At 52.9% G+C, this 114,505-nt stretch carries 108 protein-coding genes and 1 pseudogene (1 of these 109 cut by a window edge); 74 read left to right on the top strand and 35 right to left on the bottom strand.

The genetic code is table 11. From position 1 onward, the window contains the following. The 10 genes from AADB16_RS15980 to pdxJ all read left to right on the top strand — a co-directional run. A protein-coding gene (locus AADB16_RS15980) for a SoxR reducing system RseC family protein (protein WP_410804731.1) crosses the window boundary here: on the top strand, nt 1–63 show its end. 405 nt of this gene lie to the left of the window's left edge; 63 of the gene's 468 nt are visible here — the last part of the coding sequence; its start codon lies beyond the left edge, outside the window; the stop codon is at nt 61–63. A gap of 93 nt (nt 64–156) precedes the next feature. Next, a complete protein-coding gene (locus AADB16_RS15975; protein ID WP_410804981.1) occupies nt 157–1,557 on the top strand; it encodes a DegQ family serine endoprotease in 1,401 nt (466 codons plus the stop codon). Between the two features lie 131 nt (nt 1,558–1,688). Continuing rightward, complete coding sequence (locus AADB16_RS15970; RefSeq protein ID WP_309044792.1) at nt 1,689–4,415, top strand: EAL domain-containing protein; 2,727 nt, start codon at nt 1,689–1,691, stop codon at nt 4,413–4,415. Nucleotides 4,416–4,520: 105 nt separating this feature from the next. Continuing rightward, nucleotides 4,521–6,323: a translation elongation factor 4 gene (gene lepA, locus AADB16_RS15965; RefSeq protein WP_309044791.1), complete on the top strand. Its 1,803-nt coding sequence runs from the start codon at nt 4,521–4,523 to the stop codon at nt 6,321–6,323. An 11-nt stretch (nt 6,324–6,334) separates the two neighbouring features. Continuing rightward, a complete protein-coding gene (gene lepB, locus AADB16_RS15960) occupies nt 6,335–7,114 on the top strand; it encodes a signal peptidase I (protein ID WP_410804728.1) in 780 nt (259 codons plus the stop codon). 27 nt (nt 7,115–7,141) lie between these two features. Next, nucleotides 7,142–7,531, top strand: coding sequence for a DUF4845 domain-containing protein (locus AADB16_RS15955; protein ID WP_298449934.1), 390 nt, complete (start codon nt 7,142–7,144; stop codon nt 7,529–7,531). Continuing rightward, on the top strand, nt 7,528–8,217 hold the full coding sequence (rnc, locus tag AADB16_RS15950; RefSeq protein WP_298449935.1) for a ribonuclease III: 690 nt from the start codon (nt 7,528–7,530) through the stop codon (nt 8,215–8,217). Before AADB16_RS15955 ends, rnc begins: the two co-directional genes overlap by 4 nt. After that, nucleotides 8,217–9,134, top strand: coding sequence for a GTPase Era (gene era / locus AADB16_RS15945; RefSeq protein WP_309044789.1), 918 nt, complete (start codon nt 8,217–8,219; stop codon nt 9,132–9,134). Before rnc ends, era begins: the two co-directional genes overlap by 1 nt. 26 nt (nt 9,135–9,160) lie before the next feature. Further along, nucleotides 9,161–9,886 (top strand): DNA repair protein RecO, encoded by a 726-nt coding sequence (gene recO, locus AADB16_RS15940; RefSeq protein WP_410804725.1) that lies wholly within the window; start codon nt 9,161–9,163, stop codon nt 9,884–9,886. An 11-nt stretch (nt 9,887–9,897) separates the two neighbouring features. Then, complete coding sequence (pdxJ, locus tag AADB16_RS15935; RefSeq protein ID WP_309044787.1) at nt 9,898–10,638, top strand: pyridoxine 5'-phosphate synthase; 741 nt, start codon at nt 9,898–9,900, stop codon at nt 10,636–10,638. A 29-nt stretch (nt 10,639–10,667) separates the two neighbouring features. On the opposite strand, the gene AADB16_RS15930 is transcribed toward pdxJ, so the two are convergent. Both AADB16_RS15930 and AADB16_RS15925 read right to left on the bottom strand, forming a co-directional pair. Next, complete coding sequence (locus tag AADB16_RS15930) at nt 10,668–13,544, bottom strand: ATP-binding protein (protein WP_410804723.1); 2,877 nt, start codon at nt 13,542–13,544, stop codon at nt 10,668–10,670. A gap of 21 nt (nt 13,545–13,565) precedes the next feature. Beyond that, a complete protein-coding gene (locus AADB16_RS15925; RefSeq protein WP_309044785.1) occupies nt 13,566–13,766 on the bottom strand; it encodes a hypothetical protein in 201 nt (66 codons plus the stop codon). Here AADB16_RS15925 and cysM point away from each other — a divergent pair, their 5' ends adjacent. The 5 genes from cysM to AADB16_RS15900 all read left to right on the top strand — a co-directional run bounded on the left by cysM (nt 13,767) and on the right by AADB16_RS15900 (nt 19,618). Then, entirely contained in the window at nt 13,767–14,660 is an 894-nt protein-coding gene (gene cysM, locus AADB16_RS15920) for a cysteine synthase CysM (RefSeq protein ID WP_410804721.1), read from the top strand. Between the two features lie 30 nt (nt 14,661–14,690). After that, a complete protein-coding gene (gene rlmD / locus AADB16_RS15915) occupies nt 14,691–16,034 on the top strand; it encodes a 23S rRNA (uracil(1939)-C(5))-methyltransferase RlmD (RefSeq protein WP_410804719.1) in 1,344 nt (447 codons plus the stop codon). 64 nt (nt 16,035–16,098) lie between these two features. Further along, nucleotides 16,099–18,339: a GTP diphosphokinase gene (gene relA, locus AADB16_RS15910; protein WP_309044782.1), complete on the top strand. Its 2,241-nt coding sequence runs from the start codon at nt 16,099–16,101 to the stop codon at nt 18,337–18,339. Then, the gene (mazG, locus tag AADB16_RS15905; protein WP_410804717.1) at nt 18,336–19,190 is read left to right on the top strand and encodes a nucleoside triphosphate pyrophosphohydrolase; all 855 of its coding nucleotides are present in this window, start codon (nt 18,336–18,338) and stop codon (nt 19,188–19,190) included. The genes relA and mazG overlap by 4 nt, the downstream gene beginning before the upstream one ends. Nucleotides 19,191–19,273: 83 nt before the next feature. Beyond that, on the top strand, nt 19,274–19,618 hold the full coding sequence (locus AADB16_RS15900) for a pilin assembly protein (protein ID WP_309044780.1): 345 nt from the start codon (nt 19,274–19,276) through the stop codon (nt 19,616–19,618). 36 nt (nt 19,619–19,654) lie between these two features. Here AADB16_RS15900 and AADB16_RS15895 read toward each other — a convergent pair whose 3' ends face one another. Beyond that, nucleotides 19,655–19,888 (bottom strand): hypothetical protein, encoded by a 234-nt coding sequence (locus tag AADB16_RS15895; RefSeq protein WP_309044779.1) that lies wholly within the window; start codon nt 19,886–19,888, stop codon nt 19,655–19,657. A 97-nt stretch (nt 19,889–19,985) separates the two neighbouring features. Here AADB16_RS15895 and ppc point away from each other — a divergent pair, with 97 nt between their 5' ends. The 15 genes from ppc to AADB16_RS15820 all read left to right on the top strand — a co-directional run bounded on the left by ppc (nt 19,986) and on the right by AADB16_RS15820 (nt 35,209). After that, a complete protein-coding gene (gene ppc, locus AADB16_RS15890; RefSeq protein WP_410804714.1) occupies nt 19,986–22,631 on the top strand; it encodes a phosphoenolpyruvate carboxylase in 2,646 nt (881 codons plus the stop codon). A 61-nt stretch (nt 22,632–22,692) separates the two neighbouring features. Further along, the gene (locus tag AADB16_RS15885) at nt 22,693–24,066 is read left to right on the top strand and encodes an HDOD domain-containing protein (protein ID WP_410804712.1); all 1,374 of its coding nucleotides are present in this window, start codon (nt 22,693–22,695) and stop codon (nt 24,064–24,066) included. 201 nt (nt 24,067–24,267) lie between these two features. Next, complete coding sequence (gene adk / locus AADB16_RS15880; protein ID WP_309044776.1) at nt 24,268–24,921, top strand: adenylate kinase; 654 nt, start codon at nt 24,268–24,270, stop codon at nt 24,919–24,921. 33 nt (nt 24,922–24,954) lie between these two features. After that, complete coding sequence (gene tsaB, locus AADB16_RS15875) at nt 24,955–25,653, top strand: tRNA (adenosine(37)-N6)-threonylcarbamoyltransferase complex dimerization subunit type 1 TsaB (RefSeq protein ID WP_410804709.1); 699 nt, start codon at nt 24,955–24,957, stop codon at nt 25,651–25,653. 12 nt (nt 25,654–25,665) lie between these two features. After that, the gene (locus AADB16_RS15870; RefSeq protein WP_410804707.1) at nt 25,666–26,514 is read left to right on the top strand and encodes a class I SAM-dependent methyltransferase; all 849 of its coding nucleotides are present in this window, start codon (nt 25,666–25,668) and stop codon (nt 26,512–26,514) included. A gap of 470 nt (nt 26,515–26,984) precedes the next feature. Further along, the gene (locus tag AADB16_RS15865) at nt 26,985–27,365 is read left to right on the top strand and encodes a hypothetical protein (protein ID WP_200371896.1); all 381 of its coding nucleotides are present in this window, start codon (nt 26,985–26,987) and stop codon (nt 27,363–27,365) included. Between the two features lie 162 nt (nt 27,366–27,527). Beyond that, nucleotides 27,528–29,099, top strand: a complete 1,572-nt coding sequence (locus AADB16_RS15860) for an IS1182 family transposase (RefSeq protein WP_410804705.1) — start codon at nt 27,528–27,530, stop codon at nt 29,097–29,099. Nucleotides 29,100–29,307: 208 nt separating this feature from the next. Next, nucleotides 29,308–30,183, top strand: coding sequence for a nucleotidyltransferase (locus AADB16_RS15855; RefSeq protein WP_410804704.1), 876 nt, complete (start codon nt 29,308–29,310; stop codon nt 30,181–30,183). 8 nt (nt 30,184–30,191) lie between these two features. Next, nucleotides 30,192–30,845 (top strand): hypothetical protein, encoded by a 654-nt coding sequence (locus tag AADB16_RS15850; protein WP_410804702.1) that lies wholly within the window; start codon nt 30,192–30,194, stop codon nt 30,843–30,845. Between the two features lie 103 nt (nt 30,846–30,948). Then, nucleotides 30,949–31,707 (top strand): ABC-three component system protein, encoded by a 759-nt coding sequence (locus AADB16_RS15845; RefSeq protein ID WP_410804700.1) that lies wholly within the window; start codon nt 30,949–30,951, stop codon nt 31,705–31,707. Further along, nucleotides 31,707–31,931: an ABC-three component system middle component 7 gene (locus AADB16_RS15840; protein WP_410804698.1), complete on the top strand. Its 225-nt coding sequence runs from the start codon at nt 31,707–31,709 to the stop codon at nt 31,929–31,931. Before AADB16_RS15845 ends, AADB16_RS15840 begins: the two co-directional genes overlap by 1 nt. After that, the gene (locus AADB16_RS15835) at nt 31,921–33,528 is read left to right on the top strand and encodes a DUF2326 domain-containing protein (RefSeq protein WP_410804696.1); all 1,608 of its coding nucleotides are present in this window, start codon (nt 31,921–31,923) and stop codon (nt 33,526–33,528) included. Before AADB16_RS15840 ends, AADB16_RS15835 begins: the two co-directional genes overlap by 11 nt. Nucleotides 33,529–33,603: 75 nt before the next feature. Then, a complete protein-coding gene (locus AADB16_RS15830) occupies nt 33,604–34,071 on the top strand; it encodes a hypothetical protein (RefSeq protein WP_410804694.1) in 468 nt (155 codons plus the stop codon). An 81-nt stretch (nt 34,072–34,152) separates the two neighbouring features. Further along, nucleotides 34,153–34,803 carry a glutathione S-transferase family protein gene (locus AADB16_RS15825; protein ID WP_410804692.1) on the top strand — a complete coding sequence of 217 codons (651 nt, stop codon included), beginning with the start codon at nt 34,153–34,155 and terminating at the stop codon, nt 34,801–34,803. A gap of 37 nt (nt 34,804–34,840) precedes the next feature. After that, nucleotides 34,841–35,209, top strand: a complete 369-nt coding sequence (locus AADB16_RS15820; RefSeq protein ID WP_410804690.1) for a VOC family protein — start codon at nt 34,841–34,843, stop codon at nt 35,207–35,209. Between the two features lie 66 nt (nt 35,210–35,275). On the opposite strand, the gene AADB16_RS15815 is transcribed toward AADB16_RS15820, so the two are convergent. After that, a complete protein-coding gene (locus AADB16_RS15815; protein WP_309045960.1) occupies nt 35,276–35,593 on the bottom strand; it encodes a CcdB family protein in 318 nt (105 codons plus the stop codon). Then, nucleotides 35,593–35,838, bottom strand: a complete 246-nt coding sequence (locus AADB16_RS15810) for a type II toxin-antitoxin system CcdA family antitoxin (RefSeq protein ID WP_309045961.1) — start codon at nt 35,836–35,838, stop codon at nt 35,593–35,595. Before AADB16_RS15810 ends, AADB16_RS15815 begins: the two co-directional genes overlap by 1 nt. Nucleotides 35,839–36,254: 416 nt before the next feature. On the opposite strand from AADB16_RS15810, the gene AADB16_RS15805 reads away from it, so the two are divergent. Next, nucleotides 36,255–37,130, top strand: a complete 876-nt coding sequence (locus tag AADB16_RS15805) for a DMT family transporter (protein ID WP_410804687.1) — start codon at nt 36,255–36,257, stop codon at nt 37,128–37,130. Nucleotides 37,131–37,139: 9 nt separating this feature from the next. Here AADB16_RS15805 and plsB read toward each other — a convergent pair whose 3' ends face one another. Continuing rightward, nucleotides 37,140–39,608 carry a glycerol-3-phosphate 1-O-acyltransferase PlsB gene (gene plsB / locus AADB16_RS15800; RefSeq protein WP_309045963.1) on the bottom strand — a complete coding sequence of 823 codons (2,469 nt, stop codon included), beginning with the start codon at nt 39,606–39,608 and terminating at the stop codon, nt 37,140–37,142. A 142-nt stretch (nt 39,609–39,750) separates the two neighbouring features. Between plsB and nudC the strand changes: the two genes are divergently transcribed. Next, the gene (gene nudC / locus AADB16_RS15795; RefSeq protein WP_410804685.1) at nt 39,751–40,581 is read left to right on the top strand and encodes an NAD(+) diphosphatase; all 831 of its coding nucleotides are present in this window, start codon (nt 39,751–39,753) and stop codon (nt 40,579–40,581) included. Next, the gene (gene murI, locus AADB16_RS15790) at nt 40,574–41,407 is read left to right on the top strand and encodes a glutamate racemase (RefSeq protein ID WP_410804683.1); all 834 of its coding nucleotides are present in this window, start codon (nt 40,574–40,576) and stop codon (nt 41,405–41,407) included. The genes nudC and murI overlap by 8 nt, the downstream gene beginning before the upstream one ends. On the opposite strand, the gene AADB16_RS15785 is transcribed toward murI, so the two are convergent. The 4 genes from AADB16_RS15785 to AADB16_RS15770 all read right to left on the bottom strand — a co-directional run bounded on the left by AADB16_RS15785 (nt 41,402) and on the right by AADB16_RS15770 (nt 47,530). Next, nucleotides 41,402–42,409, bottom strand: coding sequence for a DUF2156 domain-containing protein (locus tag AADB16_RS15785; RefSeq protein ID WP_410804681.1), 1,008 nt, complete (start codon nt 42,407–42,409; stop codon nt 41,402–41,404). The genes murI and AADB16_RS15785 overlap by 6 nt on opposite strands. 39 nt (nt 42,410–42,448) lie before the next feature. Next, nucleotides 42,449–43,102, bottom strand: a complete 654-nt coding sequence (locus AADB16_RS15780; RefSeq protein ID WP_410804679.1) for a class I SAM-dependent methyltransferase — start codon at nt 43,100–43,102, stop codon at nt 42,449–42,451. Between the two features lie 241 nt (nt 43,103–43,343). Next, entirely contained in the window at nt 43,344–45,524 is a 2,181-nt protein-coding gene (locus tag AADB16_RS15775; protein WP_410804677.1) for an EAL domain-containing protein, read from the bottom strand. Nucleotides 45,525–45,547: 23 nt separating this feature from the next. Beyond that, nucleotides 45,548–47,530, bottom strand: coding sequence for an HDOD domain-containing protein (locus AADB16_RS15770; protein WP_410804675.1), 1,983 nt, complete (start codon nt 47,528–47,530; stop codon nt 45,548–45,550). Nucleotides 47,531–47,738: 208 nt separating this feature from the next. Between AADB16_RS15770 and AADB16_RS15765 the strand changes: the two genes are divergently transcribed. The 4 genes from AADB16_RS15765 (at nt 47,739) to AADB16_RS15750 (ending at nt 53,716) form a co-directional block, all read left to right on the top strand. Beyond that, nucleotides 47,739–49,055: an AAA family ATPase gene (locus tag AADB16_RS15765; protein WP_410804673.1), complete on the top strand. Its 1,317-nt coding sequence runs from the start codon at nt 47,739–47,741 to the stop codon at nt 49,053–49,055. A 216-nt stretch (nt 49,056–49,271) separates the two neighbouring features. Then, entirely contained in the window at nt 49,272–50,783 is a 1,512-nt protein-coding gene (locus tag AADB16_RS15760) for a fatty acyl-CoA reductase (RefSeq protein ID WP_410804671.1), read from the top strand. Between the two features lie 277 nt (nt 50,784–51,060). Then, nucleotides 51,061–53,010: an acetate--CoA ligase gene (acs, locus tag AADB16_RS15755; protein WP_410804669.1), complete on the top strand. Its 1,950-nt coding sequence runs from the start codon at nt 51,061–51,063 to the stop codon at nt 53,008–53,010. 40 nt (nt 53,011–53,050) lie between these two features. Continuing rightward, nucleotides 53,051–53,716 carry a response regulator transcription factor gene (locus tag AADB16_RS15750; RefSeq protein ID WP_100639981.1) on the top strand — a complete coding sequence of 222 codons (666 nt, stop codon included), beginning with the start codon at nt 53,051–53,053 and terminating at the stop codon, nt 53,714–53,716. A gap of 64 nt (nt 53,717–53,780) precedes the next feature. Here the strand turns inward: AADB16_RS15750 and AADB16_RS15745 are convergent, their stop codons facing one another. Further along, on the bottom strand, nt 53,781–54,764 hold the full coding sequence (locus AADB16_RS15745; protein ID WP_298450003.1) for a D-2-hydroxyacid dehydrogenase: 984 nt from the start codon (nt 54,762–54,764) through the stop codon (nt 53,781–53,783). 266 nt (nt 54,765–55,030) lie between these two features. On the opposite strand from AADB16_RS15745, the gene AADB16_RS15740 reads away from it, so the two are divergent. The 3 genes from AADB16_RS15740 (at nt 55,031) to AADB16_RS15730 (ending at nt 57,122) form a co-directional block, all read left to right on the top strand. Then, nucleotides 55,031–56,257, top strand: a complete 1,227-nt coding sequence (locus AADB16_RS15740; RefSeq protein WP_410804667.1) for a pyridoxal phosphate-dependent aminotransferase — start codon at nt 55,031–55,033, stop codon at nt 56,255–56,257. 9 nt (nt 56,258–56,266) lie between these two features. Further along, nucleotides 56,267–56,458 carry a CPXCG motif-containing cysteine-rich protein gene (locus tag AADB16_RS15735; protein ID WP_410804665.1) on the top strand — a complete coding sequence of 64 codons (192 nt, stop codon included), beginning with the start codon at nt 56,267–56,269 and terminating at the stop codon, nt 56,456–56,458. Between the two features lie 94 nt (nt 56,459–56,552). Next, nucleotides 56,553–57,122 carry a DUF1439 domain-containing protein gene (locus tag AADB16_RS15730; protein WP_410804663.1) on the top strand — a complete coding sequence of 190 codons (570 nt, stop codon included), beginning with the start codon at nt 56,553–56,555 and terminating at the stop codon, nt 57,120–57,122. A gap of 60 nt (nt 57,123–57,182) precedes the next feature. On the opposite strand, the gene AADB16_RS15725 is transcribed toward AADB16_RS15730, so the two are convergent. Then, the gene (locus AADB16_RS15725; RefSeq protein ID WP_410804661.1) at nt 57,183–58,337 is read right to left on the bottom strand and encodes an isocitrate/isopropylmalate dehydrogenase family protein; all 1,155 of its coding nucleotides are present in this window, start codon (nt 58,335–58,337) and stop codon (nt 57,183–57,185) included. Between the two features lie 183 nt (nt 58,338–58,520). Between AADB16_RS15725 and AADB16_RS15720 the strand changes: the two genes are divergently transcribed. Continuing rightward, a complete protein-coding gene (locus AADB16_RS15720; protein WP_298450013.1) occupies nt 58,521–58,877 on the top strand; it encodes a hypothetical protein in 357 nt (118 codons plus the stop codon). Here the strand turns inward: AADB16_RS15720 and AADB16_RS15715 are convergent. Then, entirely contained in the window at nt 58,871–59,764 is an 894-nt protein-coding gene (locus tag AADB16_RS15715) for a LysR family transcriptional regulator (RefSeq protein WP_410804659.1), read from the bottom strand. The two genes, AADB16_RS15720 and AADB16_RS15715, sit on opposite strands and share 7 nt — an antisense overlap. A gap of 167 nt (nt 59,765–59,931) precedes the next feature. Here AADB16_RS15715 and AADB16_RS15710 point away from each other — a divergent pair, with 167 nt between their 5' ends. From AADB16_RS15710 to AADB16_RS15690, 5 genes are all read left to right on the top strand, one after another. Further along, nucleotides 59,932–61,143: an acyl-CoA dehydrogenase family protein gene (locus AADB16_RS15710; protein ID WP_410804657.1), complete on the top strand. Its 1,212-nt coding sequence runs from the start codon at nt 59,932–59,934 to the stop codon at nt 61,141–61,143. A 184-nt stretch (nt 61,144–61,327) separates the two neighbouring features. After that, a complete protein-coding gene (locus AADB16_RS15705) occupies nt 61,328–62,149 on the top strand; it encodes an SDR family oxidoreductase (RefSeq protein WP_410804655.1) in 822 nt (273 codons plus the stop codon). A gap of 30 nt (nt 62,150–62,179) precedes the next feature. Continuing rightward, nucleotides 62,180–63,244 carry a phosphotransferase family protein gene (locus AADB16_RS15700; protein ID WP_410804653.1) on the top strand — a complete coding sequence of 355 codons (1,065 nt, stop codon included), beginning with the start codon at nt 62,180–62,182 and terminating at the stop codon, nt 63,242–63,244. After that, entirely contained in the window at nt 63,244–63,933 is a 690-nt protein-coding gene (locus AADB16_RS15695; protein ID WP_410804651.1) for a histidine phosphatase family protein, read from the top strand. Before AADB16_RS15700 ends, AADB16_RS15695 begins: the two co-directional genes overlap by 1 nt. Before the next feature lie 17 nt (nt 63,934–63,950). Next, nucleotides 63,951–64,721 (top strand): SDR family oxidoreductase, encoded by a 771-nt coding sequence (locus AADB16_RS15690; RefSeq protein ID WP_309045884.1) that lies wholly within the window; start codon nt 63,951–63,953, stop codon nt 64,719–64,721. On the opposite strand, the gene AADB16_RS15685 is transcribed toward AADB16_RS15690, so the two are convergent. Continuing rightward, entirely contained in the window at nt 64,722–65,630 is a 909-nt protein-coding gene (locus tag AADB16_RS15685) for a DUF6279 family lipoprotein (RefSeq protein ID WP_410804649.1), read from the bottom strand. A gap of 143 nt (nt 65,631–65,773) precedes the next feature. Between AADB16_RS15685 and AADB16_RS15680 the strand changes: the two genes are divergently transcribed. Further along, nucleotides 65,774–66,031 (top strand): DUF2798 domain-containing protein, encoded by a 258-nt coding sequence (locus tag AADB16_RS15680; RefSeq protein WP_410804647.1) that lies wholly within the window; start codon nt 65,774–65,776, stop codon nt 66,029–66,031. A 33-nt stretch (nt 66,032–66,064) separates the two neighbouring features. Here the strand turns inward: AADB16_RS15680 and dacB are convergent, their stop codons facing one another. After that, a complete protein-coding gene (gene dacB / locus AADB16_RS15675) occupies nt 66,065–67,633 on the bottom strand; it encodes a D-alanyl-D-alanine carboxypeptidase/D-alanyl-D-alanine-endopeptidase (RefSeq protein ID WP_410804645.1) in 1,569 nt (522 codons plus the stop codon). A 293-nt stretch (nt 67,634–67,926) separates the two neighbouring features. Here dacB and AADB16_RS15670 point away from each other — a divergent pair, with 293 nt between their 5' ends. Together AADB16_RS15670 and AADB16_RS15665 are read left to right on the top strand one after the other, a co-directional pair. Beyond that, nucleotides 67,927–68,700, top strand: a complete 774-nt coding sequence (locus tag AADB16_RS15670; RefSeq protein ID WP_309045889.1) for a glutathione S-transferase N-terminal domain-containing protein — start codon at nt 67,927–67,929, stop codon at nt 68,698–68,700. A 115-nt stretch (nt 68,701–68,815) separates the two neighbouring features. Next, complete coding sequence (locus AADB16_RS15665; RefSeq protein ID WP_309045925.1) at nt 68,816–69,229, top strand: GFA family protein; 414 nt, start codon at nt 68,816–68,818, stop codon at nt 69,227–69,229. Here AADB16_RS15665 and AADB16_RS15660 read toward each other — a convergent pair. Both AADB16_RS15660 and AADB16_RS15655 read right to left on the bottom strand, forming a co-directional pair. Further along, nucleotides 69,223–70,347, bottom strand: a complete 1,125-nt coding sequence (locus AADB16_RS15660) for a PQQ-dependent sugar dehydrogenase (protein WP_309045890.1) — start codon at nt 70,345–70,347, stop codon at nt 69,223–69,225. The two genes, AADB16_RS15665 and AADB16_RS15660, sit on opposite strands and share 7 nt — an antisense overlap. 188 nt (nt 70,348–70,535) lie before the next feature. Continuing rightward, nucleotides 70,536–70,997: a YaiI/YqxD family protein gene (locus tag AADB16_RS15655; RefSeq protein ID WP_309045891.1), complete on the bottom strand. Its 462-nt coding sequence runs from the start codon at nt 70,995–70,997 to the stop codon at nt 70,536–70,538. A 159-nt stretch (nt 70,998–71,156) separates the two neighbouring features. On the opposite strand from AADB16_RS15655, the gene AADB16_RS15650 reads away from it, so the two are divergent. Beyond that, on the top strand, nt 71,157–71,495 hold the full coding sequence (locus AADB16_RS15650; RefSeq protein WP_309045892.1) for a zinc ribbon domain-containing protein YjdM: 339 nt from the start codon (nt 71,157–71,159) through the stop codon (nt 71,493–71,495). A gap of 17 nt (nt 71,496–71,512) precedes the next feature. Here the strand turns inward: AADB16_RS15650 and AADB16_RS15645 are convergent, their stop codons facing one another. Further along, on the bottom strand, nt 71,513–71,719 hold the full coding sequence (locus tag AADB16_RS15645; RefSeq protein WP_410804642.1) for a hypothetical protein: 207 nt from the start codon (nt 71,717–71,719) through the stop codon (nt 71,513–71,515). A gap of 16 nt (nt 71,720–71,735) precedes the next feature. Here AADB16_RS15645 and AADB16_RS15640 point away from each other — a divergent pair, with 16 nt between their 5' ends. After that, nucleotides 71,736–72,158 carry a copper chaperone PCu(A)C gene (locus tag AADB16_RS15640; RefSeq protein WP_410804640.1) on the top strand — a complete coding sequence of 141 codons (423 nt, stop codon included), beginning with the start codon at nt 71,736–71,738 and terminating at the stop codon, nt 72,156–72,158. 89 nt (nt 72,159–72,247) lie between these two features. Here the strand turns inward: AADB16_RS15640 and AADB16_RS15635 are convergent, their stop codons facing one another. After that, complete coding sequence (locus AADB16_RS15635) at nt 72,248–72,424, bottom strand: CCGSCS motif protein (RefSeq protein WP_410804638.1); 177 nt, start codon at nt 72,422–72,424, stop codon at nt 72,248–72,250. A gap of 273 nt (nt 72,425–72,697) precedes the next feature. Between AADB16_RS15635 and AADB16_RS15630 the strand changes: the two genes are divergently transcribed. After that, nucleotides 72,698–73,768, top strand: coding sequence for a GGDEF domain-containing protein (locus AADB16_RS15630; protein ID WP_309045895.1), 1,071 nt, complete (start codon nt 72,698–72,700; stop codon nt 73,766–73,768). 87 nt (nt 73,769–73,855) lie between these two features. Here AADB16_RS15630 and AADB16_RS15625 read toward each other — a convergent pair whose 3' ends face one another. Next, nucleotides 73,856–74,062, bottom strand: coding sequence for a cold-shock protein (locus tag AADB16_RS15625; protein WP_071266268.1), 207 nt, complete (start codon nt 74,060–74,062; stop codon nt 73,856–73,858). A gap of 294 nt (nt 74,063–74,356) precedes the next feature. Here AADB16_RS15625 and AADB16_RS15620 point away from each other — a divergent pair, with 294 nt between their 5' ends. Both AADB16_RS15620 and AADB16_RS15615 read left to right on the top strand, forming a co-directional pair. Continuing rightward, nucleotides 74,357–75,211 (top strand): crotonase/enoyl-CoA hydratase family protein, encoded by an 855-nt coding sequence (locus AADB16_RS15620; RefSeq protein WP_309045896.1) that lies wholly within the window; start codon nt 74,357–74,359, stop codon nt 75,209–75,211. Between the two features lie 6 nt (nt 75,212–75,217). Next, complete coding sequence (locus AADB16_RS15615; RefSeq protein ID WP_410804635.1) at nt 75,218–75,814, top strand: CPBP family intramembrane glutamic endopeptidase; 597 nt, start codon at nt 75,218–75,220, stop codon at nt 75,812–75,814. Here the strand turns inward: AADB16_RS15615 and AADB16_RS15610 are convergent. Beyond that, complete coding sequence (locus AADB16_RS15610) at nt 75,811–76,677, bottom strand: LysR family transcriptional regulator ArgP (protein ID WP_410804633.1); 867 nt, start codon at nt 76,675–76,677, stop codon at nt 75,811–75,813. The two genes, AADB16_RS15615 and AADB16_RS15610, sit on opposite strands and share 4 nt — an antisense overlap. A gap of 92 nt (nt 76,678–76,769) precedes the next feature. On the opposite strand from AADB16_RS15610, the gene AADB16_RS15605 reads away from it, so the two are divergent. Continuing rightward, on the top strand, nt 76,770–77,384 hold the full coding sequence (locus tag AADB16_RS15605; RefSeq protein WP_410804631.1) for a LysE/ArgO family amino acid transporter: 615 nt from the start codon (nt 76,770–76,772) through the stop codon (nt 77,382–77,384). Nucleotides 77,385–77,393: 9 nt separating this feature from the next. On the opposite strand, the gene AADB16_RS15600 is transcribed toward AADB16_RS15605, so the two are convergent. After that, nucleotides 77,394–77,894 (bottom strand): C40 family peptidase, encoded by a 501-nt coding sequence (locus AADB16_RS15600; protein ID WP_309045900.1) that lies wholly within the window; start codon nt 77,892–77,894, stop codon nt 77,394–77,396. 93 nt (nt 77,895–77,987) lie between these two features. Between AADB16_RS15600 and arfB the strand changes: the two genes are divergently transcribed. Then, nucleotides 77,988–78,401 carry an alternative ribosome rescue aminoacyl-tRNA hydrolase ArfB gene (gene arfB / locus AADB16_RS15595; protein WP_309045901.1) on the top strand — a complete coding sequence of 138 codons (414 nt, stop codon included), beginning with the start codon at nt 77,988–77,990 and terminating at the stop codon, nt 78,399–78,401. Here arfB and AADB16_RS15590 read toward each other — a convergent pair. After that, on the bottom strand, nt 78,392–79,468 hold the full coding sequence (locus AADB16_RS15590) for an alpha/beta hydrolase (protein ID WP_309045902.1): 1,077 nt from the start codon (nt 79,466–79,468) through the stop codon (nt 78,392–78,394). The genes arfB and AADB16_RS15590 overlap by 10 nt on opposite strands. Nucleotides 79,469–79,583: 115 nt before the next feature. On the opposite strand from AADB16_RS15590, the gene AADB16_RS15585 reads away from it, so the two are divergent. Next, a complete protein-coding gene (locus tag AADB16_RS15585) occupies nt 79,584–79,901 on the top strand; it encodes a DUF2007 domain-containing protein (RefSeq protein ID WP_309045903.1) in 318 nt (105 codons plus the stop codon). Nucleotides 79,902–79,927: 26 nt separating this feature from the next. On the opposite strand, the gene rluF is transcribed toward AADB16_RS15585, so the two are convergent. Next, nucleotides 79,928–80,875: a 23S rRNA pseudouridine(2604) synthase RluF gene (rluF, locus tag AADB16_RS15580; RefSeq protein WP_410804628.1), complete on the bottom strand. Its 948-nt coding sequence runs from the start codon at nt 80,873–80,875 to the stop codon at nt 79,928–79,930. 137 nt (nt 80,876–81,012) lie between these two features. Between rluF and AADB16_RS15575 the strand changes: the two genes are divergently transcribed. Next, nucleotides 81,013–81,765, top strand: coding sequence for a substrate-binding periplasmic protein (locus AADB16_RS15575; RefSeq protein ID WP_309045905.1), 753 nt, complete (start codon nt 81,013–81,015; stop codon nt 81,763–81,765). A 16-nt stretch (nt 81,766–81,781) separates the two neighbouring features. Here AADB16_RS15575 and AADB16_RS15570 read toward each other — a convergent pair whose 3' ends face one another. The 3 genes from AADB16_RS15570 to AADB16_RS15560 form a co-directional block, all read right to left on the bottom strand. Continuing rightward, on the bottom strand, nt 81,782–82,606 hold the full coding sequence (locus AADB16_RS15570; protein WP_298450064.1) for a DUF6160 family protein: 825 nt from the start codon (nt 82,604–82,606) through the stop codon (nt 81,782–81,784). A 91-nt stretch (nt 82,607–82,697) separates the two neighbouring features. After that, nucleotides 82,698–84,509: a choice-of-anchor D domain-containing protein gene (locus tag AADB16_RS15565; RefSeq protein ID WP_410804626.1), complete on the bottom strand. Its 1,812-nt coding sequence runs from the start codon at nt 84,507–84,509 to the stop codon at nt 82,698–82,700. 259 nt (nt 84,510–84,768) lie between these two features. Continuing rightward, a complete protein-coding gene (locus AADB16_RS15560; protein ID WP_410804624.1) occupies nt 84,769–85,791 on the bottom strand; it encodes a helix-turn-helix domain-containing protein in 1,023 nt (340 codons plus the stop codon). A gap of 206 nt (nt 85,792–85,997) precedes the next feature. Between AADB16_RS15560 and AADB16_RS15555 the strand changes: the two genes are divergently transcribed. Continuing rightward, nucleotides 85,998–86,690: a class I SAM-dependent methyltransferase gene (locus AADB16_RS15555; RefSeq protein WP_410804622.1), complete on the top strand. Its 693-nt coding sequence runs from the start codon at nt 85,998–86,000 to the stop codon at nt 86,688–86,690. Nucleotides 86,691–86,728: 38 nt separating this feature from the next. Here AADB16_RS15555 and AADB16_RS15550 read toward each other — a convergent pair whose 3' ends face one another. The 7 genes from AADB16_RS15550 to AADB16_RS15520 all read right to left on the bottom strand — a co-directional run bounded on the left by AADB16_RS15550 (nt 86,729) and on the right by AADB16_RS15520 (nt 93,612). Continuing rightward, a complete protein-coding gene (locus AADB16_RS15550; protein ID WP_410804620.1) occupies nt 86,729–88,036 on the bottom strand; it encodes a short-chain fatty acid transporter in 1,308 nt (435 codons plus the stop codon). A 164-nt stretch (nt 88,037–88,200) separates the two neighbouring features. Continuing rightward, complete coding sequence (locus AADB16_RS15545) at nt 88,201–89,646, bottom strand: phospholipase D-like domain-containing protein (RefSeq protein WP_410804618.1); 1,446 nt, start codon at nt 89,644–89,646, stop codon at nt 88,201–88,203. Between the two features lie 18 nt (nt 89,647–89,664). Further along, the gene (locus tag AADB16_RS15540; RefSeq protein WP_410804616.1) at nt 89,665–90,399 is read right to left on the bottom strand and encodes a glutamine amidotransferase; all 735 of its coding nucleotides are present in this window, start codon (nt 90,397–90,399) and stop codon (nt 89,665–89,667) included. Nucleotides 90,400–90,407: 8 nt separating this feature from the next. Next, nucleotides 90,408–91,133 (bottom strand): YebC/PmpR family DNA-binding transcriptional regulator, encoded by a 726-nt coding sequence (locus AADB16_RS15535; RefSeq protein WP_298450071.1) that lies wholly within the window; start codon nt 91,131–91,133, stop codon nt 90,408–90,410. A gap of 98 nt (nt 91,134–91,231) precedes the next feature. After that, nucleotides 91,232–92,032, bottom strand: coding sequence for an MBL fold metallo-hydrolase (locus tag AADB16_RS15530; RefSeq protein ID WP_309045912.1), 801 nt, complete (start codon nt 92,030–92,032; stop codon nt 91,232–91,234). Between the two features lie 149 nt (nt 92,033–92,181). Continuing rightward, nucleotides 92,182–92,610, bottom strand: a complete 429-nt coding sequence (locus tag AADB16_RS15525; protein ID WP_309045913.1) for an SRPBCC family protein — start codon at nt 92,608–92,610, stop codon at nt 92,182–92,184. Between the two features lie 126 nt (nt 92,611–92,736). Then, nucleotides 92,737–93,612 (bottom strand): AraC family transcriptional regulator, encoded by an 876-nt coding sequence (locus AADB16_RS15520; protein WP_309045914.1) that lies wholly within the window; start codon nt 93,610–93,612, stop codon nt 92,737–92,739. 166 nt (nt 93,613–93,778) lie between these two features. On the opposite strand from AADB16_RS15520, the gene AADB16_RS15515 reads away from it, so the two are divergent. From AADB16_RS15515 to AADB16_RS15475, 9 genes are all read left to right on the top strand, one after another. Then, nucleotides 93,779–95,272, top strand: coding sequence for a CoA-acylating methylmalonate-semialdehyde dehydrogenase (locus AADB16_RS15515; protein ID WP_309045915.1), 1,494 nt, complete (start codon nt 93,779–93,781; stop codon nt 95,270–95,272). 110 nt (nt 95,273–95,382) lie between these two features. Beyond that, the gene (locus AADB16_RS15510) at nt 95,383–96,549 is read left to right on the top strand and encodes an acyl-CoA dehydrogenase family protein (RefSeq protein ID WP_410804613.1); all 1,167 of its coding nucleotides are present in this window, start codon (nt 95,383–95,385) and stop codon (nt 96,547–96,549) included. Nucleotides 96,550–96,575: 26 nt separating this feature from the next. Then, a complete protein-coding gene (locus AADB16_RS15505) occupies nt 96,576–97,355 on the top strand; it encodes an enoyl-CoA hydratase (protein ID WP_410804611.1) in 780 nt (259 codons plus the stop codon). Between the two features lie 43 nt (nt 97,356–97,398). Beyond that, on the top strand, nt 97,399–98,499 hold the full coding sequence (locus tag AADB16_RS15500; RefSeq protein WP_410804609.1) for an enoyl-CoA hydratase/isomerase family protein: 1,101 nt from the start codon (nt 97,399–97,401) through the stop codon (nt 98,497–98,499). 62 nt (nt 98,500–98,561) lie between these two features. Continuing rightward, nucleotides 98,562–99,449 (top strand): 3-hydroxyisobutyrate dehydrogenase, encoded by an 888-nt coding sequence (gene mmsB, locus AADB16_RS15495; RefSeq protein WP_410804607.1) that lies wholly within the window; start codon nt 98,562–98,564, stop codon nt 99,447–99,449. A 194-nt stretch (nt 99,450–99,643) separates the two neighbouring features. Then, complete coding sequence (locus tag AADB16_RS15490; protein ID WP_410804605.1) at nt 99,644–100,576, top strand: DMT family transporter; 933 nt, start codon at nt 99,644–99,646, stop codon at nt 100,574–100,576. Between the two features lie 128 nt (nt 100,577–100,704). Next, on the top strand, nt 100,705–102,924 hold the full coding sequence (locus AADB16_RS15485; protein WP_410804603.1) for an OsmC domain/YcaO domain-containing protein: 2,220 nt from the start codon (nt 100,705–100,707) through the stop codon (nt 102,922–102,924). Between the two features lie 5 nt (nt 102,925–102,929). Further along, complete coding sequence (locus tag AADB16_RS15480; RefSeq protein WP_410804601.1) at nt 102,930–103,916, top strand: diaminopimelate dehydrogenase; 987 nt, start codon at nt 102,930–102,932, stop codon at nt 103,914–103,916. 35 nt (nt 103,917–103,951) lie between these two features. Beyond that, entirely contained in the window at nt 103,952–104,230 is a 279-nt protein-coding gene (locus AADB16_RS15475) for a YkgJ family cysteine cluster protein (protein WP_410804599.1), read from the top strand. A gap of 3 nt (nt 104,231–104,233) precedes the next feature. On the opposite strand, the gene AADB16_RS15470 is transcribed toward AADB16_RS15475, so the two are convergent. Continuing rightward, complete coding sequence (locus AADB16_RS15470) at nt 104,234–104,500, bottom strand: RNA recognition motif domain-containing protein (RefSeq protein ID WP_298450084.1); 267 nt, start codon at nt 104,498–104,500, stop codon at nt 104,234–104,236. A 183-nt stretch (nt 104,501–104,683) separates the two neighbouring features. Between AADB16_RS15470 and AADB16_RS15465 the strand changes: the two genes are divergently transcribed. From AADB16_RS15465 to AADB16_RS15440, 6 genes and pseudogenes are all read left to right on the top strand, one after another. After that, nucleotides 104,684–105,580: a DMT family transporter gene (locus tag AADB16_RS15465; protein ID WP_410804597.1), complete on the top strand. Its 897-nt coding sequence runs from the start codon at nt 104,684–104,686 to the stop codon at nt 105,578–105,580. A gap of 119 nt (nt 105,581–105,699) precedes the next feature. Continuing rightward, the gene (locus AADB16_RS15460; protein ID WP_410804595.1) at nt 105,700–107,823 is read left to right on the top strand and encodes a type VI secretion system Vgr family protein; all 2,124 of its coding nucleotides are present in this window, start codon (nt 105,700–105,702) and stop codon (nt 107,821–107,823) included. After that, complete coding sequence (locus AADB16_RS15455) at nt 107,820–108,380, top strand: DUF4123 domain-containing protein (RefSeq protein ID WP_410804593.1); 561 nt, start codon at nt 107,820–107,822, stop codon at nt 108,378–108,380. Before AADB16_RS15460 ends, AADB16_RS15455 begins: the two co-directional genes overlap by 4 nt. A gap of 39 nt (nt 108,381–108,419) precedes the next feature. Further along, a complete protein-coding gene (locus AADB16_RS15450; protein ID WP_410804591.1) occupies nt 108,420–112,550 on the top strand; it encodes a hypothetical protein in 4,131 nt (1,376 codons plus the stop codon). Further along, complete coding sequence (locus AADB16_RS15445; RefSeq protein WP_309045226.1) at nt 112,543–113,679, top strand: hypothetical protein; 1,137 nt, start codon at nt 112,543–112,545, stop codon at nt 113,677–113,679. The genes AADB16_RS15450 and AADB16_RS15445 overlap by 8 nt, the downstream gene beginning before the upstream one ends. Nucleotides 113,680–113,799: 120 nt before the next feature. Then, nucleotides 113,800–114,505, top strand: a pseudogene (locus tag AADB16_RS15440) (hypothetical protein); the annotation flags it as partial.

The raw sequence follows: 114,505 nt of genomic DNA, 5'->3' as shown, positions 1-114,505 counted from the left end.
AGGCTGCTCCGGATCAACCGTATCCCGGCCGGAGTAGTTTCACATACAGACTCGCTAACATGACTTACAGGGGATCCTGATATGCTGAGAAATGCACCAGCAGTTACCCGGTTTTCCCCGGCATCACTCACTCAGAGGGTGCCGGCTTCTGTGCTGATGATACTACTGGCCTTTGTGTTGGTGGTCTGGAGTGTGCCTGGCGCAGCACGAAGCTTGCCAGATTTTACTGAGCTGGTTGAAGAAAATGCAGACGCAGTAGTCAATATAAGTACTACCAGTGCTCCAGCAGCGGGCAATGCACGTTTTCACGGTATGCCTTTTGATGAGCGCCAGCTCGATCAGCTGCCCGAGTTTTTCCAGGAGTTCTTCCGTAGCCCGCAATCTCCGTTTGGTGGTGCACCGGGCAGCTCGCAACCACGTCGCTCTATGGGATCCGGGTTTATTGTGTCTGCTGATGGATACGTGCTGACCAATAATCACGTGGTTGAAGGGGCTGATGAGATCATTGTGCGACTCAATGATCGTCGTGAGCTGCCAGCAACACTGGTTGGCACCGACCCCCGCTCGGATATGGCCGTGTTGAAGATCGAGAATGGGGATGACTTGCCCGTCGTAAAAACAGGGCGATCCAAAGATCTCAAAGTGGGTGAGTGGGTGTTTGCAATAGGCTCACCGTTTGGCTTTGACTACACCGTCACGGCTGGAATTGTCAGTGCTCTGGGCCGTTCACTGCCGTCAGAAAACTATGTGCCATTTATCCAGACGGACGTGGCCATTAACCCGGGTAACTCTGGTGGCCCGCTGTTCAACATGGACGGTGAGGTTATCGGTATCAACTCACAAATCTACACTCGCTCGGGTGGCTTTATGGGGGTTTCGTTTGCTATCCCTATTGATGATGCCATGAGTGTGTTTCGCCAGATTCGCGATAAAGGCGTGGTTTCCCGGGGCTGGCTGGGTGTGTTGATTCAGGAAGTGAATCGCGATTTGGCCGAGTCGTTTGGTCTCAAGCGCCCAAGGGGTGCGCTGATTGCTGAGGTGATGGCTGGTTCGCCGGCCGAGGCTGGCGGTTTGCAGTCTGGTGATATTGTTCTTGAATACGATGGTGAGGACATTCATTTGTCGTCTGACCTCCCGCCTATGGTAGGCCGTACCCCGGTAGGAGAGTCGGCACGCCTGACGGTTCTTCGCGGTGGGAAGGAAATTACTCTGGATGTGGAAATCGGTCAGTTGCCCGATGAGCGTGGCGCTCAGCAGGCGGCGCCTTCCGACAGCAATCCGACGACTGCGCCACTGGGGTTGACGGTTGAGCCGTTGCCAACGGATCTGGCGGACTCTATAGGTGTGTCAGGCGGCGTTATTGTAACGGACGTTGGCAGAGGCCCGGCTTACAATGCAGGTATTCGCGCCCGGGACGTGATCACTGAAATCAACAGGAAAGCGGTGTCGTCGGTTGAGGATTTCCGCAAGGTGGTCAGAGCATTGCCGGAAGGACGTGCGGTTTCTGTTCGTGTGGTACGCCAAGGGCGGGCAATTTATCTGGTTATGAAACCCTGACTGATCTGACCGGTCGCATACTGTGACTGAAAGCCTCCAGACCTGATGTAAAAAACGACAGGCCTGGGGGCTTTTGTTATACTGCCGAGCATTAATAATAAGTGCGGCCACGGAATGGACCAGGTCAGATTATGATGAACAGAAAGGCTCTCCCTCTCCTGCAGCTTCTGAAACTCCGTAACGCTTGGCTTGCCTGGTTGCTTCTAGTCGTGGCGATTGCTGTCACCCTTGTATCCTGGCAGTTTTCTATCCGCTTGGTTGAAGATCGCACAGAGGCCAGGTTCCGAACTCAATCACTGCAATTAAAAACGGCTATTGAAGAGCGTCTGATCAATTACGAGCAGGTTCTGGCTGGCAGTGCTGGGCTCTTTGCTGTTGCGGGTGATGTGTCCCGCGATCAGTGGCAAGAGTACGTGCACAATGTAGATATAAATCGTTATTACCCCGGCATCCAGGGCATAGGCTTTGTTGAACGCATTGAAGTGCGTGACATGGCGGACCACATTGCGTCGGTGCGTGCAGAAGGTGTGCACAACTATTTGGTGAAGCCGCTAGGGGTGGGGCCTTTTTACTATCCCATGGTGTATCTGGAGCCAGGAACGGTAAGCAACCGGCGAGCCCTTGGCTACGATGCCTTCAGCGACCCGGTTCACCGCAAGGCCATGGAGCAGTCCCGCGACAATGCCATTCCGACGGTAACAGGCAAGGTGGTATTGATACAGGAAGAATTGGAAGAGGGCCAGGCCAGCTTCCTTATGTATTACCCGGTATATCAGGGTGGGGAAGTGCCTGAAATACGGGCTGAGCGGCGCATGATGCTCGCGGGCTTTGTGTTCAGCGCCTTCCGAATGAATAACCTTCTTGATGGCATTGTTGGTCTTATCTCGCCATTTCTTGATGTTCGTATTTACGATAATGCTGTGGCGGTCCGCGAAAACCTCATGTACGGCTCGAACCTCGGCTCTCTGGATGATCAATTCAGTTTCGAAATGAGCCAGACCGTAAGCCATGGTGGGCGGGAGTGGCTTCTGCAAACGCGCTCAACTCCTGCATTCGATTACCTGGCGTCTGATCCGCGTCCAGGCATCGTGCTAGGCAGTGGCATTGCGATAAGCCTGCTGCTGTTCATCGTGGGTTTGGTATTGATCCGTTCCCGCCTTATGGCACAAATCAGCGAAGGGCGTTATCGCGCCATTACCGAGGGAGCAGCCAACGTAACCCTGGTTATGGACGAAACGGGCAAGCCTCTTTATGCCAGCCCCTCGAGCTTCGATATTCTCGGGTTTAACCCCGGTGAAATAGAGGCGCTGGCACTGGAGAATCTTGTTCATGCAGACGACTGGCCGCTGTTGAAACAGGGGTTTGAGGACGCAGTTCAGGCGCCGGGCAAGCAGATGCCGGTTGTCCGGGCACGTATCTACGATGCAGAACACAACTGGCGCGATATGGAAGGCACTTACACTGCCATGCTGACCGTGCCTGGCGTGGATGGTGTGGTTCTCAGCCTCCGTGACCTCACTCAGTTGAAAGCCGCCCAGACCGAGCTGCACCGGTTGGCGTTCTACGACCCGCTAACCGGATTGGCCAACCGGCAGTTATTTCGTGACCGCTTGAATAGCGTGGTGAATCGGAGCCGCCGTAGTGGCGAGCCTGCTGCCCTGATGTTCCTTGATCTCGATGGTTTCAAACGCATCAATGACACTCTTGGACATGATGCGGGTGATGAGTTATTGAGCCAGGTGGCAACCTGGCTTGAGGGCTGTGTGCGAGAAGAGGACTCTGTAGCAAGGCTCGGTGGTGATGAATTTGTGGTGTTGTTGTCGCAGATCAGTGGCGCCGAGGCAGCCGGCAAGGTTGCTGAAACCATTCTACGCAGGCTGTGCCAGCGGATTCGCCTGAACGACCATGAGGTGGGGATTACTGTCAGCATTGGTGTCACCATGATCCCCCACGACAGCGAAGACCCCGGAACTTTGATGAAATTTGCCGATCTGGCAATGTATCGCGCCAAAGAAATGGGCCGGAACACTTACCAGTTCTTCACTCCTGCAATGAATATCAAAGCTGCCCGTCGCTTGCTGCAGCAGGAAGAGCTGGCGAGTGCGTTGGAAGAAGAGCGGTTTGTTCTGCACTACCAGCCCAAGATAGACCTGGCTACGGAGCGGGTAATCGGTGTTGAGGCCTTCCTGCGCTGGCATCATCCGGAAAAAGGTCTGGTATCGGCGCAGCAGTTTATAGGGCTGGCTGAGGAAACCGGCCTGATTGTGAGGTTGGGTGAGATGGCCCTGCGTCAGGCCTGTATTCAGGTTCAGGCCCTGGAGCGTGCGGGCTTCGAAGACCTGAAAATGGCGGTTAACCTTTCTGTGAGGCAAGTAACGGATTCGCGCTTCCTCGATATGGTTCGTCAGGTGATTACAGAAACAGGCGTCTCCCCCGAGAAGCTTGAGCTCGAAATGCCGGTGGAGCTGTTGAATGAGGACTCGCGGACGGTGCGTGAGCTTCTTGTATCGCTCAATGATCTTGGCGTGTGCCTGATTCTGGACGATTTTGGGGCGGGTTCCTGCTCTCTGGTTGCGCTGCAGCAGTTGCCGCTTGACGTTATCAAAATAGATCACCGTTTTATTCGCGATATTCCGTACAATGTGAGCGCAACCGACGTGGCCTCTGCGGTCATTGCGCTTGCGCACAAGCTTCACCTGACTGTGGTTGCCGAAGGAGTGGAAACGCCGCAGCAGCTGAGTTTCCTGAAATCTGCCGGGTGTACTCAGTGTCAGGGTAATCTGTTCAGTTATCCGCTGGACGAGGATGCGTTGATTGGCTTCCTTGTTCGGCAGTATGAACGGCCGGTTATTTCCTGATCATGGCAATGCCGGCCGGTTACCGGTAAAATCACGCCGGTCCCGGATCCTGTTACTGGCCTCTCCGGGCTCAATCCTTCGTCTTTTTATGAGTATTCATTGTCTGTGACTGAACTGAGCCGAATCCGTAACTTCTCCATTATTGCCCACATTGACCATGGCAAATCTACCCTTGCTGACCGTTTTATCCAGATATGCGGCGGTTTGACCCAAAGGGAAATGGCCGAACAAGTACTGGACTCCATGGATCTGGAACGGGAGCGGGGCATCACCATCAAGGCCCAGAGCGTTACGCTGCACTACACGGCCCGGGATGGCGAAACCTACAAGCTGAACCTTATTGACACGCCGGGGCACGTGGATTTTTCCTACGAAGTGTCGCGCTCACTATATGCCTGTGAAGGCGCGCTGCTGGTTGTAGATGCTGGACAGGGCGTTGAAGCCCAGTCGGTCGCTAACTGCTATACGGCCATCGAGCAGGGCCTGGAAGTCGTCCCGGTTCTGAACAAGATGGACTTGCCTCAGGCTGAGCCGGAGCGGGTTGCGGCGGAAATAGAAGACATTATCGGTATTGATGCAACCGATGCCGTGCGCTGCTCAGCCAAGAGTGGAATGGGTGTTGAAGATGTTCTTGAAGACCTTATCAAGAAAATACCACCACCCCAGGGTGATCGTTCCGCGCCCTTGCAGGCGCTGATTATTGATTCCTGGTTCGATAACTATCTGGGCGTTGTTTCTCTTGTTCGGGTTACTCAGGGCGTGCTGAAAAAAGGCGACAAGATTGTTCTCAAGTCGACGGGCAAAGCCTGGAATGCCGACAAAGTAGGGATTTTCAAACCCAAACCCCACGACACCAACATACTGGAAGCAGGTGAAGTTGGCTTTGTAGTTGCCGGTATCAAGGATATTCACGGCGCGCCGGTCGGCGACACCATCGTGCACCATAAATTCGCTGAAGAAACGCCAATGCTGCCGGGGTTCAAGAAGGTTCAGCCTCAGGTATATGCTGGCCTGTTCCCGGTGAGTGCGGATGACTACAACGATTTCCGTGATGCTCTGGAAAAGCTCACCCTGAATGACGCTTCACTATTCTATGAGCCTGAAAGCTCTGATGCTTTGGGCTTCGGCTTCCGCTGTGGTTTCCTTGGCATGCTGCACATGGAAATCATTCAGGAACGGCTGGAACGTGAATACGACATTAACCTGATCACCACCGCGCCGACAGTTATATACGAAGTGCTGACCAAGCAGGGTGAGACCCTGACTGTGGATAGCCCTTCAAAGTTGCCGGATACAGGCTCGATCGAGGAAATGCGCGAGCCTATTGTTGAAGCCAACATTCTGGTGCCGCAAGAGCATTTGGGTAACGTTATTGCCCTGTGTGAAGAGAAGCGGGGCGTTCAGAAGAATATGCACTTTACGACCAATCAGGTGCAGCTGACCTATGAGCTGCCGATGGCAGAAGTGGTGCTCGATTTCTTTGATCGAATCAAATCTGCGAGCCGGGGCTTCGCCTCCCTGGATTATCACTTTGTTCGCTTCCAGCAGGCGAACCTTGTACGTCTTGATGTGCTGATAAACGGAGAGCGCGTAGATGCTCTGGCGTTGATCGTCCATAAAGATCAGTCACATTATAAAGGGCGGCAACTCATTGAAAAAATGAAAGAGCTGATTCCCCGGCAGATGTTCGATATAGCCATTCAGGCAGCCATCGGCAATCAGGTGGTGTCCAGGGTCAGCGTGAAAGCACTGCGCAAAAACGTAACGGCAAAATGCTACGGCGGTGATGTCAGTCGAAAGAAAAAGCTGCTCCAGAAGCAGAAAGAAGGCAAGAAGCGCATGAAGCAGGTAGGTAATGTTGAAGTGCCTCAAGAAGCGTTTCTTGCCGTGTTGAAAGTCGATAATTAGAAGGCATCTTGATGGATATTGATTTTCCTCTGGTTCTGGTTGTTTTGACCCTGGTGTCAGGGTTGATCTGGCTGGCAGACATACTGTTTTTGCGTAAGCGTCGTCTTGCGGAATCCCCGGTGGGCCATGGTGACGGTGAAGACCTTCCTAAAGAGCCATACCTGGTTGATCTCAGTCGCTCGTTTTTCCCGGTGCTGGCGGTCGTGCTCATCCTCAGGTCATTTTTGGTAGAGCCCTTTCAAATACCCTCGGGTTCCATGTTGCCAACCCTGGAGGTGGGCGACTTTATTCTGGTTAACAAGTACGCCTATGGCCTGCGCTTGCCCGTAGCCGGAACCAAGATACTGAGCATAGGAGAGCCCGAAAGAGGCGATGTGATGGTGTTCCGCTATCCGGAAGACGGGAAAACCAACTACATCAAGCGGGTGATTGGCTTGCCTGGCGATACGGTGCGTTATAGCAACAAGCAGTTGTTTATCAACGGCGAAAAAGTAGAAAGTGAGTTTGTTGTGCGCCTACCGCCGGTAGAAGTGCGCCGTGAGGACCTGGGTACTGTAGAGCATGACATTTTCTTGACCATGGGGCGCACGGGTGCTGCCGGAGAGGGTGAGTGGAAAATCCCCGAGGGTGAGTACTTCATGATGGGTGACAATCGCGACAACAGTAACGATAGCCGATACTGGGGCACGGTTCCCGATGAGTTGATTGTAGGCAAAGCTTTCGCGATCTGGATGCACTGGAAATCCCTCACCAGTCTGCCATCCTTCAAGCGTGTGGGTGGAATTGAGTAATTTTGACTATTCTGGAGTCCAGTTTTAATGAAACAAAATAATTTGTCCGCCATGGGTCGCCAAGGCGGCGCGTCAGCGCTTGTCATTCTAATTATGGTCCTGTTTTTTGGTAGTTTGCTCACGTTGGTGATTAAGGTTGGGCCAGCATACATGGACGATTACACCATCCAGGAAGCGCTTCAAGGCCTGGATGGCACAGAAGGGTTGTCGCAGATGGGGCCCGCTCAGATACTTACGCTGATCAATAAGCGCCTGAGCGTGAATAGTATCCGGGGTTTTGATACCAAAAATATTTCGGTTGAGAAAGACGGCGAGCTTGTTGTGATCGCTGTGGATTACGAAGTCCGTAATAACATTTTCCGCAACATTGATACCGTTGTTCATTTTCAGCACAGTTACGAGATGAAGGGTAAGTGAGTTCGCAACCAGACCTCGATCAGCTACAGCGACGGATTGGTTACCAGTTCAAGTCGCCAGAGCGTCTTATGCTGGCGCTTACGCACCGGAGTTACGGGAATCAGAACAATGAGCGACTTGAGTTTCTTGGCGACTCCATTGTGAATATGGTGATTGCCGAGTACCTGTTTCAGAGTTTTGATAAAGCCCGGGAAGGCCACTTGAGCCGGCTTCGGGCTCGCATGGTTAAAGGCGTAACCCTGGCGGAGATTGGGCGAGAGTTTGATCTTGGAAGCTACATGCGGCTAGGTTCCGGTGAGCTGAAAAGCGGGGGCTTTCGTCGAGAATCCATTCTTGCAGATGCAGTAGAATCGGTAATCGGTGCCATTTACCTCGATAGCGATTTTTACACCTGTCGCGAGCAGGTGCTGCGCTGGTTTGAGGCGCGCCTGCAAAAGCTGGATCTTCAGGACACTCAGAAAGATCCGAAAACCCGTTTGCAGGAATATTTGCAGTCCCGACAGTTCCCCTTGCCGAGATACGATGTTATTTCGGTTGATGGAGAAGCTCATAACCAGACATTTCATGTGTCCTGTGTGCTGCCATCGCTGGATCGAAAAACCAGCGGAGTTGGCAGTAGTCGCCGTGTGGCGGAGCAGGAAGCGGCCCGTAGCGCGCTGAAACAACTTGGCGTGGAGACACCCTGATGAATGATATTACTCGTCCTGAAAACCCCGACAGCCGTTGTGGTTTTGTTGCTATTGTCGGCCGCCCGAACGTGGGCAAATCAACGCTGCTAAACCATATTCTGGGGCAGAAACTAAGCATTACCTCCCGTAAGCCGCAAACCACGCGCCATAAGGTGCTGGGGATTAAAACCGAGGGGCCGGTGCAGGCGATTTATGTGGATACGCCCGGGATGCATGTGGAAGAGCCCCGTGCACTCAACCGTTATATGAACAAGGCCGCTACCTCTGCACTTTCAGGCGTAGATGTGGTGGTGTTTGTGGTGGATCAACTCGCCTGGACCACTGCGGATGAAATGGTGCTCGAAAAACTGAGTAAGCTCGATTGCCCTGTTATTCTGGCGGTAAATAAGGTTGACCGGATAGAAAAGCGGGAAAGCCTTTTGCCGCACCTGGATATGCTTTCCAGAAAGCGGGACTTTGCCGAGATTATTCCCATGTCGGCATTGAAGGAAACCAACCTGGCGCCATTGGAAGAAGCGGTGAGCCGCTTCCTGCCTGAGAGCGTTCACTTCTATCCCGATGATCAGATTACCGATCGCAGCGAACGTTTTATGGCGTCGGAAATGGTGCGCGAGAAAATCACTCGCCAACTGGGCGCCGAACTGCCGTACTCCGTTGCCGTGGAAATTGAAGAGTTCAAGCATGATGGCAAGACCCTCCATATATCCGCGTTGATCCTTGTGGAGCGTGAAGGTCAGAAAAAAATCATGATTGGTGATAAAGGCGACCGGCTGCGTAGCATTGGTCAGGATGCCCGAGCGGATATGGAACGCATGTTCGACTGCAAGGTTATGCTCAAGTTGTGGGTTAAGGTAAAGCGCGGCTGGGCCGACAGTGACCGTGCGCTAAAAAGCCTGGGCATGAACGACCTCTGAGGCTGTCACGCCCCCCCTGAGGCACTATGAGAAAAGACGCGCAACAACAGGAGCCCGCTTATGTAATCCATAGGCGGCCCTGGCGGGAAACCAGCCTCATGGTTGACCTTTTCACTCTGAATCACGGCCGTTTGAGTGTGGTCGCTCGGGGTGCTAGCGGTAATAAAAGCCCACTGAAAGCTCAGCTTCAGCCTTTTCAGCCACTGATGTTGAGCTGGGTAGGGCGCGGCGACCTGAAAACCCTGACTGATGTGGATGTACGTGATGGCCAAGCCTTACACCGCACAGTTTCCCTCTATAGTGGTCTCTATCTGAACGAGCTGATACAACGGGTACTGCCCGAGGCCGATCCTCACCCCACACTCTTTGCGGCTTACATTGAAGCGTTGGATCAGCTTGCACAGACATCGGATGTAGAGCCGGTATTGCGGAAGTTTGAGCAGGCGTTTGCCGCTGCCTTGGGGTACGATTTTCGCTGGGATGAGGTGATGGACACGGGCCAGCCTGTCCATGCCGCACAGGTTTATTGCTACGATCCGGAACAGGGTATTGTTGCTGCAGTGTCTGCCGGTGTGCGTTTGCAAAATCTGCCCGGGGAAACCCTGTTGGCGCTTGCCAGTGGGGATTACGAATCTACCGCGAGCCGCCGAGTGTCAAAGCGGGTTATGCGCGTTTTGACGGATTATCTGCTTCAGGGTCGCCCGCTGAACAGCCGCAGTCTTTTTAACCACCTTTCTATTCGCTCATCATAAGGGAGAACGACATGAATCCTAGAGTATTGCTTGGTGTGAATATCGATCACATTGCCACCTTGCGTGAGGCCCGGGGAACACGTTATCCCGATCCTGTCCAAGCGGCACTGATAGCAGAAGAAGCCGGTGCAGATGGCATTACCATCCACCCCAGAGAAGATCGGCGTCACATTCAGGATCGCGATGTGTTGCTGCTTAAAGAAGTGCTGCAAACCAAAATGAACCTCGAGATGGCAGTGACCGATGCCATGCTGGAATTCGCCGAGAAAGTCCGCCCTGAGTGTGTTTGCCTGGTTCCCGAGAAGCGGGAAGAGCTGACAACCGAGGGTGGGCTGGATGTGGTTGGCCAAGAGAAGCGCGTGGCGAATGCTTGTGCGCGCCTTGCCAGACTCGGTGCGGAAGTCTCTCTCTTTATTGATCCAGACCCTGCACAGATTGATGCAGCGGTGCGTTGCGGTGCACCGGTTATTGAGTTGCACACCGGGGAGTATGCGGAAGCGGTTGGTGCTGAAGCTCAAGATGCGACGTTCAGAGCGTTGTCAGACGCCGTCAGTTACGCCCGCAAAAAAGGGCTGATTGTGAATGCGGGGCATGGCTTGCATTATCATAACACTGAACGGATTGCGGCTATCCCCGGTATCAATGAGCTGAACATTGGCCACGCGATTATAGCCAGAGCCTTATTCACTGGCCTCAAAGAGGCTGTTAAGGATATGAAAGCCATTCTTGATCGGGTGAGCAGGCAAGCCTGAGCCGTTCTTACTGGTGTGCTGACACATCATCAGTTGGTTTCGGCCTGCTGATGATGTGCCCGGAACATTTGCTGCCAGTCTGTTTGCTCGCTCCAGATCTGCAGGCGCTCAATTGCTGACATAAGCTGGCTTTTCTGTAATTCCATGTCGGGTGCTGAGCATTTGAGAGCGGTTTCAAAGTGGTTTGCGGCAGAGCGCAGCTCCGGAACGCCGCAGTATCGTGTGGCTCCGTGCAACTTGTGCACGCACTCCAGAAGGCCTTCCAGATCGCCAGTGTTCCAGAGCTGGTCGATGTTCGTGAAATCGGCTGGCAACTGTTCCAGCAACATGCTGAACAACTCTTCCGCCAAATCTGTTTTCCCGGCAGCCAGCTGGATCCCCTCATCCACGCTTACGCACTCCCGTTGCATTTTCCGGGTAGAAGGTCTCAGAGCGCGTCTGGTGTCTCGCACTTCGGGTACAGGAATCCGGCCTGCTTCGCCGAGGCTTTGATACCGGTAACCGGTACACTCGAAGATGGTATCTGCAAGCTGTCCGCTGCTAATAGGCTTGGGCATATAGCCATCAAACCCCTGCCGGGTAAGGCGTTCCTGCTCGTCTGCCAAGGCGTGTGCGGTGAGGGCAATAATGGCTGTTCTGTGATTGCTGTTGTCCATATCACGGATTCGGGCGGTTGTTTCTACGCCGTCCATACCGGGCATCTGAAGATCCATGAATACCAGGTCAAACGACTTTTGTCGGGCTTTGCTTAAGGCCTCAAAGCCACTTGAAGCGCCTTCCGCATCAATCTGATAGTCCTGCAGCAGGGTCATGACAAGCTTCAGATTGGCATCGTTGTCGTCCACTGCCAGCACTCGCGGCACGTTCACCGGAGCCGGCAGTCGAGCGGTGTAGTCCTGGCGTGAAATGCCTTGCCCGGATGTATTAATGCCGTGTACCAGGAGCAATAACTCATCGTACAGGGCGTCTCTGCAGATGGGCTTTGTCAGGTGGCCGCTGGCCAGACCTGCCAGCGGGGTGTCGTGGACGTCCAGAGTGGGTGTAAGGAGCAGTGTGCGGCAATCCCGCTCGATCTCCACGGTCCGCACCAGCCCGCAGTACTGGCTGGAGTTGAGTAGGTGCCGGGTAATGCCGATGATGGCCACCGCATACCCCGACTGGCTCTTCTGGGCCTCTTCAATCTTCTCCTGCATGGCGCTTGGGCAGGTAACCCGATCAACTGTCATGCCCCACTCACGTAATAGATGTTCAACCGCAAGGCCACAGGTTTTCTGGTGCTCCAGATAAATAGCCCTCTCTCCCCGCAGTGCATCTCGGGGGGCGACGGCCTCACCGCTTGAGGACAGTTCAGGCGTCAGGGTAAACCAGAAGGTGGAGCCTTTGCCCAGTTCACTTTGCAAGCCAATCTGGCCGCCCATTTCTTCCACCAGGCGCTTGGAAATAGCCAGCCCAAGGCCCGTGCCGCCATATTGCCTTGCGGTAGATGCATCGGCCTGGCTGAATGCATTGAACAGCGACTGTTGCTGGGCCCGCGATAGGCCTACTCCGGAATCGGTAATGCTCAGACGCAGGGTGACCCGGTTACCTTCTTTGTCTTCCTCTTCCAGGCTCGCCCGCAGGACGACTTCACCGGTCTGGGTGAACTTGATGGCGTTGTTGACCAGATTGGTAATTACCTGTTTTACCCGCAAAGGGTCGCCCATGATGTTATCGGGCACATCGTTGTATACCAGCGGGACTAAATCGAGATTTTTGTTATGGGCCGCGGGGGCCAGCATTACCATCACTTCTTCCACAATGTCCCTGAGCTGGAAGGGGACGCGGTCAAGGATCAGCTTGCCGGCTTCAATCTTGGAGAAGTCCAGAATGTCGTTAATTATGGTGAGCAAAATTTCCGACGATTTTCGAATGGTGCTCAAATGGTCCCGTTGCTGGCGGGGCAGTGGGCTTTTGAGTAGCAGCTCCGTAAAGCCGATAATCCCGTTGAGTGGTGTGCGGATTTCGTGGGACATATTTGCCAGGAATTCAGATTTTATGCGGCTGGCCTCCAAGGCTTCTTTGCGCGCGAAATCCAGCTCAATATTTTGAATTTCAATGGTTTCCAGAGTCTCGCGCAGGTCCTCGGTGGCCTGATCAATATTTTGCTGCATTTCAGCCTGGGCTTTGCTCAGCTCCTCCGCCATGGCATTGAGGCCAGATTCCAGTTGCTCAAATTCCGGGCCAGCTTTGGTATGAATGCGGGTGTCCAGCTTGCCTTCCTTCAGCTTTGCTACAGCCTCGTTAAGTTCGAACACTGGCCCGGTGAAGGCGCGGCTCAGGCGCAGCGCGATCAGCAAACTGAAAATAACCCCGCCAAGAACCAGCAGAAGGGAAATCAGTAGGGCTTTGTAGGTCTCTTTTTCGGTGCGGATATGAGACATCTCCACAGCCACCCAGCCGAGAGGTTGCCTTTGCTCGGAAGAGGGTTGCTGTGAGCCCTGATCGTGGATGGACTGAATGATCAGATCCTGGAGAAAAACAGGGTTTACAAAACGGGTACTGGTCTTGCGGGTAATCCGGCTTGCCTCTTCGCTGACCAGTTCTTTGCTGTCGAGGTTGTCTGAACTGCCGGGCCCGGAGTGAAGCAAACGACGCCGGTTGCTGTCGAAAAAGGTGATTGAGCGAACATCCTGCTCTTCCAGCAGGGCGTTGGAAAGGTTGCTTAACAGGCTTCGGTTAGCCGTAAACAGCCCGTATTCCGAGCCGGCCGCGAGCTGGCGTGAAAGTGACTCGCCACGATCCCTCAGAAGGCTTTCAATATTGTTAACCCAGCTATAGGTAAAAAACATCCCAAGCATAAGGGTGGTGATAAGGGTGGGAACCAGAGTAACCACCAGCACCTTTTTGCGAATGCCCCAACGTCGCATACGATATTCCTGAAAAATAACTTAACGCCGCCTGTCTGGGCGGGTTACGTCCTTGTAATAGTAGGCCATCCGGGCGCGGATGATTTGATTGTCCAAGCCGGCGGAGCCGAAAAATACGTTGCTTATATAGCCTTCAGTCATGGTTTTAGCGAGAAGCTGTATTGGGCGACTGGGGCCATAAGGCGTATCATGCCACGCAAAAGTGTACCACAGGGTTCTCATATGCATTTTCCAACAGTAGAAGATTATGTCGGGCATACGCCTCTGGTTCGATTACAGCGTCTTCCTGGCGAGACCAGTAATGTAATTCTGGCAAAGCTCGAAGGCAATAACCCGGCGGGTTCTGTAAAAGATCGGCCAGCCCTGGGGATGATTCAGGAAGCGGAGCGCCGTGGCGAGATTCAGCCCGGGGATACGCTGATTGAGGCGACCAGCGGTAATACCGGTATTGCTCTGGCAATGGCAGCCGCCATAAAGGGTTACCGATTGGTGCTTATTATGCCTGCCAATATGAGCGAAGAGCGCCGTGCATCCATGAGAGCCTACGGTGCCCAGATCATTACCGTGAGCCAGAAAGAAGGCATGGAAGTGGCCCGAGACATGGCGTTGAAAATGCAGGTGGAAGGCAAGGGTAAGGTGCTGGATCAGTTCAGCAACCAGGACAACCCGCTGTCGCATTATCGCACCACAGGCCCTGAAATCTGGGAACAGACAGCGGGGCGGGTAACGCACTTTGTCAGTTCCATGGGTACCACCGGCACTATTATGGGCGTGTCCCGTTATCTGAAAGAGCGCAATCCCGATATCAACATTATTGGCTTGCAGCCTAAAGAGGGCGCCTCCATACCAGGCATCCGCCGTTGGCCGGAAGCCTACCTGCCCAGCATATACGATGCGGCCCGGGTGGATCAGGTGCTCGATATTGGCCAGCAAGAAGCCGAGGACACCATGCGCGCCATGGCTGAACGAGAAGGGATTTTCTGTGGCGTATCATCTGGCGGATCCATCGCCGCTGCACTTCGACTGTCTGCCCAGGTTGAAAACGCCATTATCGTAGCCATTATCTGTGACCGCGGCGACCGCTACTTATCCACGGGTGTGTTCCCAAACACCTGAACCTGACTGACGACACCAAGAGAACAGATTATGAGCAGACGACGCAGGAAGGTACTTCCTACGGAACCCGTGCGCTGTGAAGTGGAAAAGCTTAGCCATGATGGCCGTGGCATAGCGCGTCAGGATGGCAAAATCCTGTTTGTCGATGGCGCCTTGCCAGGCGAAACAGTGATGGCCAAAGTGGTATCTAGCCGAAGCAAATTTGATGAGCTGCGCACCCTAGAAGTGTTGGAGTCAGCTCCTGACCGTCAAACACCTCCATGCGAGTTCGCAGACCTGTGCGGTGGTTGCAGTCTTCAGCATATGAGCAGCGACGCCCAGATCCGCTTCAAGGAAGACACGCTGCGCGAGCAGTTCGCGCACTTTGGCGGTATAGAGCCTGAGGAGTGGATCGAGCCATTACGCCCGGACAGCACGTTGGCCTATCGGCGCAAGGCGCGCATGGGTGTGCGCTACGTGAAAGCCCGAGAATCGGTATTGGTTGGTTTCCGGGAGAAGCGCAACAGCTTTCTTACGGATATTGATCGGTGCGTGGTGCTGGATCCGCGCATTGGTGAGCGCGTTGTTCCGCTGCGCGAGTTACTGCACAGCATGGATGCCTATGCCCGCATTCCTCAGGTAGAGATTGCCTGTGGCGACGACACAGCGGCCATGGTTTTCCGCAATATGGATGAGCTGAGCACCGGCGACCGGGAAAAGCTGATTGCGTTCGGGCAGGCCCACGAGCTGCATATTTATCTGCAGCCGAAAGGGCCGGATACCGTTCACCGCATCTGGCCGGAATCGACTGGCCGGCAGGATGAACGGCTCAGCTACCGGCTTGACGCGTTCGACCTGACCATGAAGTTCCATCCCATGGACTTTACGCAAGTCAATGCGGATATCAATAAAGCCATGGTACACAGGGCCGTGGATTGGTTGGATGTACAGCCCGGCGAACGGATTCTGGATCTGTTCTGTGGGCTGGGGAACTTTACGCTTCCCCTTGCGCGCAAGGGTGGCCAAGTGATTGGCGTTGAAGGCGACGATGCGATGGTTGTGCGGGGCCGGGAGAATGCGGAACTGAACGGGCTTACGAACGTTGCGTTCCACGGCGCGGATCTGCACGGTGACTTCACAGGCCAGAGTTGGGCGCAGGAGGGGTTTGATAAAATCCTGATCGACCCGCCAAGGTCGGGGGCAGAAGAGATCTGCAAGTACCTGACTGCGTTTGGTGCCAAGACTATTGTGTATGTGTCCTGCAACCCCGCCACCTTGGCTCGTGATGCGGGCGTAATGGCCCGAAATGGATACAGGTTGGTACGTGCGGGAGTGATGGATATGTTTCCTCATACCACGCATGTGGAGTCGATTGCGCTGTTTGAGCGCGGCTGACAATGAATGTCGTTGTGCGCAGCAAAGGATGGCTGTGTGAACCACCAGGAATAACAAAACAGATATGGTAAAAGTTCGCGAAGACTATGCAGTGGATGGCGATGGCCAGATTGATATCGATGGCTGGGTACAGCAGATATCCTCGCAGACCCATCTGGATGATGTGGCGCAATTCCGCAGGGCTTGTGAAAAAGCTGCTGAAATAGATCTACAGGCCTACCGTGAAGATCGTCTGTGGGCGGCTGGTTCCAGCAGTTTTCGCATCGGCATAGAAATGGCTCAGGTGCTCGCAGAGCTGCGTTTGGATCAAACCAGCCTGGTTGCCGCCATTCTCTACCGGGCGGTGCGGGAGGAGCGGGTCGCGCTGGAGGTTATCCGCAAGGAATTCGGCGACGAAGTGGCCATGCTGATCAACGGTGTTCAGCAGATGGCGGCCATTTCCTCCATACACCACCCTCTCAAAGGCAATGTGCTTGGGCAAAGTGAGGGCCAGCTGGACAACGTTCGCAAAATGCTGGTCACCATGATTGATGATGTCCGGGTGGCGTTGATCAAGCTTGCGGAACGCACCTGTGCTATTCGCGGCGTCAAGAATGCGCCTGAAGAAAAACGCATGCGGGTGGCCCGTGAAGTATTTGATATATACGCGCCCCTGGCCCATCGCCTGGGTATCGGGCATATCAAGTGGGAACTGGAAGATCTTTCCTTTCGCTACCTCCATGAGACTGCGTACAAGAAAATCGCAAAGCTTCTGGATGAAAAGCGCCTTGATCGCGAGGGGTATATTCGCCGTGTTATCAGCACGCTTCAGGGGGAATTGAAAGCGTCTGGTATCGACGCCGAGCTTTCCGGTCGTGCCAAGCATATCTACAGCATCTGGCGGAAAATGCGCATTAAGGGCATCGACTTCTCTCAGGTGTATGACATCAGAGCTGTGCGCATTTTGGTGCCGGAGGTCAAAGACTGCTACGCGGCGCTTGGGATTGTGCATGCACTTTGGCGTCACATTCCTAATGAATTTGATGACTACGTGGCCAACCCCAAGGAAAATGGTTACCAGTCTCTGCACACGGCGGTTATCGGGCCTGATGGCAAGGTAATGGAAGTTCAGATTCGCACCCACGACATGCACGAAGATGCCGAGCTGGGTGTGTGTGCGCACTGGTTGTACAAGGGCACGGATAAAAACCAGAAAGCCTCCGGCTATGAAGCCAAGATCAACTGGCTTCGTCAGGTGCTGGAGTGGCAGGAAGAATTGGGCGATCTCTCCGGCCTGGCTGATCACCTTAAAACGGACGTTGTATCAGACCGGATATACGTCTTCACGCCCGATGGGCACGTGGTTGATTTGCCACAGGGCGCTACCCCTGTGGACTTTGCTTACCGGGTGCATACCGAGATCGGCCATGCTTGTCGGGGCGCAAGGGTAGACAGCCGGATAGTGCCGCTGACCTATCCCCTGAAAACCGGGGAGCAGGTATTCGTGCTCACGTCCAAGAACAATCCCTCTCCCAGCCGGGACTGGTTGAACCCCAGCCTGGGCTATCTTCAGACCTCCCGCGCAAGGGCCAAGGTAACGCATTGGTTCAAACAGCAGAACCGCGAACGCAACGTTACTGATGGGCGCGCCATTATTGAAGACGAGCTCAGGCGCTTGTCGTTGCACGACGTGGATTTCAGCCAGGTGGCGGTAAAAGTAAATTATCACAACGCCGAAGATATGTTTGCGGCGGTGGGAGCGGGTGACCTGCGCCCTGCGCATGTGGCTAATGTTGCCCAGCAAATGCTGGAGCCGAAATCCGAACAGCTTGATCTGAAGCTGACGGCCCAGCGCCGCAAGCCATACGATACTGAGTCGGATATTCACATACTGGGTGTGGGCAAGCTGAAGACCCAGGTGGCGAAATGCTGCAAACCACTGCCGGGAGATGCCATAGGTGGCTATATCACCGTCGGGCGGGGTGTGACGGTGCATCGGCAGGATTGCCTTACATTCCTGAACTTGCGGGAATTCGAGCCAAACCGGATTATTGAGGTGAGTTGGGGTGGTCAGCAGGCGTCTGTTTACCCGGTGGATATCGAAATTGAAGCCTACGACCGGTCGGGTCTGCTGCGCGATATTACCCAGGTGTTGTCGCTTTCAAAGAGTGATGTTCTATCGCTCCACACCATGACCAACCGGGATGACAACACTGCAACCATGATAGTGACGGTGGAAATCTCCAGTCTGGACCAGTTGGCGCGGTTGCTGGCCCAGATCCGCAACCTGCCCAACATTATCGACGTAAGGCGTAAGCGCTCATGACTTACTCCATTGACGATCTGAAAGTGTTGATGGCCCGGCTGCGCGATCCTGAAACCGGCTGCCCCTGGGATGCGAAGCAAACCTTCAGAAGCATTGTTCCGCATACGCTGGAAGAGGCCCACGAAGTGGCAGATGCCATAGAGCGGGAGGATTTTCGAAACCTTGAGGATGAGTTGGGCGATCTGCTGTTTCAGGTAATTTTCTACTCGCAGATCGGGGCCGAAGAAAGCCGTTTCAGTTTTGATTCCGTGGTCGATAATCTGGTGCGCAAGCTTATTCGGCGCCACCCTCACGTGTTCCCCGAAGGTACGCTGGAAAGCCGTATTGACCCGGATAACCGGCCTGGCGAAGCCTGGATCAAAGAGAGCTGGGAACGCATCAAAGCGGAAGAGCGGGCGCAGGAGCAAGAAACAGCTTCAACGGATGCGCCATCGCCAAGCCGGCTTGATGGAATTGCACGGGCACTGCCTGCAATGGTCCGTGCGGAGAAATTGCAAAAGCGGGCGGCAAGGCACGGGTTTGATTGGCCGAATATAGACCCGGTTTTTGACAAACTCCATGAAGAGATTGATGAGCTGAAAGAAGCCTGGCAGGCCGCCGGGTTGGGTGAAGGCGATCGCGAAGCGGTTGAGGATGAGCTGGGCGACGTGCTCTTTGTGTGTGTGAACCTTGCGCGTTTTATGAAGGTTAATCCTGAGCAGGCGATTGGGCGCACCAACCACAAGTTCGAGGCACGGTTCAGGGCGATTGAGCAGGCGTTGGTTCGGGAAGGCCGCGACTTCGACGAGCAAACACTTGAAGCGCTCGATGACATCTGGCAGTCAGTCAAGGGTGTGGAAAAGAAGAGTTGATCCATAGCTTCGTCTACACTGAGTGAAGCAGGAGCTCAGTTGGGGCTCTGGATGTCACCAACAGGATGCGGGAGTCAGGTTCGATGAAAATCAAAGATCTGGTCAGTTACTGGGATAAGCACGCAAGCCGAAAGCTTACCCGTGATGCCCATGCTGTGGCTTTGTCTGATTTGCACCATCAGCAACTAGAAGCTTTGTCTGCACTTTATCCTTTGAAATCGCCTCAGGATCTGTTGCGCGACCTGATAACGGTGACGCTGGATGAGGTTGAAGCCGAATTCCCCTATGTGCAGGGAGATCAGGTAGTCGCCTTTGATGAAGAGGGCTTTGAAATGTATGAGGATAAGGGGCTTACACCGGAGTTTGTGCGCCTTAGCCAAAAGCATATCAAGCGACTTAAGGCTCGCCAGCTCGAATCAGTTGCCTGATTACGAGTCTTCCGGCAATTGTCTGGAATCGATGAGTTATTCTTTACGTTTGCCCAGCTTTTCGTCCAGCGGGCTACGGCTGGTCAGCTCGTCCAGTGCGGCGGCCACCATATCATTGAGAATGTCGCTTTCGCTGCGGTCCGGGTAAAGCTCAGCCAGAGCTGAAACCCTTGCAGCGTCTCCAAGAGGAAGCCTCAGGTTGTACTCGTGAGTGCGCTCTGCAAGCTCTTTCTTTTGCTCCCATTGCTTGGGCAGATCTGTGACTTTCATGGTCGCTCCTTAGGCACCTAAACGCCAATAGACTTTTCCAGTCGTTCCTTAGTATCGTTAGTTTACTTTGTCTCCGTCAATCCATAAGGACGCCAATGTGACCGAGCTACACCCTGATCTCCGAGAAAATGTCCGTATGCTGGGCGAACTGTTGGGCCAGAGCATACAGCGCCACCCTGGCCAGGAATGCTATGAGCTTATTGAGGAAATCCGGGCTGCCGCCAAAGCTGATCGCCGGCAGGAAAGCGGCTCTGGCCAGCGTCTGGTCAGCCTTCTTGGCAAATTGAGCGATGATGAGCTGCTGCCGGTCACGAGAGCCTTTAACCAGTTCCTCAACCTTGCGAACCTGGCGGAGCAGTACCACGGAATTCGCCGCAAGCGTGGGCATCAGTCGGATCTCATGGTTGAACCATTGGCGGGTGTGTTTGATCGACTGAAAGCTAGCGGAGTGAGTGCTGATGCACTGCATAAATGCGTGTCGGATATGCGCGTGGAGTTTGTGCTAACGGCGCACCCCACAGAAGTCGCCCGCCGCACATTGATCATGAAATACGATGAAATGTCGGATTGCTTGGCTAGTCTGGATCACGATGACTTGTTGCCGGCGGAGCGAGATGCCATCACCGAGCGCTTGTCCCGGCTTGTGGCAGAAGCCTGGCATACCGATGAGATACGCCATGAGCGACCCACGGCAGTTGATGAAGCCAAGTGGGGGTTTGCGGTTATCGAAAATAGCCTTTGGCAAGCGTTGCCCCGGTTTCTTGCCGATCTTGATGCGTCACTTCAGGATGCAACGGGCAAAGGGCTACCATTGCAGGCAACGCCCGTGCGCATTGCGTCCTGGATGGGTGGCGACCGCGATGGCAACCCAAACGTTACGCACCAGGTAACCCAAAAGGTATTCCTGCTCGGGCGCTGGATGGCCGCAGATCTGTTTCTCCGCGACATCAAATCGCTGCGGGCTGAGCTTTCCATGTGGCAGGCGAATGATGAGCTGCGTGGCTTTGCCGGCGATTCCCGGGAACCCTACCGACATGTGCTGGCGGAACTACGTGACCGGCTGATTAAAACCCGTGATTGGGCAGAGGCCTGCATTAATGGCGAACCTGCTAACGGCAATGGCATTCTGTTTGAAAATGAAGATCTCACGGCCCCGCTAGAGCTTTGTTATCGATCAATGGCGGAGTGCGGGCTTGAACACATAGCCAAAGGTGCCTTGCTGGATACCATTCGCCGCGCCCATACGTTTGGCCTGCCTTTGATTCGTCTCGATATCCGTCAGGAAGCCACCCGACACGCGGAAGCGGTTGCCGAAATGGTGGAGTATCTTGGTTTGGGTGATTATCTTTCCTGGCCCGAAGAAGACCGGCAAGCCTTTCTGGTTCGGGAGCTGCAAGGGCGCCGCCCGCTGGTTCCCCGGAACTGGGAACCTTCCGAACCAGTGCGCGAAGTTTTGGACACCTGTGAGGTGGTGGCGCAGCAAACGCCGGAAGCGTTAGGCTCTTACGTAATCTCTATGGCAAGCAAGCCATCTGACGTATTGAGCGTTATTTTACTGCTGCGTGAATCCGGCATGAAATTCCCCATGCGTGTTGTGCCGTTGTTTGAAACACTGGACGACCTGCGCGGCGCGCCTGAAAGCATGGCCGCCTTATACGAAGTGGAGTGGTACCGGGACTATTGTCAGGGGCGCCAGGAGGTCATGATTGGCTACTCGGATTCGTCCAAGGATGCCGGCCAGCTAATGGCTGCTTGGGCGCAGTATCAGGCCCAGGAGAAGCTTACTCAGGTGGCCGGCCGTTATGGTGTGCACCTGACCCTGTTCCATGGCCGTGGCGGTACCGTTGGCCGTGGCGGCGGCCCAGCCAACCGGGCGATTCTTTCCCAGCCTCCTGGGTCAGTAAATGGCAGCTTCCGCATAACGGAACAGGGCGAAATGATCCGGTTCAAGTTTGGCTTGCCCCAGCTTGCGGTGCAAAGTTTGACGCTATACACCACGGCGGTGATCGAGGCGACTCTGGCACCACCGCCTGAGCCTGAAGATGCATGGCGAGACACCATGGATTGGCTGACGGAGCGCTCGCTCAGGGCTTACCGGGAAGTAGTTCGGGAAAATCCGGATTTTGTGCCTTACTTTCGCCAGGTAACCCCGGAACAGGCGCTGGGTAAATTGGCGCTGGGCAGCCGCCCTGCGCGGCGTAAAGCCAGTGGCGGAGTGGAAAGCTTGCGGGCCATTCCCTGGATTTTTGCCTGGACTCAAATGCGGTTGATGTTGCCCAGTTGGCTGGGTAGTGATGTGGCGCTGGAAGATGCAGCTAAAGAGGGGCGCTTGCCTGCCTTGCGTGAGATGATGCAGGGCTGGCCGTTCTTCCGTACCTATGTCGACATGCTTGAAATGGTGCTGGCCAAGGCGGACCTACGCATTGCCAGTTACTATGAGAAAACCCTGCTGGACGACGATAAGCTCCGAACACTCGGCGTAAGCTTGGGTGCACGGCTTGAGGGTTGCGTTCAGCGCCTGCTGGAGCTCAAGGAACAGGATGAGCTGTTGGAAGACGAGCCTGTATTTGCCCACTCGATGCGGGTGCGCAACCCCTACACAGATCCGTTGCATTATCTTCAGGCAGAGTTACTGAGGCGTGACCGGGAGAGTGAAGGTAAGGGTGAGGTTCCTGAGCTGGTAGAACGCGCGCTTAAGGTTACAATGGCGGGGATTTCCGCCGGAATGCGCAACACCGGCTAAATCGACCGGGAACGGATATGGGGCCTGAGTGGCCCTGCCATAGATAACAGGAGTAGTGTTTTTGGCTCTCGCAGCGCGACTGGAGCGTTTTTTTAATCAGCAAGGTATAGCTTATCAGGAGCTGCCCATCGACCGGGCTACCAGCCTGGATGAGGCGGTATCTGCGTTGGGCGAATCCCGGGTGAACGTCATTAAAGCAACACTGCTGATTGATATCAGTGGCATTGTTATGGCTGTGCATAAATACGACAGTGCGCTTGATACAGAAGCTCTGCGCCAATTAACGGGGCGCTATTTGCAACCCCTGACGGCGCAGCAGACCATACGACTGTTTGGTGATTGTGATCCCGGGTTTACCCCACCAATTGGCAGTGCCTACGAGTTACCGGTGTTGCTGGATGAGAGTATTGCTCGGGCTGAGCGGGTGGTGTTTTCCAGTGGTACAGATCACTCCTTGGTAGAGTTGGATGGACCCTCGTTGCGTTTGGCTATGGCTGGTAGCCGGGAAGGGAATTTGGCTATTCGCGGGCCAGGCAATAACGGTGGCCGGGATGCGCTGACGCTGGCAGAAGTGGCCAGTAAGCTGAAAAAGCTGTACCGCCTGCCGCCAATGCCGGCACTGGCATTGCGTATTCTGCGCCTGACCTCCAACACCGAGGCCACGGCCCGGGAGCTGGCGGAGCTGATTGAGTTTGACCCTAGCTTGACCGCACAAGTAATGCGCTATGCCCGGTCGGCCCTGTTTCATTACCCCGGCCAGATTAACTCTGTTCAGGATGCTGTAACACGCGTGCTGGGTTTTGACCGGGTTGCCCACATAGCACTGGGCATTGCTTCAGTGCGGGCGTTCGATGTGCCCAAGGCGGGCATTCTGGGCATGGACAATTTCTGGCGCCACTCGCTGTATTGCGCATTTGTGGCCCAGCGCATGGCGCCCCACTGTGGTGCAGACAAAGGTTTGGCCTATTTGTGTGGTTTGTTGCATAACTTTGGCTTGCTACTGGTGGGGCACCTGTTTCCAGCGGAATTCAAAGAACTTAACAAGCTGCGAGAGGCCAATCCAGAAACCAGCATGCAGTCTTTGGAGCAACAGGTTTTCGGGCAGGGCAGTGAACAGGAAATTATATCGGTAGGCCATGGTGCCATTGGTGGCATTCTGCACCGGCTTTGGGAGCTGCCTGATCCGGTCATCAAAGCCGCAGGTGTGCACCAGCAGCCAGGCTACCAAGGCGAGCACCAAAACTACGTGATGATGGTTCAGCTGGCCAACGCGTTGCTGAAAGAGCGGGGTATTGGCGACGAGTTTAATTCAGATGATCTTCCCTCCTTGTTGCATGGCTTGGGACTGGAGCCTGGATTCGTGGATGAGTTGAATGCCGAAATCGATCAGGTTGCCCCTGAACTGGATGCTCTGGCATCGTCACTCAACACCTGATAATGGTCTTCTGCGCCTCCGTTATACGTCAGTTTTCTGAAGATGATACGGAGGTCGACTTTCTCTGAAGTGCCTGACTTCGTATAATGCGCGATCATCGAACTTGATCAACATCGGTTTCGACGGGAGAGGTTGTCGCAAAGGCTCAGGTTTTTGCCACAGTTTTTCAAACTTTAATAACGAAAATGGGAGCACAGCTGTATGCGAATCATCATGTTAGGCGCACCAGGCGCTGGGAAGGGGACGCAAGCCCAATTCATTACTGAGCGTTTTAGTATTCCCCAGATTTCCACTGGCGATATGCTGCGGGCAGCTGTAAAAGCGGAATCCGAACTTGGGCTACAGGTCAAAGAAGTAATGGCGACCGGTGGTTTGGTATCTGACGACATCATTATTGCGCTGATTGAAGAGCGGATTAAGCAGCCAGATTGCAAAAACGGTTATCTGCTGGATGGTTTTCCCCGCACAATTCCCCAGGCCGAGGCCTTGAAAGACCAGGGTATTGTGATCGACTACGTTGTCGAAATCGCTGTGGACGATGAAGAGATTGTTAGCCGTTTGTCTGGCCGCCGCGTGCATGAGGGCAGTGGCCGCATTTATCACGTCAAGTACGATCCACCCAAAGTGGAAGGTAAAGACGATGAGACAGGTGAGCCGCTGATGCAGCGTGCAGACGACAAGGAAGAAACCGTTCGCAAGCGCTTGAAGATCTACCACGATCAGACCGCGCCGTTGATCGGCTACTACCAGGATCTGGCCAAGACACAGCCGGAAGCGGCGCCAGAGTATGTGAGTGTTAAAGGCGTAGGCAGCCTGGACAGTATTCGCGAACAGATTAGTGCTCGCCTCAAATAATCCACTGATGTTCTACCGAGGCCATTCACGCCTGTGAAACTTTTGGCACTGGACACCTCCTCAGAGGGCTGCTCTGCAGCCCTTTTTGTTGATGGTGAGGTTATCGAGAAGTTTGAGATTGCACCCAGAGGCCATACACGCCTTCTGATGCCAATGCTGCGAGAGTTATTGGCGGAACAAGGGCTCAAACCAGCCAATCTCGATGCCTTGGCATTTGCCCGTGGCCCAGGATCCTTTACCGGCGTTCGTATCGCCACGGGTGTGATTCAAGGATTGGCATGGGGACTAGACCTCCCTGTTGTGCCTGTATCTTCGCTCGAAACGGTTGCTCTTGGTGCCATTGAAACCCTGCAGTTAACTGAAGGCAATGGCGTAGCTGTGGCCTTTGATGCCCGCATGAGCGAAGTCTATTGGGGCTGCTTCCTGAATCGTTCGGGCCTACCAGAGTTGGTGGGCGAGGAGCGAGTTTGTTCACCTTCGAAGATTGCTCTGGAGCCCGGCGTTGTGGAGTGGGCTGGCGCAGGTCAGGGTTGGGCTTTTCGCGACAAGATGCCCCCCGTGGTTTCAAACCTGATCACTGCGGTGGATGAATCTCTCATTCCCCGAGCCGCCTGGGTAGCACGCCTGGCCGCTTTGAAGTTTGGTCAGGGCTTGGCTGTGCCGGCAGAACAGGCGCAACCGGTGTACATCCGCGATGAAATCACCTGGAAGAAATTACCGGGTCGTGATTAAGGTTTTTATCTGATGTCACGCCCTAAGGCTTCAAGCGCCCCCTCTGAAAACGCGATTATTCCTCTGGCAGTTGCCCGAAGCCCGCTAGGTGATGAGCACAAAGCCAAGCTGCTCAGTTCTGAATTGTCCCTGCCATACCTCGGCGCCGTGCGGCCCAAAGACGTGCGGCATGCCAGCGCCTTGCTGTTTCTGGATGAGAACGGCTTGTGTCTCCAAGTGGCCGGGAAGGGTGCGCCAGGCCCTGTGAGGGCAGAGTTTGTAACCGGTAAGATGGGCTATCGTCGCGAGCATGGTGGTGGTTCAGGCCAGCTTGTTGCTCGCGCTGTCGGCTTGCAGAAAGCCAAAGCAGGCCTGCATGTTCTGGATGCGACAGCAGGTTTGGGTCAGGACGCGTTTGTGCTGGCCAGCCTCGGTTGTCGGGTCAGCCTGTTTGAGCGTAACCCCGTGATTCATGCGTTGCTGGCGGATGGTTTGGCCCGGGCAGCTCTTAATATGGATTGCGCACCTATCATCGCCCGAATGACGCTCAGGGCTGGTAGCAGCATTGACTGGCTGACGAGCGCCGAAGAGGCCTCAGACACGCCTGATGTGGCCGACGTTATCTACCTCGACCCCATGTTTCCCCACAGGGACAAATCTGCGCTGGTGAAGAAAGAAATGCAGGTGTTCCGAACGGTAGTGGGCGATGACGACGACTCAGAAGCTTTGTTGAACACTGCACTGGCCACCGCAACCTATCGTGTGGTGGTTAAACGCCCGCGGAAGGCACCGGCGATCCCCGGGCCTGAGCCCAGCACCCGGGTAGAGGGTAAGAGTAGCCGTTACGATATCTACCCAATCCGCGCGTTACCCTCACGCTAGCCCGCTAGGCGATCCTTTGCCCACTGACGCTCCGCGTTACGAGGCCATTACAAGCCCTGCCTGACCTCCTTAGACACATTTGGGCCTAACCTGGCCGCCAGGTTTGGAGCTGGTGGGGTTGTAGTTCCCGCGATATTCGAAGATCCGAATCTAACCAGCGCAGGCGCGCATGCTGCAGGAGTTATACGAACGCGTTCGCAAAACGCCAAAACTCTCCAGAGAAAAGAAGGTAACTATCTGATAGGGTTGGAAAGTTGAAGCAGGAAGGGTGGAGTTACACGCCCGTGGTGGGAGCAGGAGTGGCTCGAAATAGGGCGTATAACTCCGGCGGTAGCCGTGGTAGTTGGTGCTCAAGAATTTGTTTTTATTTGGAAAATCGTGTTTTCTTGAGTGTGTTTGAATGGAGTTTTACGAATGAGTGATATACGAGCTCGTTCGTATAATTAGCTGTTATAGGGCCTTTGGGAACCATGATTGATAAGCACGAAATGTTTGAATTGGCTCTCAAAGCTTGCCCTAGCTTTGAGCCTGCGTGGAAAGAATTTATCGCTGAATGGGATGGTGAAAAGGATCTGCCGTTGTATCTGGCTCTAGGCGACCTTTCTAGACATATTTCTAAACTGGTAGAAGAGAAGCAAGACTCTGAGCTTGACGCGTTATTTGCTGTAATAGAGCGCTGGCACACCGAGGGCAGTCCCTATGTTAGAGAAGCTGCAACCATCGGTTTGCTTGAGGGACTTCAAGGCGAGAGCAATGCCAGGTCAATTGAACTCTATCTACTGCCAGAATCAAAAATATGGTGGGATAGAGTAAACGAATTCTGGGAAAATGGTAAATTAATCAGTGAGTAACCGGCCCTATAACCAGTCGGTCAACCGGACGCCAAAAGCGTGGCGCTTTTGGTTCCCTCCGCTGACGCTCCGGCGCCGGTTACCTCAGCGTTGAGGCTGTAGAAAAACCCCAAAACAGGTCGTTTTTGGTAGCATTGAGCAAACAGACAAGGAGTCGTCGGAATGCCCCGCTTCAAGCATTACAACTACGACCAGGATGCGATGGTCGTCATCAATTATCAGGAACAGCTTCAGCCTGGCACCTTTGAACACGCCGTTCATTACCTGATTGAACACAAGCTGGATCTGTCGGTGTTTCACCCCAAGTATCGCAACGACGACACAGGCCGCACGGCTTATGATCCCGCGATTCTCCTGAAGATCATTCTGTTTGCTTACTCCAAGGGCATCACCTCCAGCCGCGAGATCCAATGGTGCTGCGAGACCAACATCATCTTTAAAGCGCTGTCCTGCGACACGGTTCCCCACTTCACCACCTTGGCCAAGTTCGTCAGCCTTCACGCCGATGAAATTGAAGAACTGTTCGAGCAGGTATTGTTGGTGTGCCATGAACAAGGGTTGCTGGGTAATGAGCTGTTTGCCATCGACGGCTGCAAAATGTCCTCCGATGCGGCTAAAGAATGGTCGGGCACCTTTAAAGAGTTGGGCGAAAAGCGGGACAAGCTGAAACGGCTGATTCGCCACCACCTGACTGAACACCACGCTCGGGATGAGGCGGAAACCGAAGTGGAATTGGATCGAGACATTCGCCGCGCCAACACCATACTGTCGCTGGATGAAGCGATGTCCAAAGTAGACCGTTTCCTAAAGACGAGCAGCCCAAGGATGGGTCAGGGGAAACGACGCAAGGAAGTGAAGAGCAACATCACCGATAACGAAAGCGGCAAGATGACCACCAGCAAGGGCACGATCCAGGGTTATAACGGCGTGGCCACGGTGGACAAGAAACACCAGATCATCATCGATGCCCAGGCCTTCGGCGAAGGGCAAGAACACCACACTTTAACGCCGGTGCTGGAGACGGTTCAGCAGCGCTATAAAAAGCTGGGCATTGCCGACAACATCTACCAAACCGGCGCGATTGTCACCGCCGATACTGGCTTCGCCAACGAAGCCAACATGCGGTACCTGCACGAACACGAGATCAACGGCTACATCCCGGACAACCGCTTCCGCAGCCGCGACCCGAAGTTCGCGGAGCAGAAAGATAAATACGGTAAACGGCACCAGAACCTCCCGGATAAGGGTTGGAAAGACACCCTTGCAACCAGTGAATTCCAGTTCGATCCCGTGAACCTTAGCTGTATCTGCCCGGCTGGTGAAACACTGACCTACCGGGGCCAAAGGGAAGCTGAGAATGGCAAGATCCGGGTGCACTTCGAGGGTCGGTTGCTTCAGTGCCGCCACTGCCCGAAGAAGCACAAGTGCATGCAGAATCCAGCATCAGCGGATCACCGCAATGGGTCTGGCCGACAGGTGTCGTTCACGATCGAAAACAAACGACTCCCCAACTACACAGACTGGATGAAACATCGGGTGGATAGCCCACAAGGCAAAGAGATATACGGCCATCGAATGTCGGTGGTGGAACCGGTGTTCGGCAACATCGGCAGCAACAAGGGCCTGAACCGCTTCAGCCTGCGAGGCAAAAAGAAGGTGCAGGGCCAGTGGCAGTTGTATTGCCTGGTTCACAATATTGAGAAACTGGCGAATTACGGACAAATAGCGGCATGATCGGGACTATGATACTGCCAATAAATCGCTCTTATAGGGCCATATTGGCGGTGTTTGGAGCTGAATATGGATAATATTGCGATGCTGCCGAAATTTAAAAAACTCGCGGCATTCAATTGCAGGTGATGAAAAAACAACAAAGCGGCTGTGGATTAGGCTCTGTGAAGGGTTTTTCTACAGGCTCGTTAGCGTTTACAAAGGATGAAGAATGAGCCTTGAAGATAAGCTATCTGGATGGACGGGCCCTTCTAGTGACACAGAGAAGGACAAACAGGATAGAACCGAGCGGATGATTCGTGAAGCGATAAACTCGCATGCGCCGTTCAATAATTGTTCGTTGAAGGTATTTGCAAAAGGCTCTTATGCTAACAATACAAATGTGCGTACAGATAGCGATGTGGATATAGCTGTTGAATGCACAGAAGTCCAATATTGGGGCGAGTCAGAAAAAGGTAATCATCCTCCCGGTCAGCCATACGAAGGAATTTGGACTCCTTCAAAACTTAGAGCTGAACTTATTGCCGCAATGACAGCTAAGTTTCCTGGACAAGTGGATTCGTCGGGTTCTACAGCGATACAGATAAATTCGAGCTCTTCGCGAGTGGATGCTGACGTAGTTCCTTGTTTTAGCTACCGCTATTACATGAAGTATGCAACGAGGGATGGAACTAAAATATTCAAAAAGGATGGTGGCAGTATCGTCAACTATCCAGTCCAGCAAATGGAAAAAGGAACGGCCAAGAATAATGCAACCGGATATGCCTATAAAAAGGGAGCCCGCCTGCTAAAGCGAATTGAAAATGCAATGGCAGCGGATGGAACATTTCGTGAATTATCATCATTTTTCATGGAATGTTTAGCATATAACTGTCCAGATGAAGTGTTTTCACGTTCAACATGGACGGAGCGCCTAAAAGGTATGCTTTTTCATGTTTGGGATAATCTTCAGGGCGACGAACCAGATGAGGGTCGTTGGCTCGAAGTAAATGAATGCTTTTTCCTATTTCATCCAGGCCAAAAATGGACTCGTGCAGATGGGCGTGAGTTTGCTAAAGCGGCTTGGAACTATTTTGGTTTTAAATGATGCGCAACGTGACGATTAAAAGCTCTTTATATTTGCTGGTCGGCATATCAGCAGTTGCTTGGTTTTCCCTTGCGTACTTTAGTGGCTTGGACTTGTCGAAGGTTAAGGGCTTTTTTGGGCTTGTCCCTAAAGTCGTGAGTATTGATCTTTTAATAGTTGCAGTTTTCGTGAAGTGGGGGTGGAAGCTTAAACTATTTAGAGGGTGGCTTGTTCCTTTCCCAAACTTGAATGGAAGCTGGTTGGGTTTTATACACTCTGACTGGAAAAATCCAGATACAGGAGAAAAACCGCCTCCAATACCTGTAATGCTTACTATAAATCAATCTTTCTTCCACATTAGTTGCATGATGCGAACAAGTGAAATGGAAAGTTCTTCCTACTCAGAAGGCTTTCTAATTGACCCAGATCGTCAAATTAAAAACATAGCATACTCTTATACTAGCAAGCCCAGGTTAAGCTTAAGTGAAAGAAGTATTCCGCATGATGGAACAGCGGTATTTAAAATAGTGGAGAGACCAAAGCTAAAGCTTATAGGGAGATACTGGACTGAAAGACTAACAAAAGGGGAAATAGTTTTGGAGTATCATTCAAATGAACTTCTCGAAGAACTTCCAGATGATCTTGGTGAACACCCCGTCACGGAAGTTGAGAATCGACGCTAACAAGGTGCTGCTAGGGACAAACCTACGCTGCGCTTCGGTTTGCCCCAGAGCACGGCGTTATAACTTTTGGGGACATTCTACATAATATGAAAGTGGTTCAAGGATGAGTAATCCAAGAAAGAAGTATTCTGATGCGCAAAATGTAGCCTTTCTTTCACAGGTTAGTCGAGTGTGCCCCTTATGTGCTGAGCCTCTTTTCTATAAGAAGAGCGGCAAGAGCTTCAAAAACTATGAACTGGCACATATATACCCATTAAATCCCACTAATGAAGAAAAGCATCTACTTCAAGATGAAGAACATCTAAGTGATGATGTAAATGACGAAGATAACATCATACCTTTGTGCGAGATATGTCATGGAAAGTTTGATAAGCCTAGAACTGTCGAGGAGTATCGAACCTTACTTTTACTAAAGAAGAAGCTCATTGATCGTAGTGGCCAAGAAGCAATTTGGAAAAGATATACGATTGAAGATGAAATCAGTCAGATCATAGAAGCTATATACGATGATCCGGAACTAGAAAATGACGCTGAAATTGATTTTACACCCAGAGAGGTGGATGAGAAGCTAGACTCTACTATTTCAAGGCCAACCAAATTAAAAATTAAAGGCAACGTTAGAGAGTATTACATATTTATCAGAAGAAAGTTCTCAGAGTTAGATGGCGTAAATTATGATTTTTCCGAAATTATTTCCCTGCAGATCAAGACATACTATTTAAAGCAAAAGAGTATGGGGATTGATCAGCAAGCCATATTTGAAAATATAGTTGCCTGGATTTACGCAAAAACAAAGCCAAAAACCAATGATGCGGCAGAAATTATGGCCTCGTTCTTTATCCAAAATTGCGAGGTTTTTTAATGTCTTTTCCTAGTAAGTTTACAAGTTTTGATAATTCGATCTTAGCTAAGATTAGCTTTTTGATTCTGGAAAAAGTTGAGGTAATTTCTTTGTCAGAGCTGATACACGCTCGGTTAGACAAATTTGAAGATATTAGTGAGTTTATGCTGGCGCTTGATGTGCTTTATGTCTTAGGAAAGATCGAATTGGAAGAGGGTGAAGGAGTTATTAGATATGTTAATTGAAATTCGTTGTGATAAGTTCAGAGAAAAGACTATAGGCTTTCACTCCGGTCTTAATGTTGTGTTAGGCGACAGTGTAGCCACGAATTCGATTGGCAAATCAACGCTACTAATGGTTCTCGACTTCGTATATGGAGGAGAGTCTTTTCTTGATCATAATAAAGATGTTGTCGATGAGCTCGGTCACCATGATTACTTTTTCACTTTTCAGTTTGGAAAAGAATTAGTTTACTTTAGAAGAGGAACACACACGCCAGACTTAGTATATAAGTGTGATGATAAGTATTCCGAAGTGGACCCCATTAGTATCGAGGAATACACCGCTTTTCTAAAGGCGTCTTATTCACTGGGAGATATCGAGCTTTCATTTCGGTCAATTGTGTCTCTTTTCTCTAGAGTCTGGGGAAAAGAAAATCTTGATGTAAAGCGCCCCCTCCATAGTTTTAAAAGTCAGAAACCCTCTGACTGCGTTACAAATGCAATTAAGCTCTTTGAAAAATATGAGCCGATAAAAATTCTATCGGAAAATGTAAAAAATAAAAATGACGAAAAGAGTACGATTAATAAGGCAGCTAAAACTGGGTTAATTTCCAAGACAACCAAGACGAAGTACAAAGAAAATATTACAAAAATTAATACTATAGATTCCGAGATTGAAGAAATTAAAAACAACCTAAAGAAATATGCTGTCAATATATCAGAGATAGCTAATAGAGAGGTTATGGAGCTAAAAGTAGAGAAAGATCGGCTTTTAGAAGAGAAGCTTAGATTAGATAGTCGGCTGCTTCGTGTGAGAAATGATCTAAACCAAAATAAGTCCATAAAAAGCAAGCACTTAGAGCCCCTGGTAAAATACTTCCCCGATGTAAATACTTCGAAACTCGAAGAAGTTGAATCATTTCACTCAAGTATAACCAAAATACTTAGAAAGGAGTTGAAGAGTAGCGAAGCTGAATTAGCATCATTGTTATCTTCAATATGTGAAGAAATCGATTTGATCGATACGAAAATATCTACTTCATTGGCAGAGTTAGATAATCCAACTATCGTTATTGATAGGGTTTATGAGTTGTCGCAAGACCACTCCGTGGCCAGCAAAGAAATAGAGTATTTCGAGATGGACACACAGATCAAATCGGATTTAAAGGAAGCAAAAGAACTGCTTGCTGCCGAGAAGGCTCGGATCTTGGAGTTGATCGAAAATATACTCAATGACAAGAATAGAAGAAATGTCACGGCGATATATAGCGAGGAAAAGAGGAGCCCAACACTTAATCTCGGTCAAAATAGCTACACTTTCGACCTGGTAGAAGACACTGGTACAGGCAAGGCTTATTCAAATTTAATACTACTTGACTTGGCATTTTTAGAGGTTACAGCATTACCTTTCTTGGTACATGATTCAGTGTTGTTTAAAAACATCCAGAATGATGCTGTTGCTAAACTGATTGATCTGTATGAGTCCACAGGAAAGCAAACGTTTATCGCGATTGATGAAATCGAAAAATATGGTGATGTACCGGAAAAGAAATTGAAAGCTAAAAAAGTCGTTCAGCTTGATAATAAGAATGTCTTGTATATCAAGGACTGGAGAAAGTGATAGGCGGTTATAACAAGTTGCTGCACGCGGACAAATTACTCGCTGCGCTCCTGATTTACCGGTGAGCAAGGCGTTATGCAGGTAAAGAAATTGAGTCTATCTATCTCCTATATCGTTGAAGATGCTGGGTGGGCCCAAATCACCATTTCTGGTGGTGAGGGGGAGATAGTGAACGACGTTTCTTATTTGCATGACAGCCTTCGGGATCTGGCAGAACTTGCAATAGAAATGAGATCTGGGGCTAAGACTGCGAAAGCAATCTTTATGGATGAGCCTGGAGAACTACAGTTGGTAGTGAGTAAAAATCAAAACCAAATAGCCTTTGAGGCTCGCTGGTTCAAAGATTGGCAGAGTTGGGGGCTCACCTCCTCATCAGATTACGATGTTTTGCTTAAGGGCGAGGCCACGGTGCAGCACCTTGTCGATCAGGTAACCGATGTTCTGACAAAAATCCATAAGAACATCGGCCCGAAAAAATACAAAGAAATGTGGGTTGAACACGAGTTTCCCTCGGAACAGTACCGGGAGCTCATCAATGCATAACCAGTGGGTGAAGCTGACCGGTACTACGCTGCGCTCCGCACCGGTAGCTTACCCAAGGCGTTATATTTCAAGGAGTGAACTTTGGAGCTCGTAATAGGGAATAAAAATTACTCGTCATGGTCGTTAAGGCCTTGGCTGCTTTTGTCAGTCCACGAGTTACCTTTTAAGGAAGTGCGGATTCGGCTGAATCAAGACGATACATACACTGCGCTTGCCCAGCATACCGACGCAGGGAAAGTACCGGTGCTCAAAGACAAGGGCTTGGTCATCTGGGATTCGCTGGCAATTTGCGAGTATATTTCAGAGCAGTATCTGGGCGGCCGCGGATGGCCAAGTTCCGTTCGTGCACGAGCGGAAGCAAGATCTTGCTGCGCAGAAATGCACTCGGGTTTCACAGAAATTCGAGGCCAATTGCCAATGAATTGCCGCGCAATCAGACGCAAAGTCCCTTTTAATGCAACCCTTGAACGAGAGATAGCTCGGATAGACCGAATCTGGTCGCAGTACCGAGAAACCTATTCGGCTACCGGCCCGTGGTTGTTCGGTGAGTTCTCTATTGCAGATTGCATGTTTGCACCAGTTGCGTCGCGATTCAAAACCTACGGGATCAAGGTCTCGGCGGTATCGTCAGAATATATGCAGTTCGTCCTCGATCATGAACAAATGAGGGAGTGGGTTAGCCAAGCTCACTGTGAGCCCGAAACCATAGGCGTGTCCGAGGTAGGAATATAATTAGCTGTTACGTGTTCCCATATGGAGGAGCTATCGCATGGATCTGGAATTTCAGCCAGGCAAGAACATAGCCATGAAAATCCCGGCTCACGAGTATCAGAGCACGGTACGATTCTATAGAGATGTGCTCCGCTTCACTGAGATACAATCCAATGGCCCGAACGACACACCAAGATTTGAATTTGGGGACAAAGTTCTGTGGCTCGACTGCATGCCTGGTTTAAGCCAGTCTGAGATTTGGTTGGAAGTCGTCACCAGCGATATTGGTGAAGCCTCTGAATATCTCAAGGCGCAAGGTTGTCATCGTAGAGACGAGATCGAGCCACTTCCAAGTGGGTTTAAGGCGTTCTGGGTATCAAGTCCATCCAACATTATTCATTTGGTGTCCTCGAGCAGTGACACGTAACAAGGCCACTAAATTCGCTCCCTGCGGTCGCCGGACGCTCGTTCCTCACGCTGTTTATGGCGGGCGTTAAATGCCGGTGATAGCCATGTCCAAGGCTCCAACAATTTGGTCTCTAAAGTGCGATAGAGAGCCAACCGGGTTTTTGAGATGCTTTTCTGAAACAGAGGAAATTTGAGGCGTTAACAGCAGAAGCTCTTGGTCTTCAAAGCTGATTTCAGGTGTGACTCCTTGCATGGCTTCACCACTAAATGCGGAGAGTTTCCCCAAGGGGATGACGATGCGCGTTGCCAGCTCGCTCAGCAGGCTGCTCTGAATATCGACAAGGTAAGGGTAGTGCGCTTTGCTGGTCTTGCTTGGGTTGGGGTATACATCGAACTGTGCCATCAAAATTCCCTGAATTCGTCGCCAAAGCATCCATGTTGTTCGACAAAGTCGTTGTAACTTTTTATCGCGGCGCGATTTTCTTCAACCCATTGTTCTGACTGACGTTTTGAGAGCTCTTCTTTCAGCGCTCGCTCGAGGGTAGCAGACAGGTTAATGTTTAGTTCACGGGTCTTACGCAGCAGATCGCTATTGATTGAGAGGTTTGCCGCTTTTTTGGGTGCAGCTACGTTGTAGAGTTCTGCCATTCGAGCCTCCAAGTGGCTATTTAATGGATGGTCTAAGTTTATGCGCATGCGGATGCGCATGCAAGCATTTAGCCAATAGCCGTTGTCGGACGCACCTACGCCGGCGCTCCGGTGCGCCGAAAAGCCAAGGCGTTAGGCAGAAAACATGATCGAGCATGAAGACCTCAAAACTAGAAAAGTTCTCGCTGAGATATCACTATTTCCAATGGCGTTATCAGGTAGGTCGACAGGCATCACATCTGGATACCGCCCGAACCATAATTTCGGGGGGGGGGGCGACTCGTTGATATCAAGAAAGCGAGAATGCCGTTTATAGCGTTAAATGGTCTTCTAGTTTTAATTCCATGCGCCATTTTCCCAAACAAGTGGGCATCTGAAGGCGCTTTAGCTATTAGATGCTCATAGGAAAACGTTTAATGTCGAATGCCCGCATCATTGTTCTTACGTCATTAGCCATGGTTGCTTTTGCAGGTAATTCATTGCTGTGCCGGGCTGCGCTCAGGGATACCAGTATCGACGCAGCCAGTTTTACGACTATTCGATTGGTTTCCGGTGCCGTGGTGCTTTGGCTAATCGTACGAATGAGGCACAGCTCACCTGCCGGCGCTGGCAACTGGACATCTGCTCTTGCGTTGTTTGTTTATGCCGCCGGCTTTTCATTTGCCTATACAGGCTTGTCTGCAGCAACTGGTGCGTTGATACTCTTTGGCGCCGTCCAAGCGACCATGATCGGCTATGGTATTTGGGGTGGGGAACGATTGCATAAACCGCAACTCATTGGCCTTTCCCTCGCTTTCGGGGGGTTAATTGGCCTCATGCTGCCGGGGCTCTCAGCACCGCCACTATATAGTTCCTTGTTAATGTTGGTTTCCGGCATTGCATGGGGCATCTACTCCCTGCGCGGGAAGGGAGGGGGGGATCCGACCAGGGTTACAGCGGGGAATTTTCTACGCGCTGTTCCGATCACAATAGCAATGAGCATATTCATGTTGAGCGGTGCGTCGCTCGATACTGATGGGTTCTGGTATGCAGTTTCGTCGGGGGCACTGGCGTCCGGGGTCGGTTACGCCATTTGGTACACAGCCGTACCTGGGTTGAAGGCCACTAATGCCGCGACAATTCAACTGAGTGTTCCGATTATTGCGGCTCTGGGTGGCGTCATTATTTTGGGTGAACCCGTAACCCTGCGTTTGGTATTGGCGTCTGTAGCTATTCTCGGTGGAATCGCGCTGGTTATTATGAAGAAGCAAAATGCGACAAGCGCCCAACAAATAACTGCAGGTGACGTTTGAGTTCAGGCGTCATACGCCAAGCATAGTAACTTGCTGAATAGCCTGTCGCTTCTCCACGCTCAGCACCAGTCGGGCATCATCCGCCACTTCATCGAGGCCTTCGCCATAGCAGAGCAGTCCGTTCTCGTCGGTGGTTAAAACGTCATTGCTCTGCATGTTAGCGATGAAATTCCGGAACAGGCTCTTGTCGAAAAACTCAGGTGCATTCAGCCCGAACAATATGGACATACGTTCTGCCAGCAAGGTGCACTGTTCTTCCAGTTCTGCTGCGGTAATCGTCCCTGAACCATTTTTGCGCAGTATGCCCAGTGCGATATGGTACCGCTCTACCGTCTGAATGATGAATCGGGACAGTACTCTGAGGCGCAGCATGGCTTCAGTGCCTTCTTCAGGGCGCGCGATTCTGTCGTCATCCTGGGCAACCAGTAGACCCTGCTCTACCAGAACGTCAATCCACTGGTTAATCACCGCTTCCGCTTCTTCAGGCTGGTACTTCAGGAACAGTTCAGACTGAATGTAGGGGTAGGCTACGCTGGCAAGATGGACGATTCTTTCCCGTGCAAGTGAGCTTTTGTTCTCGAACAGGCTAGCCACCAGGGCGGGCAGTGCAAACAGGTGCTGGATGTTGTTGCGGTAGTAAGTCATCAGTATGGCATTGCTGCCTTCCAGCCCAATGATGTCACCCAGCTTCTGGGGTTGGCGCGAGATCAGCCCCATGGATTCGCAGTAGGTAACCCAGTCTTTGCCTGAGCCCTCAGGCAAGGTGACGGTATCGGCGTAGGGGAAGGTTTTGAGCAGGTGTGCGTACTGATCTGCCAAGCGAATAAGCTGGCCCTCATCCATGGCCAGCCTTTCAGCGCCAAGCAATACGGTTGCGATCATGCCAATGGGGTTTACTGCTACCGATGCGTTGATGTTGGAGGCAACGCGCTGTGATAGTTCGCCAACCGCCTCATTGAGCCAGGCAGGACGATACTCTGAGCTGTAAGCCTCATCGCGCCAGCTGTCGCGGACATCGTCCAACACCTCAGACAAATGTATGGCCTCGCCAAAATTGAGTGCAACTTTGCCGAAGGAGCTGCCAAGGTTGCGGGCAGATTTTGCCAGCCCGAACACGCTTTCTTTCTGCTTTTTCTTACCCCGGAGTTCGCCCAGGTAAGATCGCCCTTCCATAACCTTTTCATACCCGATGTACACAGGAACAAAAACAATCGGCTTGCGGTGATCGCGCAGAAAGCTGCGCACTGTCATGGCGAGCATGCCCGGGCGGGGTTGCAGCATACGGCCGGTGCGGCTGCGACCGCCTTCTACAAAATATTCAACCGAATAGCCACGGGTGAACATTACGTGCATGTATTCGTTGAAAACGGTGCTGTAAAGCGGGTTGTCCCGGAAGCTTCTGCGCATGAAGAAGGCCCCACCTCGGCGCAGGATTGGCCCCAATATCGGCATGTTCAGGTTGATGCCTGCTGCGATGTGCGGCGGCATCAGGCCGTTTTTGTAGAGCACATAAGACAGCAACAGGTAGTCGATGTGGGAGCGGTGGCAGGGCACGTATATCACCGTGTTGTTCTGAGCCGTCTCCTTGGCCACGCGAATGTTGTTAACGGCAATGCCTTTGTAGATACGGTTCCAGAGCCAGGCAAGTAGTACCTCAAAAATACGGATGGTGACGATGGACATGCTGGCGGCAATTTCATCAGCGTATTTGTAGGCCCGGGCACGCACCTTTTCTGGCGCCAGGTCCTCTTTGGCTGCGGTTTCCCGGATAGCCTCTTTAACAGCCTGAGTTCTTACCAGGCCCTCTACAAGTGTTCTCCGGTGCGACAAATCCGGGCCCAGCACCGCTTGTCGAACCTTGCGGAAGTGGGTTCGCAAAATACGGGCAAGCTTACGGTTGGCGCGCTCTTCGCTGTGGCGATACTCTTCAACAATCTGCTTCAGGGGGAAGGGCTTATTGAATTGCACATAGGTGTTGCGGCCATGCACCAGAATAATCAGGAATTTCTGTAGTCGGCCAGCAACAGACCAGGTGTCTGATAAAAGCAATTTCACCAAGGACTTTTCTTTGTCTGGAGAGCGCCCCCAGAACAGGGATACAGGAACAATCTGTACATCCTTCTCCGGGTTTTCCAGGCCGTAGCGCACCAACGCCTGGAAATCAGGGGTTGGAACGGGCGCCTGGCGTTTTCGGAATGCCCCGCCCGCTCGGCGGTAGAGAAAAAAGAATGAGTGCGAGGGACCATTTTTAACCGGAAGCGAGGTGGTTGCACCGGGCAGTTTTGCTCGTATCACTTCCTGCTCAAGCACAAGGCGACTGGATAACGAGCTGTATTGCAGCACATAGCAAACGGGTTTTTCAGGCGACAACCCCAGTGCTTCAGCGCTGTTCCCGCTGACATCTGTCCGAACCCATAAAAACAGGATTTTCCGGAAAAGTGTCAGGATCAGGCTTCGAATACCCTGGTAAAGACGCATAAAATGTCGCTCCGATGAAAAAACAGCCGCCAAGTTTACTTGGTTGAGTGAGAGCCGGAAAGCCAATGCTTCATTCTTGCAGCTCTCTTGTGTGTGATACATTCCTGTTTGGCCCGTTTAACACTACAAGGTGCGATGCTAGATGGCGACATCAACAATTCAGTGGAGCCCCGGATGGACAACCAGACAGCCCGAGCGGGGAGACCTTGTGTTGGCACTGTCAGGATCTGGTGTGCTCAAGCCGGGTGACGGATGGTTGCAGCCACTGGAAAGTCTGCCTGCGCAGGCAGGTAATGCTCGCTTTGTCTCTTTGGGAAGTGTTGATGGTCGCCGGGTTTTCGTGACTGAGGTGCCTGAATCCATGGGTGTCGCCGGTGATGTTGTTTCTCTTCGCGACGCCTTACTGATGATCAGTGATGTGCCTGCGGCCATGCTTAGCACCGGTTTTCAGGTTTGGCAGTGGTTTCAGGATCATCAATACTGTGGCCGTTGTGGTGGTAGCACGGGATTTCATCGGCGGGAACGAGCAAAGTGGTGTAGTAACTGCAATATTCCTTGGTATCCGCGGCTTGCACCCTGTGTAATCGTGGTGATTCGCAAAGAGGATCACTACCTTTTGGCCAAGTCTTCTCGGGTTAAGCGCCATTTTTACAGTTTGATTGCGGGTTTTGTGGAGCCGGGTGAGAGCCTCGAAGCTGCAGTTGTCCGTGAAGTAAAAGAAGAGACCGGCCTGGATGTGACCAATATTCAATACCAGGCGTCTGAGCCATGGCCATTTCCCCACCAGTTGATGGCGGGTTTTTTTGCTGATTATGCCGGTGGGGAACTGGTTCTGCAGGAAGATGAGCTGGCCGATGCAGGTTGGTTTTTGCCCGGTAGCAGGCCGCCAGTACCACCGGATACTACGATTTCCGGGCGGCTGATACGGGATATGGAAAGAATGATTACTGGTGGAGTGACCGGCTTTGAGTGAGCATGGCTTACCGCGGGTTCTGGTTTTTGATTCAGGCGTTGGCGGGTTAAGTGTTGCAGCCTGCGTCCATAAAAAACTTCCGCATGCTTCTATTATCTATCTGGCTGATAACGCGGCCTTTCCCTACGGAAACCAGACAGAATCAGTCGTAGTTGAGCGTTGTAGTTCGCTCATTGCGAAGGCGCTGGAACACTATCCGTGTGATGCGATTGTTGTGGCCTGCAACACGGCCAGCACGGTTGCTCTGCCGCACGTGCGTGCCATAACAGCTGTGCCGGTAGTGGGTGTTGTACCTGCGGTGAAGCCGGCAGCCGCTCAAACCCTCAATCAGCGGATTGGGCTTCTGGCCACGCCTGCAACGGTGCGCCGGCCCTATCTCGATGAGTTGGTGCGGGAGTTTGCCCCTCACTGCGAGGTTGAGCGTGTTGGGCACCCGGCGCTGGTTCAGTGGGCGGAGGATTTGGTCAGAGGGGTAGCTGTGCCTCAGGCTGAACTCGATAGCGCAGTTGCTAGCCTGCGAAATGCTGGAGTGGATACCGTTGTTCTCGGGTGTACTCACTATCCACTGTTGTTGGATAATCTTCGGTTAAGTCTGCCGGAGGTGAAGTTCTGGGTGGATTCCGGGGAGGCAATTGCGCGCCGTGTTGCCTGGCTTCTGGCGCAAGCCGCAAAGCCTTATACCGCGGCGGCGCCCAGTGACGTTAAAGGCGAGCCTGTGGCGGCAGCCCTGTTCACCGGTAAGGCTCCGGAAGGTGTTGCCAATTATATGGCAATCGTGGGCCTGCAGCCTGCCAGGGTTGTCGGGAATTGGCCTTCAGGGTCATAGCACCTGGGTCAGTTTGAACATGGCAATAAACTCAAGCGCCGGTATGCTCCGCTTGTGGCAGCAGTAGGTCTTGAAGTTGTCGCCGCGGAACCGTGATTTAGTGAACTCCAGTCCCTTAAAGTTATAGATAAAATTACCCCGGTTGTAGATGCCGTGCAGAATGCGCTTTAAAAGCCGCCCTTCCTGATGTTCCGTGGTTGAGTCAAGGGATAGCGGGATAAGCCCCAGATCCAGATAGGGCACGCCTTCGGCTTTAAATGCCTCCATCGCATGTGCCATCAGGGTATAGAAAATGCCCTGTTTGAAATCCGCGTTGGCACGGGAAATATTAGGGACGTAGCTGATAATCTCGTTATCGCGATAAATCGGATCAAAGTAGATAAATCCGACCGCTTTGCCATCCTGATACGCATAAAATCGGCGTTCATTTTCCCGGTATTCCATGTCCATGGGGCGAATCAGAAAACGGATTTCATTACTTTTGCATTTGCGTGTACGAATCCAGGCTTCCGAAATTTCGCGGGTGTGGTCGTCGCTGAAGCGTTCCTGCACGGTAATGGCACTTTTTTCAGCCTGATTCAGTGCCGTGCGCAGAATTTGCTTTTTTTTGCCGCTGAGAGACCACTTGCCCAAGTCGATCCGGGACTCACTGCCAAACTGTGTACCGTACAAACCAAAGCGCTGGTGCAAGAAGTCCACAACCGGCTTGGAAACCTGCACATAGGAAGCGTTAGGGAAGCGTTTTTGGAACAGTTCCAGAACCGCACCAAAGTTTTCGGGGGCGCAGACGGGGTCTGAGAGAACGATGGTTGTGCCCCACTGGCGCATGTAGGCCACATAACCCATGCCCGGTACGTCAAAATACTGCATCCCGGGCTGCAGGGTAGAGAAAGATTGGGAATGGCCGCCAAACCTCTTCAGGTAACCCACCCGCTCACTGAAGGTAAAAGCGTTGCTTTCAAGCTCGGAGGCCTGGTCGAGAGCAAGGATTTGATCTGACATGTGAATCTCCCCGGTTTTTATTATTTGGCAGATGATCGGTTATGCCTGCTTGCGGCCGAGAATTGACCAGTAACAATCCATGTTCAGCAGTTTGAAGTGCTTTTTCTCCGTTACCTTAAGGCCCAGGCTACGCATGTGCTCCGGGTAGTTGTATATCTTGTGAAAGGCATTGTTGGCGAACAGCCAGAAGGTAAACACGGCCATGTACCAGTACAGCTTTTTGAAGGTGCGCGAGAACACATTGCCGGTTGGGTAACAGAAATCGCCTACAACAATGTGAGCCTCTTCCTTGCCCAGTTGAATCAGGTGTTCCAGAACCTTCACCATCATGGTTTCGTCAAATACGTTGAGGAAAAAGTTGGCGACAACCATGTCGTATTGACCTACTTCATCCACTTTCATGATGTCACTGTGAATGCGGCGGATGTTGAGGTGGGGGGCTTCGCTTTCCTGGGCTTCTCCGAACTTGCGAAGCATGGTTTCTGACAGGTCAACAACTGTAACGTCTGCGCCCAGTTCCGCTGCACGTATGGCATCTCTGCCATGGCCAACACCAGCAAACAGAATGCGGTCTCCGGGTTTAACTGTTTCTACGTCCAGCATGGCTGTTTTACAGCGGTGGATGTTTTTTCCGCTGTAAAGGTTGCTGAGGAAATCGTATACGGGGCCTATGTAGCGGTACTTGTCACGCATGATAACTGCTGCCTGTTCTTGTTAGCTTGAATGCTGCCATCGTTATTGTGTTTTTTTGCCATCCTGACTTGTCAGGATGTTTCGATGGCCAATGTCTTTGTGATTCAAGTCTATTGAGCGGAGCAGAGAAAGTATGTGCCGTAATCCCCATTTCGAGATACACAAAGTAACCTGAGGCAACACTTTGATAACAGATTCAAGATTTGGGCTAGGATTGTAAGACAGTATTTTGGGGCGCTGATCAGCGTGAAACGGCTACCGCCATTTTGGTTTCGGGCTGCGCCAACAGTTTGCTGATTTCTGCAGCAGGTTGTGCGGGGCCGTAGAAGAATCCTTGTACCTGATGGCAGCCGAGTGCGCGTAGGTAATCGAGCTGCTTTTCCGTCTCTACGCCCTCCGCAACAATTTCCAGCTTGAGCCCGTGGGCCATGGCCACAATCGCGTTAACGATACAGGCATCGTCGATGCCACTTCGGATGGCTTTCACGAAGGACTGATCAACTTTCAGGGTGTGGATAGGCAGTCTGTGCAAGTAGTTCAGTGATGAATAACCAGTGCCAAAGTCATCGATTGCGATGCGCACGCCGATATCTGCCAGCTCCCGGAGCTTGTGACTGATTTGCTCCAGGTCGTTCATGATCACGTTTTCGGTAATTTCGATTTCCAGATTTTCAGGAGGAAACTGGTTGACGTTGACCCGTTCTATCAAGGTTTCCACAAACCGGGGATGCTCCACCTCAATAGGGGACAGGTTGACGGCCAGGCGCAAGTTTTTATGGCCGGCGCGGATCCACTGGCCAACATCCCGGCAGGCCTGATCCAGAACCTGCTCGCTCAGCAGACCAATGAGCTTGGTTTCTTCAGCCAGGCTGAGAAAATCCCGGGGGTAGAGCAGGCCACGTTCAGGGTGCTGCCAGCGCACCAAAGCTTCGAGCCCGACGATTTGATCCGTGTGGGCACAAACCTGAGGCTGATAAAATACTCGCAGCTCTTTCTTCTCAAATGCCATGCGCAGATCCCGCTCCAGCAGCAAGCGGTGAGTGCTGTCGATGCTCATGCTCTCGGAGTAAAAGCGATAGCTGTCCTTGCCTCGGGCTTTAACGTGGTACATGGCAATGTCAGCATTCTGGATCAGCTGATCCATGCTGCAGCCTGCTTCCGGGTAGATAGCGATACCAATACTGACACCCACATACACTTCATGCTCGCCCAGCAGGAACGGTGCTTTCAGCGTCTTGATGAGCTTTCTGGCGATCTGGCTTGCATCCTCCTGGCCATGAACCGACGGCAGTAACAGAGTGAATTCATCGCCGCCGAAGCGTGACAAGGTGTCGCCCTTGCGCAGGCAGCCTTCCAGTCGCTGGGTGACGGCTTGCAACAGTCGATCCCCCATAGCGTGGCCAAGGGTATCGTTGATGATTTTGAAACGGTCCAGATCAAGAAACATCACCGCAAGCTTTTGGTTGCTGCGGCGCGCGTGGGTGATGGCTAATTCCAGACGATCTTTGAACAGCGCACGGTTAGGCAGGCGCGTGAGCAGGTCGTGATAAGCCTGGAAATTTATAAAGGCTTCGGCTTCTTTGCGCTCTGTGACATCGCGGGCTGTGCCGTAGTAGCTGGCGTTTTGACCACTTCCGCCGCCGTTGGTGCTGCTATTGTGTGTCCACGCCTGGGATGAAATGGGAAACGCGGTTATCTCGAAATGCCGCGTCGCTTGGCGACTACCCCGTGTTTTGAGGCGTATCTCAAGAGTGCGGGGGTTGTCTGCGCTGATGTCCGGCGCATTGAGGGCGTACACACCCCTCGCAAGATCACGATCATCAAGAATGTTCCGGAAGTGCTTGCCGCAGAGCTCAGCTGGCTTGTAGCCCAGCAGGCTTTCAATCTTGCTGTTGATAAAACAGAAGTGCCCCTTGGCATCCAGCATAAAAACGATATCGGGAGAGCTGTTTACGATGTAACGATGCAGTGCTTCAGACTTTTCAAGGCGTAGTTGTATGTCTTCGTGGGCTTTGAGGAGTGATTGTTTGCCAACGACGCCTTTGACTGTGGCAACGAGTTCTTCCGGATCAAACGGCTTGCGAACGTAGTCCAGAGCGCCACGCCTGAGTGCGCGGCTAACGGCTGCAAACGAGCTCTCTCCGCTGATAACGATAATTGCGCATTCGGGCTGCCGACTGTCGAGGTGATTCATTACCGCAAAGCCATCTACCTCTGGCATGCGCAAATCGAGAAGAGCGAGATCAAAACGAAGGGTGTCGGCCAGTTCACAGGCTTGTTTCCCGCCATGGGCTTCGGAAACGTTGTAGCCGCAACTGCGTAGCAGGGTAGCCAAAGCGCTTGCCAGACGTGGTTCGTCATCAACCACTAAAATACGCGCTGCATTTTGCGAGATATGCCTGTTGGGCTGATCAGGTGCCATTGCTCTGCATCCGCTATCGTTTATCAGTCGGTCTTGGTGTGTTCGAGGCTCGCCGCAGGTAGCAGTAATCGGAAGGTGGTGCCTTCCTGCCCTGTGTGACAAGCAATGATGCCCTCCATGTCATCAACAAGCTGTTTTACAATGCTCAGGCCTAAACCGCTGTGGCCTTTTCCTTTTGTGGTTTTTCCCGGTGTAAACAGGGTTTCCCGTAAGCTCTCGGGAATGCCGGTGCCTGTGTCGGTCACTATCATCTCAACCCAGTTCCGGTGCCCTTGCCATACCGGAGCCAAGGTTTTGATTGTTACGGTGCCGCCTGTCTCGAACATGCTTTCAGCGGCATTCCTGACCAGATTGATCAGGATCTGGCGGGTAGTAGGCGGGCCGGCATCAACGAATGTTGGTGTGTTGCACAGTAGCAGGTTCAAATTCAGGTTGCCGTTGCTGAAAAGACTGTCTTCCAGTACACGGGCGAGGCTCGATACTTCAGTATTCAGGTCGGCGGTACCGTCGCTGATGTCGCCAGCATTGGTGTGGTTGAGTTGCAGTAGTAAATTACTTGCTCTGTCCAGTTCGTCCCGCACCACATCCAGCTCTTTCTGCATTTCCGGATCGCTAAGCCGGCTCTTGAGCTGGTGAATGTACTGGCGAATGATGGTCAGAGGATTGCTGATTTCATGCACCTGCCTGTGCAGCTTTTCCAGCGCAATCTGGCGATCCAGGTCCGCGTCGTCGGTGCTGATCTCCAAGGTAGGGTTCTTGTCCTGAAGAACGGCTGAAAGCTGTTGGATAAAAAGCCGGACCAGATCTGCAGTTCTGTCGGGAATTTTGCCATCGGTGCCCATTACAAATACGCCGAGGCAGCAATCACCTGTGATTACTGGAACAGCGGTCAACGACGGTGTTCTGAGTAGCGATAAAAGCTGGTTGTCGAGCACGTTGGGCACGCGCCCACCCAGGCTGGTGAGCCTTCCCGATGTGAAGGCCTCAGTCAGGGCGCTGCCGCCGGCTTGTGCGCATACGGCCAGGCGGGGGTTGTCCCCTGCAGTACCAGACAACAAAACAAGGCTGTCATCTTCAAGCCCAAAGCACAGTGCCGGTAACCCGGTAATCAACGTAAGACTACCGACAGTTTCCGCAAGAATGGCGCCGCCGGTGCCGGCTAAATCTGCAAAACCAAGGGCTTGCTGCGCGATGGCTTGCTGCAATACGGTTTCGCGCAGCTGTTTTGATCCTGGCTCGGCGCTGTAACTATTGATCAGCGGAATCCCCATAGATTCTGCCATTCGGGAAACGTCGTGGTTGATCCGCCGGTTGATCTCCCGGATCAAGTCTTCGCTAAGGCCGAACATGGTGCCCGCTGCTGCAATACCGGCAGAATCAGACAAGGCGAGGCGGGTGGCAAGGCCGATAACCTTTACGAGATGCCCTGCGTCCCGCAACTCTGAGGGCAACGCCTGTTGGTAGCGCATGGCATCTGCTGCCATTGATCCTAGCCCCCAGGAGGTAACCAGATCTGCTGCGATCTCGGACTGTCGATTCATGAATTCTTGCCGCGCCTCGATATCAGGCGTCTTGATTGCGATCAGCTCACCGATGTTGTGGAGCATCCCGAGCATGAAGGCTTCATCGGCTTCCGGGTAGCGGGTCAGGGTCGCCAATGCCCGTGCTGTAAGTGCGGTTGTCAGGGCATGGCGCCAGAAATCCCGTAATTGCTGCCAGGCGCCACCACCCAGGTCGAAGAGTATCTGGCGCAAAGCGACGGTCAGTATCAGTGTTTTGAAGCGCTGGGTTCCAAGGCGCATTAACGCCTGATCAATGGATCGTATTCCGGGTGTGGGGCCATACAGGGCGGAGTTGGCCAGAGCCAGGATCCGAACCACCAAGGCCGTGTCTGAGGATACGATTTCGCTGATTGCGCGGTAGTTATCATCCCGATGGCAAGCTTCAAGCGCGCGCAGAGTGACTTCCGGAAGGCTCGGGAGCTGAAGATCGGGAACTGTATTCATGGGCTTGCCTATAAGTAAGCGCGCTAAAATCAGACTATGAAACTATGTTCATTTTTATTGTGCACTGGAGCTTAGTCAAAAACACAGGAAGATTAAACAACAACTGTTCTTTTTTTGATCGGCGTATGCATCGTAACGTGATGTGTGTACAATTTTTACAGACTAAAGCGCCGTTTGTTGTTTTTGCAAGGATGTAAGGTCGCCCGCCATGAGTGCTCAACATTCCCAGGTACACAAAGCGAACTCACCCAGAACCATCGCCATCACTGGCGGAAAGGGCGGTGTGGGAAAAACATCCGTGGCACTGAATTTGGCGCTCACGCTGGCGCGCCACGATAAACGCGTACTGCTTTTGGACGGCGACACAGATCTTGCAAATGTCAGCATCATGCTGGGCCTTTACCCCGAGCGCACACTGGCCAATGTGGTTGCTGGTGAATGCCGCTTGGAGGATATTCTTCTGGAGGTGAATTACGGCCTGCACATCCTGCCTGGAGCTTCTGGTGTTCAGGAATGCATGGATATGGCACCGGAGGACAGTTTTCGTATCCTGCGTGCGCTTTCAATGCTGGAGCGGCGCTACGATTACGTAATAACGGATACGGCTGCCGGTCTTCAGCCCACCGGTTTGCACATGATTGCAGCGGCGGAGCTGGCATGCGTTGTGGTAACGCCGGACCCAGCTTCGCTGACGGATGCTTTTTCCCTGATCAAAGTGTTAAGGCGCCGTGGCTATAAACGAACACCCAGTGTATTGATCAATATGGCACAAGGTGCCAGTCAAACCCGCTCAGTGTTTCAGCGCCTCGACGCCGCCGCACGACGTCACCTTAAGTGCTCTCTGCATTACATGGGAGGGATATGGCGCGATGAGACTCTGCGCCAGTCCGTGCTGAATCAAAAGCCTGTTGCACTCTTGCCTCAGTCAGATCCGTCATGCCGGCAGTTCGGTACACTGGCGGATATGCTTGAGGTGCGCCTTACGCAACTTCCTGCCCGAAAAGCCGGCATAGCGGCTTATTGGCATTCCGTTTCGAAGCGCCAGCAGACCCGCGAGCGGAAGATGGAGGCATCCAGCCCCTCGGCGAGCCCTCGTGAGCGTTGTTTGACGGCTATCAGCGAACTGGAAGCAGTGCTCGGGCCTGCAAATGAGTGCGCCATGCTGCGCTACGATGTTTTTATGCAGTTGTTTGCGTTGCTGGGGCGCAAGCCAGATAACGACGCCATTGAAATTATCCAAACCGGGCTCGGTGCTATTGCCTGGGAAAGTCTGAACCGAGAGCAGCGTGATCATCTCGCAGCCCACCTCAGGCATTTAGCGGAAGAAATCTCGCCCCCTGCTACGGATGATACCCGTGACGTTGTGCAGAGCTTGCCGCAACCTGTACTCCCTGAACCATTTTACGACCGCATCAGCTTTGGTGATCAGGAAAACCTGGTCAGGGTGTTGAAAGAGCAGCCTTCCGGTATTGCCCTGAGCCAGCTACTGCGGTCGTTGGTAGATGAGGAAGACAGTGGTGCTTAAGAAGGTTCGCCTTGGTGCATGAACATGCCGGTTAATTCGCCATTTCATCGGGGGAGTTTGTAGAGTAGCGTTTTGTGCTGGCGCTGTTGCGTGAGTTTTGGTGATAACCTTGCAGTTTGTCACCGTACAGCCATAGATGTTGTGCAAGGATTGGGTACCTCAAGCATCCATGGAAAAGGAGTGTTCGTCATCACAAATATAATAAAGGAGGCGGTAATGTCTTCGTCAAAGGTACTTGAACAGCTGCGAGGCAAGCAGGTCTTGATTACCGGCACCACGGGTTTTCTGGGCAAGGTTATTCTCGAAAAGCTGATTCGTACGGTGCCGGATATTGGCGGTATACACCTGCTGATACGGGGCAATAAACAGCATCCTGACGCCCGTGGGCGCTTTCTCCAGGAAATTTCCACCTCCTCTGTATTTGATCGTTTACGCCAGGAGAACAGCGAAGCGTTTGAGTCATTTCTGGAAGATCGCCTGCACTGTGTCACTGGGGAAGTCACTCAGCATGGTTTTGGACTGAAGCCTGAGGCGCTTCAAAAGCTGGCGGGCAGTGTTGATGCTGTTATTAACTCCGCTGCCAGCGTTAACTTCCGGGAAGAGTTGGACAAGGCGCTATCTATCAATACGTTGTGTCTGCAAAATATTGCGGAACTAGCACAGCTGAACCCCTCCCTTGCGGTGATTCAGGTTTCAACCTGTTATGTGAACGGAATGAATTCTGGTCAGGTTACTGAATCAGTGATCAAGCCTGCGGGTGCGGATATCCCTCGCAGCTCCTCAGGTTATTACGAAATTGAAGAACTGATCCGGGTACTTAATGACAGCATTGCAGATGTGCGCTCGCGCTACACCGGCAAATTGCTGGAGCGCAAACTTGTAGACTTGGGTATCCGTGAGGCAAACCGATACGGCTGGAGTGACACTTACACTTTTACCAAATGGCTAGGCGAGCAACTGCTGATGAAAGCGCTGGAGGGGCGTGCCCTTACTATTGTGCGCCCGTCCATAATTGAAAGTGCTTTAGAAGAGCCGGCACCGGGCTGGATTGAAGGCGTAAAAGTAGCAGATGCCATCATTCTTGCTTATGCGCGAGAAAAGGTAACTTTATTCCCCGGCAAACGCTCCGGTATCGTTGATGTTATTCCCGTTGATCTGGTCGCGAACACCATTATTCTTGCGGTTGCGGAAGCATTGGGTGAGCGCCCGGAAGCCAGGATTTATCAGTGCTGCAGTGGCAGCTCCAACCCGGTGTCAGTCGGTGAGTTCATCGATCACCTGATGGCGGAAGCTAAGAGCAACTATGCTTCCTACGAAAACCTGTTTTATCGTCGACCCGTCAAACCCTTCATTGCAGTGAACCGTGCTCTGTTTGACGCGTTAGTGGGTGGTGCTCGCATTCCATTGAGCCTTGCCAGCCGCATGAAGGGCCTGCTGGGGCAGGGTCGTGAGCTTAAAGCCTTGCAAAACCTTGATACCACACGCTCGTTGGCTACTATTTTTGGTTTCTATACCGCTCCGGATTATATCTTCTGCAATAACGACCTGCTGGCTCTGGCTGCGCGAATGGGTGAGGTAGACAAGGCGTTGTTTCCTGTGGATGCCCGCGAAATTGACTGGGCGGTGTATTTGCGCAAGATTCACTTGGCTGGCCTGAACCGGTACGCCCTTAGTGCGAAAAAAGCCCGACGTCCGCGAAGTTCCCGTGGGCGAAAGAAAGCTGCCTGATTCCACTTGGCCCCGTTCAATCGGGCTGGTTTATCTCTCGGAGACGCAGAACTGCCTTTAATTTGAAGTTCATGCTGTTTGGAAATTACCCTTGAATTCTTGCAGGTTACTGTGCCTTTCAGGCTAAAAGTTCAAGTAGGTTAGGACGTTAGTCTAATTCATTGTGTGGTAGTTCACATGTTGAACTACGGCTATGAATCCGCGGGGTCTGTATACCCCACCGCTCTGGATTGACCAAATCTACAATGACAACAAACTCTGTTCAAAGGGGAGCACTATGACTGATAAAAACCTTTATCCGGTAAGCCCGGAGGTGGCCAAGCGGGCCTTGATAAACCGGGAGCAGTATGACGAAATGTATCGTCAGTCCATTACAGATCCAGATGCTTTCTGGGGAGAGCATGGAAAGCGAATTGACTGGATCAAGCCCTACACCAAAGTTAAGAACACCACATTCGATCCTAAAAACGTTTCCATCAAGTGGTTTGAAGATGGCGAGTTGAATGCGTCTGCAAACTGCCTGGATCGACATCTTGAAACCCGCGGCGATCAGACGGCCATTATTTTTGAAGGCGACGACCCAGCCGAATCCCGTCATGTCAGTTATCGCGAGTTGCACGAAGAGACCAGCAAGTTTGCTAACGTACTGAAAAGCCTTGGCGTAAAAAAAGGTGATGTTGTCACGATTTATATGCCAATGATTGTTGAAACCGCCGTGGCCATGCTGGCATGTACCCGTATTGGTGCTATCCATTCGGTTGTTTTTGGCGGCTTCTCGCCTGAAGCATTGGGTGCCCGAATCGTGAACGGTAAGTCGCGCTTTGTTGTTACCGCCGATGAAGGGCTTCGCGGTGGCCGTAAGGTGCCACTCAAAAAGAACGTGGACGCCGCCCTGAAAGACCGGGAAGGCGTGGCCGTTGAGAAGGTTGTGGTTGTCAGCCGCACCGGAAACAAAGACTTGCCCTTCCAGGAAGGTCGGGATGTGCGCTACGAAGATTTGATGGCAACCGCATCCGCTGACTGCCCGCCAGAGCCAATGAATGCTGAAGATCCTTTGTTCATGCTCTACACATCAGGTTCTACTGGTGCACCCAAGGGCGTTTTGCATACTACCGGCGGTTATCTGGTGTATGCCTCCATGACCCATGAGTATGTGTTTGATTATAAAGAGGGTGATGTTTACTGGTGTACCGCAGACTTTGGCTGGGTAACAGGCCATAGTTACATTCTTTATGGCCCTCTGTGCAACGGCGCTACATCGCTACTGTTTGAAGGTGTTCCCAATTATCCGGATAGCTCTCGCATGGGCCAGATTGTTGACAAGCATCAGGTCAACATTCTGTACACCGCCCCAACTGCTATTCGGGCGCTGATGGCTGAAGGCGAAGCCTGCATGGCAGGCACAACACGCAAGAGCCTGAAGTTGCTGGGTTCCGTAGGCGAACCCATAAATCCGGAAGCCTGGGAGTGGTACCACCGTGTAATCGGCAACAGCCAGTGCCCGATTGTGGATACCTGGTGGCAGACGGAAACCGGGGGCATTCTGATTGCACCGCTGCCCGGCGCCGTTGATTTAAAGCCGGGCTCCGCGACTGTGCCTTTCTTTGGTGTAAAGCCTGGCCTGATGGACAATGAAGGGAATCTGCTGGAAGGCAAAGCGGATGGCAATCTCGTTATTCTGGATAGTTGGCCCGGGCAGATGCGCACGATCTACGGTGATCATGAGCGTTTTATCCGAACCTATTTCAGCGCCTACCCCGGGATGTACTTTTCCGAAGATGGCGCGCGCAGAGATGAAGACGGAGATTACTGGATTACCGGGCGCGTGGATGATGTGCTTAACATTTCCGGGCACCGCTTGGGCACTGCTGAGGTAGAAAGCGCGCTTGTGGCTCATGATAAGGTGGCAGAAGCTGCGGTTGTTGGCTTCCCCCATGACATAAAAGGCCAGGGGCTTTATGTTTACGTTACTCTGATGCAGGGTGAAGAGCCTTCAGATGAGCTCAAAAAAGAGCTGGTACAATGGGTTCGCAAGGAAATCGGCCCCATAGCCTCTCCGGATGTCATCCAGTGGGCACAGGGCATGCCAAAAACGCGGTCAGGCAAAATTATGCGCCGGATTCTGCGTAAAATTGCTGCTAACGAGCACGATCAGTTGGGAGACACATCCACACTTGCAGATCCAAGCGTAGTGGATGATCTCATCAGCAATCGTGAGTTTAAATAAGGTCTGAAAACAGGCCGAAAACCTGTGAGGAATCGGTTTAATGACACAAACAATTATCGTCGCTGATGATCATCCGCTGTTTCGGGCCGCCCTGAAACAGGCGGTCAGTCAGGCGGTACCTGATGCGGAAACCGTAGAAGTTGATAGCATCAAGGCACTCCAGGCGTCGGTAGATTCGCACCCGGATGCAGATCTGGTCCTGCTTGATCTGAATATGCCGGGTGCCCACGGTTTCTCGGGGCTGGTGTTCATGCGTGGACAATACCCCGGGCTACCCGTGGTGGTTGTGTCAGGGTCGGAGCAATTGCAGGTAATGCGCCGCTCGATCGACTATGGGGCGTCTGGCTTTATTCCAAAGTCGGCGCCACTGCCCACCATCACCGAGGCTATTCGAGCTGTTCTTGAGGGTGATGTGTGGCTGCCGGAAGGCGTAGCTGACAAGCTGGAGCGCATGCACGCCGACACCACGGACTTCTCTGAGAAGCTGGCATCACTGACCCCGCAACAATTCCGGGTTCTGGGTATGCTGGCGGAAGGCCTTCTGAACAAGCAGATTGCTTATGATTTGGAAGTTTCGGAGGCTACGATCAAGGCGCACATCACTGCCGTGTTCCGCAAGCTTGGGGTTCGCAATCGCACCCAGGCGGTAATCGCGATACAGCAGATGGAGATAGACCCTTCGGATCAGTCGTTGTCTGGTAGCTGAGGCTCAGTAAGTCAGGAGGCCGGACGGGGGGAGGTGTTCCCGTCCGACATTTGTGGGAACTCGGCTACTTGCTCCCAGCGTACCCCAACTCCTTATCCACCAGATTGAACAGCTCCTCACCACCGTGCCAGCGGTCAAAATTCTCCAGAAACTGATCGGTAAGTGCCCGGTGCCAGCCGATAAAGTCACCGGCCATGTGTGCTGTCATGATGACGTTTTCCATATCCCAAAGCGGGTGGTCTTCCGGTAACGGCTCTTCTTCGAATACGTCGAGCCCGGCACCGGCAATTTCGCCACTCTCCAGCGCAGCAATAAGATCGGCTGTTTTGACAATTGGGCCGCGGCCAACGTTGATCAGGCGTGCAGTGTTTTTCATCGCCTTGAATGCCTTCTCGTCAAACAAACCCTCTGTCTGCGGTGTCAGCGGTGCAGCAATCACCACGTAATCTGCCAGTTCCAGCTGGTGATATAACTCATCATTGCCATGAACCGCCACAAAATCCGGGTCTTCCGTGCGGGCTGTTCTGGCAATGCCGTGGGGCTTCATGCCGGCGGCAGCAACAAGACGTCCAATCTGCCGACCGATAGAGCCTGCGCCCACGACAAGAACCTGCTTGCCTGTCGCTCTTTCCGTATCCCGGTGCTTCCACTGGTGTTTCATTTGCAGGCGGATTGAGCCGGGAAAATCCTTGGCAAACATCAGGATGGTACAAAGCACATATTCAGCGATGGTGCGGTCAAATATGCCTCTGGCGTTGGTGACAATCACACTGCTTTTTGTGAGGGCAGGGAACATCAGGGCATCTACCCCGGCGCTGGTGGCATGTATCCACCTCAGTTTATCCGCACAGCCCCAAGCCGCCTCAAGTGCCTCGGTTCTGAAATCTGTCACCATCATCACATCGGTGCCCGGCAAGGTACTTCGCAAGGTTGCCTCGTCGCTGGCGAAACGCACTTCGGCGCGAGCCCGAAGCGCATCCATTCCCGGTGGCTCCTGCTCTCCGGGAGCAGTAAGGACAGTTACAACAGGCTTGCTGAGATGGGACATTGAACCTCCGCGGCTTCGATTGCTGATTATCGAGAGTTGTTTTACGGGCCAAGCATTTTCCTCTACAAAACCCTTGAAGCCAGTCTGGTAGGCGGATGCCGTCTGGTCAACCTCAGCTCGCACCTAAGGTAGTGATCATCGTTGATCCTGGTGGGTACTTGTACCTATCAAGCCCGTCCCTGCATTACCTTGTATGCCCGGATTTTCCTGACTAACCTGCAAGAGGGTCTGTTTTGGCCCTCCCGTTCCCGTTGTAGGAGGTTGTTATGGCAAATGGCGCCAATAAAGATACCGGCGAGGATAAAGTGCGGAGAGTGAAATACCGGAAGGCGAAGGCCAGTTGGAACCCTGCGATGCAGGCGATTCCGGTACCGGGGATTCGGCGCATGGTCAATATGGCAGCCACTATGAAGGATGTAATTCATCTTTCGATTGGCCAGCCTGACCTCCCTACACCCAAGCATGTTATTGATGCTTATATTGACGCCCTCAATGCAGGACAAACTGGCTACACCATGGATGCCGGTTTGCCTGAACTGCTTGTGGCCTTGAGGGATTACTACGGCAAGCGATACAACCGAAAACTCACCAGGGATAATATTCTGGTGACCAGCGGAGCAACCGAGGCCATGTATCTGGCTATCTCGGCGACATCTGCACCGGGCCGCCAATTTATCGTTACAGACCCTTCTTTCTTGCTGTACGCGCCACTCATCCGCATGAACGGGGGGGAAGTGAAGTTTGTACCGACCCGTGTGGAAAACGATCATCAGCTTGATCCCGACGAAGTGATCGCAGCCATGGGGCCGCGTACGTTTGCCTTGATACTGAATAATCCGAATAACCCTACCGGAGCGGTGTATCCTCGCAGTACCGTAGAAACCATTCTGGAAGAGTGTGCCTACCGGGGAATACAAGTTTATGCCGATGAGGTGTATGACCACATGGTTTTCGACGATGAAGACTTTGCCAGCGTTCTCAGCTGCTCTGTGGATCTGGACAACATCATGTGCATAAGCAGCTTCTCGAAAACCTACAGTATGGCGGGGTTGCGTGTGGGCTGGGTTATTGCTAGCCAGGCGACAATCAAATACCTGCGGCGCTATCATATGTTTACAACATCAGTTGCTAATACGCCCTCCCAGTTTGCGGGTGTGGCAGCGCTGACCGCTGACCAGCAATGCGTAAGGGATATGGTCAATATATACCGGGAACGCAGAGATAAGGTGGTGGAGTTGGTGGGCCAGACACCTTACCTGACTGGCTACAAACCGGGAGGAGCCTTCTTTGCTTTTCCGGACCTGCCTCCACATGTGGATGGGTCGGATCTGGCGTTGCGGATGCTGAAAGAAACCGGTGTGTGTGTGGTGCCGGGGGACGCATTTGGCGAAGCCTGCACCAATGCCGTTAGAATCAGCTTCTCTACTACTTGCGAGAAACTTGATGCGGCGTTTGATCGTATCATCCCGTGGATGGCCAAACAGAAGTTCTGAGGAGGACTTATGTCGGCTCTGGATTCGGTTCTTATCCAGTGCCCCTATTGTTGGGAGACGCTGGATATCAGCGTCGACCCTTCAGTGGCGGAACAGGAATATGTTGAAGATTGTCAGGTATGCTGTCAGCCCATTCTATTGCGTGTGGTTTTCGATGATAATCTTACCCCGCACGTAGAGGCCCGGGCCGAAAACGAGTAGTAAACCCCGGATTCTGACCGATCATTAATCTGCCAATCTTGTCTCGCCTCCCATGCTGCCGCAGGATAGGGGGTCAATCCACGGAGATTAAACGATGAAATATACACGCCTTAATGGCCTTTGGGGCTTAATGTTGCTGGCTTTTGCTCTGACGAGTGGCTGTGCCAGCATGTCCCCTTATGCAATATCGGAAGGTGAGCTGGAGCGGCACCTGCAGGATGTTGTGAGCGATTTTGACCGCACGCAGTTAAAGAACGGCTCTCCGCTTAGCATGAGCCTTAGTGATGCCGACATTACTCTGGGGCCAGATGGTCGCGATGTGGCAGTGATTGATCTGAAAGGGCAGGTGGCGCTGAATGCTTTTCTGGCCAAACTTCCGGTTGATATCGCGCTGAAAGTGGAAGGTGCTCCAGTTTATGACAGCAAGGAAAAAGCCATCTATATTCGCAGGATCAAGTTGCTTGAAAGCAGCATTGATTCCGGCTTTTTCAAGGGTGATCTTGCGCCCGTTACAGACACCGTGATGGGCGTTGTGGCCCAAATGCTGGAAACCATGCCGGTATATCGTCTGGACGACACCAACATGGCCCAGCGTATGTTTGGAATGGTGCCTATGGATGTTCGGGTAGCGCCCGGGCGCCTTGAATTTGTAATGGCTGACTAGTAAGCAATATTTAGTGGACCAGAGCCAGGTGCTGTTTTCTGGCTCTGGTTCAGCGGTCGATCAGGCTGACAGGCGTTGGCAGATTGCCTCTCCGATCTCCTTTGTTCCCCTCCGTGCACCCGCATTTTCTGCCAGATCCGCCGCTACCGCGTCAAAAAGTTCCTTACCAGCTACTGCCATCACCGGATCTTTCCTGCCAAACCATTCCAGCATTCGTGCTGCGGTAAACAGCATGGCGGTTGGATCTGCCAAGCCCTTGCCTGCGATGTCCGGAGCGCTGCCATGGGTTGGCTCGAACATGGATGGCATGTCCGGGTCGGTGGGGTTCAGGTTGCAGGAAGGGGCAACGCCCATACCGCCGGATAGCACGGCCGCAAGGTCTGTCAGAATGTCCCCCTGAAGATTGCTCGCAACTACTACATCGAATGCCCAGGGGGCCTGCACAAACTTCATGCAGGCTGCATCTACCAGTTCATGGTGGGTGGCCACATCCGGGTATTCTTTGCTGATTTCTTCGAAGGCTTCAGTGTACATATCGCCCCAGTAACGCAGCGCATTACGTTTGGTGATCAAACACACCTGGCTTTCGCAGGTGCTGCCATCAAGGGTGCGAAACTCTCTGGTGCGGCCTTCTTTTGCGCGTTCGGCTGCTTGGGTGCGGGCTTGCTCGAACCCGTAGCGAATGATTCGGTTGGTAGCTTTGCGGGTAAACACCTCCATCTGGGTCGCAATTTCATCCTCAGTGCCCTGACGCAAACGCCCACCCTGGCTAACGTACTCACCCTCGGAGTTCTCGCGGATTACCAGCATGTCTATGTCTTTTGCACGCTCATCAGCGAGATATTGGCGGGCACCGGGCAGCAGTCGGGCTGGGCGCTCACATACCCACTGATCAAAGCCTTTGCGCATTTCCAGCAGAGGTGCCAGTGAAACGCTGTCGGTCAAAAGGTAGCGATTCGGGTCCTCCAGAGGCCCTGGATCACCCAGGGCTCCAAGCAGAATGGCGTCGTAAGCTTTGAGCTGGGCTAAAGCATCCGCTGGCATGGATTCGCCATGTGCTTGATGCCAAGCGTGAGAAGGCCATGGGAACTCATTCCATTCAAGGCTGAGGTTGTGCTTGGTGCGCAGGGTTTCCAGGCAGCGTATGGCTTCCCCCACAACCTCCGGGCCAATGCCGTCGCCCGGTGTCACTGCAATGCGGGTAGTTTGGGCCATTTTGGAGACTCCTTTTCAAATTGACTCGTATGGATAACCAACCCAGTTTAGTCAGGGAAACCGGGGTTGCCACCAGTGAAGGAAATAAACCCCTTTTACCCGCCCGCAGCCCGACGCTATAGTGTGTTCGCAATTGGCGCATTCGCGCTTTTTATTGGTTCCATTTACGACAGGACGGCAACTTTGCTTTACCGACTTCTTACCATAATTGGCGGCTTGGTATTTGTGGCGGCGCTTTTCGCGCTGGTATGGTTTTTCTGCAAGAAGTTTCTGCAGCGTCAGGGCGTTACTGAGAACCTGTCAGATCGCACTACCGAACTCGCCACATGGACCTTTGCGGGCATCAGTATTGGGATGGTATTTGCGGTGGTTGGGGCATTTGTACTCGGCCCCTGGGCGTTCTATCGCACCCTGCGAGGGCATGGCGTGGCTATTTCCGATGGCGCGGCCATTTGGTGGGGGTTCGGCATAGTGTTGGCCTCCCTGGGTATTACTGCCGTTGGCTTCTTCGGCTTTCTGATGGCCGTAGGGGCTTACTGAATCGCTTTGAGTTGTTCCCTGAGCCAGATAAGCGCCGGCTCCTGACCGTAGGCTGTGTGCCAGTACAGGTGTACATCGACTGATGGCAGGTCGGCTGGCGGGTTCATGATGGTGATATTTGCCCGCTCTGAAATGATCTGGGCGTAGGTTTCAGGCATGGTTAGTAACAAGTCTGTTTGTTCCACTACACGGCAAGCGGCGTAATAGTGCTGACAGCGCAGTCGGATACTGCGTTGAACTCCGAGCCTTGAGAGCTCAAAGTCCTCAATTCCCGGCCCTTCTGCGCGTGACGAAACCAGTACGTGGCGCGCAGAAAGGTAACCGCCCATATCCAGCGTGTTGGCCGTCAGCGGGTGGCCCTCCCGAGCCAGAACTACAAGCCTGTCCTGCCTGAGAAGCTCGTGGGAGGTTTGGTTGCTGACTGGCAACAAAACATCCACAGCAAAGTCCAGCTTGCCTGCAGCCAGTTGCGTTTCCATATCCCGCCGGGGAATGCGCTTGCTAGCTATTTCCAACTCCGGATAGGCGTTTAACCGCTGCATCAGCGGCGGTAGAAACGTTGATTCCAGAACATCCCTCAGCCCCAAAGAATAGGTTTTACGCTGATTTGCCGGGTCAAAGGCGTGGAACTGATTCACCGCACCCTGAATTTGGGTAAGCCCAGGCTTCATGGATTCCAGAAAGCGCCTGGCCAAAGGCGTGGGTACCATCTGGTTGCCCTGGCGGGTGAACAGAGGGTCGTCAAAATGGTCTCTCAGTCGAGACAGGGAATGACTAACAGCAGGCTGGGTAAGGTGCAACGCCTTCGCAGCCCGGGTAAGGCTGCCTTCTCGGTAAATCGTGTCAAATACATGCAGTAGGTTGAGATCCAGACGATTCCCGGCCATAGTTATTAATCTCTATGCGGATTAGTTTTGTTGATAGTAAACGATAAGAATAATTCAGTCGCGTAATAGTTTGAGCAACCCTAGACTGGTTTCATAGTGCTTATATTCATCGCACCGTTTGCTAGTCTATCTAATAGATGTTGTTCAATTTCTGAGAGGGTTCGGCAATGGATTTCAGTATCTCCGAGAAGGGTCAGGATTATCTCGAGCGTGTAAAAGCGTTTATGGCGGAAGAAATTTTCCCGATTGAAGCCCAGTACCAGAAGGAGCTGGCGTCTCTGGAAAATCGCTGGGTTGTACTGCCAATCATCAAAGAATTGAAAGAAAAGGCAAAGGCACAGGGCCTATGGAATATGTTTTTCCCGGATGAGAAGCATGGTTGTGGCCTGCTTAACTCTGATTACGCCCTGATTGCTGAAGAAACGGGTCGCAGCTTTATTGCCCCCGAAATTTTCAACTGCAACGCGCCCGACACCGGCAACATGGAAGTGCTCATTCACTACGGCTCCGAGGAGCAAAAAGCGGAATGGCTGCCACGCTTGCTTAGCGGCGAAATCCGCTCCGCGTTCTGCATGACCGAGCCAGCTGTTGCTTCCTCCGATGCCACTACTATGGAAGCAACAGCCGTAGTGGAAGGCGATGAGGTTGTACTGAACGGTCGCAAGTGGTGGAGCACAGGTGTTGGCCACCCGGACTGCAAGGTTGCTATTTTCATGGGCTTGTCAGACCCAGACGCCCACAAGCACCGCCGTCACTCCATGGTTCTTGTACCTATGGATGCACCGGGTGTAACCGTTGAGCGCATGCTCCCAGTATTCGGTGAATACGACGAGCCCTACGGCCACGGCCAAGTGCTGTTCGAAAACGTGCGCCTGCCCAAAAGCGCCTTTATTGCAGGCCCTGGCCGCGGTTTCGAAATCGCCCAGGGCCGCCTCGGGCCAGGCCGAGTACACCACTGCATGCGCGCTATCGGCGCCGCAGAGCGCACGCTGGAGTTGTTGGTGAAGCGTTCATTGAGCCGCGAAGCCTTTGGGCGCCCACTGGCCAAGCTCGGTGGCAACCCGGACATCATTGCCAACGCCCGTATGTCGATTGAACAGGCACGTTTGCTGACCCTGAAATGCGCTTGGGCCCTGGATACCAAAGGTATTGCCGGCGCCATTCAGGAAGTCGCCATGATCAAGGCGCTGATTCCCAATATGCTGCAAACCATTGTGGATCAGGCCATTCAGATTCACGGTGGTGCGGGTGTGAGTGATGACGACTTCCCACTTACCCAGTTGTTTGCCTATGCTCGTGTACTACGCTTGGCTGATGGCCCCGATGAAGTTCATCGCGCCACAGTTGCACGCCTCGAATTACGCAAATATAAAAATTGATGGTTTAGCGCCAATGATGAGAGGAGCCGGCGGGGTGGGAGCTTCGGAAACTGTGCGGAGCCATGGATGGCGGAGCCAAGCCTACATGGACGTATTCACGGCGTGTTTCAGAAGCTCCCACCCCGCTGGCTCCGTCGTACTCTATAATTGACGTTTTTTTAAACAACAAACAACGGACAACCCCATGACACAAAGAGTATTCGTAACAGGCGGCGCAAGCGGCCTTGGCCGAGCCATTGCACTGCGTTATGCCAGAGAAGGCGCCAAAGTCTGCATCGGTGACATCAATCCCGAACAGGGCGTAGGTGTTGAGCAGGAAATTAACAATGCCGGCGGCGAAGGCTACTTTGTTGAGTGCGACGTTCGGCGCCTGACAGATCTCGAAAAAATCTGCGCCGATCTCACCGAAAAGTGGGGCGGAGTAGACGTAGTGGTGAACAACGCTGGCGTGGCCTCCGCCGGCTCCATTGAAGACACCACCATGGCCGACTGGGAATGGATCATAGATATCAACGTGCTGGGTGTCGTGCGGGGCTGTAAGGCATTCGCGCCCCAGTTCAAGAAGCAAGGCTCCGGCACCTTCGTAAACATAGCCTCCATGGCAGGCCTTATGCTCGCGCCCCTCATGGACAGCTACAATGTGTCTAAAGCAGGCGTCATTGCGCTGTCCGAAACCCTGCGCCAGGAACTACGGGGTGATGGCATCCACGTGAGCTGCGTGTGCCCGGCATTTTTCCAGACCAACCTCACGCAAAGCATGCGCTCGGACATTCCCGGCATTCAGCAGAACGTGAACAAGCTGATGAAGCGCTCGACCATTACGGCAGATCAGGTTGCCGACGACATAGTGCGTTCAGTGAAGAAAAAAGATTTCTGGGTGCTTCCCCACGTGAAAGAGCGCCGCTTGTGGATACTTAAGCGTTACGCTCCAGCGGTGTTCGACAAACTGATGTACGAAGAGAGCAAGCGCTGGATGAAGAAGATGGGCAACAAGGCCAAAGCCTGATTAGCGCACGGGAAAAAAGGAGAGTGATGAATGACCCAGATTGACCAGGCAGCAGATATCCGCGAAGGCGAAGAGCTGGATCTATCCGCAGTAGACCGCTTCATGAAAGGTGCCATCCCGGACCTGACCGGCGAGCCGGCGATCCGCCAATACCCGGGTGGTGCTTCCAACCTGACGTATCAGGTGGACTACGGCGACCGTTCATTTGTTTTGCGCCGCCCACCCTTCGGCAAAATTGCGAAATCCGCCCACGACATGCTGCGTGAAGCCAGAGTGATGCAGGCGCTGAAGCCTGTGTACCCTTATGTGCCCAACATCATTGCCATTTGCGACGACCACGATGTGCTGGGTTGCGATTTCTACGTGATGGAACGCCTGAAAGGCATCATTCTGCGCCAGGACTTCCCTAAAGACCTTGAAATGGACGAAGCCGATACCCGCAAGCTGTGCCTGAGCGTCATCGACAAGATGGTGGACTTGCACCGGGTTGACGCCAAGGCCGCTGGCCTGGATTCCCTGGGCAAAGGCGAAGGCTATGTTCAGCGCCAGATAGGCGGCTGGAGCGATCGTTTCCGCAAAGCTCGCACGGACGACGTTGGCGATTTTGAGGAGGTGATGGCCTGGCTCAACGAAAAAATGCCAAACGATGTGGCCCAGGTTGTGATTCACAACGACTACCGCTTCGACAACGTTGTGTTAAACCCCGAAAACCCCTTTGAAGTGATCGGGGTGCTGGATTGGGAAATGGCCACCATTGGTGACCCGCTGATGGATCTGGGCAATACGCTCGCATACTGGATAGAGGCGGATGACGATGAATCCTTCAAGATGCTTCGTCGCCAACCTACGCATCGCCCCGGAATGCTTACTCGTAAGGAAGTGGTTGAGTACTACATGGAGAAGTCCGGTTTTCACGCAGATAACTTCGACTTTTACGAGATTTACGGGCTGTTCCGTTTGGCGGTGATCGTGCAACAGATCTATTACCGTTTCTATCATGGCCAGACCAGTGACAAACGCTTTGCCATATTCGGCCACGCAGCCAATAGCCTTGAAAAACGGTGTAAACGTTTGATCGCGGAGAGCTCTTTGTAATGGCTACGGTGTACCTTGTGCGCCATGGCCAGGCCAGTTTTGGTAAAGAAAATTACGACCAGCTTTCCAAAAAGGGTTGGGAGCAGGGCAAGGTGCTTGGCCGGTGGATGGCCGATAAAATTGAACCGGCTGCGATTTTTGGCGGCGACTTGCAGCGCCACCGGGAAACCGTAGAAGCCATTGCAACCGGGTATGGTGCAGAGCTGCCGGATATGCAGGTTGCTCTGGGCTTTAACGAGTTTGATCACGAGTTCATCGTAAACGCATACCGGCCCCAATGGCGTGATCGGCAGGTGATGGCGAGGGATCTGGCAGCTTTCCCGAAACCGGCAGCAGCCTTTCAGAAGGCATTTGTAGAAGCAGTACGCCGCTGGGCATCTGGTATACACGATGCAGAATACGATGAGACCTGGACGGAGTTCAAAACCCGGGTTCTCTCGGCCTTTGATGAAATGATCGAGTACGCAGGCGGCGGTGATGTTCTGGTGTCCACATCCGGCGGCCCTATCGCCGTTATGTGCCAGCACCTTTTGAGCCTGAGCGATGAACGGACATTAGGGCTGAACGAAGTCATCGCTAACACCAGCGTTACCCGTGTGCTCTACTCCACGGGTCGTCGCAGCCTGTCTGTTTTCAATAATTACAGTCATCTGGAAGCGGAAGATCCCGCCCTGGTGACCTTCCGATAACGAATTGAGGTGAACGAATGAGCAAGAAAGACCTGTTTGATCTGACTGGAAAGATTGCCCTGATTACTGGTGCCAGCCGTGGCATTGGCGAGAGCATTGCCCGCACGCTGGCGGATTACGGCGCTCACGTGATTGTGACCAGTCGCAAGATTGACGGCTGTGAAGCCGTCGCCAGCAGCATTCGCGAAGCGGGCGGTAGCGCTGAAGCCTATGCTTGCCATATTGGCGAGATGGATCAGATAGAAGCGATCTGGGCCCACATCGAAAAAGAGCACGGCAAGCTGGATATTCTGGTAAACAACGCCGCAGCCAACCCGTACTTCGGCCCGGTTGAGGATACAGATCTGGGTGCCTTCCAGAAAACCGTCGATGTAAACATCCGCGGTTACTTCTTCATGTGTGCCCGTGGTGCGCAATTGATGAAGAAGCACGGCGGTGGCTCGATTGTTAACGTGGCGTCGATTAATGGTGTGAACCCTGGCCATTACCAAGGCATCTATTCGATTACCAAAGCGGCGGTAATCTCCATGACCAAATCCTTCGCGACCGAGTTGGGGCAGCAGAATGTTCGCGTCAATGCGCTCTTGCCAGGGCTCACAGATACAAAATTTGCCAGTGCACTGACCACCAATGAAGCGATTAAAAAGCAGGCGATGGCGCACATTCCTGTGAAGCGCATTGCCGACCCGGATGAGATGGCCGGCACTGTGTTGTACCTGGCCTCAGGTGCATCCAGCTATACGACGGGTGCCTGCATTAATGTGGATGGTGGTTACTTAACGGTCTGATCATTTGTAAATGTGCGATGCGACCTCAGAGCCAGAGACACAGGTAAGGGCTTTGAAGTCGCCGCGCAATTCCGATACCTGGCGTGCCAGATGGTCGAGATGTGAAGCGTCGGTTGCCTGTAACAGTTGCTGAATCAATGAGCGCATGGCCGCCATGCTTTCGTCGATCCTCTGTGCATAGGCATCGCCGCGACCTGCTTCCGGGTTGCTGATCAGTTCGGTGACTGTTGCGTCAAAACCAGGATCATTGCGATTCTCAAGGGCATTCAGCAGGGCTTTTTGCCAATTGCGACGGCCCGCCAACCAGATTTCTGTCTGTCCTTTCCGGCTTTCCGACCAGTCTTTTATGAGGCTCTTCTGAGTGGCGTTCAGGCTGCCCAGCCAACGCTCGGCTCGCTCTTCTGTGCGCTCCGCTCGCGCTTGTGCAATTGTTTCGGCATCACCCTCCAGAAATTCCCCTTCCAGTTCTCGATGATTTTCTTCCATGTTGCCCGCCAATTCGCGGACCTGCTCATCACTTAAACTGGAGAGCAGGTTAATGGCAACGGGTGTGATTTTTTGCATCAAAGGCGGGAAGAAGCCTGCAATCTGGTTTTGAAGGCGGCTGACTGCCTCAGGGGTTGGTTTACCTGACGCAAGGTCGCTCTCGATACTGCTCAGCCAAGCTCTGTAACGCGGCAACTCGGAGCTACAGTGCCATCGTTTCAAACTCTCAATATCGTCATCTAGCTGCTGCTCCTGAGTCTGAGAGAGCGAAATGAAATCCTCAACCCACCATACAATGCCCCAATCGGCGTAACGGTATGCAAGCCGGGTTGAGCTGCATCCTGAAATAAACAGCATGATAACAAGCAGGAGTGCTGCCGATCGTATGCTGTGTACTTTGGATAAATACCCATACTGATCCATTAGGCGCCTTGCTCGGTAAAAAAGCCTATCGAAAAATGATCGCAAGCTCACTACTATGGCTTGCTTTCGTATACACAGTCTACGACATTCCGGGGTTTTCAGATGTGACTATCAGAAGGCCTGTGCCCACACTAGGAGATTTCATGAGCCGAATTAAACCCGCCCGTTTGCGACAGCTAGTGTTCGGATTTTATATGTCTGGAATGATGTCACTATTGATGTCTGGCGTAATCACCTTCATCAACACAGGGATGGATAGCGCTTTTATGTATCGCTGGATCCCGGCCTTTTTGGTGGCATGGGCGGTTGCCTTTCCGTTGGTAACCTTTATTGCACCCATTGCGGTGAAACTCACAGAGCTGACTCTGGGATCGCGCCTTAAGGATAACAAGAGCGCGTGAGGGAATTGCCCCGGTTGCCCGAGGCCTATAGCGCTACTGTATGGACGAACTTGAGTTTCCTGAACTGGCTCGTGAGAGGGCTGTGCCCGTAGGGGGGCGAAAATGCAGGGAATAGAGAATCCGGTCAAGAACCGCCTGGCCATTCCAGGCAGGGTCACTGTTCACCATGCCCACAACCGCCCAGGTTGTATTGTTCTCATCCCGTGTAAAGCCCGCAATTGAACGAACGTTTTCCAGGTAGCCGGTTTTAATACGTCCCTCGCCATCCATACCTGTATTGCGTAAGCGACGAGCCATGGTTCCATCCATGGCGATGATGGGCATGGAGGCCATGAGGTCTGAAGCGTAGGGACTGTTCCAAGCGTGTTGCAGAATTTTCGTGCCTTGCCGGGCAGTGATTTTGCCATGGCGAGTCAGACCCGCACCGTTGTCGATAACCATACCAGCGGTATCGACACCTTTGCGCTCCAGCCAGTCATAAATAACGCGGATACCGGCAACCCGGTCGTCTTTTTCGTTATCCAGACGATTCTGAGCGCCAATGGTCAATAGCAGTTGCCGCGCCATTACGTTACTGCTCCACTTATTGATATCCCGCACCATAGTGACGAGATCTGGCGATGTGGTTTTCATCACCAGTCGCGCAGTTTCGGGGGTTAGCCCGGTCTGGTTTCCACCAGACACTATGATGCCCATCTCTGAAAGAAGGGTGCGGATCATCGAAGCGCTGTATTGCTCGTGGGGCAGGAGCGACAGGTAGGTTGTTGTGCGGCAACCCTGTGGCAGTTCGCCTGTTACCCGCACAGTTACCTTGCCGCCTGCCTGCGCTACCGGTTCCCAGTCAAAGCTGCGGCGTGATGGGCAGGGCCCTTCGGCTACCGCGGTTACCCTGTTGTCGATAACAACCTCACCAAGAGCGGGCGTGCTCCAGGCTTGGGTGCCGCGCTCATCAGCTCGAATCTGGAAGTGTATGAGGTTTAGATTGGTCAGGTAGGCAGACGGCTCAACCAGAAACGGCGCGTGTGGGTTGTCACCATTGTCTGTAAAGGTAGGGAAGCCACCATCAATTTTGAAATAGCTGCCATCCAGCACCAGATCGCCATCAATGTGGTTGATCCCCATGTCACGGAGTTCCCGCAGGGTTGTCCAAAGTCGTTCGAAGGTGAGTTTCGGATCGCCACCGAAGCGCACATAAAGATTGCCTTTAAGAGTATCGCCAACCATTTGCCCATCAGTCAGAAAATCGGTATCCCAGTGATGCGTGGGACCAAGGATTTCTAAAGCTGCGTAAGTTGTGACGACCTTCATGATGGAGCCAGGGCTCATGGGAATGTCGGCGTTGATGTTTTGATCAAGTCCGGGGCCATTCAACGGAACTGCGGCCATGCTCAAAGCATCGTCACTGTTGAGGGACTTCATGGCGAAATCCCTCATCTGGCTGGCCCAGAGGCGGTTGTCGCTGTAGCTGGTGTCGTCACTGTCAGCAGCCAGTGCTGATGGCGGGTTTGCCAAAGCTGAAGTCAAGGTAAGCGCCGCGGCCAGAACCAAGGCAGGACGCTTTGGCCGACGAGTGACTATTCCTGCGTTGTTTGTATGCGGCATACCTGAAATCATCCTAATGGCCACGCGATAAAATGTGCGGAGAGGTTCGCTGATTAAACAATAGCCCATCTTTGGTAAATGTACTATGCAGAAAACCTCTACATGACGTTAATAAATGCCAGTAGACTGGTTGTTTGTATTGGGGTTTGTATTGGGGTTTGTATTGGGGTTTGTATTGGGGTTTGTCACGGGGTGTAAGTTGCGTTGCGGTCAGTATCTGGTGGTAGTGTTGGCCAATGTAATAGTGGCATGTTTGGTGATAATGACGGTGTTTTCAACAAAAGGATGGATCTATGGCTAATGTGCTGGCTCACCATGCAAAGGTACTGGGGTCTGTGGCTACCTCATCGTTCACAGCCTGGCGTGGGTGTCTCGTGGTAAAGGCCGTACCCCAGCCGGAGCAAGCTCTGGTGCTTTACGATATGGAGGGGTGTCCATACTGTCGGCGCGTTCGCGAAGCATTGACAGCCCTCAACCTTGATGCGGACATTCGGCCTTGCCCCAAGGGTGGCCGCGTATTCCGCAAGCATGCAGAAGCGATCGGTGGAAAACAGCAGTTCCCCCTGTTGGTTGACCAGAACACCGATACCGTAATGTACGAGTCGGAAGCCATCATCGAGTACCTGTTTCGCCAATATGCTGGTCGTTCGGTACCCGGATACTACCGTGAACGGGTCTGGCAGCCGGTTCTTGGTTCCATGGCTTCCGTTGCAAGCGCCATGAGAGGCCTGCGAGCCAACGCCGGAAAACAGCCGGAGCAACCGCTGCATTTATGGAGCTTTGAAGGCAGTCCATTCTCCCGCCTGGTGCGAGAGAAATTGTGTGAGCTGGAAATTCCCTACACTCTGCACAATCTGGGCAAGGAGCACTGGACTGAAATTGGTCCGGCTGCACAGCGAATCAAGCCTGGGCCCTATACGCCAATTCCGGGTGGCAAAAGAGATGCGTTTTTCAAGGCTCACGGCCGGGTACAGGTGCCTTACCTTGAAGATCCGAATACCGGCGAAGGGCTGTTTGAATCTGCTCGCATACTGGACTACCTGAATGCGCAGTATGGACAGCGATAAAAGATAGATGGCTATTCCAGTTGGCCACCCTGGGCGGCAACTCTGTTTCATGGGCAGCAAGGCAGGTATCATAGCAAGCCATTAATGCGCTCATTAAACGATTGTCAGGATGCCTATGTATACCGGCCAGTGCCTGTGCGGCGATGTTACGTTTGAATACGACGGCCCTTTGGGGCCGCTGTCCCTGTGCCATTGCAGTCAATGCAGGCGGGCCCATGGCAGTGCATTTTCGGCCAGTTCGCCGGTGCAAAAGGTGCGTTTCCGGTTTTTGTCCGGAGAGCCTCAACTTACGGAATATGAGTCGCGTCCCGGAAAATACCGGGCTTTTTGCAGCCGCTGTGGCGGCCAATTATACAGCCGCGTAGATGCGATTCCCGGCATTCTTCGCCTGCGTGTGGGCACTATCAACGAACCCATAGAAAAGGGGCGGGTGCAGCATGTCTACACTGGCTCAAAGTCGGGCTGGTTTGAAATTACTGATGATCTGCCTCAGTATGAAAAAACCGAACGTACCGGCGATCCTCACTGAGCGGGCACAACCCGGTAGACTTTCCCTTGGGACGAATCCGTCAGCAACCAAAGGCTGCCATCTGGCCCTGAACGAACGTCACGAATACGTTCGTTCAGGCTGGTGAGCAAATCTTCCTCCTCGACTACCTGTCCATTTTCGATTTCCAGCCGAACCAGTTTGCGTAGCTTGAGCGCCCCTACGAACAGGCTGCCTTGCCACTGAGGGAAGTCGGTGCCGGTGTAAAACGCCATGCCTGAGGGGGCGATGGATGGGTCCCAATAGTGCAAGGGCTGAGCCATGCCCTCTTTTTCGGTATTAAAGGTTATTGGAAGTCCGGAGTAGCCAATACCGTAAGTGATTTCAGGCCATCCGTAATTGGTGCCGGCTTTCAGGATGTTTATCTCATCGCCCCCACGCGGGCCATGCTCGTGAGTCCAGAGTTCTCCGGTTTCAGGATGCAGGGTCATGCCCTGGATATTGCGGTTTCCCCAGGTGAAAAAGGTGTTATTAATGTTTGGGTCATCAAGCCCTGGGTTGCCGGGAGCCGGTTCGCCATTCACCGAAATGCGATGGACGCCGCCGGCGTCGTCCCGGGTATCTTGGGCCCGATCCATCTCGCCGCGGTCACCAACGGATACGTAAAGGTGGCCGGATGCATCGAATACCATGCGCCCACCAAAGTGACGGGACGTATTGGAGCGAGGGAGCGCTTCGAAGATGGTTGTGACATCTTTCAGACGCTCTCCTTCAAAAATCCCGCGGGCTACGCGAGTCGTCATTCCCTGGCTGGAGCGATGCGCATAGCTGAGGAAGAGTGTTTTATTGTCGACAAACTCCGGGTGCAGAACGACATCGAGTAGTCCGCCCTGGCCGGACACTACAAGTGATGGAAGCCCAGGAATGGCTTGGGGCCTTAGCGTTCCGTTCTCGATGAGCCTCAGGCGGCCCGCTCTTTCCGTAACGAGCATGGATCCATCGGGGAGAAAGGCCAGGCTCCACGGGTGTTCGAGGCCATCAGCAACGGTTTTCAGGCTGAATTGAGCGTCATTACTTGCAAATGACTGGGCTGCCACGGCGAAGGGGAGGAAAAGCAGTAGCAAGCCGCCCATCGGTATCAGGGGTTGTATAAGGCGCATGAGTTGCCCTCCGAGAGTTGCAAATGATAATCAATATCATTAATATGTTTTTGTGCTTGTACATGCAGCACAAATAATCCTCACAGGATCTGTTTACACCATAAGCACAGGGATATACAGCCATGACGGCAGAGCAGGAAATGATGGAAGGGCTAAAAATTGCGGCCGGTGCTGGCCTGTTTGCTGCGCTAGTTGTTATCGGCCTTGCGGTTGCGCTGTAACCAGCTGTCCAGTTTGTCTGCGAACTCTTTTCGGTCGGTCTGACTGAATGGTGCTGCGCCCCCGGTAACCTGCCCGGCATTACGCATCTCTTCCATGAAGTTCCGCATAGCCAGGCGCTGGCGGATGTTTTCCTTTGTGAAAGCCTGGCCCCTTGGATTAAACACATCTGCCCCTTTCTCAATGGCTTCAGCTGCTAACGGTATGTCCTGGGTGATCACCAGATCACCTGCACTGAGCTGATCCATAATCTCGTTATCCGCCACATCGAAACCCTGCATTACCTGCCTCGCTTTGATATATGGGCTGGGCGGCAGCTTGATCACGTGGTTGGCAATAAACGTTGTCTGCACTTGCCAGCGGGTGGCTGCGCGGCAGAGAATTTCCCGGATGGGCACGGGGCAGGCGTCGGCGTCGACCCAGATTGCCATGGCGTATTCCTTATAAGCGGATTTTTATAGCGGTTGAATGATGCAGGGGAGTTTACCTGTTGTAGCATCAGGCGTGGAAGAGGGTGCCAAACCACACCGCCAGAATAGAAATATTCCAGGTGGTATAATCCCTGTAAATTCAACCAACAGGAAACTCCAATGTCTCAACTTCCCCCTTGTCCCAAATGTGCTTCTGAATTCACCTATGAAGATGGTATTCAGTTCGTTTGCCCTGAGTGTGCCCACGAGTGGACCGAGGCCGAGTCGGCCGCTGCTGCAGAGGGTAAGGTTGTACGTGATGCTCACGGTAATGAACTTCAGGATGGTGATGCGGTGACCGTCATCAAGGATCTGAAGGTTAAGGGTTCCAGCTCAGTCGTAAAAGTGGGTACCAAGGTGAAGAGTATTCGCCTTGTTGAGGGCGATCACGATATCGATTGCAAGATTGATGGCATTGGCGCCATGAAGCTGAAATCCGAGTTCGTCAAGAAAGCTTGATGCCCAAAGTCTCGGGCTCAGTCTCGCTCGCTGCGACCATTCGCCGCACCGTATTTCTTGCGCTTGGCTGAGCGGAAAGCAACACTGTGAACGTTATTACCTTCACTCCTGACATTAGTCACTTTCAGTTCAACAGTAGCGACGCGAGACATCATGAGAAAACTAATTACATTGTTGTATGTCAGTAGCGCATTGATCGCATCGGTCTTTGTCAATGCTGTCATGGCTCACGAGTATTCTGTGGGAGATATTGAAATAGGGCACCCATGGAGTCGACCAACGCCGCCGGGCACCTCTATGGGTGTGGGCTATTTGGTCATCAGCAACCATGGCGACAACGATATCAAATTGGTGAGCGCTAATACGCCTCGAGCGAATCATGTGTCAATTCATGAAACCCTTATGAAAGACGGTGTGATGCGCATGCAATCGCTTGAGAGCGGGCTGACCATACCGGCTGGGAAGCATGTTGAACTCAAGCCTCTCAGCTATCATCTGATGCTGGAAAAGCTGACGGCGCCGCTGAAAGAGGGAGAGAGCATTCCTCTTACGCTGCAGTTTGAAGGCGCAGAAGTGATTGAGGTCGAGCTAAGCGTGCAGTCGCTGGACGCTGACACGAAAGATACGGAAATGGACCATTCAGGACACGGAATGGAGCATTGAACCAGGTTTAGGGAGAAACCCGGTGGCGTTTCGGGCAAGCCGCGCATGCATCAGAAACGTCACCGGTGATTACGCTATTTGCTGCTAGCTTACGAGCAGCCACCACAGCAAACGCCCGGGTCCCCGTGCTTGCCTTTCTTTTCAGTATTTTTTTCTGTGCTTTCGACTGCGTTAGCAGTTTGCGCAACAGCACCGTCTTTGAGTTGATTTGCGTTCGTGTTAGCGCCGTTGTTCGGGCTGGTCACTTCTTCGAATAGCTGTGTCATTTGATATTTCCTGTTTGGTGCACTTTAAGATTCATTTTAAATGGATGTTATGACGAGTTTGCGGGAGTGTCAATGCATGTTTTACGTAATCTGTCTGCTGATATGGACAGCACACGCCGCTATCCAAAAAGTGAGTGCGGATTCATTTGTGTGCTAAAGTCATGTGTTAATAAGAGTAAGTCCAAGCTCAAAGCGTTAAGAGTGTTTGCCAGAGGTTTCACGGGGAAAACTGAGGCCGAACTGATCATTCAATAGTTAGGGATTTTGCAGCTTATGTCTGACCACAGTGATGCTGTGAAGTCCGCATCGCGGCGCGAGCGAGGCATGAAGTTCTGGAAAGTTGTCCGCCGGGTGTGTCAGCTTGCGGCGACGATTGATATTTCTTTTTTCTTCCTGTTTCTTTTCCTCGGATCGCCGGTTCTGGCGTGGATAAACGTTGCCAGTGTGGCTGTGTATACGGCTGCGTACTATGCAATCAAACGCAGGCAGAATCGCCTTGCGATTGCGCTCATCTGGCTAGAAGTCATTGTCCACTCGGCGTTAGGATCCCTGATGATCGGATGGGAAAGTGGCTTTCACTACTACCTGCTGATGTTCATTCCGGCTGTATGTATCAGTTCGGTGCGCTTGGGCACCATTATTTCTTTGATAGTCGTAATCTGGGCCTACTACGTAGGGCTCGATATTCTTATGTGGTTCATGGAGCCTCTCCAGCCAATACCATCGGGCGCCCTGCTCGGCGTTCACCTGTTCAATCTTAGTGTTGTGTTGGCGATGCTTGCTTACCTGTCATTCTTTTATATGAAGATGGTGGTGTCGGCGCAGCGCAAACTCCAGAAGCTCGCTACGGTAGATTCGCTGACCGGGCTGTTTAATCGTCGCCACGGAAGTGATCTGGCTGAAAATGAAATTGCCCGTTTCCGCAGGGTGGGGCACCCTGTTGCGTTTATGTTGCTCGACGTGGATCACTTCAAGTTATTCAACGACCGGTACGGCCATGAAACAGGTGACACAATTCTGGCTGAGATCGGGCAGGTCATTCCGGCACAGCTGAGGTCCCAGGACATTGCAGCACGCTGGGGAGGCGAGGAGTTTCTGGTCATTCTTCCGGATACCAAAATTGAAAGTGCACTGGCAAGCGCCGACAGGATCAGGGTTGCACTTCGCAGTCATGACTGGAAACAGGCTACAGGTGAGTCGATTGATGTAACAGTCAGTGTTGGTGTGAGCGAGGTCTGTGAAAACGACGATCTGGCATCTGCTATCAGTCGTGCGGATCGAGGGTTATATCGCGGTAAGGCTGGCGGACGCAACCGTGTAGAGCATGAGGAAGAGTTGTCGTGATAAAGCGGGATAGCGAGGTGGAGGCAGAGGAATTTCAGGCAACAAAAAAGGCAGCCGAAGCCGCCTTTTTTAAACGCTGACTGTTAATTAAACAGCAACAACGTTCTCAGCCTGAGGACCTTTCTGGCCCTGAGTCACGGTGAAGTCAACTTGCTGGCCTTCAGCCAGAGTCTTAAAACCGCCGCCCTGAATAGCGCTGTAGTGAACAAATACGTCGGGGCCGCCTTCACGAGTGATAAAGCCAAAACCTTTTGCTTCGTTGAAAAACTTAACAGTACCGGTAACAGTAGACATAATATAATCCTGATTTCAATCATTTAATGTGCCGCCAGATCATCGTGTTGATGGCTGGTCAGCGGTATGCGGAAACAAACAACGGGCGTGATCAAAAACAGGACGTACAACTACTGGAATGCGTCATATTGATGAAGTGCTTTGCTAAATCTTTCCAACGAGGGCCACTGTACCTGCTGGCCGATGAAAAGCAAAGGACTTTCTTGTACGCATAAACCCGACATCTTCAGCAACATGAGGTATGTTTGCGTCAGCAATTTGAATTAATAATCAATTAACAAAGGAGTTTCTGCTTTGTCTGAGCTATCCACCTACGAAAGTTTTGCTGTCAGTGTTGAGAACAATATTGCTCATGTGCAATTCAAACGCCCGGAAGCACTGAACTCCATGAACAAGGCCTTTTGGCTTGAACTGCCCAAGTGCATGCAGGACATCGAAGCAAACACCGATGCCCGAGTCATTGTAGTGTCATCCACGGGCAAGCACTTTTCAGCCGGAATGGACCTTGGCGTTTTTACAGATTCCAAAGCCGTGCCGATGAGTGGCGATCCCGGCAGAATGGCGGAGAATCTGCGCCGGGTTGTGATGCAGCTTCAGGACACTCTGACCTCTCTCGAGAATGTTCGCTTGCCAGTGCTTGCCGCCATTCATGGAGGTTGTATAGGTGGCGCACTGGATTTGGTGTGTGCGGCGGATAGTCGTTACTGCACCGAAGATGCGTATTTCACGATCAAGGAAACCGAACTGGGCATGACTGCCGATGTAGGCACTCTGCAGCGTTTGCCCAAGCTGATGCCGGAAGGCGTTGTGCGTGAATTGGCCTATACCGGCCGCAAGTTCACTGCGCAGGAGGCCAAAGGGCTGGGCTTTGTGAATGCGCTTTATCCTGACCAGGAATCGTTGCTTGCCGGAGTTATGGATATTGCCGCGCAGATTGCCGCCAACTCACCGCTGGCGGTTACGGGGTGCAAGGAAATGTTGAACTACAGCCGTGATCACACAGTGGCTGACAGCCTGAAATACATGGCAACCTGGCAAGCCGGCATGTTCCGCCCCACCGACATGATGAAAACCTTCCAGGCGAAAGCCCAGAAGCAGGCACCACAGTATGATGACCTGTTCCCCGTGAAGAGCCTCTTTGAAAAGTAACTGGCGGTGACGAAACGGCACAGGGCAAGCCTGTCCTCCTATGCTGCCCTGGCGTTCCAGGGTGGCATAGGGGTAGTGGGATTGCTGGTAATCCTGGTTGCAGAAATTCCGGTGCAGTTATTCGGCGCCGGCATTCTGCAAAGCGTGTTGTTCGGTGTTCTGGGTGCCTTATGCACGTACGGAGCGTTGTTGTTTCTTACACAGATTCCAGGCCTGTTTCCGGACAACCTGGGCCAGCAAATGCGCGGGCTGCACCGGTTTGCCTCAGGCTATTCCTGGTTTGTTCTTTTTCTGCTCTCGGTTTTTGCCGGTGTGGGGGAGGAGTTGCTGTTCCGGGGAGCGGTACAGGGTTGGCTTGTGGAACACACCAATACTGCAACTGGCGTACTGCTGGCCTCTGTATTGTTTGGCTTGGTGCATTATGCCTCTTTCACCTACTTTATAGTGGCTACCTGCCTGGGATTGGTGCTGGGTGTAGCTTACTCAGTGACCGATAGCCTGCTTCTGGTGATGGTCTGGCACGGAGTTTACGACATGCTGGCGCTGTTCTTCCTGCTCCGGTTTCCTGGGTGGTTTGGTGTAAGTGTGAATCGGAAAGGCTAGGCAGATGCCGCTTGCAATGCTGCGGTTAGCCGGTCCATGACACGACCGCTGTGGCGCCAGAAATGCCAGTAAAGTTTCACCTCAAGAGATAGCCCGGGAGCAATGCTCACCAGCTGCCCGGCCTCAATTTCCCGCCGGGCCTGAATCTCCGGAATCATACCGTACCCCATGCCAGCCAGCGCCAGCCTTACAAAACCTTCGGAGGAAGGGCAGAGATGATAGGGAAAAGCGCCGTGATAGCCGCTCTGGGCCAAAAAACGGTGCTGTAATTGATCGTTGGGCCCGAATATGATCGCGGGTGCAGATTGCAGGCTTTGTTCGTTGAAACCCTGGTTGAAGTGTTGCGCCCTATAGGCGGGTGTGGCCAAAGGCAGATAGATCATGGTGCCCAGGGGAACGCAGCGGGCTCCGGCGGCGGGCTGAGGATTGCTGCACAGGCAGGCGGCGACATCCCCTTCCCGCATCCTGCGCAGAGCGATATCCTGATCTTCCACGACCATATCCAGCAACAGGTCTTCTCTGGTGCAGAACTGGCCTATTGCGTCGGCCCACCAGGTTGCCAGGCTATCTGCATTCAAGGCGATGCGCAGCCGCGCGGTTGGCTCTGAAAGAGTGGGAAGCGACTTTGCCAGGTCCCTTTCAAGAAGCTGAACCTGTTGAACATGGTTGAGTAACTGTTGCCCGGCAGGTGTGGCCCTCAGAACCGGGCTGCGCAACAGAACCGGTTGGCCAATGCGAATTTCAAGGGTGCGGATCCGCTGGGAAACAGCGGATTGGCTTAGCCCCAGCGTAGCCCCGGCGCGCTCAAATCCGCCTGTCTCGATAACCGTGGCAAGCGCTTCAAGTAATTTGTAATCAATCATAAGGTCAGCTTATGCACTATTACGAGTATGAATTTTAAGTATAGCGTTATGTGAGTATTCTTGCGGCATCTGAAACTGCGGAGTTCGTAACTGTGTTTGAAAGCTACCTTACGGGGTTAATTGTTTGCGGCGGCCTTATCATCGCTATCGGAGCACAAAATGCTTATGTGCTGAGCCAGGCAATACGGCGGGAGCACCACTGGTTGGCAGCGGGCTTGTGTATGGTTTCAGATATAACGCTCTTTGCCCTGGGTATGTTCGGCGTAAGTGCTGCTTTGATGGCAATGCCGGAAGCCCTGGAGATTTTGCGCTGGCTTGGGGTGGCTTTCCTTGGCTGGCTTGCCGTTCAGGCATTTGTGAGAGCGGGCAAGGGAAGGGGAGCGCTGGAAGTTGGAGAGGCAAAGCGAAATAGCTTGAAAGGCGTTTTGTTTACGACGCTGGCGGTGACCTTGCTGAACCCCCAAGTGTATCTGGATACGCTTTTGTTGATTCCAGCGGTAGGTGCTCAGCAGGAGAATGCAACGACCTTTGTAGCGGGGGCCAGCAGCGCTTCAGTTATGTGGTTTGGGCTGTTGGCCTGGAGCGGATCCGCCATGGCACCGATACTGTCACGTCCAATGGCTTGGCGAATCATTGATGGTGCCATTGGTGTGATGATGGCGACTATTGCTATTCATCTTGCTGCGAATGGCAGTTTGCAGGGCTAAGTGCCCCGTTTAATCGAAACGGCGGGCCTGGGAAAGGCGGTCGCGCCAATAATAGCCATCCAGATCTGACATGATGACCCCAGACGATGTTGAGGCATGTATGAAGCGATTGTCTCCCATGTAAATGCCGGCGTGTTGGTCCTTGCCGGCTATCCGGAAAAAGACAATGTCACCCGGTTCAATGTCCTCAGTGGAAACCGCCTTGCCATGGCGCAGCATGAGTGAGGTGGAGCGTGGCAATTGCTGGCCTAGGCTTTCATGATAGGCAGTGGTTATAAAACCTGAGCAGTCAAACCCTCTACCTGTGGTTCCGCCGTAGTGATAGGGCGCACCTTGATAGCGTTCGAATACCTGCCATAGTTTATCGGCTTTCACCGAGCCGGGCGCAGCTTCTTCCGGATGATATTGTGAGTGTGGGGCGGTAGATGGCAGTTGTTGGTTGCTGGCACACCCGCCCAATATAAACGACACGAAAGCCACCACCATGGCATGTTTGGCAAAGTAGGCCATTGGAAGTCCTGAGCAAAGATTCTGTTTGGTCACTGTATTACCTTAACCCGGCTATGTCAGGTTACGGTTTGCGCGATTTGGTATCCTAGCGAAATGTTGAAAATATCGAATGCTGTTGAAATTGCGGAATGGGAAATCGAGATTACCCAGATTCGCTCTCAAGGCCCAGGTGGCCAGAATGTGAATAAAGTGGCTTCTGCCGTACACCTTCGCTTTGATGTGCCAAACTCTGCGCTGCCGTCGTTTTATAAGGAGCGCCTTATGGCGCTGCAGGACCAGCGCATCAGCAAGGAAGGTGTAGTTGTCATCAAGGCCCAATCGTTTCGTACACTGGAGCAGAATAAGGACGATGCGCTTGAGCGCTTGAAAGAACTGATACTCGAAGCGGTCAAGGTACAGAAAGTGCGCCGTGCTACCCGGCCTTCAAAATCCGCCCGGCGTAAACGGGTGGATAAGAAGACGCAAAAAGGCAGAACCAAGGCGCTGCGCGGCAAGGTTCAGATGTGAGTTGTCTCTGATGCACGTTCTGGGGCTTCGATCTGTTTGATAAAAGCTTGCACGTCAAGAAACGCCTCTTCAGCTTCCGGTAGCATGGGTGTAAAAATCTGCCATACGTGAACCATGTCCGACCAGGTGTGCAACTTCACTTGTGAGCCTGCGGCTTTGGCCTTGGCGGCGTATCGCCGAGCATTATCCAGCAGCATCTCTGAAGTACTGGCCTGGATCAGTGTCGGGGGCAAATCTGCAAGGTTTCCCAGCAGTGGCGATGCAACAGGACTGGTAGGCGAAATTCGGAAAGCCGCCAGTGTTGCCCACCAGATAACCGGCTTTGGAATCTTCGACAGACCGCCGAAAACAGGCCCAAGCATAGGGTCCGTAGAGATATTGTTGCGGTTGCTCGGCGCTGAAAGTGTGAGGTCTGTGGACGGTGAAAAGGCCACCGCAGCGTTCGCTTGGCGCAGGCCACTGTCACGAATCCAGGCCAACAGGCCAAGTGTATGGCTGCCACCCGCGGAATCTCCCGCCACCAGAATGAACGATGCCTCTCTGGCACCCTCCGGGCCGTTATCAACCAGCCAGGTGTAGGCTTCACGACAATCGCGCACACCATCCATAAATCGGTGCTCCGGCATCAGTCGATAGTCCACGGCAAAGACGGCTGCATTGGCTATGTTGGACAGCCGATCCGTAATGGCTCTGTGGCTGCGGGGGCTGCCAGCTGCCCAGGCGCCACCGTGAATGTAGAGAATGCGCCTCCGGGTATCAGCACCCGGCGCGATCACCCACTCACCGCGGGGGCTGTCGCACCGCCGGAATTCGGACAGGAGTTGGAGGCCATCACTTAACCCGTCCATGTGTTTGCGCAGTGCCATGAGTCTTGCTTTACCGCGAAGCCCGTACCCAGCTTTGCGCATCTCCTTTAGCCGCTCGAGCACATTCTGGTTCTCTGCACTGGGGCTTGTTGTCTTTACTGAATAGGTTTCCTTATCCAGGTGGGAGAGGTCCTCTATGCGAAAAAGAAGGAGGGTCATTGCAACGATAAACAGAACGACAGTGGCGATAATCCAGAACATGAGTGGCCCGTATCCTGAGAGTTGGCCCGGATGCTCCGGGCACACTATGCTTTGTATCAAAGCATCGCAGATTTTTGCGATTGATGCCTTCAAATGTCACAGAAGGAGAAGGGCGATGCAAATAGCCTATCGGGCCAAGGACATCACAGAAGCGCATATCGTTGCCGGACTACTGAACGCCCGCGGCATTGAAACCCATGTGGGTGGCCTTTATCTGCAGGGTGCAATGGGCGAGATTGGTGCTGCGGGCTTTAGCAATGTTCATGTGGGCGATGAGGATCTCTACCCGGCCCGGCAGGTGATTGCAGAATATGAGGCAAATGGGCAGGCCGTTCCAGCCACGGAAACCGATGACGGTAAGCCAGACTCTTATGCCCGCTGGTTTTTGCTGACAATGGCAGTCTTGGCACTGATTTGGTTAAACGTTCGTTGATGCACCTGCCATTTAGTGCTTACCGGTCATCGCTTAACACTGCGCTGCCGTGGTTTTCCGGCTTTGGAACGCTTTGACGACACAGGTTTTTTTCCTGCTGGGGGCCTTGTGTTTGATGGCCCAGTTTTTTTTCTGCCTTTATTACCATCCCGCTGGCCGGTTTTTGGCCCAGGTGCGGGCGGGCGCGAAGAGCCCTTGGGTTTACCAGTCGCCTTTTTCCTGGCGGTGGCAGGCTTATCTGGCGCGCCATCTGATGATGAATCACGTATGGCATCAAACAGACCCGCCAGTTCTTTCTCCGTAAGATCCCGCCATTGGCCTACCGCCAACCCTTTCAGATTGACGTTCATAATACGGACGCGCTCAAGCCGGGTGACCTCAAATCCGAAGTGCTCGCTCATTCTACGAATCTGTCGATTCAGCCCTTGCACCAATATTATGCGAAATACAAAGCGGCTCTCTTGTACTACTTTGCATTTTTTGGTCATGGTGCCGAGGATGGGCACGCCCCCTGCCATGCCTTGGATAAAAGACTTGGTGATGGGCTTGTCGACCGTTACCACATACTCTTTTTCGTGATTGTTCCCGGCACGAAGGATTTTGTTGACCAGATCGCCGTTGCTGGTCATGAAGATCAGGCCTTGCGAGTCTTTGTCGAGACGGCCGATTGGGAAAATACGCGTACTGTGACCAACAAAACGCTGTATGTTGTACCTTTCAGCGTCATCGGTCGTGCTGACAATACCCACGGGTTTGTTGAGAGCAATAAACACCAGATCTTCTTCTGCCCGCGGCTCAATCACCTGGCCGTTAACTCTGACCGTATCGCCGGGTAATACCTGATCGCCCACGCTGGCACGCTTGCCATTGATGTAGACATTGCCCTGCTCAATGTAACGATCCGCTTCCCGGCGGGAACACATGCCGCTTTCGCTGATGTATTTGTTAAGGCGGGTGGAATGATTGCTGGCCATTTATTGTCCGGTTGTGAAGCTGAGAGCGGGCATCATAGCAGGCAGCTGATTCTCTCGCAGCCCATCGGTTGGTGCTTTATTGCTCAGTCTGTCATTATTTTCCAGTGTATTTCTCAGCCCTGAGGGCGCAGATATCAATGAATAATACCTATTATTTTTTCCCAGTGTGGCGGGTGTGTTTTTGCAAAGTCTTCGCTGGTCTGGCTCTGCTGCTTGCCCTGCCAGCTTCCGCGCAGACGCTTCACCTGGTAACGGAGGAGTGGCCGGGCCTGATTAACGATACACCGCAAGGGCCTAGTGGTGTGCTATGGGAAATATCAAGAGACGTGCTTGCAAGCATGGGATATCAGATAAAACTGGATTTTGTTCCTTGGAAGAGGGCTCAGCGCCTGGTGGCAGAGAGTGCGCGTGACGGTATTATTGGCATGGGCATAACCGACGAGCGAGAGAAAGTTTATCAGTTCCCGGAGGAGGCACTTCTGGTTAGTGAAACCGCGGTCTACACGCTGAAGGACAAAAGCTTCGAATATGACGGCCTGGATTCCCTGACAGGAATGAACGTTGGCGTTTCCCCCGGCTATACGTACTCGCCTGAGGTCAGGGCTGCCACCCATTTCGAGCAAGTGAGTATGCCAACTATAGAATCTGGATTGAAGATGCTGCTGCTAGGGCGGATTGATGCGATGTTGGCAAACCGCAATGTTGTCTGGAAACAGGGCGAGCAGCTGGGTATTGAAAATCAGATCAAGGCTTCCGGGAAATCTGTCAGTGGGGGCCCAGTTTACCTGGCTTTCAGTTCGGACATTTCTGGTGAGTTTTTGGAGGCATTTTCTCACGCTTTGAAGCGCTACAAGGATACTGAGGCGTATGTGGTTGATGGCCTCCGGTAAACCGGAGGCCATTTTTTTAGTGCCCGTAAATCCGCATGCTTGTGTTCTGGATTGCGAGGTTATCCAAAGCAACAGAGCCAATCGAGGTGCCGCCTACGAGCACTTGCCCGATGGTAATGTCAGCCTCAAAGGTGTTCAGATCAATTGCCAGAGCTGAACTGCCGTTGGCCCGTGTACCGTTGTAGATATCCAAATCCACTTTCGCGCCAAGGCGCGTGATCAGTGGGTTGTTTGGATCGAAGTCGGCGCCAGTCACGCGCATGTCACGAATGCCAAGAGCAAGGAACGGGATATCGACATCCAGGTCATCTATGGCAAACATGGTTTGCACATTCATCTTGTCGGTTGCTGTGTCGATGCGAATTTTCAGCTCCGTCAGGATGCCATCCATGGCGAAATTATTGGCCAACAGGGTGGAGTCGGTGTGTCCCTGTAGTGACCATTCGCCAGTCGTCACAGAAAAATCGATTGGTGCTGCAACCAATGGGAATACGTTTATCAGCGCATCACCATCATCTGCAATATCAATTTCCACCTTGATGTTATCGATCAACGTGCTCGACTGGCCAAATAGCAGATTCCGGATTCCGGGATCTGTAAATTCGGCAAACATGTCGGTGCGATTGGCACCGCCAATGAAAATGTCTTTTACGGACAGTGAACCTTCATCCGTGTAGCGGAATTCTCCAATATTGACTTGGGTTTCCAGCTCAATAGTGACACCGGCCTGGCCGGTGATATTACCCATGTGGGTGTCTTCAAGTGGCTTTAACTCCGCGTGTGCCGCGAACGACAGACTTGAAATTGCCAGCACCAGTACTGATTTCTTCAGGCTTTTCATAACGATTCCTTTTTTTGCTTTTGTTATGTAGGTCAGCCGGCTTTTATACCGGCTGACCTGTTGGGGCTATATTTAATTAGCCCTCTTTTCCTTACAGTTCCGGAGTCAACGTCAGGTCGATGGTGTTGCCGGAACCAGTCAGGAACTGGTTAAGAACGCTTGTCAGAAGACCACAGTTTTCCAGTGGTGGCAGGTCGTACACGCCGCTCACGTCGCCGCCGGTTGCAGGCGAGAAGTTAGAGCCATCTTTGGAGGTCAAAGTAATGTCCACAGGCTGGATTGACTGGCACTGATCGCCGCCGCCAACTTTGATGGGCAGGCCGAACAGCTTGAGTTGAACCTTTGGTACTTTGATGAACAGGTGAGAGTTGGCGGTCAACTTGCCATTTACCAGGCTGCCAGTGGTCATTTCAGACTGCTGGAACTCAACATTTGCTGTTGCTTTCAGACGGCTGAACAGAACTTTGATTGAGAAATGACCAACGGTAGGGTCAACGTTCAGATCGGCTTCGAAAGTGCCGCTTGCCAGTTCCAGAAGCGTTGCGATGCTGCCGGTCAGAGGCAGGCTGCTGTCCGAGGACTTGATGTAGGTGGAGCCTGAAAGGCCCAGCAACAGCTCAATTTCATTTGTAGGTGCTTCAAAGCCTTCTGCGCTCAGGGATACGGAAACTTCTGCGTTCTCAGCGTCGTTAGAAGAAATCACCAACTGTGCATTGCGCACACCGGCTGAAGCGGCTGTGAAGCCAACATCGATAGCACAGGTCTGTGAAGGAGCAACGGTGGTGCAGTTGTTGGTCTGCAGGAACTCGCTAGCGTCTGGGCCCACAACGTTGATGCTGTTGATAAGCAGAGTGTCAGTGCCGTTGTTGGAAATGGTGACCTGAGCAGATTTGCTCTGGCCTAGCTGAATCCGGCCAAGGTCCACAGACCCGGGTGTTACAGCAATTTCAGGCACTGGTGCCAGAACGCTGCGGCCAGTCAGCGCAACGTCTACAGAACTGTTGTCTGCGTCGGTTGAGTTGATGGTCAGAGTTGCACTCTGTGGGCCTTCGCCATCTGGAATGTAGGTAAGGTTTACGTCACAGCTTGCGCCGGCTGCGATGGTGTTGCAGCTGTTGCTTTGCATGAATGCACTGGCGTTTGTGCCAGCAATCGAGATGCTGTTGATGCCCAGCGCAGCATTGCCAGTGTTGCTCAGAGTAACGGTTTCATCTTTGGTAAGACCAGCCTGCACATTACCAAAGGCCACGTCGGTGCGGTTTACTGCTATACGTGGCGTTTCGACAACGTCACCTTCTACGGTAACGTTTTGCAGCAAGTTATCCTGACCCGCGAGCAGGGTACAGTTGGTCGTGATTTCGCCAATCGGTGCAGGTGCAATGTCACCATTGGCTGTGCGAGCCACCAGATTCAATGTCAGGCCGCCAACGCGTATTTCTGCATTGCCGATATCCTGCTCGGTAAAGGTGAATTCCGGGGCTTGGCCATTTGCAGGAACCGTGAACGGGCCAGATGTTGATGGGATGGGGCTTGGGGGAATTGTCAGAGTAACGGTTTGCTCGACCGTACGACCCGCAGTAATAATCTGGTTGGTGTTTACTGCTGTGCCTTCCACAGTTTCTGAGCCGACCAGTTTAAGACCAGTACGGGAGTCCTCGTTTACCAGTGTCATCGCTGTTACCGAAAACGCGGGTAAAGGAGTGCCAACGACGGCGCTTGTTGGAATATCGGCGCTGATTTCAGCACTGATGGGCTGCTCGCCGATCAATGGGAATGGGCAGCTGAATTGGAGGTTGGTGGAAACCGGGGCTGCGATAGCGCTCCCGGCGCCGGACATTAATGCCGCCGCTGCCAGGGCGGGCGCAATTACACGACCACGGGGGGTGGAGTTCCTGAGTTTCATGAGTTCGTCCTCTGTAAAGCATCGTTGTTATAGGAGGGCGCGCAGACTGCACCGACTAAGGACTGCTCGATCGGACATGCAAAAGACCCTATTGCCACGCGTTTAAACGCAAGTGTGCCCGAGTATTAGGCCTTTGAAGGTGGTTGTGGGTCATTGCCGTTCCCGGCATGGTCTTTGTTCAAAGCGGAGATATAGCGCAGAGAATGTCGAAACCGTGACCGGATTCAAATTGCTCCGGTCACGCCTCGTTAGTCAGGGATCAGGTTGTTTTGCGGGATTGCTTTCGAACATCGCCGGGTGTTTTGCCGGTCCATCCACGGTAGGCTTTGGTAAAGCTTGCCTGATCGCTGAACCCGAGCTTTTCGGCAATGGATTCCAGTGGAACGTTGGTGTCGTTCAGATAGAGAGTTGCGAAGTTTTCGCGAATTTCATTTCTGACCTCACGAAACGATGTGCCAGCACTGGCCAGGTGCTGGCGCAACGTGCGAGTGCTGATGTCGAGGCGCCGAGCAATATTGGTGGTAGTGCACGGCCGGCCGGGCTGGGTCATAATCATGTCTCGAACCTGCATCAGTGTTTCATCAGCCAGACCGGTTTTTTCTTCCTTGCTTTTCCGGCTGCGTGCCAGCAGAAATCGCAGGCTGGCTGTATCCTTTTGAGTAGGCTGTCCCTTCAGTGCCATGGAAATCTGATTGAATGGTGCATCGAAACGGAATTCGCAATCCGGCGCCAATGATTGCCATGAATGGGTGTCGCGATTGGAGGGAAAGGCAAATTGAATATCGAAATGCTCGCATACCTCCGCGGATACGCGATGAATACTGCCCAGGTACATTTTTGTTACACAGGGTGCCAGCTCACCAAGCCCCCACGTATCGAGCAGTCGGATGTGGAAGGTTGATCCGGTAGAGTGCAGCTCCATGTCCATCAGCGGAAGTCCTACCCGGAGGTATTGCACGATCATGCTGATGAGTTGTCGGGGGTTGTCTTGGCCGAGTACGGCAAATCCCAGAAGCCCATGGCTTGGGAGATCCAGCTGTTGCCCGAACTGAAATGCTGCCCGTTCGTCATTCATCAGCCAGTCGGCTTTTTGCAGCGCTGTCGTTATTTGCTGCATGCTGACGCTTGCGTCCGGATCGTCCAACATGGCCTCGGTTATGTCGGTGTCGTTGAGAAGGGCTGCCCGCTTCACGCCTCTTCGCTCCATGAATTCGATGAAACGACGAACATAGCGAGCAGAAATCAGCGGTACTTCAAGCGCCATACTATTCGAAATATCCATATTCCTGTCCCTGGGGCGAGAATAGCCCTTAACATCGTCATGAATTACGATTGCTAGTGTTTGCGAAAATCCGTTACTGCAGGCTTTCTTCGGCGGGCAGTATAGGCACGTTGGGTTGAAGATATTTTTGGGGCCCGTCACGAAATAGTTGTCATGGCCGGAAATGACAATGAAACATTTGTCAGGTTTGAGGGTGCGGAACAGACATGCATTTGCAAAAATCTACTGGGATATCAGAGAAAAAGCCGGATGCCAGTGCGGGCGCAATATGCAGTGTGTGCGGGCAGGGCGAGTTAATGGGATTTCAGACGCTGGGTGATAAAGAGTACCTGCGATGCCCACGCTGCAGCGCAACCATCATGGCCCGGAAAAGCTGGCTTGGGCCTGATGAGGAGCGTGCGGTTTATGAGCTGCACGATAATGATCCGGGTGACACGGGCTACCGGTCTTTTCTTGAGAAACTCGCCTTGCCCATGCTTGAACGCATTCAGCCAGGGGCTTCCGGGTTGGATTTCGGCTGTGGTCCTGGCCCCGCGCTTGCAGAAATGATGCGAGAGGCAGGTATGGAAGTGGCGCTTTTCGATCCGTTTTTCCACCCGGCCGAGTCTGCGTTGAGCCGCGAGTACGATTTCATTACCTGCACTGAGGTTGTGGAGCATTTACATCACCCAGCCAAGGTGTTCCGCCAACTGGATGGTTTGTTAAAGCCCGGGGGGTGGCTAGGTGTGATGACCTGCTTTCAGACCTGCGATGATCGATTTGATAAGTGGCACTATCGGCGGGATCCCACTCACGTTGTGTTCTATCGGGAGGCAACATTGAAGGTTGTTGCTCAACGTATGGGGTGGACTATGACTGTGCCATGCAAGGATGTGGCAATGTTTTATAAGCCGTTATAGAAACCGGGGGCAATGCGCCCCCGGTCTGTTCTAAGCCCTTAAAGCCAGGTAAGACCTACACTGATGATCGCGCCTGTGATGATCAGCAGCATCAGGCAGTATCCCATGATGTCTTTCGCTTTGAGCCCTGCAATAGCCAGTACCGGCAATGCCCAGAAGGGTTGCAGGAGGTTGGTCCAGGCATCGCCCCAGGCAACAGCCATGGCCACTCGTGGAATGCTTGCGCCAAGCTCCTGAGCTGCCGGTAGCATGACCGGTGCCTGCACGGCCCACTGGCCGCCACCAGAGGGAACAAAAATGTTCACCAGGCCTGCACTGATGAAGCTCCAGAACGGTAGGCTCTCGGCTGTGGCCATGGATACAAAACCTGAGGAAATGCTGGCAGCCAGCCCAGACGCCGTCATTACTCCCATGATTCCGGCATAGAATGGAAACTGGATAACAATGCCTGAGCCGCCTTTAACGGCTTCATTCAAGCTATCAAGCAGCCGTTTAGGCGTTTGGTGAAGAATGATCGCCAGGAACAGGAACATGAAGTTGACGATGTTCAGGTTCAGGCCGCCACCGTCCATAAAATACTGGAAAATGAATGCCAATCCACTGAAGCCAATCAGCCAAGCCAGTATTCTGCTGTTTTCGAGATGGTCCGCAGGGCGGAGGATGGAAACGCGGGTGTCTGGCTCGTCATCAAGTACCGCAGGATCAACGTAAACGCTCTCTTCTTCTGAGGGTAGCATCAGCCGGTTTACCGTAGGCACAACAATAAACAGCGCCACAATGATTGCCAGGTTGAAGAAAGCAAAGATGGTTTCGCTGGTGCCAATTACGCCAATGACGTCAGCGGTAAAATGCCCATCGGTTGCGATGACCAGCGGAATTGAACCTGCTAGGCCGCCGTGCCAAACAATAAAGCCCGAGTAGGCACTGGCTATCAATAATGGATAGTGAACCCTTACTTGCCGTGCAAGTGCTTTGGCAAAAAGGGCACCCACTACCAGGCCGAAGCCCCAGTTGATCCAACTTGCGACCAGTGCCACGAAGGTAACCAGAACAATTGCCTGGCCGGGTGTGCTTGCAAGAGATGCAATCCGATTCAGAATTCCGCGAACAAGTGGCGTGCTGGCCAACATGAACCCGGTAACCAGAACGAGCAGCATCTGCATCGAGAAAGTGAGCAGGCTCCAGAACCCATTCCCCCACATTTCGACCACAGCCATTGGGCTGTGGCCTTCAAACGCCATAGCGGCGATGAAAGCAAAAAGAGAGAGGATCAGAACAAAAATATAGGGATCAGGCAGGTACTTATCTACCAGGCTGACCATTGGCCGAGCGGCTCTATTGAGCATTGGGTATCTCCTTGTTCTTGTTGATTTTGACCTATAGCAGCTTAGATGGTCGCGAGATAAAAACCAAACCAAAAGGCATAAGCGAAAGGTATAGGGAGACTTTTGCGAACGAAGGTGCTTGGGGTGTGAAGGGAGAGAGAGTGTGAAGTGAGGAGTGCTCTAATTCAGAACGTGGATAGCCCGGTGGCTTCCATCACGCGATAACGCCAGTAGCGTAGCCGCGATTCATCGGCCCAGCGTTCGTAGGGCAGGCTTAGTACGGGATCGCTGCCCGGGCCCGATTGCCACTGTGTTTCAAAGAAGCTAACGGATTTGGTGGCCACTTCAGAACCTGCTGGTACGGCTAACCAAGCGTTGGTTTCCAGGTTCAGATCATCAAGGTTGCGCCGGGTAAAGTTGGCGGAACCCAGCAGAACTTCAGTCGGACCCACCAATGGGCGGAGCATCAACAGTTTACTGTGACACTGTTCGCCAAAGGTGTTGCACCAGCGAACAGGGATTCCAGCTGTGTGAAGTTCCAGGGCAACTTGGCGGTTGGGTATGCCACTTTTTTGATGACCGAACGCTTCGTTATTGGCATCGAGAAGCACCCGTAACCGAACGCCACGATCGTGGGCATCGAGAAGGGCGGCCACAATCTCCCGATGTGAGAGATAGAAGAAGGCGAGATCCAGGTGGCTGCCGCTCTCGGCCTTGATGATCATCTCTAATGCGGTATCCCGAATTGCAGATTCTGTTTTAATTGCAACGGTGCCGGCGGCACTCTCATCAGGTGGTCGATGCGAAGCCGTCTGGTTAATCAGTTCGTCCAGTATCGGGCTGGGCTGGCCAGACATTGCCAGAACCGCTTGCTCGGTTTTCAGAACATCGGTAACCGCAGAGCCAGTAAAACTGATGGCAATGTTGCTGTGTCGGCTGCTGCCATCGTGAGGGTTCGCAGACGTTATAAGGGCGCGCAGTTTGTCTCCTTCATCTGTTACCAGAATCTTGCGATGGTTTGCTTTGAAGTTGGGCAGGGCAAGGTAGCTGCGAACGGTGACAGGCGCTGTTCCCAGAGCATTTGGTAGCCAACCACCTTCAGAATTATTTCCAAACCATTGGCAGCAAACGCGCCAGATTGCAGACCATGTGGGGTTGCTGTCACGAAGTGGCCGCAAATTTGTCTCTGTTACCGCAATGCCAGCTTGGCGTAGCGCTTGAAACCAGGGCGACACTGAGCCTCCGTAAAGGGTGTTCAGCGGGTCTGAGATAACAATAATTTCCAGCTTCGGCCGCTCTGCCTTCCGGTTGATCAGTGCCTGGGTAAGCTGCTCGGAAAGACGACGATGCTCCACGCCCTCTGGGCTGCTGCCATTGAAGAGAAACATGTCGACCAGAATGAGGGATTGAGCCTGGCTGATGAGGCGCAGGATTTCGTCGAATATTTCATGGTCGCGGGTTTCTGAGCCATCGCTGTGATGGTAGGTCGAATCCGTCAGTAGCGTTGCGTCGTTGAGGGGATAGGTGTCGCCGTTGTGGCTGATCCCGGGAGGCAAGGGCTTGTAGGAGTGATACAAGCCCACACCAACCAGTGTCAGAATTATTAATGCGAGCAATACCTTCAATGACATAAGCGGCCCGGTGCAGTCTTAACCAGCGTGGTTTTCTTTTACAAGAGTAGAAAAGCGCTCTAGCAACCCTGAAGCTTCCGGTGCATCGGTAACGGAATCGATCATGGCGCTTGGATCAAATCCCTCGCGCTCCAAATCAGGTGTCTGCACACCGAGATACGCTCTCATAACAGTGCTGGAGAACTCCGGATGGAATTGCACGCCCCAGGCGCACTTGCCAACACGAAACGCCTGGTGTGGCTCAAACTCGTTGCGGCCAAGCAAAACGGCACCCGGTGGCAGGCTTAAAACTGACTGCATATGGGTGAGTTGTGCGCTGAACGTGTTTGGCATGCTGCCAAACAGCAGGTCATCTTTGGCACCGGCGAGTAGCTCGACATTTCTGGTACCGCTTTCGCGACCCTGCGGGTGATAGCCTACCTCACCACCCAGGGCGTGCGCCAAAAGTTGGTGTCCGTAGCATACGCCAAGCAGTGGGATCTCTTTCTCAACGACGCGGATCAGCCATTGAGCAGCCCTTTCACTCCAGGCTTCCCGATTGCTGACCATAGCGGGAGAACCGGTTACGACAACGCCGTCCCAGTCGTCCGGGTTGTCAGGAAGTTCGCCGGCTACAGTGTTGAATACTGTAACGTCGAGACCGGGTGACAAACCGCGCAGAAACCATTGGTCGAAATCACCGAATTGCTCTTCGATAGCCGGGTAGGTGCTGCCAGTTTTCAGGATCGCCACTCTTGGTTTTTGCGGGATCACTTTTCTGGCTACTCTTCAGGCAGTTCGGCGTTGTGGAAAATGTTCTGCACGTCATCCAGTTCGTTCAGCATGTCGCAGAATTTCTCGAACATGGGAATGTCATCGCCTTCCACTGGAGTACTGGTTTTCGGCAGGAACTGAATTTCGTCTACTTCGAAGTCGATATCGGCAAAGGCTTCTGTCAGTGCCTGGCGAGCCTTGGCGTATTCCGTGTTCGGTGTAAATACTGTGATTTGGCCTTCTTCGTTTTCAATGTCGGTAACGTCGACATCTGCTTCCATTAAGGCTTCGAGAACGGCTTCGTCGTCTTCACCTTTGAAAACGAAAATCGCACTGTGGTCGAACATGTGTGCCACGGTGCCGGGCGTGCCGATTTTGCACTTGGTTTTTGTAAAGGCGAGGCGAACATCGCCGAACGTGCGGTTAGGGTTGTCGGTCAGGCAGTCGACAATCACCATGCAGTTGCCTGGGCCGTAGCCTTCGTAACGGGCGGGAGAGTAGTCTTCGCCGGCACCGCCACGGGCTTTGTCTATAGCTTTTTCAATAACGTGAGAGGGCACCTGATCTTTCTTGGCGCGCTCAATAAGGCCGCGCAACGACAAGTTGCCATCCGGGTCTGTACCGCCGGATTTGGCGCTCATATAAATCTCGCGCCCGTACTTGCTGTATACCTTGGTTTTGGCCTCCGCTGTCTTGGCCATGGATTGCTTGCGGTTCTGGTAGGCTCTGCCCATTTTTTGCGCTGCCTCATACTTGCTGGGGAAAAGGTGGGATTTTACGCAAGAATAGCAGTTTGGGACAGGCCTATTTGGCTGGCCTGCCCCTTAAACGCTTATACGTAGTCCACAGGAGCGCGATAGTTGTCCTGTACCATCAGGTCGATTCCGCACTCAACACTGCTGACCCAGCTCAGGAAACGATCAATCATTGCGGCGCCTTCGAAGCGCTTTCCGTGCTGAGGCACAATCATTTCAACGTCCATATCGCGGATCATATTGGCCCAAAGCCGGCACACTTTGTTTGACGCGATATAGCGCCGGTGAAATCCCATCATATGTGGAATGTGCTGGTCAAAATCCTTTACCGGCAGGTGGTCATCTTCTGCGCCTATAGAGGCGCCGAGATCCCCTGAGAACAGAATTTTCGAGACCGGATCATAAAACTGCAGGTTGCCGACTGAGTGCATGAAGTGGGCAGGCAGGCACTGTAGATAGGAATCACCAAGCCGTACGTTAGCGCCTGCATCCGGAATGCTGACGATGCGGTCGTAAACACTGCCGCTCAACTGATTGGTAACGTAACTGGACACCAGGTGAGGCAGGAATCTGGCCCACAGTTTCGATGTCACGATTTTAGCATTGGTATGGACGATCCAGCGGTCAATGGCGCCGATGATATCCGGGTCCTGATGCGACGCAAATACAAAGTCCATGTCTTTGATATTCATGTATTTCGAGGCTGCGACAGCAAGAGGTGTGTAGGTAAGGTCACCGCCCGGATCAATCAGGGCTTCGTGTTTGCCATCGACTAGCAGGAACTGGTTGGACTGGACACCTTCTCCGGTGACCAGAGAATCAAACATCAGGCACTTATGATGCCCGTTATCGAAAAGGATAATCGGCTCGTTTGCCATCTTGATCTCCGCAGTAAAGGAAGGCCGGCGGTTGCACCGGATATTGCAAGTTGCGCGGAGAGTACAAAATTGATGGATAGCAACAATTGCTTCAGGTCAATTATCTGATATCCATCAAGTAACAATTTGTTTCACTTGAATAAAACCGCTTAGGCCAGCCTTGGAACCTTTTTCATGCCTCGGCGTATGGCTCGCTCAAGACTTGTACTAACCAGTTTGCCTGTGTAGGGAACGCGGTCTTCAAAGGTAATCCGATAACGCACGCGGGTGTGGCCTTCTGGCGTATCTTCAAAACGAATCCGGCCCAGGTGGTTGCGAATCGGGCTCATACTGGTGATGGTGTATTCAATCAGTATGTCCGGTTCGAAACTGGTGACGGTTTCTTCCAGGCCAAGAGGGCCAATGCCAACCTTGCGCACCGAACCAAGGCCGTTAGGGTCGGCCTGATCGCTGTTTTTGATTCGCTTTACGGGTGCTCCCAATAGTTTCCCGAAGCTTTGGTGATCGGCAAACAGTGCAAACACTCTGTTGCGGGGTACATTGAAGGTTTCATCAATTTCAAACGTATGCGTAGCCATTTTGAGTGCTCTTTATTGTGTCTTTATCCCGAAGACTAGCGGTTTCGTTACTTCAACAAAAGTCGTAGATGGCGGCAGAGCAGTTACTGGCCTGTTGTGCCTGGCCGGTATGCGTCTAATTCAACGTTAGTGTCTTGATGTATGACGGTAGTCCCTTGGCGACTGCCCCATAACTTTTTTAAATAATCGGGAGAAATAGTAGGCATCGTCATAACCCAGGCGATGGCTTATATCAGTAAAGCTGAGGCTTGTTGTGTCGAGCATTTGGCAGGCGCGCTCTACCTTCAGATGCAGGAAGTGCTGAATGGGAGAGGTTCCGGTTTGCTCTTTGTAGCGAGTAGCAAAGTGCGCGGGAGATAGGCCGGCAAGATCTGCTAGTTGCTCCAGAGTGATGCGTTCATCCAGGTGCTCATGCATATAGTTATTGATGGTATCCAGCTCGTTTTTTCGTTCATGGCTGGTTTCATCAATACTTATCGGAATGGCTGTAAACAATTGCCTTAGACGATTGGCTGCATGAATCAGACCGCGTGCACGGAAGCCTGTCTGGCGAACCGATAAAAGGCCATTGAAGTCCACCAGAAGTCTGGGTTGCCGCCCAAGGTGGCGGACCGGTGTAGAGTCATCAAATCCCATGTATTGGTGAAACTCGCTAGCCAGCGGCCCTGTGTAGTGAACCCAGTGAATTGTCCAGGGGTTATCCGGGTCTGCTGTGTAGCGATGGGTGGCGCCAGCGGGTAGTAACAGAAGATCTCCCGCCTCCAGTGTGTAGGGTACACCTTTCACATTCAGGAATGCCCGGCCTTCAGTACAGTAAATCAAAAGATTGTCGCGATGATTCTCTCGATGCATATGGTGCCCCGTCGCCCGGCGGTAATGGCCGAATGCCAGCGGGTAGAGGTCCCGGGTAAGAGGGTGTTGCGACAGGAGGTTAATAATAGGGGCGGGCACCACATAGCGAATGCTGTCTTTGGGTACTGGCCACTGGGAGGTTTGAATCATGATTGTTACTGTTACCTTCAGTTTGGCTAATCGAAAGATAGTCCATCAAGGTCGAAATTTAGTCAATCACCAAGTGCTGGTGGGCGTGCTAAGGTCTATCCATGCATAGCCAAAGTGATCTAGCTTTTGGCCACCCTCTCGCACAACAACAAACAGGGATACCGACATGAAAAATGTTCCACTGTACCTCGCTGGTGAATTTGTTCAGAGCCAGACCAACGAATGGATTGATGTGACCAATCCGGCCAATAACGAAGTGATCGCCCGAGTGCCATGCGCAACCAATGCAGAAATGCGTAAGGCGATCGATACGGCCGGCGAGGTGTTTAAAACCTGGAAAGAGGTTCCGGTTTCTGAGCGCGCCCGTGTGATGATGCGTTATCAGGCCCTGCTGAAAGAGCATCACGACGAAATTGCTGAAATTCTTTCTCAAGAAACTGGCAAAACCTTTGATGATGCGAAGGGTGATGTGTGGCGCGGTATTGAGGTTGTTGAGCATGCGGCCAACGTTCCCTCCATGATGATGGGCGAAACGGTTGGCAACGTAGCACGTTCAGTCGACACCCATTCCTGGATTCAGCCGTTGGGTGTATGTGCAGGCATTACTCCGTTCAACTTCCCGGCGATGATCCCACTTTGGATGTTCCCCCTTGCTATCGCCTGCGGTAACACATTCATTCTCAAGCCTTCCGAGCAGGATCCGCTGACTCCGATGCGCTTAGCTGAGCTGTTTGAAGAAGCCGGCGCGCCAAAGGGTGTTCTACAAGTTGTTCACGGTGGTAAGGAACAGGTAGATGTTCTGCTGACCGACCCTGCCATCAAGGCCATATCGTTTGTGGGTTCTGTGCCGGTTGGCCGTTATATCTACGAAACCGGCACCCGCAATATGAAGCGCGTTCAAAGCTTTGCCGGCGCCAAGAACCATATGGTGATCATGCCCGATGCTGATAAACAGCAGGTGCTCAATGCCTTGGTTGGCGCCTCTGTAGGTGCGGCTGGCCAGCGTTGCATGGCGATCTCTGTGGCAGTATTCGTAGGTGAGGCTCAGGCCTGGATTCCTGAATTGAAAGAAGCCATGGCGAAAGTGCGCCCAGGCGCCTGGAACGACTCAGGTGCCAGCTATGGCCCGGTAATTTCTCCCAAAGCCAAGGAGCGTGTTGAGGCGCTGATAGCCACGGGTGAAGCCCAAGGCGCGAACCTGCTTCTGGACGGCCGTGGCTGCACAGTGGATGGTTTGCCTGATGGTAACTGGGTTGGCCCAACCCTGTTCACCGGTGTGACCACCGAGATGGACATTTACAACGAAGAAATCTTCGGCCCTGTACTGGCCTGTATGGAAGAGAGCAGTCTGGAGGATGCCATCGACCTGATTAACAAGAGTCCTTATGGTAACGGCGTATCGATCTTTACCGGCTCCGGTGGTGCAGCACGCAAGTTCCAGCATGAAATTGAAGTGGGGCAGGTGGGTGTGAACATCCCTATTCCTGTGCCCCTGCCGTTCTTCTCATTCACCGGCTGGAAAGGCTCTTTCTACGGTGATCAGCATGCATACGGTAAGCAGGCCGTTCGCTTCTATACCGAGACCAAAACCGTTACATCCCGCTGGTTCTCCAGTGAGGCAACATCATCGGAAGCAAACTTCTCTATCCAGCTGCGTTAATTGTTTGAAGGTGGGTTGGTTTGGGTCGGAACTTGTTTCCGACCCCTTTTTCATCCCTCCTGAACAAGGGCTCCTGAGCCTGGTGAAAGTGGAGAACGTGGAGAGAAACGATGAATTTTAACCTCACTGAAGATCAGTTAGCGTTCCGCGAGGCGGCTCGAGCCTTTGCTGAAAAAACCATGGCACCCTACGCAGCCCAGTGGGATGACGAGCATATTTTTCCGGTAAGCGTTCTGAAAGAAGCCGGCGAAATGGGCTTCATGGGAATTTATACTCCGGAGGCGCTTGGCGGCATGGGCCTTTCCCGGCTGGATACCTCCGTAATCGTTGAAGAGCTGGCGGCTGCCTGCCCTTCAACAGCCGCATTTATCACGATTCATAATATGGCGACCTGGATGGTTGCGAGCTTCGCGCCCGATGACCTTAAACAGGAATTGGTGCCGAAACTGGCCAGCGGGGAGCTGCTTGCATCCTACTGCCTGACGGAACCCGGTGCGGGTTCTGACGCGGCCAGTTTGCGCACTAAAGCTGTGCGGGATGGCGATGATTATGTGATCAATGGTAGCAAGATGTTTATCTCCGGTGCCGGTGAAACAGACATTCTGGTGTTGATGGCGCGCACGGGCGCGGCGGATTCAGGCGCCAAGGGTATTTCCACCTTTGTGATTCCTGCCAGTGCGGAAGGCATTACTTACGGCAAGAACGAAGAAAAAATGGGTTGGCACAGTCAGCCTACTCGCACCGTTAACCTTGAAAATGTGCGTGTTCCGGCAACCAATCGTGTGGGTGAAGAAGGCGACGGGTTCGCCATTGCCATGAAGGGCCTTGATGGCGGCCGCCTGAATATTGCCACGTGTTCTTTGGGTGGTGCACAGGCTGCTCTATTAAGAGCCCGCAACTATATGCACGAACGACAACAGTTTGGAAAGCCTCTGGCTGCGTTTCAGGCGCTTCAATTCAAGCTGGCGGATATGGCAACCAACCTGGTAGCCGCCCGGCAGATGGTTCGTCTTGGTGCCTATAAGCTGGATGCCGGCGATTCTGAAGCTACATTGCACTGCGCCATGGCGAAGCGTTTCGCAACCGATGCCTGCTTTGAAGTGGTAAATGATGCACTCCAGTTGCACGGGGGCTACGGTTATATACGGGAATACCCTCTGGAGCGCTTTTTGCGCGACCTGCGTGTGCACCAGATTCTGGAAGGCACCAACGAAATCATGCGTCTGATTATTGCCCGTCGCTTGTTGGATGACGGTGTGGCCGAGGCCATTCAATAAATCGCAAAAATAACAGGAGAAGGATGATGAGCGATCTGATTCAGCTCGAGAAACGCGAACACATTGCAATACTGACCATCCACAACCCACCGGCCAATACCTGGACAGTGGATTCTTTGGCTGCACTGACTAACATCGTCCGTGAGCTTGATGAAGACAAGAATATTTTCGCATTGGTTCTGACCGGGCAGGGCGAGAAGTTTTTCTCCGCCGGTGCTGACCTGAAAACCTTTGCCGATGGCGATAAGGCCCGTGCCAATGAAATGGCTCAGCTCTTTGGTCAGGCCTTTGCTGCGTTGACCAAGTTCCGTGGCGTATCCATTGCCGCGATTAACGGTTACGCCATGGGTGGTGGCCTGGAATGCGCCTTGGCCTGTGATATCCGCATTGCCGAAGAGCACGCTCAAATGGCTTTGCCGGAAGCGACAGTGGGTTTGCTGCCCTGTGCTGGCGGCACCCAGAACCTGCCCTGGATTGTGGGTGAAGGTTGGGCCAAGCGCATGATTCTCTGTGGTGAGCGTGTAAAGGCCGACAAGGCTTTGCAGATTGGCTTGGTCGAAGAAGTTGTACCTAGTGGGAAAGGCTTAGAAAAAGCTCTGGAATTGGCTGAAATGGCCTGCAAGCAGAGCCCGTCTTCCGTTGCCCGCTGCAAAACACTGGTGATGAGTTCCCGCGATGGCCGCAGCCATTCAGACAGCTGGCGCATGGAGCGTGAACTGTTTGTTGATCTGTTTTCTACCGAAGACCAGAAAGAAGGCGTCAATGCCTTCCTTGAAAAGCGCAAACCAGAATGGAAAAACCGTTAAAAGCTTCTCAACTCCTGAGGCATATCGGTCTAAGGAATTTTTTATGAGTCATCAACCTGTTAAAAGCCATCAACCTGTTGTTTTCGAAGAGTGGAAGACCGCTGACGGTGCCGTTATCGCGGTGGCGAGGCTGAATACGCCCAAAGCGCTGAACGCACTCTCCCTTGAGATGATTCGGATGCTGGCGCCACAACTCAAGAGTTGGGCTGAGGATGATCGCGTTCGTGCCGTCTGGATTGAAGCTGAAGGCGACAAGGCGTTTTGTGCCGGCGGCGATATTGTCGCGCTATACCGGAGCATGACCGAGCCTCAGAGTGGCGGTGGTGCCAGCGCGGGAGAGACCTTCTTTACAGAAGAATATGAACTGGACTATTTGATCCACACCTACCCCAAACCGATTATCTGCTGGGTGCACGGCATTGCTATGGGCGGTGGTATCGGCATTCTGGCCGGCGCATCCCATCGGGTCGTAACAGAAACGTCCATGATGGCAATGCCTGAAACCAGTATCGGGCTTTACCCGGATGTGGCGGCAGGCTGGTTTCTGAATCGCGCTCCCGGTCGTACCGGGCTATTTCTGGGATTGACTGGCGGGCGCATGAACGCAGCCGATGCCATCTTCGTGGGCTTGGCCGATCGCTTTATCAAGCACGAAGAAAAAACTGCGGTAGTCGCTGATCTGGCCGCGCACAACTGGCAAGGGGAGGATGCTTTTGCGGTAGTGGGCGATGTGCTCAGGCAGCATGAAAATCAAAGCGCTGATGCCTTGCCGGAATCCCAGGTGCGGGCTCATCTCGATGAAATCAATCGGGTAACCGATGCCGACAGTCTGGCCAAGATGGTTGCCCAGATGAAAGAACTGGCTGGCGGTGACGGCTGGCTGGCGAAATCAACCAAACCCTTGGCATTCGCCTCGCCAACCTCACTAGCGTTGTGTTGGCAGCACTTGCAAAACTGTCGTCTGGACAGTCTCCGCGAGGTGCTCGACAAAGAACTCGTGCTCTCCAAAAACTGCCTGATAAATGGCGAGTTTGCCGAAGGTGTTCGTGCTCTCCTGATCGACAAGGACAAACAGCCCCGCTGGCGTTACGCGTCGCTGGAAGAAATGAACAGCGAGTGGATCGACAGCTTTTTCGAACAATAGCCTAACAGGCCGCTCGAGCAAGGGCGGCCCACTCAACCGAATACAAAAACAAGGGGATGATTATGGCAACGATTACCTTTATTGGCCTGGGCAACATGGGTGGCCCCATGGCCAGCAATCTTGTGCGAGCCGGGCACGATGTAACCGTTTTTGATCTGTCAAAAGATGCGGTAGCTGCGCTGGTATCAGAAGGTGCTAAAACGGCAGACACAGCCCACGATGCGGCGAAAGGCGCTGAGTGTGTGATCACCATGCTGCCGGCAGGCAAACACGTAGAGGCTGTGTATCTGGGTGAAGATGGTTTATTGGCGGCTCTGCCCGAGGGAACGTTGGTTATTGACTCATCCACCATCTCGCCAGAAACGGCTCGCGGTGTAGCCGAGCAGGCCGAACGCAAGCGTATACCATTCCTCGATGCACCCGTTTCTGGTGGTGTAGGCGGCGCGACAGCGGGTACTCTAACCTTCATCTGCGGTGGTGATGAAGAGACCTTTAGTAAAGCAAAGCCGATTCTGGAAGCCATGGGCAAGAATATCTTCCATGCTGGCGATCATGGTGCTGGCCAGGTCGCGAAAATCTGCAATAACATGCTGCTGGCTATTTTGATGGCAGGCACCAGTGAAGCATTGGCGCTAGGTGTGAAAAACGGATTGGATCCTGCGGTTCTCTCTGAAGTCATGAAGCAGAGCTCCGGCGGAAACTGGGCGTTGAATGTATACAACCCTTGGCCAGGGGTGATGGACGGCGTACCCGCATCCCGTGACTACCAAGGTGGATTTTTGGTTAACCTGATGAACAAGGATCTTGGTTTGGCCTTCGATAACGCCGTAAAGAATCAGGCGGCGATTCCCATGGGTTCACTCGCCCGTAACCTGTTTACACTCCATGCCGAACATGGCAATGGAACACTCGATTTCTCAAGTATCCAGCGCTTTTACAAGCCTGAATAACGCCTGCCGGGGCACGATCTTCCGTGCCCCAAAACCTCACCTGAGTTGATTCGCTCTCGAGTTTTGCCTCTATACATTGGTATTAAAGTGTTGAGCAAGGTAACTATAAGTAGGACAATGAATCCGCTTAATGGTGGATCGGTAGCGAGCAATGCGTAGCCGGTTTGTGATCACGGCTGCAGGCTGAATTCCCTATGCTGACGAACACTTTTGTACTCTATTTGTCGACCGTGTTGATCTGGGGTTCGACGTTTATAGCGATCCCTCTGCAACTGGGTGAAGTGCCTGGCGATGTGTCCATTGCCTATCGGTTTGGGCTGTCTGCACTGGTGCTGATGCTATGGTGCAGCCTGACCCGACGGAATATGCGATTTGGTTTTCAGCAGCACCTCTGGATGGCGGGTCAGGGGCTGATGCTGTTTGGCTTCAATTACATGCTGGTTTATCAGGCCGCTGCAGATATCACCAGTGGATTGATTGCCGTGGTGTTCTCCACAATTATTGTGATGAATATCATCAACGGCGCTCTGTTTTTCGGCAATCGAGTGCCCCGCGCAGTGATTGGGGGCGCGGCGCTTGGGCTTGTGGGAATTATCCTGGTGTTTTTGCCGGAAGTTCGCGCGCTGGACGCCGATAGCGCCACCTTGCGAGCCATCATTCTGAGCTTGGCGGGCACCTTCATCACATCCTTCGGCAACATGATTTCGGCTCGCAATCAGTCATCGAAACTGCCTGTCATGCAAACCAACGCCTATAGCATGGCTTACGGCGCTCTTTTGCTGGCGCTCATTGCGTGGGGTAGGGGAGAGGCCTTCGTTTTCGAAGCAACCTGGAGCTACACTGGCTCGTTGGTCTACCTGGCTTTGATTGGCTCAGTCCTCGGTTTTGGCAGTTTCCTTACATTGCTCGGGCGGATAGGGCCTGAACGTGCAGCCTACTGTATGGTGCTTTTCCCAATCGTCGCGCTTGCGCTCTCTACGGTATTCGAGAGTTACATCTGGACAATTGAGGCCGTTGCTGGTGTATCACTGGTGCTTGCAGGTAACTTGTTGGTCATTCTGCCCAAAGAAAAACTGCAGCGGTTGTGGCGGGTATTCCGGCCCGCAGCTGCCAGCTCTGCCGAGTAGGTGTGTTGCTGAGGTAGTGATTGGTACTAGGTATGAGTGGAGTAGCGTTACGTCTATAATGGCCGCCCTGAATGGCGCGCACTCTATGGTCAAGGCGCGCCGAAATCTCTAAACCGAGTACCCTCGCAATGGAAATCAATGTCAATTATCTCGACAACCTCCGAGTTGAAGCCAAGTTTGATGACTTCTCGGTGATTGCCGACCAGCCCGTTCGCTACAAAGGCGACGGCTCGGCACCTGGCCCTTTTGACTACTTTCTGGCTTCATCAGCCCTGTGCGCCGCCTATTTTGTGAAGGTGTACTGCCTGGCGAGGGATATTCCAACCGATAACATTCGCCTTTCCCAGAACAACATTGTTGATCCGGAAAACCGCTACAAACAAATCTTCAAGATTCAGGTTGAGCTGCCCGACGATCTGCCCGAGAAGCATCGCCAGGGCATTGTGCGGTCCATTGACCGCTGCACGGTCAAAAAAGTGGTGCAAACCGGTCCTGACTTTCAGATTGAAATCGTTGATAACCTCGATGAAGACGCCCAGGCGCTGCTGACGATCAAGCCAGAAGGGGGTGAGGACACCTACATCGAAGGTAAAGACCTGCCGCTGGAGCAAACCATTGCCAACATGAGCGGCATACTGGCCGACCTGGGCATGAAGATAGAAATTGCCTCCTGGCGCAATATTGTTCCTCACGTTTGGTCGTTGCACATGCGCGATGCGGCTTCGCCAATGTGCTTTACCAACGGCAAGGGCTCTACTAAAGAAAGTGCATTGTGCTCGGCTCTGGGGGAGTTTGTTGAGCGCTTGAACTGCAACTTCTTCTACAACGATCAATTCTTTGGTGAGGAAATCGCCAACAGCGAATTTGTACATTACCCGAGAGAGCGCTGGTTCAAGCCTGGTCCCAATGACGAATTGCCGGAAGGCATTCTGGACGATCATTGCCTGGCCATTTATAACCCGGATGGCGAGCTGCATGGCTCCAACCTGATCGACACAAATTCTGGCCGTGTGGACCGCGGTATATGCGCGCTCCCTTACGTGCGCCACTCTGATGGCGTGCCGGTTTACTTCCCGACCAACCTCATTGAAAACCTGTTTTTGAGCAACGGCATGAGTGCGGGAAATACTCTGGCAGAGGCACAGGTGCAGTGCTTGTCGGAAATTCTTGAGAGAGCTGTAAAAAAGCAGATCATTCAGGAAGAAATTGCCCTGCCGGATGTTCCTTTACATGTTCTGGAAAAGTACCCGAATATTCTTGAGGGTGTTCGGGCTCTGGAAGCTCAGGGCTTCCCTATACTGGTAAAAGACGCCTCACTTGGCGGCCAGTTTCCGGTAGCGAACGTTACCCTGATGAACCCGAAAACCGGCGGTGTGTTTGCCTCTTTCGGGGCGCACCCAAACATGGAAGTTGCTCTGGAGCGCAGCCTTACCGAGCTGATGCAAGGTCGTAGCTTTGAGGGTCTCAATGATTTTCTTCCGCCAACCTTTAACAGCCTGGCCATCACCGAGCCCAACAATTACGTCGAACACTTTATTGATTCCAGCGGGGTGATGTCCTGGCGCTTCTTCAGTGCCAAGGCAGATATAGATTTTCAGGAGTGGGACTTCACTGGCACCACCGAAGAAGAGGCGGCGGCTCTGTTCGGCATTATTGAAGACATGGGCCACGAAGTGTACACCGCGATTTATGACGACCTTGGTGCCCCGGTATGCAGGATGCTGGTGCCGGGCTATTCCGAGGTGTACCAGGTAGAGGATCTGATCTGGGATAACACCAACCGGGCACTGGATTACCGCGAAGATATTCTCAACCTACACATCCTGAGCGATGAACAGCTAGCTGCTTTGGTGGAGCGCCTGGACGACAGCCAGATTGATGATTACACAGACATCATCACCCTGATCGGCATCGAGTTTGATGAAAACACCGTGTGGGGCCAGCTCACCATTCTGGAATTGAAACTGCTGATCAATCTGGCACTCAAGCAATACGAAGATGCCCTGGAAAGGGTGGAAATGTTCTTGCAGTTCAATGACAACACAGTAGAGCGCGGCCTGTTCTATCAGGCCATGTGCGCGGTACTGGAGGTCACTCTGGATGACGAGCTTGAGCTGAGTGATTACGTGTTTAACTTCCGGCGCATGTTTGGTGATGAGGTCATGGATGCCGTGGTCGGCTCAGTGGATGGCAGCGTTCGTTTCTATGGTTTGACCCCGACCAATATGCAGTTGGAAGGACTGGACAGGCATCTGCGCCTGATTGACAGCTACAAGAAGCTGCACGCAGCACGTGCGGCTAAAGCCGGGATTGAGTTGACGCCGCAAATTTTTAACGTTACAGGATAATCATCATGGCAGACAAAATTAGAGTAGCCATTGCCGGGTACGGCAATCTGGGCAGGGGTGTGGAATCTGCGTTGGCGCAGAATCCCGATATGCAGTTGGTGGGTGTGTTCAGCCGCCGCGACCCCGCCAGTGTGGCGCTTCTGGACAGCACAGTGCCGGTTTATGCCATGGCAGATATTGAGCAGTACCAGAACGACGTTGATGTAATGATCCTTTGCGGAGGCTCAAAGACCGACCTGCCGGAACAAGGGCCTTACCTGGCACAGTTCTTCAATACCGTCGACAGCTTCGACACCCATGCCAAAGTGAATGAATACCACGCGGCATTGGATGAACCTGCACGCAAAGCCGGTAAGGTTGCATTGATGTCTGTGGGTTGGGATCCCGGCCTGTTCTCACTGAATCGTTTGTTCGGTGAAACAATTTTGCCGGAAGGTGAAACTTACACATTCTGGGGCAAAGGCCTGAGCCAGGGTCACTCGGATGCAGTGCGCCGCGTGGAGGGCGTCAGGAAAGGCGTGCAGTACACCTTGCCCTCTCAGGAGGCTATTGCCCGAGTACGCAACGGCGAGCAGCCGGAATTGAGCACCCGTGAAAAGCATGTACGGGAATGCTTCATTGTTCTGGAAGAGGGTGCCAATGCAGACGCAGTGCGAAACAGCATTGTGACCATGCCGGACTACTTCGAGCCCTTCGACACCACGGTTAACTTCATTGATGAAGCTACCTTCGCTGCAGAGCACAGTGCCATGCCCCATGGCGGCTTCGTTATTCGCAGTGGCGAAACCGGCACCCATAGCAAGCAGACTATCGAATATTCACTGGCGCTTGGAAGTAACCCTGAGTTCACCGCCAGTGTGTTGGTAGCCTACACTCGCGCAGTCCATAAAATGGCCCGCGCCGGCGAAACCGGTGCCAGATCTGTATTTGATGTGGCTCCAGGTTTGTTGTCCCCCAAGAGCCCGTCACAACTGCGCAAAGAGCTGCTCTGATAGAGTACCGCCAACGCCTTATGGAAATAACTGCCATGTCTGATCCCGGTATTAGCTGCTCAAACTGCCAGGCCTGCTGTTGCCGCCTGGAAGTTATGCTGATTACCGAGACAGGCGTGCCAGAGCGGTTTATTGAAACCGATCAGTGGGGCGGCAGAACGATGGCGCGTTTGGATGACGGCTGGTGTGCGGCGTTGGATCGCCGCACCATGTCGTGTTCGATTTACGACAAGCGACCGTTTATTTGCCGGGAATTTGAGATGGGCGGCTACGAGTGCATAGAAGAACGCGCAGCCAATGAGCCTGCAGCGTAAGGGTTAGCTATTGGTATCTGCTTGCTGTTCCTTATCCTGAGCGACCTTCACCCGTATTTTGTTTGACCCTACACGAGCGTCGTTCAGGTGGGCCTTGGCCATTTTTGCTTCCTTCGCGTGTGGCATTTCCACAAATCCAAAGCCTTTGGATTTTCCGGTTTCTTTATCTAAAACCAGTGTGCACTCGGTGACAGTGCCATGAGCAGAAAACAGCTCCATGATTTCCTGTTCTGTTGTCGTGCGTGCGAGGTTACGGACTAAAAGTTTCATGACGGGCCATTTTTAAAAGTAAGTATGATCACATTGCTTATGGATACGGTGCAGCGTGGCTTGGCAAGGTTCTGCATGCGTTTATATCCAAGCTGCGAGCCGTAGAACCCAGTATAGCCTTTAATAGGTACAAGCGGATAATGGCGTTCCGGTTTAATCACTCGTTTTCTGAGGTTTGTGACTATGTATTATGCGTTTCCGCTACTGGCAGTCATTTTCTGGGCGGGAAATACCGTAGTTAACAAACTGGCCGTGGGCGTTATTTTTCCGGCAGAAATTGGGTTTTATCGGTGGCTGTTCGCTGCCGTCATCCTCACGCCCCTGCTATTGCGTCCAACGCTGAGGTCGTGGCCAGTGGTGAAGGAAAACCTGGGCAAAATTTTTGTGTTAGGTGTGCTGGGCATGGCGATATATCAAAGCCTGGCCTATTTTGCCGCGCCTAAAACCTCTGCGACCAACATGGGTATTGTTTTAGCGCTCATGCCTGTGATGTCGCTGATTCTGGCCATATTGGCATTGGGCCACCGCCTTACAGTTGGAGCCATAGTCGGATCGCTGTTTTCGTTTTTTGGCGTATTGATTGTAATCACCTCCGGGGATTTGACTGCTATTGCCCAGCAGGGGATCAATGGCGGCGACGGCATGATGCTGGTAGCTGTAGCTGCCTACGCTATATACAGCACATTGTTGAAAAAATGGCAGATACCCCTGCCTGCAATGCAGTTACTTTACGCGCAAGTGCTTGTGGCCGTCGTGGTTTTGTTCCCGCTGTTTGCGCTACTTCCACAAACCGGGCTGAACAGTGATAACTTGCCACTGGTCTTGTTCGCCTGTGTGTTTGCATCTATTGGTGCACCCTTGGCATGGATGACGGGCATCAAGCACCTTGGGCCCAGTCGGACTTCTGTATTCTTTAATCTGATTCCGATTTTAACGGCGCTGATCGCATCCGTGATGTTGAGCGAAACATTGGGGCTGCATCATTTTATTGGCGGTGGTCTCACCCTGTTCGGTGTGCTCTTGTCTGAGTGGTGGACGCGACCCTTCCGGGTTAAGGCGCAGGCGCAGGGTTCGGCCTGAGATTTTGTTTACATAGAACGGGTGCTCGTTTGGGGCAGGGAGCATTTGATTAAACGCCGCAATTGCGACAGAATCTCCGCCCGGACTCATACAGAACCATACCTTCAAGGACTGAAGATATGCCCCAGGCAAGCGGACTGCAGTTTACCGCCCGTGTTGGCGAACTCCCCACTGATCTATTCTCTGTTGTCGGCTTTACGCTGACCGAGCGGCTATCCGAGCTATTTCATGGCTGCCTTGAACTGGCCAGCACCGACCCGGACATAGATGCATCCGAAGTTTTGGAGCAACCCGTGGATCTGGTGGTCTGGGAAGGCGGCATGCCCCTTCGCCGCTTCACCGGCGTGGTCAACGAATTCGCCCGAGGCGATTCCGGCCATCGCCGCACCCGCTATGAGATTGTTATCGAGCCGCCGGTGTGGCGTTTGGGGCTGATGCACAACAGCCGCATCTTCCAGACCCAAGCCACAGACACCATTGTGCGCACCCTGTTGGAAGAGCGGGGCATTGTGGACTCCGTATTTGATCTGAAACGCGCACCTCAGGAACGGGAATACTGCGTACAGCACCGGGAAAGCGATTTGGCCTTTATCGGGCGATTGGCTGCCGAAGAAGGCTGGCACTATCGTTACCAGCACGGCAGCGTGGATGGCGATGAACAACCCGGCCTGATTATTGCCGACCACCACGGCGATGCACCAAAACTTGAAGCCGCCGAATACAACGGCAAAGCTGGCGGAAGTACCAAACAATCTGTGGTATTCCGCTTTCGCTACGAAGAACGGGTTCGCGCCGCGTCCGTAGCCGCCAAAGACTACACCTTCAAAAACCCTGCCTATGCGCTGATGCACGAACACAGTGCCGCCAGTGCCAGCCAGCGGCAGGATTACCAGCACTTTGACTACCCCGGCCGTTTCAAAGCCGACGCCAGCGGCCAACCGTTTACCGAAGCCAGGCTGGACGCTCTCAGAAACGACGCCAGCACCGCCACCGGCGCGAGCAACCGCGCAGACTTCACCTGCGGTGCCAAAACCGAACTCACCGAACACGACAACCCCAAACTGAATCGGGACTGGCTACTGACAGCGGTTAACCACACTGGCAAACAGCCTCAGGCCATGGAAGAAGAGGGCGGTTCTGGCCGGACTTCATACCACAACACGTTCAGCGCCGTACCCGCCGACAAAACCTGGCGGCCGAACAATGCTCATCGCCCTCTGATGGACGGCCCACAAATCGCCATAGTGACAGGCCCGGAAGGGGAAGAAATCCACTGCGACGAATTTGGCCGGGTAAAAGTCCGCTTCCCCTGGGACAGATACAGCAAGAACGACGAACACAGTAGCGCCTGGTTGCGCGTAAGCCAGGGTTGGGCTGGCGGCCAATATGGCTTCATGGCCCTGCCCCGAATCGGCAACGAAGTCATCGTCTCCTTCCTTGATGGCGACCCGGACCAGCCCATCATCACCGGTCGAACCTATCACGCTACCAACACACCGCCTTATCCGCTGCCGGAACACAAAACTCGCACCACCCTGAAAACCCAGACCCATAAAGGCGAGGGCAGCAACGAACTGCGGTTTGAAGATGAGGCAGACAAAGAACAAATCTACATCCACGCCCAGAAAGACCTGGACCTGCTCACGGAAAACAACCGCACTGAAGTCATCAAAAACGACAGTCACCTGACCGTTGAGAATGACCGTTTCAGCCACGTAAAAGGCAGCAGTCACCAAACCATCGACGGCGAAAAACGCGAACAAACCGGCAAAGACCACAGCTTCAGCGTAACCGGCTCCTTGCACCTGAAAGCGGGCACCGCCTGGCTCAGTGACTCCGGCACAGAACTGCACATCAAGGCCGGGCAGAAAGCGGTTATCGAAGCGGGTGCCGAGATCACTCTCAAAGCGGGTGGCAGCTTTTTGAAGATCGATCCCAGTGGCGTTGCTATTGGCGGGGCGTCTATAAAAATGAACGCTGGGGGTGCTGCCGGTAAGGGGAGTGGGCAGAAGGTGCAGGTGGCGGGGCTGCCGGGGGTGGTGACGGCTGAAGGTGCGATTGTTGCCCCCGTAGCTTTGGCAGAAATGAATCAACGAGTGGACGCTGAGCCCAAGGCCATAGTGGCTCACCGGCTGAAGCAGGCGCGGATGCAAAGAACCGGTATTGTTGAGCAGTGCCAACAGCAGCCTGATGGTAGCTGCCCACTGGGAAATTGTCCTTGTGGTAGGAGTCAGACTGTATGAGCGCAAACGAGGACAGCGTGGCTTTGGGTGAACCAACGAGTAACACGATTAGGTACCTGGTTTTGGAATCTGGCCAGAAAACGCGAATCACAAGGATGCTGTATCAGCACGCAGAGAATCCGGAGTGGGTTTACCTGTTTGCAGATACAGAGTGGCAACTCTATTTGGATGAAAGCCCGATTATTCTGAAGGCTGCTCAGAAAAGCTCCGAATATCAGTGGGCTTTGACAGGTTTGAAGAATGGTCAGTTAAACGGCCTTATTCTGGAGCCGGAGGGTAGCTTCGAGTCGATAACCAAGTGGTTAAGAGCGCGACTGAAGGTGCGTTTCGATGGCCAACGCCAAGGGCTTTTGCGATTTTATGATCCACAGATCTGGCACCAGCTGGCCCCCACCTCAAAACCCGGGGCGGACGTGGTTGAGCGAGTAATCTACTGGTTTGGAGAGCCTGGGAGTGAACGATGGCACACCACGGAATGGCCTGACCCGCTTACCATGCTCCCAATGCCGACCCTGAGTGAGACTCAGTGGCAGGCATTGAACTCCGCCAATCTTTAAATGTGAATTTACCGGTATAAAAAGCAAGGAATGACAGGGATGTCTGACAACAGTTCAAAACAGGTGCCCGCAAGTTGTGGCCCTGCGTGTGAAGGTGAATCGCTGATTGTTGAGGTGATTGGTAAGGAGCACCCGGAGGGGCATGCGTTCCGAATCTTTGACGAGCCAAATGCAGTGCAGCTAGAAGACTTGGAAAACCGAGTAGCAGTGGAAGAACTGGAAGAGTCAGTTCTCCATATCTGGCCCTGGCATAAAGAGCCCAGCTGTAATCTGTGGCTTGAGGTCGATGCGGAGGAAGGCGGTCCCATTCGCGTACCTTTTTTGCGAAGTGCCATGAAGGTAAAGCGTCAAATCGAACGGCAACGCCATGTGATACTTCCTATCATTCCGACCACTTTGATATCGGGTGTGTCCCTGAAAGGCTCCAACCCAGCGCACCATGTAATGTCCCGGCCTGGGTTTATCTATCTGTTCCATGAGGGGGAGCTTTGGCGTGAACTTGAAGTTCGAATGGACGAGCATGGCGTTGCTTGGTACCACGATGTGGCGCTCCAGAACTATCGTCACGCAAATGGTAACTTCGAGCCTGGTTACCGGTCGGTAACCGGTGTGGCTCTGAGTGAGATATGGGTGCCTGCGCGAGTTGATGACAAGTGGGTCAACATTCACGCAGCTTATAGTGAGTCTCAGTGGCCGGGTGCGCGGGTCAATTATCTACAGGGAAAACCTCTTGCGAGGGTGGATCGTTGTAGCACTATTAGCATGGAGCTAGCAGAGCCAGCACATAAAGAAGGTAATAGTCAGACGGTTAATACAGGCTTTACCAATGCTTTTCTGGCAAACAGCCTCGCGCCACAAAGGAGCAGAAGCCCCTCAGTTGAGTGGCTGTTTGATCGTCCGGAAAAGTACCTCCTTGATCTCAAGGGTGAGTATGCAGAGTCGTCTGACCACTTGGCTGTTCAAGTGCACCAGCGGCAGGAAGACCCGGATCCAGATGATCCAGTACATGAGGACGAACGCCCGGAGATGACGGCGTTAGCAAAATGCCTTAGTAAAACTCTGAAAGAATTAGAAACTGCCTCTAAGGAAACGAAGGATAGTGGAGGGAGCGGTACCTTTGATTGGCCGGACAATACGCCAGCCGTTGAAGACTGTGTTAAGGATGCTCGTGATCGTTTAATTGGGGCTATCCAGCTGGATGATCCGATTGGAAGGCTTCGCTACCTGCAGCAGCGTCGTTTAGTGGCGACTTGGTTTACCAATGCTGCGGTGAGACGGGCAAAGGCACGTCCCTATTTTGAGTCCGCTTTGCTAATAAATGCTGCGGTTGTTCCGAGCAGTATTGGTGGTCAACGAAATCCACTGCATCAGCATATATCGGAGATAAGTGGTGAGGGCCGAAAGGAGTTGGAACGCTCCATTGCGGTTTCCGAGAGAAAGCTGGCAGTGGAGTATGGGAATAACCTGCAGGAGGATCTTTTGGGTCTGTTGCAGCGTAGTTGGGTGCAGCACAGTCTGGTGGACCTTTTCACCCACAGTGGGTATGACTACGCAGGTGCTTTCCATTTTGTTGGTTCGCTGATTAAGGAAGTGATAAGTGAGCCAGAAGAATGTGATGTATTGGCCGCTAGAGTGGAAGACACAAAGGTGGGAAAGGGTAAAAGTTGGCTCCTTGACTTTTGTAGCGCAGGGCACAGTCAATTGTTGTACTCATTACTTTTCCCTAAATTCCGCATCGAGGAACTGGCACGTCCCTATGAGCCTCCAGCCGAGCCGGATGAAAACTCTGGCGATGGTAGCTTCCGGGCCAGTGAACTAGCCTCTCTCGAAAACGAAGACCTTCCGGAGTTGGATCTTGTCGTGACGCGGGACGGTCTGGAACTTGCCGCAGCTGCCGAGGCCGGCGTCTTCTCAACGGCATTTGCTTCAAGCTTGAGGACAGGTGCCCAGTCGTTATTGAGTATTCATGGCAATTTATGGGGCGCGATTCAGAGTGCTAGCCAGTCCTTGGTCAGCGGCAATCAAAAGCTCAAAGATATCGATGCCCAACTCAAAGCGATGGAAGCGGACATGGATCGCTTGAGTCGTGAAAGAGCTAATGCCGAGAGGGCAAAAGTGGATGCTCAAGCCAAGGTTTTTGATGAATCTCGCTCACAGCGGCAGCAGGCTGAGTTGGCAGGCCGGAAGGCGGAAGAGAGCCTTAAGCACATAGCGGCAAAGGAATCGGAAATTAATCTGCGTGCAGAGAAACTGGTTCAACAGAAGCAGCAGCTATTTGCAAAGGCAACTACTGCTCAAATGAAGCTGTACGCAGGTTCGGTTCAGCAGCTTCGGGCTTCAATGCCGTTCTTGACAGGCAATGTCCGGCTGGAGCGTCTTTCAAAGGCTAAGCAAAAAGGTTACTACGTGATTGGCATATCTGGCATCGAGGAGCTTCCCGAAGAGGGCCGAGCCATCCGGATGTTTGGCGATATCACTGAGCTAAAAGAAGCGAACCTCCAGCCCCGGGCTTCCACCAGCCGAGCGCGGGCCACGGAACAGGGGTTGCCCTCCGGTAAAGCGTCGGAGGCGCTGGTACTGACCGTGCCAGAAAACGAGAAAATGGCAAAAATACTTAGACACTTGGGCGCGGCAGAAAAGCAGTACACAAATGCTCTGAAGGAATTGGGCATCTGGGAGCGCTATGCTGCACAATCCTCGAATCTGTCGGCAGCAGCAACAGCCTTGGCAGTCCAAAGGATAGCGGATGCCGAGTTGAAACTGGAAAAGGCTTTAGCGAACTTCGAGAGGGTGGATGGCAGCTTGCAAGCTGCCAATGACGCCTTCGATGACCTGGAAACAAATAGAGCGTCCCTGGGTGCCGAAGTACGCGGATTTGAGGACGCAGCTAAGAAGACGGAAAACAGGCATCTTTACCGGGTGCTCAACTCGCCACTCTTGCCTGCGGCAGTTATGTTGATGGAGCTGCATAACGTGTCGAGTGTAGCAGCGTCCGTTAAGAGAGAGTGGCGAGCTAAAGGACAACTCACTGCTGTAAGCGGCGGGTTAAGCGCAGCGTTTGATATCGGTATTGCAACGGTCACAGTTATAGAGCGGTTTCTTCAGAATGTCGCACTTGTGGAAAGGATCTCCAGGCAGTTTTTGTCGCGGGAATGGGTCGGACCATTTGCGATGAGGCTAGGTGAGCGCCTTGGAGGTCCCCTTACTTGGGTCAAAGTATTTGGTGCAGTGGGCGGAATCCTGATGGCTGTAGACTATTCTCTGGATGCCAATTACTTGTATCGCATGGGAAATACTGGTGGATCGATTGGCGCGGGAATAGTGGCCGCGGGGGGGGTGGCATTAACGTTTTCCAGTTTGGCTGGGTCGGCGGGTTTATTGTTTCTGGGGCCTGCGGGCTGGCTTGCCCTTGGTGTGGTACTAGCGATCTCGGGCACGGCTATGATGGCATGGTTCAACGAAGAGTCTATAGAAATCTGGATGCGCCATGGTCCCTTTGGTTCAATGGCCGAGAAACCCTTCCTTAAGGAACCGCGGGAGGCCTACTACCGTCTTGTTAGTTTGCTAATGGGTATCAGTGTTTTGGTCGAGCCCAACCCACTGCGCGGCCAGGTACTGCGGGGTGAGTTGAACGAGAAGGACGAAGATAGACTGGCAGTGCTTCGCGAAGCAAACACCCGTCTACGAGTAGAAAGCGCCATCCCTGGCTTATTTAAGGATGCCGAGATGGTAGATGTGAAGCCATATCTGCGATTGGTAGAGACAAAATCCGAGCGGGGGTATTTGCTGGGATTGAGTGATATGTCCAACTCTAAAGTTACACTAGTCGAAGAAGAAAAGCTGAAAAGCTACGTATTGCGAGAGGAAGAATTTTATGGTGGAACCTACGTGTACCTGAAAACACCGCTTACACGCAGTACCAAATCACAGCGCTGGCTAGGTGCGGTCGAATTGAGTGAGACCTGGTCTTACCACTGGAATGTCCGGGTTCAGTTGCAGGTTAAGATGAAAGAAGATGAGGAGCCCCTGGTGTTTCCAGCCCCTGATCCGGAGGATCCTTTGGTATTTAACAAAGCCAATCAGGAGCATTCCCAGCCGGATTTCGGTGAAAAAGGGCGCCCTTTCTGGTATGACGAACAAGTCCGCTTTTATGGAAAGCTCAATGACTGAGGCATGTAGCTATTATGGCACCGAAGCATATAGATCTGATTCGTTTCCAGACCAACCTGTCCAGAAACAGGATTTCAACCACTCGAAACTGAGACGCTCAGCCGGTTATCGACTGCCTTGGGGTGGCACTAAGCATGTAATCCCGCCCATAGTAATGGAGCGCACGCCACCGAAAGCACTTCGCTACATCGAAAAAAATGGAGATCTGCTCGAGGGTAAAGGGTTTCAAGGTGAGTTCAGTCATGAATGCATTCGTTTTGCACGGCTTGCCTTACGGTCAAGGGTTGTCAATTTTCTCGAGGTAGGTGGAAAAATGACAGCCGTTTTGTTGACACCTTTTGTTTTGATTACCTATTTCATGTTTGTGTATTTACTTGGTCCAACCGAAACATGGCTTTCGGTATTTCAGGGGTTTTTACCAGCGATTTTTGGGGCCATCGTTTTGCCAGCTTTTGTGTGGCTGATTGCAAGGCTATCTTTCAAACTCTTCCCTCGATGGTTTGTGAAGAACGGCAGGGGGCCTGAGTGGGAACTTAATCGACGAACCGGGATGGTCACTTTGTGGCTGTATCCGCGCAAGTGGGCGTTCAGGAAACAAGGATCGCCTCAGATCATACAAGCTCCCTTTTATGAGTTTGACGGTTGGGTCATGGGCGGGGCTGATCGTTTTGGGACACGGTTCGACTTTGTATTGTGTCATCGTTACCAAAAGTTGAGTGTGCATATTGGTAACGACTTACTAAGCTGGCATCGCTTTCCCGACATGTGTTACGCATTTTGGGATTTTATCCAGAACTACATGGATGTGACGCGACCTTTACCTGACATGCCGGCCTTGGAGGCCTATCGCCATCTTGATCCAGTTACTGCTGAGCATGATCGAAGAAATAGAAGGGTCGCGCGTTACTGGAGGGACATGGACGACCGGTCTTTTGATCAGAAGGTGCGTCAAATGTTTGATGAGGTTAAACGAATCAACCCTGAGCAACGCCCAAACCTGATGGCAAAGAAGGTGCGCTATGCACACATGACGCCAGAGGACATGCTCGCCTACGGTCGTGGCTCAAGGAAGCCTCGCCAAGGCCGCTCTGGAACCAGAATAACCAGGCAGTCAGTTGAAAATACTTGAAGATATTAAAGGGAGCTTCTTTCCTGACAGGCTGTGGCGGGTACTTGGGCATGCGCTGGGTTCATGGCTTTTATATTTTTCCTCATGTTCCTCTACGGAATGTGAGTCAGCAACAAGTTCATGAAAATGTTGAGTAGTCAGTTTGGCGGCGTCAACGCCATTGAATACTATGGGCCCTTTGCCTACCGTCCCGAATCCATTCCACCGCAGAAAAATCAAACGGAAGAACTAAACCGCACTGGCTTGGATCGATCTGCCAGTCTCCGGTTGCCCTGGAGTAATACCCGGGAGGTTATGCCACCTCCTTTTATGTCCAGAAATCCCCCCAAGAAACTGCGTAGGCTGGAGAAGAAGGAAGACCTGGCAGACAAGCACGGCCTTTACGTTGAGAACAGTCACGAATGTTTTCGGCATGCGCCTTTGGCGTTTCAGGCACGCTTTTTCGACATGATGAGTGTATTGGGAAAGCTTTGGGCATACCTCGTTTCACCAATGTATGTGATAGTTTTGATATTGACGTCTCCGCTGGTTGGAAGCAGAAACGAGAGCTGGCCCGAATACATTCAAGGCTTGATGGTGCTGCCAAACTTAGTACTTCTCGGGGGGGGATGGCTCGCGCTTTTAGTATCCACATTGGCCTTCCGCCTCTTCCCCAAATGGCTCCATCAAAACGGCCGGGGCCCCGAGTGGGAGTTCAACCGGCGTACCGGAATGATCAAGGTCTGGCAATATTCCCGGAAGCTCCCCTTCCTGCCCAGAAAACCCCCAGTTGTCATCGAAAAACCTTTCTATGAGTTCGACGCCTGGTGCTGTGCGCGGGTAGACC

Source organism: Marinobacter sp. KMM 10035 (assembly GCF_046537445.1).
GTDB lineage: Bacteria > Pseudomonadota > Gammaproteobacteria > Pseudomonadales > Oleiphilaceae > Marinobacter > Marinobacter sediminicola.
Note: the sequence above shows the minus strand (reverse complement) of the source record. Positions and strands in the feature narration are given on the sequence as shown.

What these genes read in the sequence shown, in the direction of transcription:
- AADB16_RS15975 (WP_410804981.1), top strand. Translation starts at nt 157, where the DNA reads ATGATACTACTGGCCTTTGTGTTGGTGGTCTGGAGTGTGCCTGGCGCA.
- AADB16_RS15970 (WP_309044792.1), top strand. Translation starts at nt 1,689, where the DNA reads ATGATGAACAGAAAGGCTCTCCCTCTCCTGCAGCTTCTGAAACTCCGT.
- lepB (WP_410804728.1), top strand. Translation starts at nt 6,335, where the DNA reads ATGGATATTGATTTTCCTCTGGTTCTGGTTGTTTTGACCCTGGTGTCA.
- AADB16_RS15955 (WP_298449934.1), top strand. Translation starts at nt 7,142, where the DNA reads ATGAAACAAAATAATTTGTCCGCCATGGGTCGCCAAGGCGGCGCGTCA.
- era (WP_309044789.1), top strand. Translation starts at nt 8,217, where the DNA reads ATGAATGATATTACTCGTCCTGAAAACCCCGACAGCCGTTGTGGTTTT.
- recO (WP_410804725.1), top strand. Translation starts at nt 9,161, where the DNA reads ATGAGAAAAGACGCGCAACAACAGGAGCCCGCTTATGTAATCCATAGG.
- pdxJ (WP_309044787.1), top strand. Translation starts at nt 9,898, where the DNA reads ATGAATCCTAGAGTATTGCTTGGTGTGAATATCGATCACATTGCCACC.
- AADB16_RS15930 (WP_410804723.1), bottom strand. Translation starts at nt 13,544, where the DNA reads ATGCGACGTTGGGGCATTCGCAAAAAGGTGCTGGTGGTTACTCTGGTT.
- AADB16_RS15925 (WP_309044785.1), bottom strand. Translation starts at nt 13,766, where the DNA reads ATGAGAACCCTGTGGTACACTTTTGCGTGGCATGATACGCCTTATGGC.
- cysM (WP_410804721.1), top strand. Translation starts at nt 13,767, where the DNA reads ATGCATTTTCCAACAGTAGAAGATTATGTCGGGCATACGCCTCTGGTT.
- rlmD (WP_410804719.1), top strand. Translation starts at nt 14,691, where the DNA reads ATGAGCAGACGACGCAGGAAGGTACTTCCTACGGAACCCGTGCGCTGT.
- relA (WP_309044782.1), top strand. Translation starts at nt 16,099, where the DNA reads ATGGTAAAAGTTCGCGAAGACTATGCAGTGGATGGCGATGGCCAGATT.
- mazG (WP_410804717.1), top strand. Translation starts at nt 18,336, where the DNA reads ATGACTTACTCCATTGACGATCTGAAAGTGTTGATGGCCCGGCTGCGC.
- AADB16_RS15900 (WP_309044780.1), top strand. Translation starts at nt 19,274, where the DNA reads ATGAAAATCAAAGATCTGGTCAGTTACTGGGATAAGCACGCAAGCCGA.
- AADB16_RS15895 (WP_309044779.1), bottom strand. Translation starts at nt 19,888, where the DNA reads ATGAAAGTCACAGATCTGCCCAAGCAATGGGAGCAAAAGAAAGAGCTT.
- adk (WP_309044776.1), top strand. Translation starts at nt 24,268, where the DNA reads ATGCGAATCATCATGTTAGGCGCACCAGGCGCTGGGAAGGGGACGCAA.
- AADB16_RS15870 (WP_410804707.1), top strand. Translation starts at nt 25,666, where the DNA reads ATGTCACGCCCTAAGGCTTCAAGCGCCCCCTCTGAAAACGCGATTATT.
- AADB16_RS15865 (WP_200371896.1), top strand. Translation starts at nt 26,985, where the DNA reads ATGATTGATAAGCACGAAATGTTTGAATTGGCTCTCAAAGCTTGCCCT.
- AADB16_RS15860 (WP_410804705.1), top strand. Translation starts at nt 27,528, where the DNA reads ATGCCCCGCTTCAAGCATTACAACTACGACCAGGATGCGATGGTCGTC.
- AADB16_RS15855 (WP_410804704.1), top strand. Translation starts at nt 29,308, where the DNA reads ATGAGCCTTGAAGATAAGCTATCTGGATGGACGGGCCCTTCTAGTGAC.
- AADB16_RS15845 (WP_410804700.1), top strand. Translation starts at nt 30,949, where the DNA reads ATGAGTAATCCAAGAAAGAAGTATTCTGATGCGCAAAATGTAGCCTTT.
- AADB16_RS15840 (WP_410804698.1), top strand. Translation starts at nt 31,707, where the DNA reads ATGTCTTTTCCTAGTAAGTTTACAAGTTTTGATAATTCGATCTTAGCT.
- AADB16_RS15835 (WP_410804696.1), top strand. Translation starts at nt 31,921, where the DNA reads ATGTTAATTGAAATTCGTTGTGATAAGTTCAGAGAAAAGACTATAGGC.
- AADB16_RS15830 (WP_410804694.1), top strand. Translation starts at nt 33,604, where the DNA reads ATGCAGGTAAAGAAATTGAGTCTATCTATCTCCTATATCGTTGAAGAT.
- AADB16_RS15820 (WP_410804690.1), top strand. Translation starts at nt 34,841, where the DNA reads ATGGATCTGGAATTTCAGCCAGGCAAGAACATAGCCATGAAAATCCCG.
- AADB16_RS15815 (WP_309045960.1), bottom strand. Translation starts at nt 35,593, where the DNA reads ATGGCACAGTTCGATGTATACCCCAACCCAAGCAAGACCAGCAAAGCG.
- AADB16_RS15810 (WP_309045961.1), bottom strand. Translation starts at nt 35,838, where the DNA reads ATGGCAGAACTCTACAACGTAGCTGCACCCAAAAAAGCGGCAAACCTC.
- AADB16_RS15805 (WP_410804687.1), top strand. Translation starts at nt 36,255, where the DNA reads ATGTCGAATGCCCGCATCATTGTTCTTACGTCATTAGCCATGGTTGCT.
- plsB (WP_309045963.1), bottom strand. Translation starts at nt 39,608, where the DNA reads ATGCGTCTTTACCAGGGTATTCGAAGCCTGATCCTGACACTTTTCCGG.
- nudC (WP_410804685.1), top strand. Translation starts at nt 39,751, where the DNA reads ATGGCGACATCAACAATTCAGTGGAGCCCCGGATGGACAACCAGACAG.
- AADB16_RS15785 (WP_410804681.1), bottom strand. Translation starts at nt 42,409, where the DNA reads ATGTCAGATCAAATCCTTGCTCTCGACCAGGCCTCCGAGCTTGAAAGC.
- AADB16_RS15780 (WP_410804679.1), bottom strand. Translation starts at nt 43,102, where the DNA reads ATGCGTGACAAGTACCGCTACATAGGCCCCGTATACGATTTCCTCAGC.
- AADB16_RS15775 (WP_410804677.1), bottom strand. Translation starts at nt 45,524, where the DNA reads ATGGCACCTGATCAGCCCAACAGGCATATCTCGCAAAATGCAGCGCGT.
- AADB16_RS15770 (WP_410804675.1), bottom strand. Translation starts at nt 47,530, where the DNA reads ATGAATACAGTTCCCGATCTTCAGCTCCCGAGCCTTCCGGAAGTCACT.
- AADB16_RS15765 (WP_410804673.1), top strand. Translation starts at nt 47,739, where the DNA reads ATGAGTGCTCAACATTCCCAGGTACACAAAGCGAACTCACCCAGAACC.
- AADB16_RS15760 (WP_410804671.1), top strand. Translation starts at nt 49,272, where the DNA reads ATGTCTTCGTCAAAGGTACTTGAACAGCTGCGAGGCAAGCAGGTCTTG.
- acs (WP_410804669.1), top strand. Translation starts at nt 51,061, where the DNA reads ATGACTGATAAAAACCTTTATCCGGTAAGCCCGGAGGTGGCCAAGCGG.
- AADB16_RS15750 (WP_100639981.1), top strand. Translation starts at nt 53,051, where the DNA reads ATGACACAAACAATTATCGTCGCTGATGATCATCCGCTGTTTCGGGCC.
- AADB16_RS15745 (WP_298450003.1), bottom strand. Translation starts at nt 54,764, where the DNA reads ATGTCCCATCTCAGCAAGCCTGTTGTAACTGTCCTTACTGCTCCCGGA.
- AADB16_RS15740 (WP_410804667.1), top strand. Translation starts at nt 55,031, where the DNA reads ATGGCAAATGGCGCCAATAAAGATACCGGCGAGGATAAAGTGCGGAGA.
- AADB16_RS15735 (WP_410804665.1), top strand. Translation starts at nt 56,267, where the DNA reads ATGTCGGCTCTGGATTCGGTTCTTATCCAGTGCCCCTATTGTTGGGAG.
- AADB16_RS15730 (WP_410804663.1), top strand. Translation starts at nt 56,553, where the DNA reads ATGAAATATACACGCCTTAATGGCCTTTGGGGCTTAATGTTGCTGGCT.
- AADB16_RS15725 (WP_410804661.1), bottom strand. Translation starts at nt 58,337, where the DNA reads ATGGCCCAAACTACCCGCATTGCAGTGACACCGGGCGACGGCATTGGC.
- AADB16_RS15715 (WP_410804659.1), bottom strand. Translation starts at nt 59,764, where the DNA reads ATGGCCGGGAATCGTCTGGATCTCAACCTACTGCATGTATTTGACACG.
- AADB16_RS15710 (WP_410804657.1), top strand. Translation starts at nt 59,932, where the DNA reads ATGGATTTCAGTATCTCCGAGAAGGGTCAGGATTATCTCGAGCGTGTA.
- AADB16_RS15705 (WP_410804655.1), top strand. Translation starts at nt 61,328, where the DNA reads ATGACACAAAGAGTATTCGTAACAGGCGGCGCAAGCGGCCTTGGCCGA.
- AADB16_RS15700 (WP_410804653.1), top strand. Translation starts at nt 62,180, where the DNA reads ATGACCCAGATTGACCAGGCAGCAGATATCCGCGAAGGCGAAGAGCTG.
- AADB16_RS15695 (WP_410804651.1), top strand. Translation starts at nt 63,244, where the DNA reads ATGGCTACGGTGTACCTTGTGCGCCATGGCCAGGCCAGTTTTGGTAAA.
- AADB16_RS15690 (WP_309045884.1), top strand. Translation starts at nt 63,951, where the DNA reads ATGAGCAAGAAAGACCTGTTTGATCTGACTGGAAAGATTGCCCTGATT.
- AADB16_RS15685 (WP_410804649.1), bottom strand. Translation starts at nt 65,630, where the DNA reads ATGGATCAGTATGGGTATTTATCCAAAGTACACAGCATACGATCGGCA.
- AADB16_RS15680 (WP_410804647.1), top strand. Translation starts at nt 65,774, where the DNA reads ATGAGCCGAATTAAACCCGCCCGTTTGCGACAGCTAGTGTTCGGATTT.
- dacB (WP_410804645.1), bottom strand. Translation starts at nt 67,633, where the DNA reads ATGCCGCATACAAACAACGCAGGAATAGTCACTCGTCGGCCAAAGCGT.
- AADB16_RS15670 (WP_309045889.1), top strand. Translation starts at nt 67,927, where the DNA reads ATGGCTAATGTGCTGGCTCACCATGCAAAGGTACTGGGGTCTGTGGCT.
- AADB16_RS15665 (WP_309045925.1), top strand. Translation starts at nt 68,816, where the DNA reads ATGTATACCGGCCAGTGCCTGTGCGGCGATGTTACGTTTGAATACGAC.
- AADB16_RS15660 (WP_309045890.1), bottom strand. Translation starts at nt 70,347, where the DNA reads ATGCGCCTTATACAACCCCTGATACCGATGGGCGGCTTGCTACTGCTT.
- AADB16_RS15655 (WP_309045891.1), bottom strand. Translation starts at nt 70,997, where the DNA reads ATGGCAATCTGGGTCGACGCCGACGCCTGCCCCGTGCCCATCCGGGAA.
- AADB16_RS15650 (WP_309045892.1), top strand. Translation starts at nt 71,157, where the DNA reads ATGTCTCAACTTCCCCCTTGTCCCAAATGTGCTTCTGAATTCACCTAT.
- AADB16_RS15645 (WP_410804642.1), bottom strand. Translation starts at nt 71,719, where the DNA reads ATGACAGCATTGACAAAGACCGATGCGATCAATGCGCTACTGACATAC.
- AADB16_RS15635 (WP_410804638.1), bottom strand. Translation starts at nt 72,424, where the DNA reads ATGACACAGCTATTCGAAGAAGTGACCAGCCCGAACAACGGCGCTAAC.
- AADB16_RS15630 (WP_309045895.1), top strand. Translation starts at nt 72,698, where the DNA reads ATGTCTGACCACAGTGATGCTGTGAAGTCCGCATCGCGGCGCGAGCGA.
- AADB16_RS15625 (WP_071266268.1), bottom strand. Translation starts at nt 74,062, where the DNA reads ATGTCTACTGTTACCGGTACTGTTAAGTTTTTCAACGAAGCAAAAGGT.
- AADB16_RS15610 (WP_410804633.1), bottom strand. Translation starts at nt 76,677, where the DNA reads ATGATTGATTACAAATTACTTGAAGCGCTTGCCACGGTTATCGAGACA.
- AADB16_RS15600 (WP_309045900.1), bottom strand. Translation starts at nt 77,894, where the DNA reads ATGGCCTACTTTGCCAAACATGCCATGGTGGTGGCTTTCGTGTCGTTT.
- arfB (WP_309045901.1), top strand. Translation starts at nt 77,988, where the DNA reads ATGTTGAAAATATCGAATGCTGTTGAAATTGCGGAATGGGAAATCGAG.
- AADB16_RS15590 (WP_309045902.1), bottom strand. Translation starts at nt 79,468, where the DNA reads ATGTTCTGGATTATCGCCACTGTCGTTCTGTTTATCGTTGCAATGACC.
- AADB16_RS15585 (WP_309045903.1), top strand. Translation starts at nt 79,584, where the DNA reads ATGCAAATAGCCTATCGGGCCAAGGACATCACAGAAGCGCATATCGTT.
- rluF (WP_410804628.1), bottom strand. Translation starts at nt 80,875, where the DNA reads ATGGCCAGCAATCATTCCACCCGCCTTAACAAATACATCAGCGAAAGC.
- AADB16_RS15575 (WP_309045905.1), top strand. Translation starts at nt 81,013, where the DNA reads ATGAATAATACCTATTATTTTTTCCCAGTGTGGCGGGTGTGTTTTTGC.
- AADB16_RS15570 (WP_298450064.1), bottom strand. Translation starts at nt 82,606, where the DNA reads ATGAAAAGCCTGAAGAAATCAGTACTGGTGCTGGCAATTTCAAGTCTG.
- AADB16_RS15565 (WP_410804626.1), bottom strand. Translation starts at nt 84,509, where the DNA reads ATGAAACTCAGGAACTCCACCCCCCGTGGTCGTGTAATTGCGCCCGCC.
- AADB16_RS15560 (WP_410804624.1), bottom strand. Translation starts at nt 85,791, where the DNA reads ATGGATATTTCGAATAGTATGGCGCTTGAAGTACCGCTGATTTCTGCT.
- AADB16_RS15555 (WP_410804622.1), top strand. Translation starts at nt 85,998, where the DNA reads ATGCATTTGCAAAAATCTACTGGGATATCAGAGAAAAAGCCGGATGCC.
- AADB16_RS15550 (WP_410804620.1), bottom strand. Translation starts at nt 88,036, where the DNA reads ATGCTCAATAGAGCCGCTCGGCCAATGGTCAGCCTGGTAGATAAGTAC.
- AADB16_RS15545 (WP_410804618.1), bottom strand. Translation starts at nt 89,646, where the DNA reads ATGTCATTGAAGGTATTGCTCGCATTAATAATTCTGACACTGGTTGGT.
- AADB16_RS15535 (WP_298450071.1), bottom strand. Translation starts at nt 91,133, where the DNA reads ATGGGCAGAGCCTACCAGAACCGCAAGCAATCCATGGCCAAGACAGCG.
- AADB16_RS15530 (WP_309045912.1), bottom strand. Translation starts at nt 92,032, where the DNA reads ATGGCAAACGAGCCGATTATCCTTTTCGATAACGGGCATCATAAGTGC.
- AADB16_RS15525 (WP_309045913.1), bottom strand. Translation starts at nt 92,610, where the DNA reads ATGGCTACGCATACGTTTGAAATTGATGAAACCTTCAATGTACCCCGC.
- AADB16_RS15520 (WP_309045914.1), bottom strand. Translation starts at nt 93,612, where the DNA reads ATGATTCAAACCTCCCAGTGGCCAGTACCCAAAGACAGCATTCGCTAT.
- AADB16_RS15515 (WP_309045915.1), top strand. Translation starts at nt 93,779, where the DNA reads ATGAAAAATGTTCCACTGTACCTCGCTGGTGAATTTGTTCAGAGCCAG.
- AADB16_RS15510 (WP_410804613.1), top strand. Translation starts at nt 95,383, where the DNA reads ATGAATTTTAACCTCACTGAAGATCAGTTAGCGTTCCGCGAGGCGGCT.
- AADB16_RS15505 (WP_410804611.1), top strand. Translation starts at nt 96,576, where the DNA reads ATGAGCGATCTGATTCAGCTCGAGAAACGCGAACACATTGCAATACTG.
- AADB16_RS15500 (WP_410804609.1), top strand. Translation starts at nt 97,399, where the DNA reads ATGAGTCATCAACCTGTTAAAAGCCATCAACCTGTTGTTTTCGAAGAG.
- mmsB (WP_410804607.1), top strand. Translation starts at nt 98,562, where the DNA reads ATGGCAACGATTACCTTTATTGGCCTGGGCAACATGGGTGGCCCCATG.
- AADB16_RS15490 (WP_410804605.1), top strand. Translation starts at nt 99,644, where the DNA reads ATGCTGACGAACACTTTTGTACTCTATTTGTCGACCGTGTTGATCTGG.
- AADB16_RS15485 (WP_410804603.1), top strand. Translation starts at nt 100,705, where the DNA reads ATGGAAATCAATGTCAATTATCTCGACAACCTCCGAGTTGAAGCCAAG.
- AADB16_RS15480 (WP_410804601.1), top strand. Translation starts at nt 102,930, where the DNA reads ATGGCAGACAAAATTAGAGTAGCCATTGCCGGGTACGGCAATCTGGGC.
- AADB16_RS15475 (WP_410804599.1), top strand. Translation starts at nt 103,952, where the DNA reads ATGTCTGATCCCGGTATTAGCTGCTCAAACTGCCAGGCCTGCTGTTGC.
- AADB16_RS15470 (WP_298450084.1), bottom strand. Translation starts at nt 104,500, where the DNA reads ATGAAACTTTTAGTCCGTAACCTCGCACGCACGACAACAGAACAGGAA.
- AADB16_RS15465 (WP_410804597.1), top strand. Translation starts at nt 104,684, where the DNA reads ATGTATTATGCGTTTCCGCTACTGGCAGTCATTTTCTGGGCGGGAAAT.
- AADB16_RS15460 (WP_410804595.1), top strand. Translation starts at nt 105,700, where the DNA reads ATGCCCCAGGCAAGCGGACTGCAGTTTACCGCCCGTGTTGGCGAACTC.
- AADB16_RS15455 (WP_410804593.1), top strand. Translation starts at nt 107,820, where the DNA reads ATGAGCGCAAACGAGGACAGCGTGGCTTTGGGTGAACCAACGAGTAAC.
- AADB16_RS15450 (WP_410804591.1), top strand. Translation starts at nt 108,420, where the DNA reads ATGTCTGACAACAGTTCAAAACAGGTGCCCGCAAGTTGTGGCCCTGCG.
- AADB16_RS15445 (WP_309045226.1), top strand. Translation starts at nt 112,543, where the DNA reads ATGACTGAGGCATGTAGCTATTATGGCACCGAAGCATATAGATCTGAT.